The following is a 115343-nucleotide window of genomic DNA, read 5'->3' on the forward strand; positions in this document are numbered from 1 at the left end:
CAGGCTTTCATCCCAACTTAACCCATTGATTGAGAAACGTGTTCCAAAAACTTTTGCCGTTTCTGCCACCGATGCATCCAATGACCAAACCAGTGCCTGAGACATAATCAGCGAAAGTGCTGCGCCAAACAGTCCCAATAACATACCGCCATTCAAAAATGGCCGTAGAATAAATCCGTCGGTTGCACCAATCAGTTTCATGATGCTAATGGTATCCCGGCGACTGAAAATATTAAGGCGAACGCTGTTACCAATCACCAGAAACACCGCCACAATCATCAAGATGGCAATGGTACCGGAGACATTCCCCACCAAATGCGTCAGAGCTGACAAGCGAGAGAACCAGCTATCATCAGTTTTTACCTCGGTAACACCCTGAATCTGGCCTATATTGTCTCTTAGTTTAACCAGTGCATCTGAACCGAGAAAATCTGCTTTAGGAGAAACTATCACCAGTGCCGGTAGCGGGTTATCACTCAACATATCCAGTGCAGAACCAAACCCGGACCACTCACGAAACTCACTCAGCGCATTGTCCCGCGATACATAGTTAATGCTCTCAACGCCATCCAGCCCCTTAATTTGGGTACTAATGTCATCAGCAGCTTTATCATTCAGTTTCTTATCCAGATACACCGTAATTTGTGGCGTTGGATACCATTGAGATGCCGCATAGTTTACGTTCTTCCACACCAGGTAACACAGGCTGGGCAACGTGAGCGAAATGGCTATCACCATCACCGTCATAAACGTGGCTAACGGCTGGCGCAACATATCAACAAAGGTATTATTCCAGGCATAACACCACTGTTCTCGCCATCCTCCGGTACTACGAGTCGGAGCCTTAGCCGCTGGTTTGGCTTTTTTAACCGGTGCCTTATTCCCCCGCATAGCTGTCTCCTCCACTTAAACGCCCATGGCTCAGCGTTAATATCCGATAGGAGCGGCTGGAAATCAGCCCGGTATCATGGGTCGCCATCAATACTGTCACACCAGCACGATTAAACTCTTCAAACAGGCGCAGGATGCCTGCTGATAATTCATCATCCAGATTTCCTGTTGGTTCATCGGCCAGCAGCACGGCCGGTTTGTTTACTACCGCTCGGGCAATGCCAACGCGCTGTTGCTCACCGCCGGAAAGCTGTATTGGAAAACACCTGGCCTTATCTAACAAACCGACTTTATCCAGTGCAGCAGAAGCACGGCGGCGGATCTCTTCCGGGCTACTGCCACAAATAATCAACGGAAGCGCTACGTTGTCATACACCGTGCGATCCGCCAGCAGGTTATGATCCTGAAAGATCATGCCAATCTGACGTCGCAAGAAAGGAACTTCTGAAGACTTTAATCGGCTAACATCATGGCCCGAAAACCAGATGTGCCCGGCACTTGGGCGTTCAATACCACAAATCAGTTTGAGCAGCGTACTCTTCCCTGCACCGGAATGACCGGTTAAAAAAGCCATTTCGGCCTGCTGCAGATGGAAATTCACTCCCTGTAGCGCCTGTTGTCCGCCTAAATAGGCTTTGCTGACCTGCTCAAAACGAATCATCGTTTTAATCCTCTCGGGCGAAAAGCGCCTCTATAAAATCATTGGCCTGGAAAGGCCGTAAATCTTCAATACCTTCCCCTACGCCGATATAGCGAATAGGAATACCAAACTGATCGGCCACGGAGAAAATCACTCCCCCTTTCGCCGTTCCGTCCAGCTTGGTCAAAGTAATACCGGTTAAACCAATAGCTTCATCAAACAGTTTGGTCTGGCTGATAGCGTTCTGACCGGTGCTGGCATCAATGGTCAACATAATTTCATGAGGGGCATTTTCATCCAGCTTTTTCATCACCCGCACAATCTTTTTCAACTCTTCCATCAGGTGTGATTTATTTTGCAAACGACCCGCGGTATCGGCGATTAACACATCAATACCCCGGGACTGCGCCGCCTGAATGGCATCAAAAATCACTGAGGCAGAATCTGCACCGGTATGTTGCGCCACTACCGGGATCTTATTGCGTGTACCCCATACTTGCAGTTGTTCAACGGCGGCGGCACGGAAAGTATCGCCTGCGGCTAACATCACGGACTTGCCCTGATCCTGGAACTGACGAGCCAGCTTACCGATGGTAGTCGTTTTTCCGACGCCATTAACACCTACCATCAAAATAACAAATGGCTTATGTGCGGTAACGTCCAGCGGCTGCTCAACGTTTTTCAGAATATCGGCCATTTCCTCTTTCAGCTTGCCGTATAAGGCTTCGGCATCTTTCAGATCGCGACGGCTGGCGTGCTCAGTCAGAGAATTAATAATTTTACTGGTAGTGGTAACACCCACATCGGCGATCAGAAGTTGTTCTTCCAACTCTTCAAACAGTTCATCATCAATACGTTTACCGCGGAATAAACTGATAAAACCGGAACCCAGATTTTGTTTGGTTTTTAACAGACTACGTTTCAGACGGGCGAAAAAGCCCTCTTTGGTTGGCCTTTCCTGCTCTTGCTGAAGCTGTTCTTGTTGTTCTTCCTCTTCCAACTGCTCCAGAATTTGTTCCGGATCTTGCGCATCAATTCGATCGGATTCAGCCAGTAGCGCCTGTTCAATTTCATCATCCAGCTCCGATTGCGAAAGCTCAGGTTCATCGACAACGTCGGTATCCTCAAACTCTTCTATGGCGCTGGCGGTTGATGCTTGTTCTACTTCATCATCCGTGGCGGTGAAGGGTTCTTCACTGACGGACTCAGCGGTGACCTGAAACGGCTCTTCCTGAGGTTCCACCAATGGTGTCAACGCATCATCATAAACCGGTGGTGTTGCATCAGACTCGGCGGTTTGTGACAGATCCAGATCCGGCGTCTCCTCTGAAGATAAGTCCTGCTTCAGTTCATCACTGTGGTCGATTTCATCAATCGTGGTAGATGAATCATCAGCTGAATTAGCGGCATCCACTTCTTGTGAATCATGCTGTTCTGTATCTTGTTGTAATTCATCATCTTGCTTAGACTCTTCGTCCTGACGATTAAAGCCTAACCAGGAAAATAAACCGCGCTTTTTATCTTTTGCCATGTTGTAAAAACAACCTCCACCCTAGTATTACGCACGCTACAATTAAATTAAGTTTAACACTCATCAGGTAACTATAGATATCAATTCACTATCCAAATTACTCGCTGTTGCAATAGCGGTGCATTTTAACATTCCATCAGACAAAATCATTCAATCCTCGTGCCGGGCTATCCGGTAATTGTCAGACTCTACCCCTTAATCAATTTTCTTCGCCAAACGCGCAAACCAAATACATTGATATACAGCCCCGCCATAATCAACAATGCTCCCAGAAGCTGTAATAAAGTGAGCGTTTCACCCAAAAACAGGGCAGAGCTTGTCATTCCAACCACCGGCACCAAGAGGGAAAGCGGCGCCACTCGCCAGGTTTCGTAACGACCAAGCAACGCTCCCCAAATGCCATAACCAATAATAGTCGCCACAAACGCCAGATAGACCAGCGATAGAATAGTGATGGTATCAATCTCAATCAGGCTCTTTAGCATTAACTCCGGCCCTTCAAGCAGTGCCGATGCCACCAGAAAAGGAATAATCGGAATCAGCGCACTCCACACCACCAGCGACATCACCGCAGGGCGCACCTCATGTTGCATAATCAATTTGTTAAAAATATTGCCGCTGGCCCAACAAAAAGCAGCTGCCAGCGTTAGCATAAACCCTAGCATGGTCACATCCTGACCATTGAGACTGGCTTCTACTAACACCAATACACCTACCACTGCTAAAGCAATACCGGCAAACTGCTTGGCCTGTAGACGTTCATTAAATACTGAAGCGGCAATAATAATGGTAAAAAATGCCTGGGATTGCAGCACTAATGACGCTAAACCGGCTGGCATACCAAACTTGATGGCGCTAAACAAAAAGGCAAACTGGCCAAAGCTGATGGTAATCCCATAGCCTAGCAGTAGACGAAACGGTATCTTGGGGCGTGCGACAAATAGCAATGCAGGAAAGGCCACCAGCATAAATCGTAACCCTGCCAGCAGTAGCGGAGGCATATTGTGGAGACCCATTTTAATCACCACAACCAACAGCGCCAGCAGTCCATCTTTGCGTGTCATACCCTTCCCCATGAACTATTCTATTTTTATAAAAGAAACCACGTTAACTAAAAAATCCCCGGTGGGAAAGGGCATTCATTAACGCAGGAAATAAAAAGCGCACTATGATATCCCGCCCGCTATACAACCTGGTAATAGCGTGATATCTCTGACTCATTAATAAAACAGATAATAAGCGATATGTCTGGCAGGAAAATGCTCTCAACTACCACGCGATCCACCATTGCATTATTAGCATCGTCGTTGCTGTTAACCATTGGTCGTGGCGCAACGTTACCGTTTATGACCATCTATCTGACACGGCGTTTTGCCATGTCCGTTGATGAAATTGGTCTGGCAATGACCATTGCACTAACCGTTGGCGTAGTATTCAGCCTCGGATTCGGTATTCTGGCCGATAAGTTTGATAAAAAGAACTATATGTTGCTGTCTATACTGGCGTTTATCGGCGGATTTATCGCGATACCGCTGGTTGATCGGGTGGAACTGGTGGTCTTTTACTTCGCCCTCATTAACTGCGCTTACTCAGTTTTTTCTACCGTATTGAAGGCTTACTTTTCTGATGTACTTGGGCCCGGTGAGAAAGCCAGAATCTTTTCGCTCAACTACACCTTTTTGAATATCGGCTGGACCGTTGGCCCGCCGCTGGGCACGTTGCTGGTTATGTACAGCATCAATATGCCATTTTGGCTGGCAGCCTGTTGTGCAGCATTTCCACTGGTTTTTATACAGCGTTATGTAGACCGGGTTCGTATTGATATGAGCTCAGAAAACAGTGTTGCCTGGTCTCCCTCCGTATTATTGCGCGACAGAGCGCTGCTTTGGTTTACGCTTTCAGGAATACTGGCGGCATTTGTCAGCCGTTCCTTCGCTGCCTGTATTTCTCAATATGCTCTGGTAGTTGCAGACAGTGAATTTGCTGAAAAGGTGGTTGCCGTTGTACTACCGGTAAACGCAATCGTCGTCGTATCCCTGCAATATATGATCGGCCGACGACTCTCTGAGTCAAACATCCGCCCCTTAATGACTATAGGTACCTTTTGCTTCGTTCTTGGCCTGCTGGGTTTTATGTACTCAGGTAACAATCTGTTCCTTTGGGGGCTTGCCGCTGCGGTATTTACCTTTGGGGAACTTATTTATGCGCCGGGGGAATATATGTTAGTCGACAACATTGCCCCACCGGGAATGAAAGCCAGCTATTTTTCTGCTCAGGCTCTGGCCTGGCTGGGAGCAGCAGCCAATCCGCTGGCAACCGGCGTAATCCTCACTACACTGCCACACTGGTCATTATTCATTATTCTGAGCGTAGGTATTGTGCTGGCCTGGTTGGCTATGCTGCGAGGCATGCAGGTAAAACCCTGGGCGCGTGCATAGCAAAAACATGTAGCTATCAGCCTGTGCAGAACTGACGAAAAATAATGTGCATTTCTAAATATCACAGGCTATCGCTATAATAGCCGCAGAATAATCCGTCACCGTCAGCCAATAGCAGAGTGTATGAGTAAGAAACCACAGCCGCAAAAAACCGGACAAATACGAATCATCGGAGGACAATGGCGAGGCAGAAAGCTACCTGTGCCAGATAGCCCGGGATTACGCCCAACTACCGATCGGGTTCGTGAAACGCTGTTTAACTGGCTGGCTCCGGTTCTGAATGAAGCTCGATGCCTTGACTGCTTTGCCGGTAGTGGCGCATTAGGATTTGAGGCACTGTCCCGCTATGCAGGTCAAACCGTGCTGCTGGAATCAGAAAGATCAATCGCTCAACAGTTACAGCAAAATCTACAGCTGCTGAAATCAGATAAAGGCCTGGTAGTTCACACCAATGCCCTGCAGTGGCTGGCTCAGGCCGGCACACCATTTGACGTGGTGTTTCTCGATCCGCCCTTTCGCCGTAATTTACTAACCGAAACCTTCACGCTATTGGAACAACAGGGCTGGTTGGCCGATGAAGCATGGATTTATGTAGAAGCTGAAACAGAACATGCGGTTAGTGATGCCCCGGCAAACTGGCATCTGCATCGTGAAAAAACCGCCGGACAGGTGGCCTATCGACTGTATGTTCGACGTTCCCCCTCCATCAATGAAACCGCAGGAAATGAAGAATGATTAAACAACTATTTATCAATCTGGGACGCCTGCTAATGCTTGGAGTATGGGGAATTCTACTGTTAAACCTGTTTCACCCTTTCCCCAGCCCGCTGAAATACTTTATGCATGTGGCGATGGTATTTATGTTCTTCATGCACGGTTTGCAGCTGATAATGTTGAAATCTACGTTGCCTAAAGATGGTCCAAAACTTACTGGCTGGCAGGAATTTACTATTTTCGTGTTTGGCGTATTTGAATTGCTGGCCTGGCAACAGAAGAACAACAAGAAGTAGCTTCTGATGCCACCCATCGTCGTCAGCCTTTTCGATCGGGGAAGTAGGGAAAAGTCATCACGTTATTACCCAGCTCAGAAATGCGCACACTTCCCTGAGTGAGTACTGAATCGATGCGAATAACCGCGTGCATTGGAATATAGCTGCGAGTCACACCGCTGAATTCAGCCTTTAACTTCTCTTCGCTGGGGTCAACCAACAGTGAACTCTGGCTATCAAAGACAAAACCACCAATTTCAATAAAGCCAAAAATCGCACTTTGATCCAATTCACGAACGTAAAGCTGATAATTTTTACCGTTATTCATAAACTGAATCCGGTACAGCGGCTGCTCATTATTATTCATAGACTCATTTATCTCCCGAACAATCGTTGTGTGGCCGGAGAAGGCATTAACGATCGTGAGGTCATGTTTATCGACTACAATAAAAAAGCGCGGTGCTCTTTTCGGTCACGTAACAGACTGAAAGCTAACATAACCTAGAAAAGAATGCGACTAATGCATTCTGACAGCGTAATAATCGAAGGATAAGCGATGAGTTGGCCATTTTTAGCAGTGATCTTCTCCGGCTGGATCTACATTGATGCCTCTTACCGCGGGCCATCATGGCAACGCTGGGTGTTTAAACCTGTCACTATGCTGCTGATGCTACTCTGGGCCTGGCAGGCACCAGAGATAACCACCTTCAGCTATCTGATTCTGTTCGGTCTGCTGGCCAGTTTACTCGCAGATATTCTTCAGATGATTCCTCAAGACAGAATGTTCTACGCTATAGGGGCTTTGTTTATCTCTCGCCTGCTATATACCCTCTATTTTATTAATCCATTAACCCCAAGCTTTTACTGGCTGCCGATCGTTATTTTGCTGGCAGTTGGAGGGATAATAGTCTTATTACTGTGGAACCGGCTGGAGGATATGCGCTGGCCAGTGGTGACTTATCTGTTCATCACACTACTGATGGTATGGACTGCCGTTGAAGGCTATATCACTCAAACCAATGATATGAGTTTCAGCCAGCTTATTGGCAGCATTTTACTACTGATGGCCAGTACTATTTGGCTATTCAATCGTTACCGCAAACCTTTTCAGGCGGCTGATGCTGTTATTGCTGTCTGTTATTTTCTGGGACATTTTATGATAGTGCGCGCCCTGCATATTTGATCAAGTCAGGCGAACAAAGCGAGTGGAAGGCCTACTCATTCCCTTTACGGATCAGATAGCGATATGGCAGCTCATCAGTAGACGACTCCAGCAGTTCATGGTCCATAAACCGACAAAAACCGGGGATATCACGAGTAGTCGCCGGATCGTCAGCAACAATTAACAACGTTTGACCAGCATCCATATGACGAACGGCTTTACGTACCATCATCACAGGCTCAGGACAACGCAGCCCTAACGCATCAAGGGTTTTATCCGGATTGTCAAATAAATCAATCATTAAGCTCTCTAAGTCACTTTATCAATACCAACAACAACCCGGCTAGTTTAATACGATAAACCCCCAGTGCAAATCCACTGAGTAAAAATCTATTACGTTGGAGATAAACACTAAGAATTAGCAGGCTATTTCTAACACGCTCAATCGGAGGGAGAGACAGGCGTGGGGGTCGACTTGGCGTAAGCCAACGAAGTGCCCGTAGCCTGGCTAGGCCCGACGCACTCTACACTCAAGTACAGATTGTCTTCCGGCCGGGCACTATATCAATATAGGCACTCTGCTTTTAAGGCCGGAATACCCACTACTGCCAATTTATAAATATCTTCGCCACTAAAACAACCATTGCATTCCCCTCTCAACTGAGTATCATCTCCACCTCGCAATAAACAGCGTATAATTTATTCACTATTTCATTTAATGCATAGGTTGGGTTCCCTCACCCCAACAGAGTGTTGATACTCATTTAAAAAGGCTAATATCATGTTTGATTTTTCTCCGCAGCAGCGGCTAAAAGCGCTGTTATGGCTATCGTTCTTCCATATTCTGATTATTGCCTCCAGTAATTATCTGGTTCAATTACCGATCAATATTTTCGGTTTTCATACCACCTGGGGTGCATTTACCTTTCCGTTTATTTTTCTGACCACCGACCTCACTGTCCGGGTGTTCGGCGCGCCATTAGCACGCAAAATCATTCTGGTAGTTATGATACCGGCGCTGGCCATCTCCTATCTGCTATCTACCCTGTTTTATGATGGTACATGGCAAGGCTATCAGGCGATTTATAGCTTTAATATGGTGGTCGCCAGAATTGCTATCGCCAGTTTTATGGCCTACGTGCTGGGGCAAATTCTGGATATCTACGTATTTAACCACCTGCGTCAGTTAAAAACCTGGTGGGTCGCTCCCAGCGTCTCTGCGGTTTTCGGCAACCTGAGTGATACCATCGCCTTCTTCTCAATTGCGTTCTATAAGAGCAGTAATGCCTTTATGGCCGAAAACTGGGTGGAAATTGCGCTAGTGGATTATGCCTTTAAGCTTATTATCTGTGCTCTGTTTTTCCTGCCGATGTACGGCATTTTATTAAATGTATTACTGAAACGGCTGGTTCAGATAAATACCCCACAACAGCTTCAACACGGCTAAGTGCGGGATAAAATTTGGCGGAAAAGCGGTAGAAATGATATTTTTATATCCTGTTCACTGAATCCGAGAAAGCATTTGCTTATCAATGTTAAGGAAGTACCATGCAAAAGTTAGTCAAAATTGTAGGAGTCTGTTTGTTTGCCGCCAGCCTGATGGCTTGTGATGGCAGTAAAGACCAACCGGCAGCAACCGGAAGTGGTACTTCAGCAGAACAATCCGGCCAGACCAGCGTATTAGGCGGCAAAGTCAACTTCACCGTTCCGGATGGTTTACAGGATCAGAGCGGCAAGAGCGGTTCTCAGGCAACCAACATGGCGGTGTATGCCGATAATGCAGCACAGAAAATGCTAATTGTTATCAGCAGTTCAATGCCGGATGACACGTTGGAAAATCTGATTACCCGTATGGAAGCACAGCAGAAAATGCGTGATGCTGAACTGGTCGTGGTTAAAAAAGAAGAAGTTACCGCCGATGGCCAAAAACTTCAGCGCCTTGATACCGCTATTCGTATTGACGGTAAGAAAAACTACTCATCGACACTGTTAGGCCAGATCGATAAGCAACTTCTGACTATGCAGCTTACTTACCCAATCGAACAGCAAGCAGATGCTGAAAAAGCAATTAACCAGTTCATCAGCTCACTGAAAATCAAACCATAATATTGCCAGTTTCAGCGCAATAAAAAAGGGGCAACACATTAGTTGCCCCTGATAACAACGCCATCCCTACAATGTCCCGTTATCTAATACCACTATTATAATCTTCTATTATTCTGCTAACGCCTGAGCCAGCAGGGTTATCGGATGTTCACACTTCTTACTGGTAGACATCTCTATTTGCCACTTACAGGTTTCACAATCTGACACCACAAAATCAACGCCGCTCTCTTCAATTTGACGGAACAGCGATGCACCAATTCCTTGTGATGTTTCATAGTTCTCTTTCTTAAAGCCATAAGTACCGGCAATACCACAACACTGAGATTCCAGCACGATTAACTCAACACCGGGAATGCGCTCCAATAGCGCCAGGGTATATGCCGTCCATCCCATTTTCTCCATATGACACGGAGTATGGTAAGCAATGCGTATTGGGGTATGTTTCAGCTTAAGTTCTCGCCCTTCAGACAACAGGCGATAAAGATAACGCGTCGCCAGCTCAACCTGTTCACGCACCGGTGAAGTATCAACCCCCAGCAAATGAGGATATTCATCTCGTAGGGTGAAAGTACAGGTAGAAGAGGTTGCTACCACAGGAATTCCTTTACCAATCACCGCATCAACCAGTGATTCAGCATTCACCTTTGCCTGCTTTTTAGCCTGATTGATAAATCCGTTGGCAATCAATGGAACGCCACAGCACTTCTCTCTTTTCAGCAACTGCACGCCAATACCCATGGCGTTAAACACCCGCACCAAGTCTTTACCCAACTGCGGATGGTTATAGTTAACGAAGCAGCCGTGGAAAAACGCAATTTGCTCATCAAATTTCTGCTGCTCTGTAGCCTGCTTACGATACCAGTGGCGGAAAGTACCAAAAGAGTACTTAGGTAACTGACGGCGGTGGTCAATTTTCAGTGCGCTATCCAGCAGTTGCTTAACGGGTTTCAGGCCTACTGTAGCATTGACAATAGGAGCAAACGGGGTGGAAAGAGTCCCCATTAAATCAGTATTACTAAGGATGGCATCACGCAGTTTAAATTTAGGTTTACTGTAATTAATTCTCGCACGCTGAATAATATCGCCAATCTTCACATCTGACGGACAGGCAACTTCACAACGTTTACAGTTGGTACAGTATTTCAAGGCTTCATCAAACAGTGATGGATCCTTTAAGCGTAAACGCTCACCGTCCGGCCCTGCCTGTTTTGGGCCGGGATAATTAGGGTTAACTTTTGCCACCGGGCAATAGGTAGTACAGGCAGTACATTTAATACAGTTCTCAAAACTGTTATCCGTTGTCAGGCTCATGCTGCCACCTCCGACAGGGCAAGGATCTGTTCTGCGGCATATTGTGCAGTCACCAGAGAAACTCCAGCCCCACAGCCTTGTGATATTGGGTCATACCCTCCCAATACCGCACCAATAATATAAAGATTATTTAATGACTGACCCGCCACCGTACCGCGTAACTGTCTATCGGTTTTAACCCCAAAGCGTAAATAGGGCTGTGCGGAGAACATACTTTCCTGAGTCCAGTCAGCACGTTGTGCGGCATCATGAACATCCAGGCCAAACACCGGCTCATGAATACGATCAAACTCAGCAACTAAGCCATTACTAAAGAAACTACCGCTGGCTAACACCACTTGTTGAGCCACCACCGGAATATCGGTGTGGTTGCGGGTATAAATACGCGTCACGTTTTGCCCTTCAGTTTCAGCACGCAGTACCGCATCACCTGGCATAAACTGACCGCCCAACTGTTGGAAACGGCGGCGTAACGCCATATGCATACGCATACCTAATAATGAAGGCGGCAGCGTTGGTACCAACATAATTGGTTTGCCCACTTTCTGGCTTAACAGAGATACCGCATCCGGATTTTCCAATCCAATACAGGCTGGCAAGATGAGCGCTTCCACATCATTTGATAAACGAATCAGCTCTTCCGCCAGTAATTCAGTGTTTTCCGGCAAATCGAGTACTCTGGCAATATTGATCGCCCGGAACTCGCTGGGGTTGTTACGTAAACGATCCAGAGCAGGAACGTGAAGATAATCAGTAATGGCCTCAATGCCTTTATCGCTCAGAGAACCTGCTGCCAGTTGAGGTTGGAAATCCAGAAAACCCTCAATGCCCACAATAGCAATCTTCTTCCACGGCAATGGCTGCTCCAGCGCAGCAACCGGCACTTCTGTCGGGCTTAACCAGGTCGCCCGTAAAGTACCTAATGGAGTAACACGCAGATGATTCTGTTCTATATCACCATGAAACCGTAAGCCGCAATCCGTCAGCAAACGACGAGCTTCTGCCGCCATTCGGCTGACACATTCAGCTCCCAGTAAAGAATAGGGGTGTTCCGGTGATAGCGCGGCCAACTCGGCCAACGGATGGTTAATTGCCGAACCATCTTCCCGGTAACTGAGAAAATCCAGAGACCCAGAGGAGAAATGCAATGCACTCTGCCCGGCGCTGATAATTGCACAGCGTTTGCCCTGTTCCGCCAGCCGGATACCGCAAGTTAGCCCGGCCAGACCACCACCAATAATTGCCACATCAAATTTCATCATTTTTCTCCACCCCGGACGGAGCATCCAGACCGCACAGCCCCATATAAACCCAGTTGGTAAACTCACTTTCCCGCAGCGCATCTCCCCATGCAATGGGCCGGACGCCTTTCCACCGCTCATTCAGAAAAGTTGATAATTGCGTCAACGACTGTTGTGGAGAAGAGACTTTAAAGCGATTTAACAGACCCGCAGCCCGACAGGCACATAGTTCCCCCTGACAGGTTCCCATACCCACTCGGGTACGGCGTCGAAGGTCAATCAGATTATTTACCGTGAGTGAATCTACTGCGTAGCGTACCTCTCCAGCCGTCACCGCTTCACATTCGCACACCAGACTATTATCTAAACGTCCGTTAGCGATAAGCTGAGTAGCCCTGTCTCCATGGCGATAAACGGCAGAACCACGAATGGTTGATGGTAAAGAGATCACTTCACGCAGCGTTTCTTCGGCAGAATTACGCGAGCCCGGCAGCGCCTCTTCAGCGGTAGTGCATTTAGCGCTATGACCTAATTTTTCACAAACTTTATCCGTCGCCCATTCAGCCATCAGACGATAAGTCATCAGTTTACCGCCGGTAATGGTAATAAAGCCTTCCAGACCATCGCGCACCGCATGATCTAACAGAACAATACCGCGACTCACGTTACGGCCCGAAGGGTCATCATCACTGGCAACCAGTGGACGAACACCAGCGTACGCTCGCAAAATGCGCGTTTGTGCCATTTTAGGGGAGAGTTTGGTCCCTTCACGAATCAGAACGTCCACCTCTTCCGGCGTAACAATCATGTTATCTATCTGGTCGTAAGGAATACGGGTAGAAGTAGTACCAATTAACGAAATAGTATCTCCTGGCACCAGGATATCGGCATCAGCAGGCTTGCGGCAACGGTTAATCACCATATTGTTAATACGGTGTCCCATAATCAGTAAAGCACCTTTTGCCGGGAACATACGCACACGCAGGTCGGCATATTCCGCAATATTTTGCCCCCAGATCCCACCAGCATTCACCACAATCGACGCATAAATCTCTTTGGTCTCTTTTTTGTAGTGATCGAATACTTTCACGCCGGTCACCCGGTCGTTATGACGGATCAGGCCAATCACTTCATGGTAAGTCAAAACCTGTGCGCCATGTTCCCGCGCATCCAGCATGTTAGCTGCCGTTAAGCGAAAAGGATCAACGGTACCATCCGGTACCCTCACGGCTCCCAACATCGCCGGGTTGGCAGAAGGTTCCAGCCTTAATGCTTCTTTTGGATCCAGTGCCTGAGCGTTAATTCCTGCCCGTTGGCAGGCTTCAATAAAGGTAGACTGAAATGCAATATCATCTTCCGGCAACGTTAAAAACAGGCCATCGGTTGGTTCCACGCAATGACGGGCAATGCGTTTCAGTATCATATTCTCTTCGATACATTCACGGGCCGATTCTGCATCGGTTACCGCATACCGGGCTCCGCTATGCAATAAGCCATGGTTACGACCTGTCGCGCCAGTGGCAATATCATGACGCTCCAGCAAAATAGTTCGCAATCCACGACGAGAACAGTCACGGGCAATACCCGCACCTGTTGCGCCACCACCAATAATGATGACATCCATCTCTGTTGGGGAAAAACTGCTCATCACCAATTACTCCCGGTCTGGTATTGCTTATATAAAGAATTTCTCATGCTGCTATTTACGCACAGTCTCAAACAAAATTGTTTGATAAGGAGCAAATTCGAACATAAATAAAAGCAAAAACGCTCACAAAAGAACATTTATGTGATAACAGTCACAACAAACCCATAAAATAAACACAAATCGTGTTAAAAAAATGATACATTTCGCGCCGAATAAGACAATAGTCATATAATTCGCCTTGTGTCACATATCATTTGATAATAAATGAGTAATATAGTGAGCGATAAAGAAAATGACGTGAGCATATAAATCATGACTCACCCTAATAACAATACTCATACGACCATTACAGAGATGAATCATCGCCAGTGGAGGCACTATGTTAAGTATGTTTAAACCCGCGCAACATATTGCGCGCTTACCAAAGGATCAGATAGATCCGACCTACCGCAAATTGCGGTGGCAGATCTTTATGGGGATCTTCTTTGGTTATGCAGCCTATTATTTAGTTCGTAAAAACTTTGCTCTGGCTATGCCTTACTTAGTCGAGCAGGGTTTCAGCCGTGGCGATCTGGGCTTTGCTCTTTCCGGTATCTCTATTGCTTACGGATTCTCCAAATTTATTATGGGTTCCGTTTCTGACCGTTCAAACCCACGAGTCTTCTTACCAGCCGGTTTGATTCTCGCTTCCGTCGTGATGCTACTTATGGGCTTTATGCCATGGGCAACTTCCAGCATCATGATCATGTTCGTTTTACTGTTCATCTGTGGTTGGTTCCAGGGTATGGGTTGGCCTCCGTGCGGCCGTACTATGGTTCACTGGTGGTCACAAAAAGAACGTGGCGGTATCGTTTCAATCTGGAACTGTGCGCATAACGTTGGTGGTGGTATCCCTCCTCTGTTATTCCTGTTAGGTATGGCATGGTTTAACGACTGGAAAGCAGCATTCTATATGCCAGCAATGGCAGCGATTGTGATTGCTATTATCGCTTTCGCTCTGATGCGTGATACTCCGCAATCTTGTGGTTTACCACCGATTGAAGAGTATAAAAACGACTATCCACCTGACTATACTCATGAAGCAGAAGAAGAACTGACCGCAAAAGAGATCTTCATGCGGTATGTGTTCCCTAACAAACTGCTGTGGTATATCGCGATTGCTAACGTTTTCGTCTATTTACTGCGTTACGGTATTCTGGACTGGTCACCAACTTACCTGAAAGAAGTGAAACACTTTGCGCTGGATAAATCATCCTGGGCTTACTTCTTCTACGAGTATGCGGGTATTCCGGGCACCTTACTGTGCGGTTGGATGTCAGATAAGGTATTCAAAGGTAATCGTGGCGCTACCGGTGTATTCTTCATGATTCTGGTTACTATCGCTACTGTGGTTTACTGGATGAACCCTCCGGGTAACCCAGGCATCGATATGGCTTGTATGACGGTTATCGGCTTCCTGATCTATGGTCCGGTTATGTTAATCGGTCTGCACGCTCTGGAATTAGCACCTAAGAAAGCTGCGGGTACTGCTGCTGGCTTTACCGGCCTGTTCGGTTATCTGGGTGGTTCAGTAGCAGCCAGCGCCATCGTTGGTTACACCGTTGACTTCTTCGGTTGGGACGGCGGCTTTATGGTGATGATCGGCGGTAGCTGCCTGGCAGTTGTACTGCTGGTATTAACCATGATCAGCGAAAACAAACATAAAGCTGAAATGCTGGCTAAACAAGCAGCAGAATAATCATTAGTTAAATACTGTCGTCGCAACAAATCGTCGACAGTTCAAAATAATACCCGCGGAAGTCACAGAGATGTCATGTTCCGCGGGTATCATCACCAGCAGTTATTCAACTGATACACAATAAGAAAGATAAGACACACTCTGAAAAACGCACCGCACCCGCAGTGGGGTTTCCAGACTCTGTTCCCCTCTGCGTACGTTATTACCTACACCAAAAGATGGAGAAGGAAACTTATGAAAATAGGTTTTAAAACGTTACTCACGGGGATCGTACTCAGCATGTCTATGGCCTCTATCGCTGATGCTACCACCGCCAAAAATGATAAAGATAAAATCGTTATCGCCCACCGCGGAGCCAGCGGTTACCTGCCGGAGCACACTCTGCCCTCCAAAGCCATGGCCTATCAGCAAGGGGCTGACTTTCTTGAACAAGATCTGGTGATGACCAAAGACGATCGCCTGATTGTGCTGCATGACCACTATCTTGATCGGGTCACCGATGTCGCAGAGCGCTTCCCTGACCGGGCACGTAAAGATGGTCGTTATTACGCTATCGACTTTACTCTGGACGAAATCAAATCATTAAAGTTCACCGAAGGATTTGATATTAAAGACGGTAAGAAAGTGCAGTCTTATCCGGGCCGCTTCCCGATGGGTAAATCTGACTTCCGTATTCATACTTTTGAAGAAGAGATTGAGTTTATTCAGGGTTTGAACCACTCAACCGGCAAAAACATTGGCATCTACCCGGAAATTAAAGCGCCATGGTTTCACCGCAGCGAAGGTAAAGATATTTCGGTGAAAACTCTGGAGGTGCTGAAGAAGTACGGCTACAGCCAAAAAAGTGACAATATCTATCTGCAATGTTTTGATTTCAATGAACTCAAACGCATTAAGACTGAGTTAATGCCAAAAGCTGGCGTTGACCTGAAGCTGGTTCAACTGATTGCTTTTACCGATTGGGAAGAAACCTTTGAGCCGAATGCCGAAGGCAAACTGGTTAACTACAGCTATGACTGGATGTTCAAACCTGGCGGTATGCAAGAGATCGCTAAATATGCCGATGGTATTGGCCCACAATACCCAATGCTGCTGGATGTTGAAGCGTCTAAGCCTGAACATGTGAAACTGTCTGCTATGGCAAAAGAGGCACACGACAGCGGCATGGTTATCCACCCTTATACCCTGCGCGCAGATGCCCTACCTAAATATGCCACCAGCATGAATCAACTGCTGGATGTGATGTACAACCAGGCGAAAGTGGAAGGTTTGTTTACTGATTTCCCTGATATGGCGGTGCAATTCCTGCAGAAAGAGGGACAACATAAATAATTACCCTGGGGCATCGTCACTTTGGGCGATGTCCCATCTCTTACCTCATTACTGATATTTGTTTATCCACGATCGTTTAACCGCCGTGCACACTGACATGGCATATTTCATCAGATAATTGCGGAAACCAGTATATGAAACATCAATATCTCGCATTAAGCCTTGCCCTTGCTACTTTTTCATTTCCTGCTCTGGCTGCAACGAATCTTTGTGATTCCAGCTATCGCGATGCGCTTCCTAAGTATGAATATCAACTGAAGAAAACCTTTGAAGTAGATGGACGTCAGGGCATCACTACCGACGGTAAGTTTTACTATGTTTCTGGCAGTACTACCCTGTCGAAATACGATATGCAGGGTAATCTGATAAGCAGCAATAAAACACCATTCGACGGCTATAAGATTCCAGCCAATCATATTGGTGATATTGATGTATATAACAATGAAATTTATGTTTCTTCCGAATGGTTTATGGATGGCGTCGGTAAAGATATTCAAATCGCGGTGCATGACGCAGATACGCTGAAGTTAAAGAGAACCTTCCCATTTAACCCGGATTCAGGCCAGCAGGAAGTTTCTGCCATCACCGTTGATAAAGTGAATAACAGCATTTGGATGACATCCTGGGTTGGAGAAGAAAGCGGTCGTTATCTGTATGAGTACGATCTTGCCAACGGCCAGTACAAACGAAAAGTACACTTACAGCCAGTACCTCAGTGGATTCAGGGGATTGCCGCTTATCAGGGGGATATTTACCTGACCGCTGATGACGGTACTGCCGACGACAAAGAAGTGGATAACCTTTACCGGGTTAAAATTGACAGCAATAAGAGCAATGCTCCTGTTGTGCTGGAAAGAGCCTTCACCGATTTTAAAGACTATGGTGAAATTGAAGGTGTCGCCGTTAACCCACAAACTCATGAACTGCTGGTGCACTCTAACCGGGGCAAACAGATTGTTCTTGGGATGCCAAAAGGCTTCTATCCGGGATATGACCGGGAAATCAGTGAAGTGTATGTCTACGGTATGGAGCCGATCTGCAAAGCAAAATAGTCTGAAAACAGAGCGTTAGAAATAACTCGACCAGCATTAGTGCTGGTCGAAATTCAACAGGGTATATTGAAAAGCGATTATAAATACAGCTTCCGCAAATAGTGCATTACCGCATCATCCACATTGCTGCCAATCACTTCCAACTGAGGTAATGTCTGCTTTAAGCGCGGAGAGGCGTTTTTCATAATGCAGCCTTTACCTGCCATAGACAGCATCTCTTTATCATTCATGCCATCGCCAAAGGTAATACAGTCTTTCAGCTCGTAACCGAGAATACCGGAAACGTCTTGCAACGCATGGCCTTTCGATACTCCAGCACCCATGATTTCCAGACAGTAATCCAGAGAGAAACTGGCGTTCACCTGACCGTGCCAACGGCTGTTAATCTTCTCTTCCAGACGCAGCAATGTTTCATGATTAGTACAGGTATAAAATACTTTGCATATGCCATCAGTTGCCATCGAATTTGGTTCAAACAGCTGATAGCTAAAGTCTGACTCTTTATGGAAGTTTTTCAGGTCTTCACTTTCACGATTAGTTAGCCAGTCATCGTTACGATAAACGTGAGTTTCAATATCCGTGCTGTCATTCACAATACGGAAAAGCTCATAGGCAATCTCTTCGTCCAGCTTATGACTGAAAAGCAGCTCGCCCTGACCATTATGCACCCGGGCACCGTTGGAGGTGATCATGTAGGAGTCGATCCCCAACCCATCACGAATTTGTCCAACGTCCACATGGTGACGACCGGTAGCAAAAATAAAATTAACGCCATGTTGAGAAATTAACTTCAGCGTCTCTTTAGCGAAGGGGGGACAATGTGTGGTCTGACTGCAATAAAGTACCATCCAGATCCGATGCAACGATTTGATACATATAGAATGACTAGCCTCTGACTAAAATTATATTTACTGGTTTGAAGATCAATACCGGTCGAAAAAACCTAATATGTCCATCAATGCCTCAGTGCGCAATTCGTCATGCTCAAACAGAATCTCATGACGAGCTCCCTCAATCACCCTGGGTGAACCACCTTCACAAGGATGACCTGCGTCAGCTAAAGCCTGACAGAAGGCAACATGGGCATCATTATCCACTAAACGCTCCTGACTTGCCTGCAAAATAATCAGCGGTGTAGTAATTTCTGGTGCCAGTTCAATGGCGCGTTCACCCGCCATCATCGATTCACGCACCCAGCGATAGGTTGGACCACCAATCCTTAGTTCCGGACGGTCAGCATAGTGGCGGGAAAACAGACGGTAGCGATCTTTACTGTGGGTTAATAAATTCACTGCGTAAGGCATTGGTAACCAGCGTCCGGTGCCCATTGCATAATACTCTCTGGCACCCTGCCAGCGTTCCGTCAGGTCAGTAATTTTTTTTGCCAACCAGGACGGCATCGGCAAAGCTATGCCTAACATTGGGGAACAGAGTGCCGCAGCCCTGACGGAGTTTGGATGCCGGGCCAAAAATAACGCGGCAATTGCTCCTCCCATGGAGTGCGCCAGTAAAAACGCGGGTTTATGATTTTCGGCTTCAAAAATCGTACGCCAAAAGAATTCGAAGTCATCTACATAGTCATCAAACTTTTCAACGTGACCGCGCTGTCCATCATCCAGCAAACGCCCGGAAAAACCCTGACCGCGATGATCTAAAATCCAGACGTCATAACCGCAGCGAAACAGGTCATATGCCAATTCCTGATACTTGATATACCCTTCAGTACGCCCTGTCACCACCACAATAGCGCGCTGATTCTCCTCTGCGGTGAATTTCACGTATTTAATTGGCACGCCATCGGCACCGTTAAAACTGCACTCTTCTCTTTGCTGCCAAAAGCTTAATAACGGCCCGGCGACAAACGAAGAAAAGCGCTTTTCACGGCTTAGCCACTCATTTTGGAAGGATGAAAAATCGACTGTCATTGGTTTCACATATCCTGTGTTGATACCTGTTTATCACCCATGCGGCAGAAATTATCAATAGAATATTATAAAATAGAGCACGATATGGAAAAGGTAACCGAACTAAATCAAGGTTTGCTATATCACTTTGATTAACAAGGAACAAGTATGGGCTCTCGAACAACTAATGACATTTTAGCTGAGTTAGAAAAAGAGAAGTTGGAGAAAGAGGCGCTTACTGAAGATGAAATGTCCGCGCGATATAGCCAATTGCTGGCCGGTGACAGTTCCAAAATAGACATGTTTGACTTTGCCAACGATCTGGGGAGCAGTAAATTATTACATTATCATTTTTCGCTTATCTGCCAGCAATGGGATAGCTTTCCAATAAAATACAAAGAGTTATTTCATTCATTTTATCGGCATGACATTGATGGAATCGACTTTCTATTTGAAACACTGACGGCTCGCACGCAGGAAAAATATCACTGCCAAATCGCCCACCTGATAGCCTCTTGCCTGACCAAATTTACCCACAGAGATTTCTATCAGGAGAGTCGCAAAAAGCTCATCCCTTACTTAAGACAATTTACTGATATTAAAGATAACGAACAAAGACGAAATATCATTATTACTATTGGATGGCTCGGTTCTGTTTCTGACATCCAATTACTTTGCCAGCATATGAGAAATGATGAGGATAGTCTTTGCCGGGCATGGTCTGCATCATCGTTAATGCAGATGTCATTTCATGGAGTTACGGTAAAAAGTATAACCAGTCGAACACGAGAAGATTTTATTGCCGCTATCGAAGCAGAAATAAACCTGTTTACCCTCGGCTGTATAGTTGAATCGGCCCAGATACTGTGGAAGAAAAAATGGGTAAGCACTTCCAGCGTCGAAAAAGTCGATGAGGAGAAAATACTTAAAGCAAAAGCTTCTGCTATTCGCTTTTTAAGCAAACAGTAACCGATTTGTAACCTGATATTCATTAGCTACCCTCAACGCAGATTTTTTCTCCTCATTTGATACTCATAAAATATGATGGCCAGCCCTTCGGGTATTGTTATTAATTTCCACTCCCCCTAGTGACTTATGACAAAACATCAGATAAAACTATCTGATCCCTGTATTTTTCTTGTGCGACAGTGCACTGATGGTGATCTATTGTGACTTTCGAGTGGTGGCTAACCTATCTGATAACAACCATTATCCTTAGCCTTTCCCCTGGGCCGGGGGCAATCAATACCATGAGCACCGGCACCACCTATGGATTTCGCGGCACGATTCCTGCTATTGCCGGTTTACAGGTTGGATTAGCGGTACATATTGTGTTGGTAGGTATCGGCCTGGGAACGCTGCTTTCACAATCGGCGGTGGCCTTTGAGATGTTGAAATGGTTGGGAGCGGGTTACCTTATCTGGCTGGGAATACAACAATGGCGCACCGCCGGAGCCATCGATTTAAATGCAGTATCTAAAGCATTACCCAGCAGTGGGCTATTTAAACGTGCCGTATTGGTTAATTTAACCAATCCTAAAAGCATCGTATTTTTAGCTGCCCTGTTCCCACAATTTATCATTCCACACCAGCCGCAGGGCATACAGTACCTGATTTTAGGGGTAACCAGCATCGCTGTAGATGTAGTCGTTATGGCAGGCTATGCCACGCTTGCCACTCACGTTGCCAAATGGTTACGTCAGCCTCATCAGATGAAGTTGCTTAACCGCCTGTTCGGTACGTTGTTTATGATGGTTGGAGCCCTGTTATTGTTCGCCCGTCGAAGTAATAGCTAGAGGGCTATAAGTACAATTATTATTGGATTATAAGTTTTACTGCTGAATAATTTTTCTATATCGAATTATTTTACTTGCACGCTCTGATACATTTTGTAAGGTTGAAGGGGTCCGCTCACGATAATTCAGTAAAAAGTAACGCGGCAAAGACACACTCACATTGATTACTGCAAAGTTAGGATTGCTAATATGAAAAACGTCGGTTTTGTTGGCTGGCGCGGCATGGTCGGTTCCGTTCTTATGCAACGCATGATAGAAGAACGTGATTTTGATGCTATCCGCCCGGTATTTTTCTCTACTTCACAAACTGGTCAGGCAGCACCCACCTTCACCGGTCAAAACGGTACGCTGCAGGATGCCAATGATATCGACGCGTTACGCGCACTGGATATTATTATCACCTGTCAGGGTGGTGACTATACCAGTGACATCTACCCTAAGCTGCGCGCTACCGGTTGGAACGGCTACTGGATTGATGCAGCTTCAACTCTGCGCATGAAAGATGATGCCATTATTATTCTCGACCCGGTGAACCATCAGGTGATTCATCAAGGGCTGAATCAGGGCATCAAAACCTTTGTTGGCGGTAACTGTACCGTTAGCCTGATGTTAATGGCACTGGGTGGCCTGTTCGCTAACAATCTGGTGGAGTGGGCTTCGGTTGCCACCTATCAGGCAGCTTCCGGCGGCGGTGCTCGTCATATGCGTGAGCTGCTGACCCAAATGGGCATGCTGCACGCTACCGTTGCCAAAGAGCTACAGGATCCGGCATCTGCCATTCTGGATATCGAACGTAAAGTGACGGCAGAAATGCGTAATGGCGTATTACCTGTCGATAACTTCGGTGTTCCATTAGCCGGTAGCTTAATCCCATGGATTGATAAGCAATTAGATAACGGCCAGAGCCGCGAAGAGTGGAAAGGCCAGGCTGAAACCAACAAGATTCTGAACACCGGCTCAGTGATTCCAGTCGATGGTCTGTGTGTTCGTATTGGCGCGCTGCGCTGTCACAGTCAGGCATTTACCCTGAAGATGAAAAAAGATGTTCCTCTGGCGGATATCGAAAGCATGCTGGCAGAACATAACCAATGGGTGAAAGTGGTACCAAACGATCGGGAGCTCTCCATGCGTGAGCTAACGCCTGCTGCGGTTACCGGCACGCTTTCTACTCCGGTAGGTCGTCTGCGTAAGTTGAATATGGGGCCAGAATATCTGTCAGCCTTCACCGTAGGTGACCAGCTGTTGTGGGGTGCGGCAGAGCCGCTGCGCCGTATGTTGCGGATTTTACTGCAACAGGCTTAATCCTGCTGTCTATCCCTTCCGGCTCTTGCCGGAAGGGAATATCACATCAATCCTGTCAGTCATTACGCTTCTAAATACTTATCCTGAACCTTCGCCCGAACTTCTGGTGTCAAACCAAACTCCTGCTCCAGCCAGTTATCCGTATTGCCATAACGCTGATCGATGGCGTGCAGCGCGGTGCCAATAAAACTCTCTTTGGCCGACATTACATAGCTCAGGCTATCAATACCATGCTGTTCGTTCAGATGTTCAGTCATATGACTTAAGATCTCTCTACGATAAGGAGCCAGTGTAGTTTCCGTCAGCATATAATCTTCAATAACCGTATTACGATCTGCACCCAACGTCAGGAGTACGATAGCGGAACCGATACCGGTGCGATCCTTACCCACCGCACAATGCTGCACTAAAGCACCAGAATCTGGCTGTTGCATCACCTGAGTCAGATAGCGATAAGCGCGGTTATTAAAAGGCAGTTGGTTATACAAACGTGCCATAAAATCAACCGCATTAAACGATGCCAGAGACTCATCCGTCAGCTTACCAAAGTTGGCATTTACATCATCGGATAAAGGGTTGGCCGGAATATTTTCATAATCAACACCCTGCCACAGCACATCGGGACGGGTTTGCACTTCATCAGCATCACGGTAGTCAATAATCTGGGTCAGCGGCATTTGGCTGAGATAGTGACAATCATCCGCAGTTAACCGATCCAAAGAACCCGCACGCAGCAACAAGCCAGGCTTCACTTTCCGCCCGTCTTTGGCCAGATTTCCACCCTGATCGCGAAAGTTAATGCCACCCTGTAATGGTAGCAATGATGAATGCAATATATTGATAGTAGTCATGGATCCCTCTTCATTCGGCTATCAGTCGTATTAATTATGGTACCGGCGTTCAGATAAACATCGGATAAATGGTTGAGGAGTAAGATTAGTGGCTATGACGAGATCGTTGTTATGTATTCGATACGCCATAGCCTGACAGGTAGATAAATTCTCAGATAAACGAGAAAGCATCACCAAACATACGGGTTTCGTCCGCGCCACGCTCATTGCAGAACCGTTCTCTGGCAATCTTAACCATTTCAAAGCGTCCGGCGATATAGATATCATGCTCAGCCAGTGAACCGAAATCCGCTAATACAGCGGTGAGTACGGTTCCGCTGCGACCACGCCATTCAGGCTCTGGTTGCTCTACTACCGAGATAACGCTCAGGTTAGGGTACTGAACGGTCAGCGCCTCAAGACGACCAAGGTCATATAAATGCGCCTCTTCACGCCCACCCCAGTATAGAGATATCTGGCGTTCCGGCTGTTGGGCCAGTACTGTCATCAGGATAGAGTTTACATAGGAGAACCCGGTACCGCCGGCAATCAGCAGAATTGGGCGCTGAGAGTCTGTACGCAACCACGCCTCACCATGAGGGATATCAACAGAAATTGTCTCTTCCTTCAGCAAACGATCCATCACTGCCATAGCATACAGATTGAGTTCGGAAGCGCCGATATGTAACTCAATAGATTCGCTCTCCATGGGGGTCGACGCCATTGAGAACGGGCGCTTATCGCGCTCATCCATCACCACCATCAAATACTGACCAGCCTGAAATGAAACTGGTAAATCGGGAACTAAACGCACACGAAATACCGTATCAGTGATGGACTCCACTGAGGCAACCTTACAATTCAATATAGCCATGTACTCCCTCTACAGAGTCATTAAATTCCAGCTATCGCTAAGTTAATGCGATAGTTAACGAGGCGTTTTGCCATCTTCAAATATTGCCAGCTCATCCCAGATAGCATCAACGCGAGAACGCACCGCAGGATCCATAGTTATTGGCCTTCCCCATTCGCGCTGCGTCTCACCCGGCCACTTATTGGTGGCATCCATACCCATCTTGGAACCTAATCCTGAAACCGGTGAGGCAAAATCCAGATAGTCGATTGGCGTGTTTTCCATTAATACGGTATCGCGCGCCGGGTCCATTCTGGTGGTAATTGCCCAGATCACATCATTCCAGTCTCTGGCATTAATGTCATCATCACAGACAATGACAAACTTGGTATACATAAACTGCCGCAGGAAGGACCAAACGCCCATCATCACGCGTTTGGCATGACCAGCGTACTGCTTCTTCATGGTAACCACGGCCATCCGATAGGAACAGCCTTCAGGGGGCAGATAAAAATCAACAATTTCCGGGAATTGCTTTTGCAGAATCGGCACAAAAACTTCGTTTAGTGCCAGCCCCATTACCGCCGGTTCATCTGGTGGACGACCAGTATAGGTTGAATGATAGATAGCATCAGCCCGACGAGTAATATGAGTTACGGTAAACACCGGGAAGCTATCTACTTCATTGTAATAACCGGTATGATCACCGTATGGCCCTTCTGGCGCCATTTCCCCTGGCTCGATATAACCTTCCAGCACAATTTCGGCGCTGGCGGGCACTTCTAATTCATTGGATACACACTTCACTACATCGGTTTTATAACCACGCAGTAACCCTGCAAATGCATATTCTGAGAGTGTATCCGGCACCGGCGTTACCGCCGCCAGAATAGTGGCAGGATCGGCCCCTAAAGCAACAGCAACCGGGAAACGCTCACCGGGATGTTGCTGACACCATTCCTGATAATCTAAAGCACCGCCCCGATGAGAGAGCCAGCGCATAATGACTTTATTTTTATCCAGTACCTGTTGGCGATAAATACCCAGATTCTGCCGTTCTTTGTGAGGGCCACGGGTGACCGTCAGCCCCCAGGTAATTAGCGGTGCGGCGTCTTCTGGCCAGCAATGCATAATCGGCAGCTTGCTTAGGTCAACATCATCACCCTGCCAGATTTGTTCCTGACAAGGTGCAGAGGCCAGCCGTTTAGTCGGCATATTTAAAACCTGTTTAAACTGAGGCAGTTTATCCATCAGATCGCGAAACCCTTTTGGTGGTTCCGGTTCCTTCAGGAAGGCCAGCAGTTTACCTACCTCGCGCAGCGCACTCACATCCTCCTGCCCCATTCCCATCGCCACCCGTTTGGGTGTGCCAAACAGGTTACACAGCACAGGGGTCTGATATCCTTTGGGATTTTCAAACAACAATGCAGGACCACCGGCACGCAGGGTGCGATCGGCAATCTCTGTCATCTCAAGATAGGGATCAATCGGTTGTGTAATACGTTTTAATTCCCCTTGCTTCTCCAGCAAATCGAGGAACTCGCGCAGATCTCGGTATTTCATAGTTTTATTTACAGGCCAGTTAAGATGTCATTATAGAAAGGTTTCCCTCACTTCGCCGCCATTATACTTACTTTTAGCCATTAACAGCAGGTAAACGGAACCAGTTCGCTAAGCGCAGCGGTATCAAGATGCTCCGTGGTTTCCTGACCATGACGGAAAATTTTGAAGCCCTGACTTTTAGCGCTGTAATAGCGAAGTTTAGTACCAGAGATTTGCAGCAGACTACCTTCGCGCAGTGCCACTACCGATTCAGTTTGGTTTACCGCACAAAACTCAGCAATACGCTCATCACGGGTTTCGCCCATATGTCCACTCAGATGAGCATCAATATAATGCGGGTTAATTTGTACCGGGAACAGGCCTAATGATGGTAACACTACGCTGCTGCGCACTGGCATATCGTTGGTGGTTCTGATGGATGGGCAAGCCACATTACAGCCTGCGCTCCAGCCAATATAAGGAACTTCACGTTCACGAACGGCACGTTGAATTGGTACAATCAAATCTTTCTCATGCAACATCTGATTCAACATCCATGTGTTACCACCACTAACGATAATACATTCCGCCTGAGCAATCGCTTCTGCTGGCTTATCAAAGTGGTGAATGCTGGTGACAGAAATGCCTAAGCTGCTTTCCAGATCACGAGCGCGCGCATCATAATCACTACGAATCAGGGCATAAGGAATTAATATTGCTTTGGCGACTTTCCGACGTTCTAACACCGCTAAAATCTGTTTTTTAGCGTAACCCAGTAACTCTTCGTCTCCGGATGTCTTACCATTACTTAACAATATCAGTTCCATATAGAATACCTCTGTTTAGTTATTAACTCTCTATTTATACAGGAAAACACTCGCATTTACTGTGATCGTTTTCCATTTAGCTCGAAACTGTCTCAATGTATTAGCCCAGCATAGTATTTCTCACTGGATTAATCGACCGTCATAATGAACCTGATGTCTATTATCCTACTATTTTGCTATGCTTAAGCGGTATTTTTATTTGGCGAATCAACTAATGGAATCATGGTATTTACTTTATTGTAAGCGTGGTCAACTAACACGCGCACAAGAGCATCTTGAACGGCAACAGGTGCCCAGCTTCAGCCCTATGTATCAGATAGAAAAAATTGTTCGGGGTAAAAAAACATTGGTAGATGAACCACTGTTTCCCAACTATCTGTTCATTGAGCTGGATCCGGAAAGAGTTCACACCACCACTATCAGCGCAACCCGAGGCGTTAGCCACTTCATTCGTTTCGGTAAATTCCCGGTGACAGTGCCTTTTAGCCTGATAAAAAACCTGATGATGCAGCCTAAGCCACAGCTAAGCGATCCAACACAACCTAAAAGTGGTGATACCGTAGTTATTACTGAAGGGATATTTGAAGGATTAGAAGCGATTTATGCGGAACCAGATGGTGAAGCTCGCTCAATACTTTTATTAAATCTGATTAACCAGAAGGTTGAACATAAGATTAGTAATTCTCAGTTTGAGAAGCGGGATTAAGATTTAACTTTTCAGCGTCATTTTAATTAGCAACAGTGAACATTCCGGCCGTAAAAACCATGTGCTCATATTGCCTTCGTGCCCGGCCGGGCAATGATTTGTAATTAATATCTGAGAACGTCGGGCCAATGGTCCGACGCTTTAACGATTATTTTTAGCGTTGCATGGCGTCTTCATGTAACCATTGCGCTACACGTTTCGCGAAGTAGGTTAAAACACCATCCGCACCCGCACGTTTAAAGCATAATAATGATTCCATCACCGCAGGTTTTTCCTGCAACCAACCGTTTTGGAATGCTGCCATGTGCATGGCATATTCACCGGACACCTGATAAGCAAACGTTGGTACACCGAAGGTATCTTTAACCCGACGTACTACATCCAGATATGGCATACCAGGTTTCACCATCACCATATCCGCGCCTTCCTGCAAGTCCTGAGCCACTTCCTGTAAAGCTTCATTACTATTAGCTGGGTCCATCTGATAGGTTTTCTTGTTACCCCCTTTCAGATTACCGCTGGAACCTACTGCGTCACGGAATGGTCCGTAATAACATGAAGCATACTTGGCTGAATAAGCCATGATTTGAGTATTCACAAAGCTCTGAACTTCCAGCTGATGGCGAATGGCACCAATACGGCCGTCCATCATATCGCTTGGAGCGACAATATCAGCTCCGGCTTCAGCATGACACATTGCCTGACGGATCAGGATTTCTTTAGTAATGTCATTAATCACATAACCATTGTCATCAATGATGCCATCCTGACCATGTATTGTATAAGGGTCGAGGGCCACATCGGTCAGGATACCCAGTTCAGGAACCGCCTGTTTCAATGCGCGTATCGCACGAGGCACCAGGCCTTGTGAGTTGTAGGCTTCTTCTGCAAACAGGCTTTTCAGATTTGGCTCAATCACCGGGAAAAGGGAAAGTACCGGAATGCCCAATTTCGCCAGCTCTTCAGCCTCTTTCACCAGTAGATCAACTGTCATGCGGCTAACGCCCGGCATGGAAGGAACTTCCTGACGCTGATTCTCCCCTTCCATAATAAATACTGGATAAATTAAATCGTTAACCGTTAACTGATTTTCAGAAACCAGACGGCGGCTAAAGTCATGGCAACGCACGCGACGCAGTCGACGTTCAGGGAAAGCACTCGGAATAATATAGCTCACAAAAGTTCTCCTCAATTCTTAACTTTGTGGGGAATCAACACCCATCAGTTTTTTCATTATTTATCATACGCTGCTCTCGCAGTGACTCAACCTAATCTCAATAAACGGTTAGCATTTTGCCGGGTTATTTCCCCCAGACAGGCAGCATCCTCGCCGCGCAGTATGGCCACTTCCTGCAATATATGAGCCAGGAGTGCAGGTTCATTGCGCCGTGAGGTTGGTTTTGGCTTGAGGTCACGTGGCAGCAAATAGGGGGCGTCGGTCTCCAGCAATAACTTATCAGCAGGTATCAGCGGCACCAGTTCTCGCAACTCTTGCCCCCGGCGCTCATCGCATATCCAACCGGTGATACCGACATAGAGCCCCAGTGACAGATATTCTTCCAGTTCCTGACGATTGCCCGTAAAACAGTGCACTACTGCTGCAGGAACCTTACTCAGCCAGGGTTTTAGCAATTCAATAAACCGTTGATGAGCATCACGACAGTGCAAAAACAAGGGCATTTCAAGCTCTGCCGCTATCGCCAGTTGTGCACTGAAAGCATGTTCTTGTTGCTGTGGTGTTGAGAAATTACGGTTAAAATCCAGTCCGCATTCGCCTATTGCGGCTACGTTGGACTCTGCCGCCAGTTGATATATTTGCTGCTCACAGGAGATTGACCAGCCAGAAGCATCGTGAGGATGAACCCCGGCGGTACTCCAGCAATAATCAGGATAGTGGTTAGCTAGTTGATGAGCCTCGATGCTCTCTTTTAGCGAGGTACCGGTAATCAACATGCCGTTGACTCCAGCCTGTTTAGCCCGTTCCACCACCTCATATCGATCCTGAGCAAACTGGCGGTTAGTCAGGTTAACGCCTATATCGAACATTGATTTTTCTCCTGGTAGCGGTTATCAGGGCTTTAAACAAAAACCATCTACATGTTGATAAGCCATTTATATTAACTTCAGTGAATATTCCGGCCGTAAAAGCAATATGCCAATATTATTTCCGTGCTCGGCCGGAAGACCATCTGAGCTTAACTTTGGAGGGACTGGCTTCCCTCTGTTTGATTGCATTAATAATTTAAAGCCGCCCATAAGGCGGCTAAAACTGGTGACAAAATCTGATTTGTTCGGTTTTGTGTTTTAAAATAGCCAATTGTCGGGAGGGGCTCCCGTGGGGGTCGACTTGGCGTCAGCCAACGAAGTGCCCGTAGGGAGACCTGGCCCGACACGCACTGAAGCCAAATACAGGCGGTCTTCCGGTCGAGCACAAAGCTATACAAGCGCTTTAGATTTTACGACCGGAATATCATTGAGGCCAATCTATCTGGTTTATCAGCTGTCTGAGCCGCCCGAGGGCGGCTTCACTTAAATCAATTAATCCAACAACTATGCCGATGGCTTTTCACTGTCGTCGGAAGGCTCGTCTTCGCCATCCTCTTCGTCTTGCTCATCTGCTTTTTTACGGCCTTTTCCTACGTAGAAACGGGCGAAGAAGACGCCGATTTCAAACAGAATGCACATAGGTATGGCCAACAGCGTTTGTGAGAACACATCGGGGGGGGTCATTAACATGCCAACCACGAATGCGCCCACAATGATGTAAGGACGTTTCTTTTTCAGATCATCTGGCGTGGTGACACCACTCCAGCACAGCAGAATAATCGCAACTGGTACTTCAAACGACACACCGAAAGCAAAAAACAGCGCCATAACAAAGTTAAGGTAGTTATTAATATCGGTGGATATCAATATGCCTACAGGTGCAGTTTTAACGAAAAAGCCAAACGCCAGTGGGAACACCACAAAGTAGGCAAACGCCATCCCAAGATAAAACAGCGCGGTACTGGAGAACAGCAACGGCATCATCAAACGGCGTTCATGCTTATACAGCGCCGGTGCAATAAATGACCATACCTGATACAGAATATAAGGCGCTGAAATAAATACCGAAACGATCAGCGTCAACTTGATTGGCGTCAGGAATGGCGAAGCCACATCCGTTGCAATCATGCTGGCGCCCTGAGGCAGTTGAGTCATCAATGGTGCGGACACCATATGATAGATATCGTTTGAAAAATAGACTAATGCCAGAAATATCAAAAGAATACAAACCATCGACCGTAACAGACGAGAGCGTAATTCAATCAAATGGCTGATAAGCGGCTGGGTATCTTCTACGGACATGGATTATTTTTCGCTATCAGGTTTATTGATGGATACCGGCTCTGGCTGAACAACTTCGGTTGCTGTTTCAGCAACGACCGGTTCTGCTGCAACAGACTCGACAGGAGGTACTTTATTTTTGTTCGCTGCTGCTTCCTCTGCTGCTTTTGCGGCAGTTTCAGTGGCTGATACCGAAGGTTTATCGGCATCAGCAGCAGAAGTTGGTGAAGTATTAAAAGACTCAGCCGCATTATTGAGATCGCTCTGGATGGTGCGTTTCATCCCGGTTGCCATCTCTTTTAATTCATCCATAGAAGCTTTCAGCTCCGGAGATAAATTCTGCAGACCTGCCTGCTCCGCTTTCTTCAGGCTCTCTTTCAGCTCTTGTAGCTTCAGTTCCTGAGTCAGCTCATTTTGCACGGATGAAGCCAGAGAACGCATCGCTCTAATCCAGCCCGTGACTGTTTTAACTGCAACCGGCAACCGCTCAGGACCAAGCACAATCAGGCCAATGATCAGTACCAGTACAATTTCACCAAACCCTATATCGAACACGGATTATACCTGCTCTTTATTCTGGCTCTTTTGCTCTTCGGTTTTAACCGAAGGTTGTTGCTGTTCTTGAATAGATTTAACATCAAAATCAGCATCGTTTTGGGCTTCTTCTTTGTTGGCAGTAGTTGCCTGATTAGAAGTCGTCTCTTCATCGCTCATGGCTTTTTTAAAGCCTTTCACGGATGCACCAAGGTCAGAACCTAAAGTACGCAGTTTCTTTGTTCCGAACAACAATACGACAATCGCAACGATTATCAGTAGTTGCCAAATGCTAATTCCACCCATGTTATATGCCTCTGTTAATCGCGGGTTGATTTTGAGATTGCTGACCAGTATACGGTAGTTTCAGCAAGCTGTAGTAATAAAATCTGGTAATAAATAGTTAAGCTGCCTTTCGCCATCCAATCAGCCAGACAACCGCCCCAGCACCCGCCAGACAAACTGGCCAGACGGGAATATGATTTGCGAACAGGATTGTAGCACCAATCAATAAAGTAGCACCTACCCCAAAGAGGTAGCGAGACTGGTTCTGCTTTTCCTGACGATGACCAATTTGAGCGTTGAGTTTATCAATACTATTTTGCAATTCTTTGTGCTGCCGCAAACTGTCGTAAAACAATTCCGGTAATTCAGGTAATTTCTCTATCCAGTATGGTGCTTTTTCTTTCAGAGTGCGAACCAGTGCAGGGATCCCTACCTGATCGCGCATCCAGGTTTCCAGGAAAGGCTTAGCGGTAGTCCATAAGTCCAACTGTGGATAGAGTTGTCGGCCTAATCCTTCGATATACAGCAAGGTTTTTTGCAATAGCACCAGTTGAGGCTGCACTTCCATATTAAAGCGGCGCGCAGTATTAAACAGGTTCATCAGTACATGACCAAATGAGATTTCAGACAGCGGCTTCTCAAAAATAGGCTCACAAACGGTACGAATAGCAAACTCGAACTCTTCTACATTAGTATCTGGCGGCACCCAACCAGAATCCACGTGCAGCTCAGCAACTTTGCGGTAATCACGATTAAAAAAGGCGATAAAGTTTTCCGCCAGATAACGTTTATCCCCTTTGCTCAGCGAACCAACAATGCCACAGTCAATACCAATATACTGTGGATTCTCCGGCGTAGCATAGCTGACAAAGATATTTCCCGGATGCATATCCGCGTGGAAAAAACTGTCGCGAAACACCTGAGTAAAGAAGATCTGAACGCCACGTTCCGCCAGCACTTTCATGTTAGTACCATTGGCTTCCAGCGCATCAATATCGGCAATAGAAATACCGTAGATACGTTCCATTACCAGCACATTTTCGTGGCAGTAATCGCTGAAGACTTCAGGCACATACATCATTGGGCTGTTATCAAAATTACGGCGCAGCTGAATGGTATTGGCCGCTTCACGCAGTAAGTTTAATTCGTCCAACAGTGTTTTTTCATATTCACGAACCACCTCGCGCGGTCGCAGACGGCGACCATCCGGTAGTAGTTTTGGCACCCAACCGGCAATGCGGTACATCAGGCGAATATCTGCCTCAATAATCGGTTTAATATCCGGGCGAATAACTTTAAGCACCACTTCCTGACCATTGCTTTTCAGCACCGCAGTATGAACCTGAGCGATAGAAGCCGATGCCAGAGCCTGAGGGTCGAAATCATCAAACCATTGCTCCAGCTTACCGCCCATTGAGGCTTCAATATGTTTACGGGCTAATTCACCGTCAAAAGATTCAACCTGATCCTGCAATAACGCCAGTTGGTCAGCAATGACCGGTGGGAATAAATCCCGACGCGTTGACATCATCTGGCCGAACTTGATCCACACGGGGCCTAAGGTTTGTAGCGCTAAACGTAAACGCTCCCCCAACGCTTTATCCGGATACTTATTTCTCATCCAGAACAGCGAACGACACCACATTCTCAATGGCCAGGTAAGGCGCATTTTCGGGATCAATTCGTCTAACCCATGAGTCAGAAAAACGCGGACGATTACATATAAACGCAAAAATTCAGATGGGGTCATCGGGTGCTCTCCAGCTTCTCTATTCTTTTCGCCAGAGCATCAACCTGCTGACTTAAAATTTCAGTTTCATCACCAAAGTGCAGCACTTCCAGTCGTCCTGGGGCCAAACGCCACTCCTCAGTTACCGCCTGTGCCAGATAGTTTTGTTGATGTTCCACCCATTGCTTTACTCTTTTAGCGCTGTTTTGCGCTCTCTGACTTAGGGTTTCTGCCGCTACATCACCAATATAAGGAGAGAGCCATTCAGCGGGATCCCATTCAGCCAGATCGATTAAGGTGACAAACTGCTGTATCACCTGCATATCCCCGTCAACAACGACATCACCATCACGCATCAATGCAGACAGACGCTGGCGGTCGCGCAGAGAAAACAGGGTTGGCAGTTTGGTTATCAGAGTACAGTTTGCCGGCTGTTCCCACTGACTCACAACGTCAATATGATTAACGCTGAATACTAACGTCAGAGAAGTGGACAGCTCTTGCAGGCTCAGCTTAAGCGTTTTACCAGCCAGCCGATGGCTCATCGATTGCATGCTGCGATCGCGAAAAAGCAAACTGTTCAGAGAGGTTTCTATAATGCCGGCAATCAGGGGAACAAACAACATAGCGATCCTTTGTAAGAACTGAAATACAACACGGGTATATTGATGATATTCAACCATGAAGGCAACGACTGAATGAGGAGATAAGCTAAAATGGCGGAATAAAATGTCTGTTTTGAGACGATAACATTATTGTTAACAAACGCTAATTGAAATCATCTTTCTTTTAGAATCTGGTAGCTAGCCTACTGGCGAACTCTTGAGTTATTGCAAATTTAGCATATTGAAAACAACGCATTACACCTTTTTGCATGATAACTACCACAAATTTTGATACAGCTATAGTAAAGAAGAACGACAAATATCATAGTTTAGAGATAGTTTATTGCGTTGATAGCCACTACATCCCATAATTATGCGCATACATCTGCGCATAATATTGAGGTGCACTATGAATACTATTCCTTCTCGCCATAGCGCTAAAAGAAGCACTAACGTTTATCTGACAGCTTCTCTCGTTGATAAAGCCCGCAGTATGAACATGAATTTATCAGCTACATTAGACGAGCTTTTGGCTAAAGCTATTGAGTCGAAACAAAACGAACAGGCAAAAGAGAAAGAAGATATGCAAGCCATGAATAAATTTATGACTGAGGCAGGCCTGTTGTCTGACGATGAATTTTTCGGGGGCCTGTAATGTCGAAGCAATTTGATGTATACAAGAACCCTTCCACAAAAACAAATCGACTCTGGCCATTGTATTTAATTCTTCAAAATAATTATTTTGATGATTTAAATACAAGATTGATAGTGCCTTTAGTATCTCAAAAAGATTTAAATCTGAATCAAAAAAGAATAACTCCCCAGATTACTATCAATAAGGATGTCTATTACGTTTTTACCCCAGCAATAACATTTATTGATGCAAATAAAATTAAAAAAGCAGATTTTGTATGTAATGTTAACTCGGCAAGACATGATATCGTTTCTGCCCTGGATTCAATCATAACTAATACATAACCGCTGATATACTCTGTAGATAATGAAACACATCTCCGTCCCCACCAGCCAAGCAGCCATGACCCGTTTGGATCTCGATGCTTGCATCACTGGTGATTTAATTGAGTTTTATCTCAACGATGCACAGTATCGGGCGCTCTGGAAGAGCGGCGTTATCGAACAGATAAATAAAACCCTGAACATCATGATTGATGATTTTGAAGATGAGAAGATATTGGGCAGTGAACGCCTTCTTTATGCCCAACAACTTATTGAATCTAAACTGGCTGCAACCAATTGTGAGGTCCTGCAAAAACTACTTTTTCTGACCATTAGCGCCCTGAAATACAACACAGGAGTATTCTTCTATTTTTGAAACAATAAATCACAAACTACTTATACACCCTCTCCACCGGCAGTAACTCGGTTGCCTTCTCCATATCCCCTTTTACCACTAACGCCCGAATCTCATGGGCTAGCGGCGTTACATTGGTAATCTGGCGTATCCACTGGTTTACATAACGCTCCACCGCCTCTTCACCTAAACCAATCTGAATCGAACGATATTCAAGAGGATGAAGCAGTAAATTACGTTCTGGGTCCCACTGGATACGAACCGGTGAATCACGTTTCACCTGCTCCCATTGTTCCTTGGTCATTGATGGTTCCGCATGGCTGCCACAGCTATGTTCCAGAGCCCATTCAAATCCTTCACGGGTGATATCCATTGCCAGAATGCGCTCCTGACCAGCATCTTTATAGCCCCATCCGGCACGATACATCATCCAGAGAAATGACGGTTTTATCCAGGTCATACGAGCCATTTTAAAAGGTGAGGATACAAAAGTACCGTGAGCCAGTGCAGAATCAGCAATTTGGTTGGAATAAGCCTGATAAACCCGAATGGTGTCATTATCGAACAGCGCCCGAATTTGACGGTAGGGTGGTGATGGCATCATGTCAAAAATCCTTTTATTACTTGATGATAAGAGGTTTTGTCAGTAGAGGAAAAACATAATACAGGAAGAGGTTTGGTGAAAAATAGATTAAAACGCTGACGACCGTAAGGTAAATATGGCGGTATAAACGCTCGTTACTATTGGTAACTCACTTCCCTTTATTTCTGCCAACTTCCTTAGCAGAAAACCATATCTACCAAACTATCAGAACCCGCGGACAAAAAAGCGCAGTCTGACTAATTAGTACTTAAAGCCCCGATGCAAGGCAACAATTCCACCCGTCAGGTTAAAGTAACCAACGCCGTCGAATCCAGCTTCTTCCATCATGCCTTTCAGGGTTTCCTGATCGGGATGCATACGAATGGATTCTGCTAAATAACGATAGCTGTCGGCATCGCTTGTTACCATCTCGCCAATTTTTGGCAAAACATGGAACGAATAAGCGTCATAAGCCGTATTGAGTAGTTTCACTACCGGTTTGGAGAACTCCAGCACCAGCAGACGACCACCCGGTTTTAGCACACGGAACATTGAGCGCAGAGCCTTGTCTTTATCGGTGACGTTACGCAACCCGAAAGAGATAGTAATACAGTCGAAGTGATCGTCCGGAAAGGGTAATGCTTCAGCATTAGCCTGTACATAGTTGACGTTACCGATGATTCCCATGTCACGCAGCTTAGAGCGGCCCATTTTCAACATGGAGTCATTAATATCGGCTAAAACAACTTCTCCCTTTTCACCAACCAGACGTGAAAACTTTGCAGTTAAATCACCAGTTCCACCTGCCAGATCGAGCACTTTCTGCCCTTCACGAACTGCACTACAATCAATCGTGAATCGTTTCCAAACCCGGTGAATCCCGAATGACATTAAGTCGTTCATCAAGTCATATTTTGAAGCTACAGAATGGAAAACCTCAGCAACCATTGCGACTTTTTGATCTTTTTCTATCGTGCGGAAACCAAAGTGGGTCGTGGTTTCCTGCGTTTCGTTCATCATGATTAAACCTGATTTAATAAGTCATATGAATTAATTTAGTCTACCAGAAACAATCTGAAACATACTCACCAATAACTCTTTTTTACTATCATTCGGTAATATCAGAAGAATTCTCTGGTTCAGCGGTGTTATCTGGTATTTTTGATATCGATTCAGCTAAAGCCTGTTCCGATATCGCAGTATTCATCGGGCGTTTGACTTCAACCCCCAACGCTCGAAAACTTTCTACCTGCCCAATGACGTTACCCCGCCCCTGAGACAGCTTATTCATTGCCTGTCGATAATTATCCTGTGCCTTATCGAGGCTCATGCCCAGCGATGTCATATCGTCAACAAACAGCCGAAGTTTATCATACAGGCGCGCGGCCCGGTCGGCGATCTGTTGGGCATTCTGGCTTTGATGCTCATAACGCCATAAATTACCGATGGTTCTTAACGCCACCAGCAATGTCGTTGGACTAACCAGCATAATATTGTTCTGCAATGCTTCACTGATTAATTCTGGCTGCCTGTCGATGGCTAACAGGAAAGCAGGTTCTACCGGAATAAACATCAGTACATAATCTAAAGAGCGTAATCCCGGAAGCTGGTGATAATCTTTACGACTGAGCAAACGGATATGCGACTTGATGGAAGCAATATGCTCATGCAACGCCTGGCTGCGTTCCTGCTCGTCATCACTGTTAAAATAGCGCTCGTAACTTACCAGCGACATCTTAGCATCAATAACAACATCTTTCCCCTGTGGGAGATGTACGATCACATCCGGCTGCTGGCGGTTGCCCTCTTCACCCTTCATATTAACCTGAGTCTGATACTCATGGCCTTCACGTAAACCCGACGCTTCCAGTACCCGACTGAGCACCACTTCGCCCCAGTTCCCTTGGGTCTTATTATCCCCTTTCAGGGCTTTGGTCAGGTTTAGCGCCTCCCGGGCCATTTGAGCGTTCAGTTGCTGTAGATTGCGGATCTCATGGGTCAGCGTATGACGTTCCCGCGCTTCCTGCCCATAGCTGTCCTGTACCTGACGGCGAAAACCGTCCAACTGCTCATACAGAGGAAGTAATAGCCGATCGAGGCTCTGGCGGTTTTGTTCGTCCACCTTACGTCCATTCTGCTCAAAAATACGATTGGCTAAGTTTTCAAACTGTACGGTTAATCGCTGTTCGCTGCTAATTAGCAAACGCTGCTTCTCTTCAGAAGCAAAGCGGGTCTCTTCCAGGCGGGTGGACATCTCCCGCAGCTCTACCTCCAGAGAATTATTAATACCCTGAAGGCTGCGTAATTCCTGATTTAACCGTTCGCACTCTTCATGCCATAGCGTCTGCTGCTGGGCTTTTTCCTGCAGCGCAGCCAGACGGGCATACAGATCGCGCAGATCCAACTGCCCTTTTTGCAGCTCCTGCTGTTGAATTTTACGTTCTGATTGTAACTGTTGATTATCTGAATCCGCCTGATCCAACTGTGCGGTCAGCAATGCGATTTGGTTTTCCTGCTGCAGACTATGGCGCTGGTTATAAATTGCCATTACCAGTCCGCCCAGTAATAACCCTGCCAGCGCAGCAGCAAAAATCATCATCAAGCTGTTATCCACCGCGCCTCCGGCTTTTGATATACATGCATCACAAATTAATAAGCGTTAAAAGTAAGAGAATACTGTATAAATGTCCAGATTGTTTTGGCTGATTATGCGTAATTGTTCCCATTATCTATAAGCAGAATGGCTAAAAGCGCAGATAATGAGCAATCCATTGAATACCAAAGGCTCCGGGAGCTAAGATTAGAAAACCCCACAGCATAGCGGAGGTCAGATTAACTATCTGGAATGACTTCAGCGGCATCTCGCAAATACCAGCAACCAGCGGCACTGTAGCGCGAAAAGGACCAAAAAAGCGGCCAACAAATACCCCAATGGTTCCCCAGCGATCAAAAAAGTGCTGACCGCGCACCAGCATTTGTGGATTACGCGATAGTGGCCAGATATGTGCAATGCGTTCTTTATAACGCCACCCCAACCAGTAAGATATCCAGTCGCCAAAAAAAGCACCAAGAGATGCAGCAATCCATATAGGCCAGAAAGCGATACCGCTCTCACCAATAATTGCACCAATACCGATCAGGATAACCGTGGCAGGAATCAGCAAAGAGAGAAAAGCAATGGATTCACCAAATGCCAGAAAAAAAACAATAGGAGCGCCCCACGCCTGATGGTCGCGGACAAAATTCATGGTCGATGTGATGATATAGTCAAGGGTCACACAACTACTCCCGTTTTTAACTCTCTCATTTAGCAAGATACCAACAGCAAAAAGCAATACTCTTTTGATTTTTATACATTATACAACATGCTTATACATACCAGATAAGTACCATAAAAAAACCGGGTGAATCCCCGGCTTCTTTTGTCATTAATAACGTCAATTACTTAAGCCGCCGGCTTGGCCTCTGACGCTATACTAAGCATATCTTCACCGCCAATAGCCGGAACACGAATAGTAACGCGCGTATAAACTTCCGACTGACTTTCCACCGTCACGCCATAGTCATAGCCGTGACGGGCCTTAATGCGACGATCCACCAGATTCATACCCAAACCGTCACCGTTTGGTCTTGGATAGTAATTACCCGCGTTATCCTCCACCAATAAAACCAGTGCCGGATGGTGAAGGCCAGTAGTATCAAAATAGCCTTTAATGCTGATATGACCTTCCGTCAGCATCTGAGAGGTTCCGTGCTTAATGGCATTTTCCACAATAGGTTGTAAAGAGAATGCAGGTAAAGAGAGAGGTAATAGTGCATCCGGTATATCAATATCAACGGTTAATCGATCGGCAAAACGCGCCTTTTCAATTTCCAGATAGGCATTGATGTGCTCTAACTCATCACTCAGGCTAACTTCATCATTACTGCGCTTTAAGTTCTTACGGAAGAAAGTGGAGAGTGATAGCACCAGACGACGGGCATGACCGGGATCTTTGCGAATTACCGCAGATAGCGTATTTAACGCATTAAACAGAAAATGGGGGTTAACCTGCGCATGGAGTAGTTTAATCTCCGATTGCGCCAACAATTGCCTCTGCTGTTCCAGGGTTCCCGTCAGGATTTGTGCCGATAGCAAATGAGCAATCCCTTCCCCTAACGTTCGGTTAATGGAGGAGAACAGCCGACTTTTCGGTTCATACAGCTTAATGGTTCCAATAACAGTCCTTTCAGCACCACGTAACGGAATTACTAACGTTGAGCCCAGTTTGCAGTTAGGCGTAATCGAACAGGCATAGTGAACTTCGTTACCATCTGCATACACCACTTGGTTATTCTCAATGGCTTTATGAGTATGGTGAGAGGTAATTAGCGTGCCGGGAATATGGTGATCGTCACCAATACCAATAAACGCCAGCAGTTTTTCCCGGTCAGTAATCGCCACAGCACCAACGCCAAGTTCTTCATACAAAATTTGAGCTACCCGCATGCTGTTTTTCTGGTTAAACCCTTGCCGCAGAACCCCTTCCGATCGGGCCGCAATCTTCAAGGCTTTGGCAGAAAACGCAGTGGTGTACTTCTCAAAAATCGCTCGCCGGTCTAACAGGATACGCATAAACATCGCCGCACCCACCGAGTTAGCAATCATCATCGGTAATGCAATATCGTTTACCAGATGTACCGCCTGAGAGAATGGTCGGGCAATCAGTAAGATAATCAGCATTTGCAGTGCTTCGGCAAACAGCGTAATAGCCGCAACGGTCAGTGGCTGAAAAAGAAGATCCATACGATTGTGGCGAACCAAATAGCGGTGTAATAAGCCTCCCACTAAACCTTCCACAATAGTAGATAACATACAAGCCGTTGCCGTCATACCGCCCATGGAATAGCGATGCAAACCACCGGTTAAGCCGACAAAAAATCCAACCGATGGCCCACCCAATACACCACCTAAAACAGCTCCCATAGCTCGGGTATTAGCAATAGAATCATCAATCTGCAGGCCGAAATAGGTTCCCATAATGCAGAACATAGAAAAGGTGAAGTAACACAACAATTTATGGGGAAGGCGAATGGTAACCTGCATTAACGGAATAAACAGCGGCGTTTTACTCAGCAGATAGGCAATAACCAGATAAACGCACATTTGCTGTAACAAAGATAAAATGAGGTCAATCTGACTAATTTCCATGGGGTGTCTTTCTCTGCGTGATTAACAGCGGTTCGCTGACTATTCTAACATCAGTTGTTAATTATCCCCGCATTTTTACACGATCGCGTTATCTTGAGATAGACCCTGGTCCAGTAAAGGACGCTTTCAATCAAAATAGATAAAAAAAAGCCAGCACGCGGCTGGCTAAAATAAACACTGGAAGCAATGTGAGCAATGTCGTGCTTTCCCGAGGTGAGCATGAATGACCGCCTCTTGAAAAGATGTAAATAATAATCATTATCAATACACTCTGTAAAGCTCTTTTTTACTAAAATGAAAATATTTCTCATTTAAATTATAATATCATTATTTTTCAATTTGATAGATGGCATAATTTCCCCTATTTCTTCTAAGGAGATAGTTTGAAACTCTGGCTATCCTACTGTTCATGATTCATTAAATGATAAAAGTTAGTCACTTTTTGAATTGAAGCAGTACATATTTTAACCATTATGAATTCACAACTGCTAAAATAGACTAATGGTTACTTAATTTATCTGTAGATAAGGAGTGCGGTCATGGCAAGCGGATGGGCAGCAGACGGTGCCGTACAGGATCAAATTGACAGCACCATCTCAGATGCTGTCGCCAAAGCACGTTCTCAATTACATAACGGTGAAAGTGCAACTCACTGTCTGGAGTGTGGTGATCCCATTCCACAGGCCAGAAGAGATGCCCTTCCCGGCGTTCAATATTGTCTGACCTGCCAGACCGAGTTGGATAAGAAAAACCTGCATCAGGCTGGCTATAATCGCCGTGGAAGTAAAGATAGTCAGCTAAGATAACTGCGACTGTCGGTTCCTTATCCTTCATCTGTCGCTTCCTTCACCGGAACAACCACACCCAGTTTTGATACCAGCAGCAGGCTAATGCACAAAGGTATAACCAACAGCAATAACGCATTCTTCACGCCAAACGCATTCGCCAGAAAGCCCAGTAACGGCGGCCCGGTTAACAAAGAGCAATAACCTATCGCCGCCACTACCGCGATGCGGGAAGCAGCATGTCGAGGCTCATCAGCAGCGGCACTCATCCCCACTGGAAAACCTAATGCACAGCCTATTCCCCATAGCAAAATACCCGGTAGCGCCATAGATAAGTTCGGTGAAAAACCAAAAATCATTAGACCGGTGATGCTAAGCACAGTACATACGCGCAATACGACTACTCGCCCATACTTATCAATCAGCAGGCCACCAAACCAACGCATACTGGTCATCGCTGCTACAAACAGTGCCAGCGTCATGGACCCCATCCATCCGGCGGGTTCAACGCCATCAAGGGTAAACCCAGTGACAACACCCAATGGGAGCCAGTCAAAAGCCGCACCCTCCAGTAATGACGTTGCCAGCACGGTAAAACCAATGGCTAAAGTACGCCATTCCAGCCAGGCGGCAAAAGGATTACTTCTTGGTTGGTTTTCCGTATGTTCTACAGCATGATAACGGGTACCCGCCGAAAGATAACGGCTACTGCACCAGAGCAAAAGTACGGCTGCGCCGACCACCAACAGTAACAGCGGTAGGGTAAATCCAACCTGTAAAAACTCCAGCAATGCACCACAGGCAGCGCCAGTAACGGTCCCAAACGAAAAACAGGCGTGCAGTTTAGGCATAATGGTATATCCCAATCGCTGCTCAACCTGAGTTCCCTCCAGATTCATTGCCACATCGCACAGGCTAAACCCAAAGCCAAAAATAAACAGACCGCCGCCCAAAAGCCATTGGCTGGGTAACAGAGCCGATACCGCAACACTCCCCATGCCTAGCGAAAAAACCAGGGCAGATAACATCACAGTAAAGGCACTGCTAAAGCGGCTGGTTATCCAACCGGCAATAATCAGTGCAGTTAACGACCCTGCCGCAGCACAAAGAAAAAATAGCCCCATTTGAGCAGAGTTAATGGAGAAAATACTCATCACTAAAGGAATACGGGCAGCCCAGCTGGCAAACACAAATCCGCAAAGAAAAAATGTCAGAAACACCGCATATTTTGCGCGAATGGCCCCATGAGATGGGGTGATGTCAGGTAGTGTTGAAGTCATAAATTCGCCCGAGTCCGTTTAATTATTTAGCATCAGCTTTACATAGTCTATGGTTCTCATTTTTCACAATCAAAACAAATCGGCACATTCAGGCCGATGTTTCGGTGTTTCTGCTTCACCATTGCGCCAAAGTTACATAAAGTGTTTCATACTTTCGGGATGACTAAAAACTATCGTTTAGTCAGTGCAGAAAAAACGGGTGGTTTATAATGGATCGGTTCACCAGCATGTCAGTTTTTGTTGCTGTAGTAGAAAAAGGAAGCTTTGTTGCGGCGGCAGAGGCCATGAAGATCTCCCCCACCATGGTAGGAAAACATATTTCTGCCCTTGAACATGCATTAAAAACCAAACTCCTGGTTCGCACTACCCGTCGTCAGGGACTGACTGAAGCCGGTCAACTCTATTATCAACACAGTCGCCGAATTGTTGATGATATGACTAAAGTAGAAACTCTGGTGCATTCCCTGAAAACAACTCCTACTGGTCGCCTGAAGATCACTGCTCCTTATGCTTTTGGTAACCATATTCTGATACCGCTTATCAGTCAGTTTCTGGAGCTGTATCCGGAGATCAATATTGAGATAGAACTGGCTGACCGCAAAGTTAACCTGATTGAAGAAGGGTTCGATTTTGCCTTTCGCATTGGTGAGATTGTTGATGAACGGCTGGTGGCAAAAGCACTGCCGGACTACGAAATGGTACTGGCTGCCACGCCAGACTATCTGGAAAAGCACGGGACTCCTGATACTCCACAAGCCCTACGCCACCACAACTGTCTGGGGTATAACCAACATCAGAGTGAAAAGCTTTGGCAGTCCATTGGGATTACACCAAACGAAGGGGAATCTCTCCCATCCCGTCTGGTGATCAACTCAGGCGAAGGCGCACGTCAGGCTGCACTGATGAATTTTACTATTGTGTTGCAATCCAAAGTCATTCTGGAACAGGACCTGCTCAATGGACGCTTGGTCAGAGTACTACCGGAATTCTCTTTGCCTTCTTACCCCATGCATCTGGTCTACCTGCCACAAAAAGAGATGCCACTAAAAACCGAAGCATTCATTAGCTTTATGATGGAAAAACTATGGCAACGGATGATGACGCTCTCTCATTTGTAATTAAAACTATGGCATCAGACTATCGGTAAAGCGGCGAATTGCCGCCAGTTGACTGGCGTTATAACTACACTGCCCCACTTCAATTTTCGGCTTATTATGCCCGTGAAAATCACTGCCGCAGGTCACATGAAGATTTTGGTTTAGTGCAAAATCATACAACCATGCCGCCAACTCTGGCGTGTGATAGCTGGAAAATACCTCAATACCCATTACGCCAATTTTCTGCATGCCGCTGAGTACTTCCTGATATTGCTGCTTAATATTGGCACCGATGTGAGCTATAACCGGGGTGCCTCCGTTGCTACGGATAACATCCACCATCTGTTCCATAGCCGGGTAACTCACCGGGATATAACAAGGGCGATCTGCGCCAAAAAAGTCCCAATAGAAATTGATCAACGGCATATCCGAACGTGGACCACCAGAACGGTAAGGATGCAGCAATGGGTTATCCTGATTACGTTCATCTGCCAGAATCACTTCTGCCATCTGCTCTTCCTGAGGAACCCGTTCACCGGCAAGTTCGGCCAGAGCATCCTCATCAACAATCAAACCGCAATGGCGCAATACTTCTATCTTTTTCGGTGCCAGCTGTCGCTGTAACTCACTAAAATTGCGATGTATCTGTGAAAAATCATCGCTGGGTGTAAAACCATACCCCAGTAAATGATAATTTCGCCCGTTAAAGGTACAGTCAATTTCAATACCGGATATGGTTCTCAAAGTACTATCGGCTAAAGCGCAGGCCTCTGCTACAGAGTCAGCGGAGTTATGGTCGGTCACTGCCAGCGTAGTAATGCCATGTGCCTTACAGCGAGATATTAATTCTGCTACCGGCAAATCTGCATCATCGCTGTAGTTTGAATGCATATGAAGATCGATCTTTTCTTCCATCATAAATAATGACTCCTGAATAACGTCGGGACAACACAGTGTCCATACCTATGGCCTGGCTAAATGTTATTCAGGAAAATAGCATATCAATATGAAATGAAAAGCCGGGAGTATTCGCCCGTGGGTGGATTAAACACTAGTGGTGTTTTCTGCTGTTACCATTATTTACTCTCGATTTACCATGCAGAAGAGCTATTACAGATAGCACACCAAAAATAAGGCTCAGACCAGCATAAATGGGTACCTACTAAGATATTAAAAAACACTCAGTTTAGCCCAGTAGTTAAGTAGAAATATCCTATCTGCTTGTTATTGAAATCAAAGAAGATATTTTTCATAGCAAGTTCAGCATATACCTATAAGATATTCTCTCAACCGAATCAAAATAGTCGATGTACTTTTTGTTATGACAGTTACAGTTGCTGAAGTATTCGGGGTTTCCCACCAGATGCAGGATGGATCATGTTATTAAAAACGGTTTTTGTTACTACCCGGGATCGGGTTCGTCTTCGGGCTATTGGACAAGTGCTGATAAACTACGGTTTGCAGGATTTAGTGCATATGCTGGGCCTGAGTTCATTATTTGGTCGTTATTCCCGTAGCACAGAACCGTCAGAAAATCAGCCACAGCGGCTACGTCAGGCACTGGAATCATTAGGTCCAACTTTTGTTAAATTGGGCCAGATATTAGCAACCCGCTCTGATTTATTAAGCGATGAGTGGACTCAGGAGTTAGAACAACTACACAGCAACGTAACAACCCTGCCATGGGAGAGCATGAGTGAGCAGATTACAGCCTCTCTGAGTGCTCCCGTTGAAGAGATATTCGCCGAATTCAATACTACTCCGTTAGCTGCTGCCTCAATGGCTCAGGCCTATCGTGCCCGCCTGCACAGCGGCGAAGATGTAGTGGTTAAAGTATTACGCCCTGATTTAGCCAAAACCATCCACGCTGATTTACGTCTGCTGGCCTGGCTGGCAGAAATTATTGAACAACAAAGCCCACAACTGGCACGCTTTTCCCCGAGCTTGCTGGTGCGCCAACTGGCTACCGCTTTAAATCATGAGCTCGATTTATGTCACGAAGCGGCCAATACCCGGCATTTTGAACGCAATTTTCGCCATCGTCCGGATATTGTCATTCCCCGCATTTGGCCACAATATTCATCAACCCGCTTGCTGGTACAAGAATTTATTCCCGGTACTAAGCCACAAAACACTGAACAGCTGGCTCTGGCTGGTTTTCATGGCTCAACGCTTGCCACACGAGGAGCACGGGCATTTATGCAGATGGTGTTTGAGGATCGACTGTATCATGCCGATCCTCACGCCGGTAACCTGATGGCCCTACCCGGCAATCGCGTTGCGTTCATAGATTTTGGCATGGTAGGTCAGCTTTCTATTCGGCGACGTAATCAATTGCTGTCACTGATGCAGGCGCTGGCTAATCGGGATTGTGAGGGGCTGGTGAGCGTGCTGATCAAATGGAGCTCTGACAGCATCGCCGAGGTTGGCGTACTGGAACAGGCCGCACAAGATTTTCTCGAACGTTTGGGGTATGGCGAATTAAAGATGGGCAAAGCCTTGATGACCATGCTGTCAATTGCCCGTGAATATCAACTTTCTCTCCCACCCGATTTGGTTTTACTGTTTAAGGCATTGATCACTGCGGACGGCGTATTACACCGTATCGATCCTGAATTTGATATTATCAAGACGCTGAAGCCCTTCCTGCGTAATGCAGTGATAAAACGCTATAGCCTGCGAGCTACCCAACGGCGTACCCATCGCATGGGAATAGAAATGCTTGAGGCCAGTGAAGAACTGCCACAGGTTCTGAATTTGCTGGTTCGCCGTATTCGGCAGGGTAAAGCACATGTCGACATCGACATGAAAAACCTCAGCAGTCTGGGCGGTTCGCTGGAACGTAGTGCTCTGACGCTGGCCATCGCTATCGTTACCGCCGCATTTGCATTGGGTATCGCGCCATGGCTACTCAGTCAGACGTTTTCCATTTTCGGCATTCCCATCTTCCCTACGCTAAGTGCCTTGCTGGTATTAGGTGGTATTGTCTGGCTGGCGTGGCGGATGTGGCGCCTTTAGTTACTCGGTTTTAGCCAACGCCTGTGCACAAGCCCAGGCCGAGCTCCATGCCCACTGGAAATTATAACCACCCAGCCAACCAGTGACGTCCACCACTTCACCAATAAAGTAGAGACCTGGAACCTGAGCAGACTCCATGGTTTTGGATGACAGCGCTTTAGTATCGACACCACCCAACGTAACTTCCGCAGTACGATAGCCTTCAGTCCCGTTAGGTTGAATTTGCCATTGCTGTAACGTATCGGCTAACTGTTGCTGTTGAGGCGCAGAAAGCTGCTTCAGCGTCACGTCTGGCACTTTATTCAGGGTTTGCAGACTTTCTACCAGGCGTTTAGGCAGATGACGCGCCAGAGTGTTTTTCAGGCTCTGATTCGGATGCTCTGCACGTTCCTCATTCAGGAAGGCATTCAGATCCAGATTCGGCAGTAAATTAACGGTGATTGACTCACCGGGTTGCCAGTAACTGGAGATTTGCAGTATTGCCGGACCGGACAGACCGCGGTGGGTAAATAACAGACTTTCCTTAAAGTTGGTGCCGTTTTCTGCCGTCACGCTTACCGGAACCGCAACACCCGACAGTGTTTGCAGCACTTCCAGCAATGGCTTATGCAACGTCACGGGGACTAATCCTGCACGAGTTGGTAGCACGTTAATGCCGAACTGTTCCGCTATCTTATAGCCAAAAGGTGTGGCCCCCAGACCCGGCATCGACAAACCACCGCTGGCGATAACCAAAGACTTCGCCTGAATATTTCCCGCAGATAATTTAATCATGAAACCCTGTTCATTACGTTCAACGCTGAGTACTTCACTGCGCATACGTAAATCAACATTGCCCTGTTCGCACTCTTTTACCAGCAGGTTAACCATGTCTTCTGCGGAGTTATCACAAAACAGCTGCCCCAGCGTCTTTTCGTGGTAAGCCACCCCATGACGAGACACAAGTTCGATAAAATCCCATTGGGTATAACGTGCTAATGCTGACTTGCAGAAATGTGGATTATGGGAAAGGTAAGCCGTATGGTCAGCATACATATTGGTAAAGTTGCAGCGGCCGCCACCGGACATTAATATTTTCCGCCCCGGCTTTTTGCCATTATCCACCAACAGGACATTAAGACCCAATTGCCCAGCCTGAGCGGCACAAAACAGCCCGGCAGCTCCGGCACCAATAATCACAACATCCGCTTGCTCAACCACAAAAACCTCTGAAATTTCGGTCTGCTGACCGCACGACTTCCTAATTTTGTGCCAGAATTGTATTCATCATCCACGGTTCTAGCCAGCAGAATAGATTTTGCCAGCGAGGCAAAAAAAATTTAGTTTTATACTTATCTTAACAATAACAATTAGTTACATTTATAAACACATGTAAATGGGTGCGCAGAATCGAAAAAAAAGTTAATTTTTCCTTTGCCGATAAGCTAATTGTGCTGATAATGCGCCGGTCTACCTCCATTACTGACAGTAAGGTTTATGCTAAACATATTTGCTGGACTAGAAATTCATACTGCCCTAATGCTGGGTCTCGCATTACTGTTTGTTCTGTTTTATGAAGCTATCAATGGCTTTCACGATACAGCAAACGCAGTAGCCACCGTTATTTATACCCGCGCCATGCGTGAACAGCTTGCTGTTGTGATGGCGGGTGTTTTCAACTTTCTTGGTGTAGTGCTTGGCGGATTGAGCGTTGCTTACGCTATCGTACACCTGCTTCCAACGGATTTGCTGCTTAACATCAGCTCAACTCATGGCCTTGCCATGATGTTCTCGGTGTTATTGGCCGCCATTATCTGGAACCTGGGAACCTGGTATTTCGGTATACCTGCTTCCAGTTCACATACGCTTATTGGCTCCATTATTGGTGTTGGTTTAACTAACGCCATCGTGACAGACTCCTCTATCGTTGATGCGCTAAACCTGCCTAAGATGATTCAGATTTTCCTGTCGCTGATTCTGTCACCGCTGGTTGGTTTGATTCTGGCTGGTGCCATGATCTTTGTTCTGCGTCGCTTCTGGAGCGGCAGCAAAAAACGCCAACGTATTCACTTAACACCTGCGGAACGTGAAAAGAAAGATGGTAAACGTAAGCCGCCATTCTGGACCCGTATCATGCTGATCCTGTCAGCCATTGGTGTAAGCTTCTCCCACGGTGCTAACGACGGTCAGAAAGGCATTGGTTTGCTGATGCTGGTATTAATTGGCGTCGCTCCGGCAGGCTTCGTGGTAGATATGAGCGCTAATGGCTATGAGATTTCTCGTACCCGTGATGCCTTAGGTCACCTTGAACAGTACTATCAGAATCATCGTGATGCCATCCCTCACATCGTAGGTCAGAACAGTGCCGATCCGCTGCCAGCCATGAGCACAACCACAGAATATCACTGTGATAACTCCCGGGCGCTGATTGCAATTGGCCATTCACAGCAGATGTTAAGCGGTCTGGATAACTACGAACAGCTGGCTCCAGAACAGCGCGGTCAACTGCGTCGCCTGTTATTATGCGTTGCCGATACTGCTGCTAAAGTAAACAAGCTGCCTGAAACTACCTCTCAGGATAAGCGTTACATCAAAGAACTGCGTGAAGACGTGCTGGTTACCGTTGAGTATGCACCTATCTGGATTATCGTTTCCGTCGCATTAGCGCTGGCGCTGGGTACCATGGTGGGCTGGAGACGCGTTGCCGTGACTATCGGTGAGAAAATCGGTAAGAAAGGCATGACCTATGCTCAGGGCGTTTCTGCACAGCTGACGGCTGCACTCTCGATCGGCGTTGCCAGCTACACCGGGATGCCGGTTTCTACCACACAGGTTCTCTCTTCTGCCGTAGCCGGTACCATGCTGGTTGATGGCGGCGGCGTGCAGAGTAAAACAGTTAAAAGTATTTTCCTGGCTTGGGCATTGACCCTTCCTGTTGCAGTGCTTCTTTCCGGTAGTCTGTACTGGATTGCTCTGAAACTGATTTAACAGGTCAGGAATCATGAATAAAAAACCCCGTCGTGTGATAAACACCGCGGGTTTTTTATTATCTGAGGCTTCACGACCTCACATTATGAAGCTTTCAGCGAAATCGACAGTAGCCAAGCGCCAGCCGTTATTTTATAGTCAATAAGATGATGATTCTCCGTAGGAATCGATATCAAGACTATTCGGCGATAAAAGCGTGCATCATGTGATCGGTATACCACTTTAGATAGGTATATTGAGCTATTATTAATTCAAGTTAACGGATGTTACAGAAGGAGTCATCCTATGTCATATAAACACATTCTGATTGCAGTTGACCTATCTCCGGAAAGCAGCGTACTGGTTGAAAAAGCGGTCTCTATGGCTAAGCCATACAACGCGAAAGTTTCTCTGATTCACGTAGATGTCAATTACTCCGATCTGTATACCGGACTGATCGACGTCAATATGGGTGATATGCAAAAACGCATCTCTGAAGAAACTCATAACGCGCTAACCGAACTGGCAAACAATGCCGGTTACCCTATCACTGAAACCCTCAGCGGCAGTGGCGATCTGGGTCAGGTACTGGTTGATGCGATTAAAAAGTATGATATGGACCTCGTACTGTGTGGGCACCATCAGGATTTCTGGAGCAAGTTGATGTCTTCTGCTCGTCAGCTAATTAATACCGTACATATTGATATGCTGATTGTTCCTTTACGGGAAGAAGAATAACGCATCACATAAACAACTCAACGCCCGCTCATGCGGGCGTTTCTTTATTCAGATGATTAAATAATTAGTCTATATTCTGCAAAGTCTGCCTTATAAATAAAAATATCCACCTTTTATCAAGGCCACTTTTTTACATTCAGATAAATATACTGCTCTTTTGAATTCTGTTACTTTAGATAACTGGTTTAATAGAATATTCCCCTATTATTGAATTTATAACCCTCTTTTAAATCATGTAATTATCATGTTTTCAATATATTGAGATTAGTTTTGTTACTTATTGAATTCCCATAATTATTGGCTCTAATAATTTTTATCATAAATATAAATAATATTAATCCCCTCAAAAAAACGGCTTGCCTTATCACTATTAGTTAGTGTTATATTCGGAAAGAACATACATCACATCATGAAGCCCGCAATATTCACTTTCTGAATAGCGTTTTTTCGTGGAAAAAATAAAAAAGACATAGGAAACTGCATCAATGAATCATTACTCCACTGTGGACGATTTTCTCGTCATGCTCCAAAAACGCGATGGCCACCAACCAGAATTTCTGCAGGCGGTTCGCGAAGTATTCACATCTCTCTGGCCTTTTTTAAAAGAAAACCCGCGCTATACCGAGCAAGGTTTGCTGGAACGTTTAGTTGAGCCAGAGCGCGTCATTCAGTTTCGCGTTTCATGGGTAAATGACAAAGGTGAAGTTCAGGTTAACCGCGCATGGCGAGTACAGTTCAGCTCTGCCATTGGGCCATTTAAGGGCGGTATGCGTTTTCACCCATCGGTTAACCTGTCTATTCTGAAGTTTTTAGGTTTTGAACAAACCTTTAAAAATGCGCTAACCACTCTGCCTATGGGCGGCGGTAAAGGCGGTTCTGACTTCGATCCAAAAGGTAAAAGCAACGCTGAAATCATGCGTTTCTGTCAGGCGCTAATGACCGAGCTTTATCGTCATTTGGGTTCTGATACTGATGTTCCTGCCGGTGACATCGGCGTGGGCGGTCGTGAAGTTGGTTACATGGCCGGTATGATGAAAAAGTTGTCTAACAACACCGCCTGTGTATTTACCGGCAAAGGTCTTTCATTTGGTGGCAGCCTGATCCGCCCTGAAGCTACGGGTTATGGTCTGGTTTACTTTACTCAGGCCATGCTAAAGCGTCACGGTTCTGGTTTTGAAGGTCAACGCGTTTCTGTTTCAGGCTCAGGTAATGTGGCGCAATACACCATTGAAAAAGCCATGGAACTGGGTGCCCGAGTGATTACCGCATCAGATTCTGCCGGTTCTATTGTGGATGAAGAAGGCTTCACCACAGATAAACTGGCTCACTTGATTGATATTAAAAACAGCCGTTATGGCCGTATCAAAGATTACGCTAACGAGCGCGGTTTAACCTATCTGGAAGGCCAGCGTCCATGGGGTGTTCCGGTAGATATCGCTCTGCCATGCGCCACACAAAACGAGCTGGAGCTGGCTGATGCCAAACAGCTAATTCAGAACGGCGTAAAAGCCGTTGCTGAAGGTGCCAACATGCCAACTACTATTGATGCTACAGAAGCGCTGGTGGCGGCTAACGTGCTGTTTGCTCCGGGTAAAGCGGCTAACGCAGGTGGTGTTGCTACTTCCGGTCTGGAAATGGCGCAAAACGCCGGTCGCGTTAGCTGGAGAGCAGAGAAAGTTGATTTACGTCTGCAGCACATCATGCACGATATTCATGAAGCCTGCGTTAATTATGGCGGTGAAAAAGCGCAAACTGACTACGTCAGCGGTGCAAATATTGCCGGTTTTGTGAAAGTGGCTGATGCCATGTTAGGACAAGGCGTGTTATAACAATACTCTGAGGCGGCTGCGCACCCGCGTGGTCGCCGTACTGTTATCGCAGTACTACAAGAGGAAATGCTGATGACTAAAGCCAGGCGTAACCATTTAAGACTTGTCGTTGATAACACTCGCAATCATCCTCCTGCGGCTCAGCGGGAACCCATTCAAACAAGACGTTTTACTGCCGAACAGCTAGTAGCGCAAACCACGGATACCCCAGCCGATCACTTCTCTTTGCTGAAAGCAGCAGCCGCCAGAGAAAAAACCTTAACCCAGATGAAAGTGCAGGAAGAACTGCAATCCCGCCTGAAAAAACTCAAAACAGACCATCCTGATATCGATATTACCCTACCGCTGGACCAACAAAACGAAGAGCACCGTAAGTTAATGATTGAAAGTTTTCCCCATTATTTTAACGGCGGATCGTTTGTCTATTGGGAGGATATGGAGGAGTTGATATTTTTGGAGCCGGATGAGGACTGAGTTTTTGTTTTTGATGTTGGTTTTTATCGGCATTTGAGGGTATTCCGGCCGTAAAGAAGATATTGCTCATATCATCATTGTACTCGGCCGGAAGACCATTTGTACTTAGCTTCTGAGTGCGTCGGGCCTAAATTCCCTAGGGGCCGTTACAAAACACCTTCGGTGTTTTGCCCTTCGGGCCAGCGCGAGCGCTGTTCAAACAGGCTTTGCCTGTTTGTCGTTGGCTTACGCCAAGTCGACCCCAACGGCAATTTCTCCCTCCGATGGGCTTTGGTAAATACTTTAACTGTAGTAATTCATAAAAACTTTACTGACTAATCGTTTAGGTAGCCTACTCTGTATAACCGCCAACGTTAATCGTTGGGAGAGGCCGCCGTTGGGGTCGTAGCAGCTTTAGCTGCCGGAGCGCCCCTAGGCGGACTAGGCCCAACGCGCTCCTGACTCAAGTACTAATACCCTTCCGGCCGGAATATCTTCACATGTCCATTTAAACAACTACCAGCCCAGCGCCAGCTATAACGTCACATACAAATCAAATCGATGGCTCTTGGTATTAATCGACGCCTGCGGCTTAATGTTTGCCAGTGGTGGAGCGTAATCAGGGCGTTTTACTACTACTCGTTTTTTCGCCAGTTGGCAAGCGGGTTCCAGCAGGCCGTCGGCATCTAAGTCTTCGCCTACCAACGACTGGAACACTCTCATCTCTTTTTTTACCAACGCACTTTTTTGCCGGTGAGGAAACATCGGGTCAAGATAAACCACATCAGGGGCTGGCTGAATCGAAGATAGTGCCGTCAAACTCGAAGCATGCAGCAGCGTTAAGCGCTGTTGTAACCAACCGCCGATTTCAGCATCGGCATAGGCCCGCCGTAAACCATCATCCAAGAGTGCTGCCACCACCGGATTACGTTCCAGCATCCGCACTTTACAGCCTACAGAAGCCAGCACAAAGGCATCGCGGCCTAAACCCGCAGTGGCATCCACTACATCAGGCAGGTAGCCACCTTTAATGCCTACCGCTTTTGCTACTGCTTCACCTCGACCACCGCCGAACTTGCGTCGATGAGCCATAGCGCCAGCGACAAAATCAACGTAAATCGCACCCAGTTTAGGTTCATCACGCTTACGTAGTTCGAGACGTTCTGGCGTTAACACCAGCGCCATAATGGCCTGCTCGTCAGATACCAAACCCCAGCGTTCGGCTAAAAGTGATAAGGCGCCGGAATCGGCGCCTGCTTCACAAATTAAACATACTGACACGAAAGACGTTATCCCTTAATGCCGTAATGGCGCAGCATGGCATCAAGCTCTGGCGCACGACCACGGAAATTTTTGAACAGCGTCATTGGCTCATCAGAACCGCCCTGAGACAGAATGTTGTCCAGGAAAGACTGGCCGGTTGTAGCGTTGAAAATACCTTCTTCTTCAAAGCGGGAGAATGCATCGGCAGACAACACTTCAGCCCACAGATAGCTGTAATAACCTGCAGCATAACCACCAGCAAAGATATGGCTGAACGCGTGCGGGAAACGACCCCAGCTTGGTGAAGGCATTACCGCCACCAGTTTTTTCACTTCCGCCAGCGTTTCCATAATTTGGGCGCCCTTCTGCGGTTGATATTCATAATGCAGACGGAAATCAAACAGGCCAAACTCCAACTGACGCAAAATAAATAGCGCTGCCTGATAGTTTTTCGCCGCCAGCATCTTATCTAACATTTCCTGTGGCAGAGGCTCACCGGTTTGATAGTGACCGGAGATAAAGGCTAATGCTTCAGGCTGCCAGCACCAGTTTTCCATAAACTGGCTTGGTAATTCGACTGCATCCCATGGCACACCATTAATACCGGAAACACCCGCGGTATCAATCTTAGTCAGCATATGGTGAATGCCGTGACCAAATTCATGGAACAACGTAGTCACTTCATCATGAGTAAACAGCGCAGGCTTATCACCAACCGGACGATTAAAGTTACAGGTCAGATAGGCCACTGGCTTTTGCAAATGACCATCGGCGTAACGCAGGCTGGTAACACAATCATCCATCCAGGCTCCACCGCGTTTATGCTCGCGAGCGTAAAGATCCAGATAGAAGCTACCACGCAGTTCACCGCTGGCATCAAACAGGTCAAAGAAACGAACTTCGGAACTCCAGAAATCAACGTCTTTACGCTCTTTCGCCGTCATACCAAATACGCGTTTTAGCACTTCAAACAGCCCCTGCATTACCCGCGCTTCCGGGAAGTAAGGTCTCAGCTGTTCATCGCTGATGGAATAGAGATGCTGCTTCTGCTTCTCGCTGTAATAGCTGATATCCCAAGGCTCAAGCTCGGTTTTACCAAAATGCTCTTTGGCAAAAGCTCGCAGGTCCGCCAGCTCTTTTTCACCCTGTGGACGAGCACGCTTGGCCAGGTCATTCAGGAAATCCAGCACCTGCTGCGGATTCTCTGCCATTTTGGTTGCCAGAGATTTATCAGCGTAGCTGTTAAAGCCCAGCAGTTGCGCCAGTTCATAACGCAATGCCAGTAGCTCTTCAATAATTTGAGTGTTATCCCATTTACCGGCATTTGGACCCTGATCCGATGCACGAGTACTAAACGCCTGATACATTTCATAACGCAATTCGCGGTTATCACCATAGGTCATTACCGGCAAATAGCTTGGAATATCTAATGTCAGCAACCAGCCGTCCTGATCTTTAGCTTTCGCCATTTCACGAGCGGCATCCATTGCACTTTCCGGTAATCCAGCCAGCTCAGCCGAATCGGTAATCAGTTTGCTCCAGCCCATAGTGGCATCCAGCACGTTATTGCTGTAGGTAGAACCGAGCTCGGACAAACGGGAAACGATTTCGCCATAACGCTTCTGCTTCTCTGCGTCCAGACCAATACCGGATAACTCAAAATCACGCAGGGCATTATCTACCGCTTTTTTCTGTGCTTTGGTCAGGCGGTTAAACGCCTCACCCTGCTTCAGATTACGGTATGCCTGATACAGACCTTCATGCTGACCAACCCAGGTTCCGTACTCAGACAACAACGGTAAACATTGTTCATAGACCTGACGTAGTTCCGGACTATTTTTAACTGAATTCAGATGACTAACCGGCGACCAGATTTGCCCTAACCGATCGTCAACTTCCGCCAAAGGCTGGCACAAATTATCCCAGGTGAATGGGCCAGATTGTGCAACAACTTTTTCCACCGCAGCACGACAATCATCAAGCGCTGCTTTAATGGCAGGAACAACATCATCAGGAGTGATAGCAGAAAATGGGGGAAGCCCCTGGAAAGTTAACAATGGGTTAGTCATAAAAACAGTCCTTAAATTTGGCGATAAAACTAACATGAGGACTATTATGGTCGAATTCAATGGTTGGCGATACTAATCCTAATAATAGATATTCTCTTTTATCGCTTACCGGGATAAGAAAATCAGGAGCCTTATTTTGTCACACCCTTTTATTGATGGCTCAGCCAGATGATTTTGTTTTATGTCTTAACATAGCTAATCGGAGGGAGGGGCTGCCGTGGGGGTCGACTTGGCGTAAGCCAACGAAGTGCCCGTAGGCAGACCAGGCCCGACGCGTACTGAAGCCAAGTACAGATGGTCTTCCGGTCGGGCACTAAGTTGATATGAGCAACATTCTCTTTACGACCGGAATATTCATTGAGGCCGAGTTATCTGATTTGTCGCTCCCTGACTATTACCGAGGCTGCAGGCAGTTACCCTCTTTCCAGCCATACAACCAGTCCAGCGCTTTGTAGTAATCCTGCTGAGTTTTACCCTTCCACAACAGATTACGTACCTGACGCTCAACGCCTTTCGCATGATAGAGCCGACCCATTTCACGGGTAGACCAGACAATCCGTGCGGTACGTGGGATACGGACTTCCTGATACAGTTTAAATGCTTCCACCGCATCACCGTCACAGGCTTTAATTGCCTCACCCAACGTTACAGCATCTTCCAGCGCCATACAGGCTCCCTGAGCCATATACTGCGCCACCGGATGTGCCGCATCGCCCAGTAACGTTACCCGGCCAGTACCCCATGATTCAACTGGCTCACGGTCCGCAGTGGCCCAACGACGCCATGAAGTTGGTTTATCCAGCATCTGACGAGGACGCGGATGAATCCCTTCAAAGTAAGACATTACTTCTTCTTTACTGCCGTCAGTAACGCCCCATTCCTCTTGCTGGCGGCTATGGAAAGTCACCACCAGATTGTATTGAGAACCACCACGCAACGGATAGTGCACCAGATGGCAATGAGGACCGCCCCACAATACCGGAGCGTTAATGCGTAGATCTTCCGGCATGTCGTCCCGATCGATAACCGCGCGGTACACCACATGACCCGTTACTCTTGGTTTATCATCCAGCGTAGAGGCGCGAACAATGGATTTACCGCCGTCACAACCAATCAACACATCAGCTTTATAGCTGTTGCCTTGCTCGTCAATAACTTCCACATCATTCTGATTAATATTGATTTTTACCACTTTAGTTGCGGTGCGATAACTCACCAGTGGGTTCTTTAACGCCGCCTGCCAGACAGTGTCATGAATATCCACCCGATGAATAACCGCATAGGGGCCACCGAAGTGATCGCGGAACTCTTTTCCGGTATCGATATGCACCACTTCATTGGCGTCTACTGCATCCATTAATGAGATATGATCGGTAAACACTGCTCGCTCACGGGCAACCTGACCCACACCCAGGCTATCCAATGCAGAGAAAGCATTTGGCCCCAGTTGAATACCGGCACCAATTTCACCAATTTCAACCGCTTGTTCCAGTAATAAGACTTTAATACCTACTTTCGCCAGTGATAATGCAGCCGCTGCGCCGCCGATCCCACCACCAACAATAATGGCACTTTGAGTTTTGCTCATGATTCGCTCCTTCTTATAAATATCTGTTTATGGCAAATACATGTGATACATCAGGCCGGAATAACGTCGGGCTGATTTTCCGGTGCTGCGGCAATAAATGCCGGTAAGGTATTACAATGTTGATAAATACGTTGGCAGCGCGGGTAATCAGACAGATCGCACCCCATTCTCAGTGCGTTAGCCCACTGAGGGATCAGACAGCAATCTGCCAGTGTTACCTGTTCACCAACACAGTAGTTGCCGGAGTTGCTCTGCTCCAGTAAGCGTTCTACCGCGCTCAATCCCACCTTGACCCAGTGGGCATACCAGCTCTTTTTCTGACTTTCACTCACCTGTAACTCATCGGTCAGATAGCGCAAAATACGCATGTTGTTAACCGGATGAATATCACAGGCAATGGCAAACGCGATTTCCAACACCTGAGCGCGCAAGCGCGCTTCCTGTGGTAACAGCAATGGTGCAGGGAAACGCCGATCCAAATAATCAATAATCGCCAGCGACTGCCCAATGGCATCACCGCTATCGTCAATCAGCGTTGGTACCACGCCAACCGGGTTATGCTGTAAATATTCCGCATGATATTGCTCTCCGGCACGGATATTGATCCCTTCGGTTTGATAATCAATACCTTTCAGCGTCAGGGCAATACGTACCCGGTAAGAGGCGGAACTATTAAAAAAACTGAATAGTTTCATTGAGTAGTCTCTCCTGCGCGCTTAAATGATAGTCACAGTCAGGTCAGTTAATCCCTCAACACCACAGGTTATCGTATCCCCTTTAACCACCGGACCGACCCCTTCTGGCGTGCCGGTATAAATCAAATCGCCAGGCTGTAGTTCAAAGAAGGCTGACAGATAGCTGATGGTTTCTGCTACTGACCAAATCAGGAAATCAATACCGCTACGCTGGTGGTCTTCACCGTTCACCTGCAGCCAAATCGCTGCGTTGCTGACATCAGCACAGTTGGCTACCGGATGAATAGGTGAAATAGGTGCCGAGTAGTCAAACGCTTTACCAATTTCCCAAGGGCGGCCCATTTTGCGCATTTCCATCTGGCGATCGCGACGGGTCATATCTAATCCGGTGGCATAGCCATAAACATGTTCCAGCGCTTTTTCTACCGGAATGTCTTTACCACCTTTGCCAATAGCGGCGACCAGCTCAATTTCATAATGGTAGTTTTCGGTCTGTGCCGGATAAGCCAGCTTCAGGGTTTCACCAGCGTTAACCGGGATTACGGCATCCGTTGGTTTACAGAAAAAGAACGGCGGCTCACGATCCGGATCGAACCCCATTTCTCTTGCATGGGCCGCATAGTTACGCCCTACACAGTAAACGCGACGAACCGGGAAAAACTCATCAGAGCCCACAATAGGAACCGCTACCTGAGGTGCCGGAGAAAAAACAAACTTGCTCATAACCAAATTCCTTAATCAGAGATAAAAATGGGTTTTAGTGCGGTGGGTTTCTCCCACCTGCACGGGGTGTCTTTTAGCCTCGGGACTCACGGAACAGCCCCAGCGCTTCTTGTACCGGGCGGTCAGAGAAGCTGAACAGCACGGTATCCGACTGAGTTTCAAAGCTGACCGCCTGCCAGGTTGGCACCACAAAAATATCTTTTGAGGTAAAGGTGAAACTCTCACTGCCAATGGTGACGCGGCCTTCGCCTTCCACTACGTGATAAATGGTGCTGTCAGTGGAACGGCTGCTTTGCCCTTTAAATCCTTTTGGCAGTAACTGCATAAAGGTTGCCATGGTTGGCATTGGGTGGCCGCCGTTAGCCGGATTGACGTAACGCAGTTTGAATCCTTCGCACTCGTCCGGATCGCCATTACGACTTAACTGATCCAGTGCTTCACGACTGCGGTCATAACGGTAGTTAAAGATGGGTGATGAATTACCGGACTGATAGCGTACCGGCAGCATATTGGCGGCATAGCGTGGTAAATAATCCCCCATTGGGCGAGTTACCGGCTGTTGCTCTTCCGGGTAGTTCTCAGCAAATGCACAGCCCAGATAGTTAACTAACGGCAGGTCCAGACCATCCAGCCAGACTACTGGCTCAGAACCCGGATTACCGTGGTCATGCCAGCGCCACTGCGGGGTAAGAATAAAGTCGCCAGCGTGCATCATGGTGCGTTCACCATCAACGGCGGTAAACGCCCCTTCACCTTCAACAATAAAACGTAAAGCAGACTGAGTATGGCGGTGGCTTGGTGCCACTTCTCCCGGCATAATTAACTGTAATCCGGCATACAGCGATGAAGTAATCGATGCTTTACCGGTTAGTGCCGGGTTTTCTAACACCAGCACCCGACGAACCGCTTCACGAGCACCAATCAACTCACCGCTTTTCATCAGAAAAGGACGAATATCCTGATAGCGCCACAGGGCCGCAATGGCAGGGGTGTGCGGCGTTGGTGGTACTAACTGATGTAATGATTCCCAAAGAGGAGAGAGGTTCAGGCCTGCAATCTCCTGATAGAAACTCTCCCTGCGGCTTGGTGCGGTTGCATGAATCTCGTACATAATCGACTCCTTTATATTTATCATTTAGTGAGTAATCACAAATCGGTTCTATTCGCTCAATACGGTGATGCGTGGAGCAACAATTCGCGTATGGCGATGTTGAAAACGCAAGGCGACCAGTGCCAGAGTGGCAACCACCGCCGGTGAAGAGATAACGACAAACATGGTGCTGAAGGAGATATTCCACGACAGCATCAGACCACCGCTGAGGGAGCCAAAAATGGCACCGCAGCGACCGATAGCATTGGACCAGCTCACGCCGGTTGCCCGACACTGGGTTGGATAGAGCGCCGCGGACAGAGCATTCAGACCCACCTGAGAACCGCTGATACCGATACCGGTTCCCAGCACCGCCAGCGACATAGCCCACAGTGAACCTTCAGATACGCTAATTAATACAATAAACACCGCACCCATGGCATAGCTGCCAGCCAACGTCCAGTAAGGATTAAAGCGATCCATCATCATGCCAATCAGAATAGCTCCGGCAGTTCCCCCCACCTGGAAGGCTGTGGTTACCCAGGCAGCCTGCTGTAAATCAACCCCACCGCTGTTAAGCATGGTTGGCAACCAGCTCGACAATGAGTAGATAATCAACAGGCTCATAAAGAACACACACCACAGCAACAGGGTAGTTGGCAGAATTTCACGACTAAACAATGCGGCGACTGCACCTTTTTCTGCCGGTTTTTCATCCAGATGAAAATGGACATCGTCATAGTTTTTACCGGTGATTTTTTTCAGCACTTCAGCAACCTTTTCAGGCTGATACTGCTTCAATACCCGGTAGCGAGGTGATTCTGGTAACACCTTCCATAGCACCACACACAGTGCTAATGGCATCACGCCCCCCAGAATCAGAATGCCTTCCCAGCCGATATGGGGAACCCATTGGGCGCTAACCACACCACCCAGTGCTGAACCCAGCGTAAAACCGCAGAACATCAGAGTGACCAGACCCGCTCGTCGCCGGGCAGGTACAAATTCAGATGTCAGGGTGATCGCATTCGGCATAGCACCTCCGAGTCCTAATCCCGTCAGGAAACGCAGTATCGTCAGGGTGTTCATATCGGTAGCAAACGCGGACAGCACGCTCATCAGGCCGAAAAATGCCACGCTGAACTGCATAATGTTCTTACGGCCAAATCGATCGGCCATGGGTCCAAATATCAATGCACCTAAGGTCAGGCCAAACAGGCCTGCACCAAACAGCGGTGCCAGATGAGCGGCATCCAGTTGCCATTGCTGGCGAATAGCCGGTGCGATAAATCCAATTGATGCGGTATCAAACCCGTCGAGGGTCACTACCAGAAAACAGCAAGCCAAAACCCGCCACTGGTAAGCCGAAACGGGCGCAGCATCAATCACCTCCTGAACCGTCATGCTACGTGTTAGTGTCATCTTATTGCCTCATGGTTGTAGGGTACTTTTATCGTTTTTGTGATGTATGTTGCTATTTTGTTAATACTATGAGACTGCGAGATGTGAAAAGATAATGGTATTTCGACCCTGGCTATAACCTGGAGGTTATACCTATGAGTGACTGGACGCAGAAACTGAAAGTGCAACACCTTAGATTGCTGGTCTGCATTGGCGAACAGGGCAATTTGAGTAAAGTGGCAGAAATCATGAATATCACCCAACCGGCTCTGTCTAAATGGCTGAGTTCACTGGAAGAGGATATCGGGCTGACGCTGTTTGAACGACACAGTAAAGGGCTACGTCCTTCAGAAGGCGGACGTCTGATGCTGGAGCATGCCCGACGTTTGCTTAACGATCTGGAACGTTCACGGGAAGATATTGAGCAGTTCAAGCTCGGCGCGCAGGGAAGCCTGCTGATTGGCTGCTCGCCAGTGGCCACTGACTGCGTATCTCTGGCGCTGCTTTCGCTGATTAAGGATTATCCAAACGTTCATGTACAGGTAGTAGAAAACGTCATGACTCCCCTGCTGCAAAGCCTGATTTCCGGCAAAGTTGATGTAGTGGTTGGGCGAGTGGGTGGAAAAGCATTGCAGTTGCCGCTTAATTACCGGGTGTTATATACCGAGCCCGTATGTTTTGTGGGCCGCTGTAACCATCCTCTGGCAACCAGAGATAAAATCAGTTGGCAGGATCTATTGGAATATCGCTGGATTGTCTGGCCCACGGGTACCCCAATTCGCGTTAGTATTGATAATGCCTTGGTGGATCAAGGGGTGATGCTACCGGAAAATTATCTGGAATCCTCTTCCATGAGCGTAACCGTGAATATGGTGCAGGCCAGCGATATTGTATCGATTCTGTCCTGGCGACTGGCTCAACGCTATGTGGAAAAAGGTCAGTTAGCGATGTTACCCCTGCCGCGCATCGAACAAAAAGGCAGCGTTGGCGTATTCTGGCGTAAAGATAACGCGCCATCAGATGCACTATTGCGTTTCTTAGCCCATTTAACCAGTACCTCTGCCGAACCTGAAAACGCAGACAACAGCAATGCCCGGCAATGATTTTCACTTTTTATCGGTCAGACAGTTTATACTGGTCGCCATAACGCAGCATATCCCCTATTCGGCCAGCATTTTTAGCCAGTATATTGCGCAGACGATAAATACCTTGTTGGTCACCACATCTGATGGTGGCGCAGGTCAATCACAGGAATGTATAAGACACCATGTTAAGCTATCGCCACAGTTTCCATGCCGGTAATCATGCCGACGTTGTGAAGCACACCGTTCAAAGCCTGATTATTGAAGCGCTCAAAGAGAAAGAGAAACCTTTTCTGTATCTTGATACCCATGCTGGTGCCGGACGCTATTTTTTAGGCAGCGAGCATGCGGAAAAGACCGGTGAATATCTGGAAGGTATTGCCCGGATCTGGCAACGGGATGATATGCCTGCCGAGCTTGAAGCTTATATGTCTGCGGTTAATGCCTACAACAAAGGCGGTTACCTGAAATATTATCCCGGCTCACCGTTGATTGCCCGTCACTTGCTCAGAGAGCAAGACCAACTGCATATGACGGAACTACACCCGACAGATTACCCTCTGTTACGCCATGAGTTCCTTAAGGATGACCGCAGCAAAGTCTTACGTGCTGATGGTTATCAGCAGTTAAAATCTCAGCTTCCCCCTCAGTCACGCCGTGGATTTATTCTGATCGATCCACCTTATGAGCTCAAAACTGACTATCAGGCAGTGGTTCAGGGTATTCAGGAAGGCTATAAGCGCTTTGCTACTGGCGTATATGCCCTGTGGTATCCTGTCGTGCTACGCCAACAAATCAAACGCATGGTCAAAGAGCTGGAAGAAACAGGCATTCGACGCATTTTACAAATCGAGCTGGCGGTTCAGCCGGACAGCGATCGTCGCGGTATGACCGCGTCAGGTATGATTGTGATTAATCCACCCTGGAAGCTTGAGCAGCAGATGAATGCCGTTTTACCATGGCTGCATCGCGTACTGGTCCCGGAAGGCATAGGCCATACTAAAGTTAGTTGGATTACACCGGAGTAAACACTCATTGGGCGGCTGTAGTAAGAGTTGAGAATGGTTATGAAAAGAAATACGCTAGTCGGTATCAGCCTTTCTGTGATCGCTATCGTGATTTTAGCCGGTTGGCTGATTTGGCAATTTTTATTTCCTGTGCCTGCTGCTAAATGGGTTTTTTATGGTGAAAAACCCTCTGAACTCCGCGGTTACATCTATCCTCCGGCCAAAAACAGTATCGACGGCAAGCTTGAACCCAAGCCTGAAATTCCTGATGGTGATGGTGCTTTACTTACGCTGTGGCCGGATACCAAACGTTGCACCTTAACGGTAAAATCCGGTCAGGAAAACATCAATATAACGCGCTTTCGGGAAAGTAACCCTGAGGTTGTGCAGGTGGAATATATTGATGAAAGCGGTATGCCAACCACGCTGCATGTTCAACTCAACGATGGCGTCAGCTTCTGGACCTATCCCGATCCGGATATTACCAATGATTTCATCGGTTGGAAGTTTGATAATCTGGCGGGCAGAGCGCTTCCCGTTCGTTTTCGCGGTGCATCCATGATGAAGAAAGTTATTGATGGCACCCAATACAAACTCCAGACCAACAAGCATTGGCTGTATGAGAAATATCAGAATGGGATCGTGTTGGAGTCGAAGGAATACAGCACATTACCGGTAACCAATTCAGAGCAGAACCACCAGGCCGAACTGGCGTTAATCGATAAAGCGAACCAGTGGCTGAGTGAAACGTTACAAGATTTATCAGATACCTTATCGGTTCCTATTCCCGATCAATGGTTAAGCACCAATAGTGACCCCTGTCAGTCTGTGAATACTGATATGTAAAAACAGAACCGACGCTCGGGGGGCTTTTATTCTCCAGCGGGTTGTGAGAACCTTTCTCAATCCCCTCTTAGCTATAGAGAGAAGTAGACAATATCATGACTAAACATTACGACTATCTTGCTATCGGCGGTGGTAGCGGCGGAATCGCTTCTATTAACCGTGCAGCTTCTTACGGAAAAAAATGTACCATTATTGAAGCTAAATACCTCGGCGGTACCTGCGTAAACGTAGGTTGCGTACCTAAAAAGGTAATGTGGCATGCGGCGCAAATCGCCGAAGCCATCCATCTGTATGGACCTGATTATGGCTTTGATACTACGGTAAATCATTTCGACTGGAAAAAGCTGATCGAAAGCCGTACTGCTTATATTGACCGTATCCACCAATCTTACGATCGCGTATTAGGTAATAATAAAGTTGATGTGATTCATGGCTTTGCCCGCTTTGTTGATGCCCATACTGTCGAAGTAAACGGTGAAAAAATTACCGCAGACCACATTCTGATCGCTACCGGCAGTCGCCCTTCCGTACCTTCTATTCCGGGTGCGGAATACGGTATTAACTCTGATGGCTTCTTTGCTCTGGATGAAATGCCTAAGCGCGTAGCGGTTATTGGTGCGGGTTATATTGCGGTGGAAATCGCTGGCGTTCTGAATGGATTAGGGGTTGATGCCCATCTGTTTGTGCGTAAACATGCCCCTCTGCGTACTTTCGATCCGATGATCGTAGAAACTCTGTTGGAAGTTATGGCCGCAGAAGGTCCTTCTCTGCACACTCAAGCCATCCCTAAAGCCATTGTTAAAAATGCCGACGGCACATTAACTCTGAAGCTGGAAGATGGCACAGAGCACGTCACAGACTGCCTGATTTGGGCCATTGGTCGTGAACCAGCAACGGATAACATTAATCTGGCAGCCGCTGGTGTTAAAACCAATGAGAAAGGCTATATCCCGGTTGATAAATTCCAGAATACTAACGTTGCGGGCATCTATGCCGTAGGTGATAACACCGGTGCGGTTGAGCTGACTCCGGTTGCGGTTGCCGCTGGCCGTCGTTTATCCGAACGTCTGTTTAACAACAAGCCGGATGAGCATTTGGATTACTCCAATATTCCTACCGTGGTGTTCAGTCATCCGCCTATCGGCACTATTGGTCTGACAGAAGGTCAGGCACGCGAGCAGTATGGCGACGATCAGGTGAAAGTGTATAAATCTTCCTTTACTGCCATGTATACCGCAGTAACTGCCCACCGTCAGCCATGCCGTATGAAACTGGTATGTGCCGGTAAAGAAGAAAAAATCGTTGGTATTCACGGTATCGGTTTCGGTATGGATGAGATCCTTCAGGGCTTTGCGGTTGCCGTTAAGATGGGCGCAACCAAGAAAGACTTTGATAACACCGTTGCTATCCACCCAACAGCAGCTGAAGAGTTTGTCACCATGTGCTAATCGCGCGGCGATAGATCAATTGAAACCCGAATATTGGCCTGATATTCGGGTTTTTTATTGCCCGAATGACGATAAAAAACCACTACACTGACTTGTTACTTCTGGCTTATTACCCGTCAGTTTTACCCCGATTTTTGTCGATACAAATAAACTTTGCTATTATCAAACAGATAACAGTAAACGCGGCGATTGCCTCAACCACCCGCACCAATATAAAGAACTTCCTGATGAATAACGCGGTAAAAACAGCCACCCGCCTGGCAGACAGAATTAAAGCTATTCCCGCTATTGCACACTTACTGCGCGCAACCGAACGCTTTAACGATCGTCTGGGAAGCCAGTTTGGTGCCGCCATTACTTACTTCTCTTTTCTGTCGCTGATCCCTATTCTGATGGTCTCTTTTGCCGCTGCCGGTTTTGTGTTGGCCTCCAATCCCGAGCTGCTGGCTGAGCTGATTAATAAAATTGTTACCAGCGTTTCTGATCCCAATCTGGCAACTACGCTGGAAAATACGGTTAATACCGCCATCCGCCAGCGTACTACCGTTGGTTTAACGGGTCTGTTAGTGGCGTTCTATTCTGGTATTAGTTGGATGGGTAACTTACGGGAAGCCATTCGGGCACAAAGTCGGGATGTCTGGGAACGTAATCCTGCGGAGAAAGACAAGTTTTACTTCCGTTATATCAAAGACTTTATCTCCCTGACCGGATTAGTCATTGCGCTTATTGTTACTATTTCTCTCACGTCAGTTGCTGGTTCGGCCCAGCAGGTTATTGTTAACGCCTTAGGGCTGGGAGGCATCACCTGGCTCAGACCGGCTTTAACTCTGATTGCCCTGACAGTTTCCATTACTGCTAACTATTTCATGTTCTTGTGGATATTCTGGATGCTGCCAAAACAACGCCCCAATCTTAGAGCATTACTAAAGGGCACTCTGCTGGCGGCTATCGGTTTTGAAGCGATCAAATTTATTATGACCATTACATTACCGCAGTTGGCAAAATCCCCTTCTGGCGCGGCTTTTGGTTCTATTATTGGTTTGCTGGCATTTTTCTACTTTTTTGCGCGTTTAACCTTATTCTGCGCCGCCTGGATTGCCACCGCGCAAGAAAATCAGAAAAAAACTGACGCTAATAACCAACAAACGCCCCCACAGTCAACATAACTGATCATTGCGCTTATCTCTGTTCGATATCATCAGAATAAGCGCATCATTTTTTACTAAAAAAGCGTCACCACACAATTATTGAAACAATGTTTTATTTTTTCTTGACTATCCCCGGCTAAGTTATAAAACTAATCCCAATAACCAATAAAATTAAGACTGGGATGCCACACCATGACCACCAAAAGAATTGCCGTTATTGGCGAATGCATGATCGAACTCTCTGAAAAAGAAAATAATGTCAGCCGTGGATTTGGCGGAGATACTCTGAATACCTCGGTATATATTGCCCGTCAGGTACCGGAAGATAAACTGGCGGTGCACTATGTTACCGCTCTGGGAACCGATGTTTTCAGCGATCAAATGCTGACCACCTGGCAAAAAGAGAAGGTTAAAACCGACTTAATCCAGCAACTGGATGACAAGATGCCAGGCCTCTATTACATCGAAACCGATGACACAGGTGAGCGTAAATTCTATTACTGGCGTAATGATGCCGCAGCACGTTACTGGCTAACTCGCGATAAATCCGATGAAATTTGTCAAAAGTTGGCACACTTCGACTATATCTATCTGAGTGGAATCAGTGTGGCTATTCTTAATCCGGAAAGCCGCCAGAAGCTTATCAGTCTGCTAAAAGCCTGTCGTAGTAATGGTGGTAAAGTAATTTTTGATAATAACTATCGCCCACGCCTGTGGCAAAGCCGTGAAGAGACTCAGCAGGTCTATCATGATGTGCTTTGCTGTACCGATATCGCCTTCCTGACTCTGGACGATGAAGATGCACTGTGGGGCGAAGAGCCATACGAAAACGTTATCACCCGTACTCAGGCGCTTGGCGTTAGCGAAATCATCATTAAGCGCGGTGCAGACTCCTGTATCGCCGCTATCGGTAGTAATCGCGAAGATGTACCGGCAGTTAAACTGGCTAAAGAGAAGGTAGTTGATACTACCGCTGCTGGTGACTCATTCAGCGCGGGTTATCTTGCCGTTCGTTTACAAGGTGGAAATGTCGCTGATGCCATTAAACGTGGCCATCTGACCGCCAGCACGGTTATTCAATATCGTGGGGCAATCATTCCTCTGGAAGCGATGCCTGGGGTCTGAGATAACATCCAATGAAAAAGCCCCGGCACTGAATTTCAGACCGGGGCTTCAGACTGCTGACAAATCTAATAAATCAACATCTGAACCTATTCCGACCGTAAAAACATTGTGCTTATATTTGCACTGAGAACGGTCGGTAAAGCATCTGTACTCAGCTACGGAGCGTGTTGGGCCTGGCCAGGCTACGGGCACTTCGTTGGCTGACGCCAAGTCGACCCCCACGCCAGTCCCTCCCAACAATTGGCTATCTTAAAGAACTCAACAGAACTATCAGACTTTTTCATCAATCTAAAGCCCCGGTACTGAGTTTCAGACCGGGGCTTTTCTTTTACTTATCGCTCAAATCACTTAGCTTCTTCCGCCTTTGGCGTCATGACAGAATCAAGTAAATCAGCTAACACCTTAACATTTTCCTCAGGTTCACCCGCTGGCTGAGTCAGCACCATGGTTGGTTTGATGGTGAGAATTTGATGAATACGCGCATTAACATCCGTGGTAGTCAGGCTGCTAAGGAACTTCTGGTTCAACTGTTGATAAGATTCAGGATCGACAGCGATAGAGCCGCTTTTTTGAATCAGCAGACGTTGATTCATGATCTCTGTGGTATCAGTTTTGGCGTAGGTTGCAATCGCTTTGTCCAACTGCTCTTTCTGTGCTGCAACCAAAGCTTTCAGTTCCGCCTCAGTGATACCTTCTTTATCCAGTTTCACCAGTTCGGTTCCCAGCTGTTTAATGCTGCTTTTCAGCGCCGGTAGCTGCACGTCCAGTGTCATATTGCACTTATAGCGTTGAAACTGTACCTGACACTCAATATTCAGTGGTTCACCCTTTAGTACGCTACGCCCAAGCTTCTGATTCAAACGATTTTTAATCATGTCATTGGCGATCATGCTTAACCATTGGCGTTCCAGTGAAGCCGTAGTCACTACCGGATGCCATGGATCGTCCCATACCAGTTTTATACGATCTTTGGTCACACCCTGAGATGAAAAGCTAACCGGAGTTGGCGGTAATGCGCTCAGTACCGCAATGGTTGCCGGCGTCTCTCGCTTACCGCTTAAGCCACCAAAAGCCTTATTGATCTGATCGTTCAATACCCGACGGTCAACATTACCTACCACATACAGCGTCATTGCATCCGGGGTGTACCATTTGCTGTAGAACTCACCCAGCTGTTCTGCACTCGCGTCTGCAACAATGGTTTGCCCTGGCTCATGGCCCATTAACGGCGAATTTTTAATACGGTAACGCCACCAGGCATCATTCAACCCGGATGGAAGCATCACCAGTGGTGAAGTAAACTCACTGCGAATAGCCTGAATTTGCTCATTGGTTGCCGTTGGGCGATTCACTGCATCAGATAACCAGCTGAACGCTTCTTTTAATATTTCTGGCCGGTTATTTGGCAGGCTCAAATTGTAGCGAGTGTAATCATAGGAAACTTCCACCAGATACTTTGGCTCAGCATCCGGAAGAATTTGGGGGAGCAGCGCCTGCATTTCAGCATTGCTGAAATTCTCGGTTTGAGACGTTGCCAGACGCGGTAACAGATAAGAAAAACCAACCTGTGGGATACTTTCCTGCAGAGAACCCGCATTAATTTCTAAACGAACTTCAATTTTATCCGTTGGACGATGTGGGGTAGCAAGCACTTGCCATTTAAACCCATTTTCTAACTTTCCTTCCTGCCATGCTGGATCGGCTTTTAATGGCTCTGCCTGAGCAGCTTCCGCCATTATCAACACCAATCCACCTAAAGCGGATCGTAAAAACTTACTATGCATACTGAAACCTCATTTACTGCTTATATCAACCCGACAACATCATGTGGTTGTCTGACAGCTGATATTTGCATCCTTGTCGTTTTTGTTATTGAAAGAAGCAGGCTGTCGAGATGTCACTTAATGCTACTATCATTTAAATAATAAAACTGATGGCTAACTTGCAAATAGAGACATTATGCAGAGAATACCGCCAGCAGCAAGCCGTCGGAAGGAAATGAAGCAACGCTTGATTATAAAATAAACAATTTCATTGCATATGAAATTATATCTGAGAAATGTTTTATTTCCACACCAACCAAAGCTTTATCCGGTCTTATCCTATTTCATGTCAATTTTTACGCTTAAAACAGATTTGCTATCCGCCCTTCTCTTTGGCACAGATAAAAAAAATCCCCACCCGTAGGTGAGGATCTTTTATTGAAACGAAGTATTAATCAGACGGCTGAAGTTACCTTTTTAGAGCCCTGATTGTTTAACTCTTCATGCAGTTTGTCTTCGTCTATCTGACGGCACCACTTAGCAACAACCACTGTTGCTACACCATTACCAATCAGGTTAGTTAACGCACGAGCTTCTGACATGAAGCGGTCGATACCCAGAATTAACGCTAACCCAGCCAGCGGTAAGTGGCCCACAGCTGAGATAGTTGCAGCCAGCACGATAAAGCCACTGCCTGTTACCCCTGCTGCCCCTTTTGATGACAGTAGTAATACCACTAACAGCGTAATTTGGTTAAGCACGGTCATCTCAGTATTGGTGGCCTGAGCGATAAATATCGCCGCCATGGTCAGGTAGATGGATGTTCCGTCGAGGTTGAACGAATACCCGGTAGGAATAACCAATCCTACTACCGATTTCTGACAGCCCAAACGCTCCATTTTATCCAACATTCTTGGTAATACCGACTCAGAAGAAGAAGTACCCAGAACGATCAGCAGTTCTTCTTTGATATAACGGATAAATTTGAAAATGCTGAATCCAAAGCCTTTAGCAATTGCACCAACTACGAACACGATAAACAGCACACAAGTGATATAGAAGCACAGAATTAACTGTCCTAGCTGTACCAGAGAACCTACACCATATTTACCGATAGTAAAGGCCATTGCACCAAATGCCCCAAGAGGTGCCAGGCGCATGATCATGTTGATGATGCCAAAAATTACGCGGGAGAAGCTGTCAATTACGTTAAACACTAACTGACCTTTTTCACCCAGGCGGTGTAAGGCAAAACCAAACAGCACGGCAAACAGTAATACCTGAAGAATGTTACCACTGGCGAACGCACCCACTGCGCTGCCTGGAATGACATCCAGTAAGAATGGAACGATACCTTGTGATTTAGCTGCGTCTGCATAAGCAACAACAGCACTGGCATCCAGTTGAGATGCATCAACATTCATACCTGCACCTGGTTTGATCACGTTTACCACGACCAGACCAATCAGCAGGGCTAATGTACTGACGATTTCAAAATAGAGTAACGCGATGCCGCCTGTACGACCTACGGCCTTCATGCTCTCCATTCCGGCAATACCTGTAACAACGGTACAGAAGATAATTGGTGCGATAATCATTTTAATCAATTTAATGAAGCCATCACCTAACGGCTTCATTGATGCACCAATCTCAGGATAAAAATGCCCCAACAGTACCCCAACCGTTATTGCAATTAACACCTGAATATAGAGTGATTTGAAAATATTCAATTTCATGATGCTTTCCTTATTTTTATTAGCAACACGGTGTAGAGCGCTGGAAAATAACATCCAATTAACACTATGGATATTAATTTATTGATTAAACAACGGGGAAAAATCAGAAATATGAACTGGATCGCATCACAACTGCTGGTTTTACGTACTTTATGGTCAAAAATTGGTTAATCGGTACTTTTCTATCTCTGCTAATTAGTGATTCGGTATTTATTAACAATATTAACAATCTCGTTCATGTACTACCTTCAGGGGAATATCGATTTTCTTAATAATAGGAAGACAGGTACTTTTCCTTAAACATTTCATAAGGAAGCGCACGAGAAAAAAGATAGCCTTGAGCAAAATGCATGCCGTGTGCCAGCAGCCAATCGGCCTGTTGTTGAGTTTCCACTCCTTCGATCACCACTTTCAGAGAGAGAATCTGAGCAATCGAATTGACGATCTGCACCAGCTCATCATCGTCCGGTAATCCATCGATAAAGCTCTTATCAATTTTCAACTCGTCAACAGGTAAATGACTGAGATAATTAAGGTTACAGTATCCGGTGCCAAAATCGTCCAATGCAATAGAAATGCCTAAATCACGCATTTTTATCAAGGTTGGCAGTACTGCCTTCAGATCATAAATATTTGCTGTTTCTGTCAGCTCCAGAATTAGCTTATTTGGGCAGAAATCATAGCGTTGACATAACCCACTCAACTGCTCAATTAAATCAGGCTGCTGCAATTGCAATGCCGACAAATTAACGGAGAGAGTCAATGGAATCGCCTGTTGTTTCCAGTGAGCAAGAGTAGTGCAGGCTTCTTCCAGCACCCATGACCCTAACTCAAGAATTAATCCCGTCTCTTCCGCTAACGGAATAAAGTCTCCCGGATAGCGAATATCGTTTTCCGCATAATGCCAACGAATGAGAGCCTCTGCACCATAAGGCAGCCCGGTAGCCATATCTACCTGAGGCTGGAGATAGAGGCAGAACTGGTTCTCTTTCATTCCACGAACCACTTCGCTTTCCATAATCAGCCGTTGTTGAATATCGTTGGTCATATCCGGTTCAAAGAACAGAACCTGATTTTTCCCCCGCCGTTGAGCTAATAGCATCGCCGCCTGAGCATTGGCGATTAGCCCATCAGGTTCTTCATTATCACTGGGATATTGCGCAATACCAATACTGACAGTCGGTAAATACTGATACTCATTAATGCTGAGCGGTGAGGTAATATGATCGACCAGTCGTTGTGCCAGCTGCATAGCATGCAACGGGCTTTCCAGCGATTTGCTAAGTACAATAAACTCTTCACCATGGAGCCGCGCCAGTAAAGTATGTTCGCCCAGCACTTCTCTCATGCGTTTAACCGCATCGATAAGACCAAGATTTCCTTGTTCTTGCCCCAATGCCTGATAAATATCTTTAAAAGAATCTAAATTAATAAACAGCAGACTAAACGGCTGCTTTTCATAACCGCTATTTACCAGCTGTTGTTTTAACAGCTCCTGAAACAGGGTGTAATTGGGTAAATCGGTAACAGGATCCCGCGTGCTCATGCGGGTTAACTGGTGATGAGCCTGCACCAGCGCCTGCTGATTACGATTATAACTGCGAACCAATACTCCCAGTTCGTCATCCTGATGGTATCGGGGTAATGAAAGTTGATGATACTGAATATTTTCTACCGGCAGCGTACGCAGGTCATCGGCGATAGCGCGCAATGGGTAGACTAACAAACGATTCAGGCACCAGCTGATAGCGATTGAGAGCATAAAAGCCAGTAATAAATAGGCTACCAGCAAAGTAGAAAAACGCTTCAGGGTATATTGATAAAGCTTATAGGAGTCAGCTTCCAGTACCAGATAGCCCATGGGCTGGGGATCGATGGCATTGTATTCCGGAGAATAAAGTGGAATCAGTGAAACAATAGGAAGATCCAACAACTGTTTAGCCAGATGAGGGACTTTGCCATTGGGTCCACGCTGGCTGTGAACAGAGACCAACTCGGCATTCACAATTAGATTGGCCTGAGTTAAAAAATCCAGTTCCATCAAATTATCCAGCGCACGTTGGATCTCTTTCATATTTTTATCCCACAGCGCCCTCTCCAGAGGTTGCGAAACGGAATAGCCAATATTATCGAGCTGAATGTGATAAACCTCTTTACGCTGCTGAATAAAATCAAACATTTGTATAATAATAAAAATACAAATCGTCGCCAGAGCAACTACCGTCACTAGCGACATCTGCTTGATTGTTAGCGAACGCTTTACCTGCAAATGTTTATCTCCAAATAGCCCGATGACTGAATAATATATTTACACGCCCGACGATGAGTAAAATATTATAACGTTCACTTCTCACATTATGGCAAAAGTATTCTGCCATGCTCAGAAATCTGGCCTGTTCTCATTTAAAATCAGCATAAGGTGTTAGCGGTTGAGGAGGCAAATCCATATCCCCCAACCAAGGCTCAAGCGCATAGCGCACATAAATCAACGCATGGCTTGGGGTATAGTCCTTCGCCTGTTGAATATCGACACCAGCCCCTACACTCCAGTGAGAAGTGATTCGGCGCTCCACTAACGCCCGAACCGTATAACCCGTTCCACTGCTACTACTGCTATCATTCGTGGCATATTTATCCGGTAAACTGTCGGGGATCAGCCCCTGCAGCGGATAACGTTTACTACCATCTGTTGAAGAATTAGAGATGGATACTGAACCGCCCAGCTCCCATGACCAGTTTTCTGTGCGCTCGCGATATAGCAGCGGTAAAGAAAATGATAGATATTGTTGAGGGCTGTAATAGCCCCCTTGTCCCAGGGTGTAGTCACTCAAATCTTTCTGGTAGTGCCACCACATGGTGTTTAAACCCACTCTCACCTGGCGGTCGTTTTCGTTAATCACCTTATAGTAGTAACCCGCCATGGCCTGCATACGCTGGTTATCCGCGACATTCTTACCGGTCAGTTGATGGTAAGCAACGTTTCCCCATACGCCATGTGGCCCACCACGGTCATAACTTAAATCCAGTTGAACACCATTTTTACGCACACCACCCCATTTAGTGCCGGTATAAGGATCAACCGCGCCACCAAAGGATAACAGTGAGCTGGAAATTGGCCGACGGGAGGCGGTAACCGTCCATCCCAGGTTATGCCAGTCATTGCTGTAGCCAACCCCCCCCCACCCAGTCAACAACTTCAAATCCCATCGGAGTAGTGCCAATATCCACCTGCCAGTTATCGTCCTGCCAGCCAGTTGCTACGCTAACACCATTACTCTTTTGGCTACGATCGTCGCTACAGCCAACTTCCCGACAGGTGCCAAACGTCTCTTTATACACACCGCTGCTGTCAGTACTAAAGCTTCCTGCATTCATGATGACCGAATCACCACGCAGAAAAGCGGTTCCCCACTGTAGAGGAAAAGCAATGTGCAGCATGGTGGTATGGGCGGTTAAATCAGAGATCCCTTTGGTACCACTGGAACCCCAGTAGTCATGATCCAACGTCACCGTAGTAGATTGCTGCTTATACAGTGATTCAGCGTCTGACTTGATACCTCGTTTTAACCAATCATCCTGCTGGTTGTTACGCATAGCCTTGGTAAAGGCTTCATCATCCATCTCTGCTGAAGGAGTGATTCCATAAGCAGTCATTGCGTGACGGTAATCATTTAATGCTTCATCAGGATGTCCGGTTTTCTCTTCAAATGCAGCGGCATCTCGTAACAGACGAGCGTTATCCATTGATGGTTCAGCGGAAGGTTGCAATGCAGCTGGCTTTAACTGGGCCAGTATTGCTCCGGCACGTTCATCATCCCCAACTAACGACCAGGCATTGGCTAAACGGCGACCGGTGCCGATATCGCTGGTTTGAGGCTGAATAGAGAGTGCACCAAGGGAGGCTTTAGCCGCATTTAAGTCGCCTTCAGTAATCTGAGCCTCAATCACACCCAATTGGGCATCCTGATTATCCGGTTCACGGGCCAGAATCTTTTGATACTGCTCCTGTGCCTGTTGACTATCTTCCCGCTCTATCGCCCAGTCAGCCAGGGTGAGATCGATACGGGTACTGGCTGGCTGCTGTTTTAACCAGGCGATGGCTGCTGGTTCACCTTCTGTTTCACGAATTTGCTGGGCCTGTTGCAGGATTTGCGACGTTTTCAGGCGAGTATCCAGTTCACGAATATTGTCATCCCACTTTGTACGATCTAACGTTTGTAGCTGGGCCAGCGCCTGTGTTTCACGACCACTGCCAGATAAATAGAGTGAATGGGCATATATCCAGTCAGCATCTTGCCGATGAGGCTGCATCGCCCGACTGAACAGCGCATCAGCCTGAGCATTTTTGCCCTGCATGCGCATCACACCGGCCAGACGATAAGTTAGCCAAACATCATCAGGGGTGATTTTCTGAGCCTGAAGATATTTTGCCTCTGCTTCAGCAGGTTTACCGGTAGCAGCAAGATCTTCTGCCTGTTGTTTCAGGCTGCCTGCAGTTAACTCATTGAGTGAGCTACGCATACGATTTTTCATATAGCCCGGCAGGCTCTGAATATAGCTCAGCGCTTTTTCCGGCGACTGCTTTTCATATAGCGAAACCAGCGAACTAACGGCGCTACGGCTGTCCGGCTCCCGACGCAGTGCCTGCTTATAATAAGACTCCTCCGCCGCCACATTATTACGAGCCATCTCAACGTCACCCAAACCAATCAGCCCTTGAGCGTCCGTACCATCAATAGCACTGGCCTGACGGTACAGCGCTTCAGCCTGATCCAGCTGTTTGCTTTTCAGGGCATTGTCAGCCCTATCAATGACTAACCAATAACGGTTGGTTTTGATCAAACTCTCTAACTTGGAAGCATAGCCACCTGCAGTATCGCTCGCTTTGGCTTTCTCAAACTGAACCAAAGCCTGTTGACGATTTCCGGCTCTGGCATAGGCTTGTCCTAACGCGGTTAATAGCTCAGCATCATTCGGCGAAGCACTGAGTGCCTGTTTCAGTGAAGGGATAGCGTTACGACCACCGCCGTTGTCCACCTGCTCAAGCCCACGAACTCTGGCGCGATAGCGGGGATCCTGTAGCAATGTCTGCTGGCGCACCAGCTCTTGCCTGGCATCAGCGGCTTCCGGCTGCCCTTCAAAAGTGGTGATGAAGTGTTGTAACTGAGCAACGCTTCGATCGGAAACCGGGTTATCTTTTAGTTTGCTGTACCACAGCTCGGCCGCACTACCAATACCACCGGGGCTGGCAGCCAGCTTTTCCAGTACTTGATAGGCCTGCTGATCTTTTCCTTCATCAAACAGAAGCTGAGCAATAGACATACTTAGCGCGTCTGAAGCAGGAAAACGTTTTTGCAGTACTTGCATCTGCTGCAATGCATAATCTCGCTGACCGGGAATTTTCAACACCACATTCCAGTACTCAATTGCCAGATCCAGCGTGGGCGCTTTGCCTTCAAACAGTTCATCATAAGCCGCTTTTGCCTGAGTCAGCTGACCGCCGGTCGCCAGTAGCCGGGCCTGCTGAAGCTTGCTTTTCCCTTCTGGTTGCGCCAGCGCGACCTCCAGTTTAGCGGTAAGATAGGCATCCGAATCAGGCTGTAACTTTCTTAACTGTTCCAACTGGCGGGTTGCGGTAGTCATATCACCCTGACGCAGCGCATAGCGAATTTGAGCAGCCAAAGTTTCGGGCGCATTCGGGCTGATCTTCTCCAGTCGATAAAGTGACTCTTTAACCAAATCATCCCGATGGGTTGATTCACCAATACGGATTTGTTCCTGCAACCAGGCTTCAGGTGAGACACTATCTGCGGCAAGTGCACCAAGGGGCGAGAGAGTAAAAGGAAGCAGTGTAAAGGAGAGTACTGGGGCGATACGATGCACAGAACCAGCAACGGGAAAAAGTCGATGATAAAGTTTCATAGTGTAGTTTGAAATCAGTGGATGTTTTTGCATGTATCTTTCTCCCAAGAAACCTGCAACTCTCCCTGTTGATTAAAGCGGTAATATTGTTGATCCCAGCCAAGACCGAAAAGGGTTAATACATTATTGTAATAAGCATCACTGCCCGGAGGATTATTGATTACTCGCTCACGCTGGGCTGCCTGAGCAGGAGATCCCGCTAAAAATGGTAATAGTGCGGCAGAAAAACCAACCGGTCCGGTGCCAGTGGCTTTGCCGGTTTGAGTATCTACTGTTTCAGGTGGTAAACCCGCGTCCTGCGTCAGTTTAGCCATTGGCTGATAGTGGGCCACCAGCTCTGATTTTCCCGGCGCATCTTCTGCCAGCATTCCAAGCCATAAATAGACACGAATCGCATCATAATCACCGGTTGCACCGGTTTTACTGTCCGTTTGCCAACCTTTTTCTTTCTGCCAGACTACCCAATCAGCAGCGACTCCGGCCGGTGCACCTTCCAGTAACAGTTTACGATTGGTCTGTGCGACTTCACCCCAAACCTTTTCGGTTTGAGCAAGGCGAGATAACAGCTGTGGTGGTTGATAGCTGGGATTCAACCGCCAGCTATTGGACTCGCTAAAACCAATTTTTCCGGGCATCAACATGATGCCTAATCCTGGGATCATCACCACTTCTTCTCTGGCAATACGCTGTAATAACAAAGTACCCATGACCTGATAACCACGGGAGCGCCAGAGCCGTCCGGCTTCCAGTAAAGTGTAGGCTATCCACAGATCGGAATCAGACGCAGAGTTAGTATCCAGAATTCCCCAACTGCCATCCGGCTTTTTGCCCCATAGCCAGCCAGGTAAGCGAGCCGTCAGATCGCCAGCAGCCAGATTATTCTCTGTCCAGTTCAGCAGTTGATCAAATCGATTACGATCGTTAGCCACCAGTGCAAAAAATAATCCGTAGCTCTGGCCTTCTGATGTGGTGATGTTGTTGCCGTCCGTAGGATCGATAACCCGCCCTTCACGACTGATATATTGCTGAGAAAATCGCTGCCATTGCGGCCAATGGCAAGTATCAGCCCAAACCTGACCGGCAATAAGACAGCAACAGAACATCATCACTAAACGTTTCATATTATTTATCTTCACCCGGATTCAAGCGACGACGACTTACCGCACGCAGCCCACGCCAGAGCATTAATGCCACCAGAATCACGCTGAAAACGGCAAATACTGCCAGCCACACCGGATGTTCAGATAACTTAAACCACAATTTATCCCACCAAGGCAGATAGCCAACATAGTAGGTATCACCAACCCGAATACTATTAACGCCGGAATTACGCACAATGGAAACCGATCCGGCTATTGCCGCCCGTTTGCCACTGTCGCGCCAGGCTTCATCCAGTAATTGGTAACCGCTGTCACCACTGGCCATCAGGGCAACCACACTGCGCTGCTCATTATAGGGAGACTGGAAACCGGTAATGGCACCAATCGGCCCATCGGATGACACCACGGCATTAGCCTGCGGTGTTGGTTCTGTACCTGGCTTATCGAAATCAACAGTACGCAGTTCCAGATTATTTTTTTCCGGGCGGTTAAGCTGGCTCTTTGCCTGCTCAATCAGTATTTCTGGTTGATTTCGGGTATCTAAATCTTTTGGAATGCTGCTTAACACCAGCAGATCTTTATCCGCATACTGTTTCGTTTCTGGCTTATTGCTTAGTTCAACCCCCAGTGCCGGATAGCCAATATTGGCTCCCATCTGGCCCAGCACGTTAAACAGTAACGTTAATTGCTCGGCGGTTGGGTTTTCTGGCATCACCACTAATGTTTCCGATAAATCTGCCAGACGACTAAACGGGAAACCTGACTGAGCAAAGGTTTTCAATGCTGGCATTGCCAAATAGTGGCGATAGCCAGAAAAATCGATGGTTGAGTCACCATCAACGACTGCTTCATGTTTTACCGGCGTCATGGTGCGACATACATCGGTAGTGCTGGCACCAATATTAGAAACGAAATCAAAATCGAAACGCAGTTTGTTATTTCCGTCCAGTTGGAAAGCCGGAATCATCACTTCTTCATCTGTACTGGTTAACCCCTGAATCAAAGGAATATGCAGCACCTGCAATTTATTCGATTCATAAGGCTTCAGTGGAAACGCCTGTAAAAAACGATTGTTAAGACTGACATTTAAACGAGAGTCATCAACATAAGGAGGCGGCGTATAGCGATACTTAAGATTTAGCGCAATACCCTGACTACGCAGTAAGAACAAATCTGGCGGTAGCTTCATATCCAGATCGATCGGCGGCAAACGCCCACCGGAAACGCTGAGTTGTTCCGGGTAAGTGGTCAGTTCAGCCAATCGTACCGGACGATCGGTTCTCACCCAATTAGGCGCATCATAAGGCTGGCGAGGTAGCAGCTGTTTCACACTATCAATGGTCACGCTCTGACCACGGAATAGCGGTTCTCCCTGAGCAATTCCCTGTACTGCAGTCAGCAAATCTTTGTTGTCACGACCCAGCACCAGCAATAATTTGATATACGGATTGGTCGGGTGAGATATTATTTCAACGGTTGGCGCATCAACTTTCGGATAATCTTTCAGGAAATCCGGGCGCCAGTCATTGGTGGCAAAAACTACACCGTTGCTCTCTGGTAGTTGGTTATACAATACCGGGAAGTTCTGCCCCCGCCATTGTGCTCTTACACCAAACCAGGAAGCCAGAATCGCTGCCGCTTTTTGCTGTTCACTATCCGGCGCCGAATTGAATATCATGGGTAAATTTAACGGACGGAAATCCCGGCTGTCATAGAAAGGTTCAGGGAAACGGGAGAGATCGTTATTCACTTCCAGTCCCTGATAGGTCAGCGCCACCGAACTGCTTTTACTTACATCAATCCAGATACTGCTATGGGTTGGGTCTTCACAGACATCTTTATAGTGCCCCACCAACTCCAGACGAATGCGGTTAAAATCGCTAATATAACGGGCATCCAGCGGCAGATTAATAGCACCCTTTTTCCCCGGAGAGTCCTGATTTACCGGTACAACCCCCATCAGTTCATCATTCAGATAGACTTTAATATGGGAAAGCAGCGGTAATAACGCAGGCGAAACGGTATAGTCCAGATTCAGTGCAGCCTGAGATACCACTTCGTCACTGCGTACGGTAAATGTCATTTGTGCTACGCTCTGCACGCCTCTTAAAACCAGACTACCTTCCGGTGCCAGTGTTTTAAAAGAGAGTGAATCATTACGTACCGGTGCTCCCGGTACGATTGGCATCGGCTCTGCCTGTGGTGCTGCGGGCGCCGCGTTGTTTTGCACATCCTCATCAACGACCGGCGGAGTATCCGTGGTCTGTGCATAAGCTGCCCCCACCAGACTCAGCAGAACAATCCCCAGCCAGCGACGTTTCGCTACACCGGTAAACATCACTTCAGATTTCATTTTTTTCATACTGTTGCCACTTCTGTTTTGGGCTGATTAACCCGCCGAGGTAAAAACGAAATTAACCAAACAATAACCGACGCCATACGCCCCAAAATGGAATATAAAAATGGAGGTGAGTATTCCAGCATCCGCTGGTAACCGTGTAAGCCCAGCATCAGCACATCACGCATGCTGCTCATCGGTTTATCTTCCGGCACGCTTTCTTGCCATAACGCCCAGGTGTCTGCCCGGGCAAAAGTACATTGCATAAAATCAATATGTTGTTGCGTAGTGGTCAGTTGAAGCTGAACACCAACGGTCTCATTGAATGAGCGCATCACCTGACAGGGGAAGGCATACTCGCGATTACCCCGAGTTAACATCAGAGTAAGTTTGTCGCCCTTAGCCACCAGTTCAGGTGATTTCATCTCTATCCCTACCCCGGCATCAGAGTAGTCCCGCAATGTACAAGGGAACAGATGACCATCTTCACGGGCAATCGCGGCCGGCATAGCAATTTGGATACGGGGTGAATTTCTGATTTGCTTGGCCTCAATAGAAACTGCGATGGCGCCCCCCAGAATAATCAGGTTATAGATAACCCATATCGCACTGACCAACACCGTAGGGATCTCATTCGCTGGTCCGTAATACATTCGCCATCCTGCGGCCAACAGGCCCGCAGCATTGAGCAGCACCAGCAAGAAATAGGGGCGAGAGATAATCCAGTCCAGATGGCTCTCTTCCACCAGCCCTCCTTTAGCGGTTACGTTAAATTTGCCTTTATGGGGGTTGAATAACGCAACCGTCGTTGGACGGGCGATATACCAGGCCAGTACGGTTTCATAAATCTCACTCCAGAATGAGTGACGAAATCTTCCCTGAATACGGGAGTTGGTCAGGCTGGCGTGAATCATATGAGGCAAGACATATAGCGCTATCGCCAACGCCGGTGCATAAATGATATAGGCGTGGAAATAGAGGAATGCTAATGGTGCAGTTAAAAATATCAGTCGCGGAATACCCGACAGAAAATGCAACATCGCATTGGCATAACACAGGCGTTGGGCCAGTTTTAACCCTTTGCCTAGCAGTGGATTATCCAACCTGAAGATTTGTACCATGCCGCGTGCCCAGCGGATACGCTGGCTAATATGGGCTGACAGCGTTTCGGTAGCTAATCCTGCCGCCAGTGGAATACGAATATAGGCAGAGGTATAACCAGCACGATGCAGGCGTAACGAGGTGTGAGCATCTTCCGTCACCGTTTCAACCGCAATACCGCCCACTTCATCTAACGCAGTTCTGCGCATAATGGCACAGGAACCGCAGAAGAAGGTCGCATCCCAGGTATCGTTACCATCCTGAAGCAATCCATAAAACAGATTACCTTCGTTTGGCATTTTACGAAAAGAACCCAGATTACGTTCAAAAGGGTCCGGCGAGAAAAAGTGGTGGGGAGTCTGTATCATTCCCAGCTTTTTATCTTTAAAAAACCAGCCCATCGTCAGTTGCAGAAAAGAGCGCGTCGGAACATGGTCGCAGTCAAAAATAGCAACAAAGTCGCTGGTAGCCTGCTTAAGAGCATTATTGATATTACCGGCTTTTGCGTGCTCATGGGTTGGGCGAGCAATATATTTCACACCCACCTCTTCAGCAAATGCCCGAAATTCTGGTCGATTACCATCGTCCAGAATATAGATGGTTCGCTTATCTTCCGGCCAGTCGATTCCCAGAGCGGCATAAATCGTGGGTTTTACTACATTCAACCCTTCGTTATAGGTAGGTACCATAATATCGACGCTGGGCCAGGAAGAGAGATCTTCCGGCAATGGTACCGGTTTACGATGCAGCGGCCACACTGCCTGAAAGAAGCCTAACACCAGCACAATCCAGGCATAGGTTTCTGCTGCCAGTAACAGCAATCCACAAACCAGACTCACCGGGTCATCCCAGTTAAGGGTAGAGGTATATCGCCACCAGATATAGCGAGATGAAATCGTCAGAGACAGCACAATCATCATCAAAGAGGCAAAGCGGCCTGGAATACGGCGCATCACCATGGCAATGCCCCACAGCAGTAAAACAAAGATAAACTGAGCAAACAGATCGAACGGTTGAGAAATACAGATAACCGCCAGTATGCCCGCCAACAGGCTACAAATGATAAATACCGTACGCCTTAATACCGGGCTAAGATTTTTTAACCGCTGCTCTGAGCGATGTTCCAACTGATTGACTCTGACATACTCTGGTAAGCTATGCAGCCAGCTGTTTACCTGCTGATGCCTTACGCTCAGCCACTGTCTGAATTCTTGCCATCCACGGCGTAAAAATAAAAACGAAGGGGCACTCTGCTGGCGAATAACAATCAGCCACAGGCTCTGTACCAAATAACGTAAAATATCTGCCAAACGAGGGCGAGCATCAGAAACCTGAGGAAATAATTGATTGTGTTGTTCTCTGACCCGCTGCCAGGCTGGAGATTCCAGACAGAACACTGTCCATAAAGCAGCATAACCAACGCAATACAAAAATGCCGTGATAGCGGAAGTCTGCTGTTGACGATAGCCATTATAACGAGCAACCAACCGACTCATTGGTGCCGCAGGAATGAATAAGCTGAACAGAGACCTGAATGGATGCATAGTCAGGCCCCTTGTTTATCAAGGTGCTGGCACCACAATGCCAGTTGATGAATATCCTGAGCGATCAGGCTACCGGGCTGATACTCTCCTGATGTTTTCTTGACCGCCAGCGATTCAGCCATAGCCTCATCCCGGTGTAAAATCACAGGGACCAAATTTGATAAGCTCTGTTGCCAGATATGGCTGACATCTTGCTGTATTAAACTTGTTGGTAAAAAGCCATTAATCAGAAAATAACTATTCAGCGGAAATGTTTTTTGCTTCAGTAAAACGTGGTACTCCACATCCGGATTTAACAGAATCAGGTTAATATCTGCCAACGAATTGGATAATTCATTTAAAGACGAAAGCGTGGAAGAACAATCAATAATTATCCATTGATAATCATTCGATGAAAGAAAGGCTAAAAATCCAGGTAATTTATCTGGTTGATGTTCTTTTTGATTAAATAACCCTTCATCTATCAGGGAATATGTTTCTTTTTCAGCAAAACCAAAAGGCAGATAATCAATTCCGGGTGCACAGGAAATAATCGGCGGAGAAGATTGCTGTAATTTAAGCGCAGAAGCCCAGCCTTCTTTGCTATCCCAGGCATGATTAAAATGCAGGCGCAGTAAATTATTGATACTGAAATCAACCACCAGCACGGACTGCCCTGTTTGAGCAAGCGCCCAGGCCAGCGAAGCACAAACCGCAGTAGCCCCACTGCCACCGCGAATCCCCTGTATTGCCAGAATGGTCACAACCCAACCTTATCTGAGTTTGACTCAGATAATATTTCTGACAGCAACGGCCAACGCAAATAGGCTTCCTGCAGTGCGCCCTGATGAGAAAGATCCTGATATTCCAGCGAAGTGAGATGATAAGCCGTCATCACCGCAGCAATATCATTTTGATACTCTTTTGCCACCGCTTGTCCGGGCAGCCGATTTTCTATTTCTGTTTTGCGTCCTTGCCTCAGGTTCCAGTGGGTTCCTGTGACATCATCGTTCATTTTGATAACTCAGTAATGCAGGCTATGTAGTTAATTTTAGCTGATAAAAATCATTTTGCTGATGCAAGAAGCTAAAAAAACTTGGTATTACCTGATGGTTTTTCTATGAATACGCAACATGAATTTATCTGTGTTAAATTAAAAAATAAATAAACAGGTTTTCCCACAGAATTCGGTTAAAATAATAACAGAGTCATGAGTACAAAAAAATGGAATTTCTGTTTTATTCTATAGTGATAAAGAGACAGGATGTTATTTCGCACTGCTAATCCATTCGCCTGAAACCCAATTTATACCAATCGGCGGATATTATTGGATTAATCTTTGTCTGTGAAAACAGGTGAAAAAACTCTGCCAACATGATTATTGTGGATAACTTAAACAGATATTATGAATAACGAGAAAATATCCTCTCAGTCCCTCTCTCCGAATAACAACCTGTGGAAAAACTGGCAGGGGTTAAGCGACTGGAATTATTACTTTCTGATAAAATTTGCCCTGCTATGGGGTGGATATCTTAATTTTCATCCTCTGGAAAATCTGGTTTTCGTCGCTTTTTTATTGTTTCCATTACCTGCTGGCTGGCTCAGAAAAATCCGCAACTGGATTGCTATCCCGGTAGGTATTGCGCTGTTTTATTATGATACCTGGCTTCCGGGCATTCAAAGCATTATCAGCTTACGTAGTCAGGCAACTGCCCTCAGTTTTGATTATATGCTGGAGTTCGTACAGCGCTTTATTAACTGGAGCTGGGTAGGCGCTGGTTTTGCGCTGTTGGTTGGCTATTTGTTTATTTCCCAATGGGTGCGCATTACCCCTTTTGTGGTCGCTGCTTTAGTATGGTTAAACGTTATTACTATTGGTGGACCATCATTCAACTTAATGCCAGCAACGGCAACCACCAGTACACCGTCAACGAATGCCGCTTCTGCTCAACCGGGTACCACAGACAACCAGCAATCAGAAGACCTGGGACCTCCAACCTCCCAGAACCTTACCGCTTATTACGATAAATTTATTCAGTCCCAGCAGAATCTGTATACCGATTTTCCGACATCATTGCCTGCAGATGCTCAACCTTTTGATTTACTCATCATCAATATCTGCTCCCTCTCCTGGTCAGATATGCAGTCAGTTGGTCTGGCGGAGCACCCTGTCTGGAAAAAGATGAATATCATCTTTGATAATTTTAACTCAGCGACGTCATACAGCGGGCCAGCAGCAATTCGCATATCCCGGGCCAGCTGTGGTCAGCCATCCCATACCGCATTGTATAAAACAGCGGATCAGCGCTGCTATCTGTTCAACGATCTGGCGCAGTTAGGATTTAAAAATGAGCTGGTCATGGATCACTCAGGGGCTTTTGGTGATTATCTGAAAGAATTGCGTGAATATGCTGGCATTCAGGCTACTCCGCTGCCTTTTGGTAACGCTAAAGCAGAACTCACCTCTTTTGATGGCGAGCCCCTCTATCGCGACTTGAGTATGTTGACCGAATGGCTGGAAGCCAGGCAGAAAGACGACTCTCCTCGTACTGTCACATTCTATAATACCATTGAGCTTCACGACGGTAACCGTAGCCTGGCAACTAACAAGCCGGTGGAGTACAAAAAACGTCTGCAGGATTTATTTGACGATCTGGACAGTTTTTTGGATGAGCTGGATAAATCCGGGCGAAAAGTCATGGTGATGGTAGTACCAGAACACGGTGCCGCGCTGGTGGGTGACAAGATGCAAATTTCCGGCCTGCGCGATATTCCCAGCCCAAGCATTACTCATGTTCCTGTCGGTATTCGACTCGTTGGCGCAAAAGCGCCAGCACAGCAGCAGGCACTGCACATTACTTCCCCGAGCAGTTATCTGGCCATTTCCGAGCTGGTTAGCCGCACACTGGACGGCAAGCTGTTCACTCAGGACAGTATTGACTGGCAGAAACTAACCGGAAATCTACCACAAACACCAGCGATATCAGAAACCTCAGGTACGGTAGTCATGAAATATCAGGATAAGACTTATATCAGGCTGAATAACGCCGACTGGGTGCCTTATCCGCAATAAGTTAACCCGTTTAGCCACGATAAAAAGCAAACCCCCTGATGGCTTTCACCATCAGGGGGTTTTAATTTGGTCGGCGAGAGAGGATTCGAACCTCCGACCCACTGGTCCCAAACCAGTTGCGCTACCAAGCTGCGCTACTCGCCGTCGAATTGGGGCGCATGTTACTGCCGCTACCTTCTAAGGTCAACTGCTTTCCATTATCCCGCAGCCAACCGGAGATAAATGCAGCAAACCGTGGATAATTCACCCACATCAAACAGATAAGCGTGTTTTTCTTCGGTTAATTTACTCATAATTATTAACAAGAAATGATATTCTAATTAACTCTCCAGACTTCGGGTTCCAGACAATTTTCTGGTTATATAACATGCAACAATATACTGAGGGGAAAGCTCATGGCTGATTGGGTTTCAGGCACGGTAACACAGGTAGATAATTGGACAGATAGCTTATTTAGCCTGCGTATTCATGCTCCTATACGACCCTTTACGGCAGGTCAGTTTGCTAAACTTGCCCTGGACATTGGTGGAGAACGCGTTCAGCGAGCTTACTCTTATGTCAATGCCCCCAGCAGCCCGGAGCTTGAATTCTATCTGGTGACTGTGCCGGAAGGTAAACTCAGCCCTCACCTTCACCAATTGAAAGTAGGTGATTCGGTTATGGTCACACTGGATGCAGCAGGGTTCTTTGTACTGGAAGAAGTTCCTGCGGTTGATACCCTGTGGATGCTATCAACTGGTACCGCTATTGGGCCATTTCTCTCAATTCTTCAGGCGGGTGAAGATCTGGAACGTTTTAACCATATCGTTTTGGTTCATGCCGCTCGCTATAGTCCGGACCTCAGCTATCTACCTTTAATGCGTGAACTGGAAAAGCGCTATCAGGGAAAACTACGTATTCAAACCGTAGTCAGCCGGGAGAAAAGTACCGACTCTCTGTTTGGCCGTATTCCGGCACTGATTGAAAGTGGTGAACTGGAATCTGCTGTCGGGCTAACCATTAGCCCGGAACAAAGCCACGTCATGCTTTGCGGTAATCCGGAGATGACAAAAGACACCCAGCAACTGTTAAAACAACAACGCAATATGGCCAAACATCTACGCAGAAAACCAGGCCATATTACCAGTGAACAGTATTGGTAAATTCAGTAAAAGAGCGAATATTGATTGAATCGCGCTGTCTGATAAATCACAGACAACGCAATAAATTTTGAGACATGCTTTTGACAAGCCTGGCGCAACAGGTTTTAATCAGACATTATCTCTTATAGATTAGTGATATATATGAATGACACGCAACCAGAACACTCAACATTAATGAAAGCTGGAATTTCCGGCACACTCTTTTTGGCGCTGATGTTAGGTTCCGTGTCATTTGCAGCTCAGGAGAATCCGCCTCCTTCATCAACTGAATCAACCACCACTGAACCCGCTATAGCGCCCTATCTGAGAGAGGATGCTCCATCATTTAGCCTGACTATCGCTCAGTTCAGAGAAAAATTTGCAACCGCCAATCCAACTCTGCCATTAGGAGAGTATAAGACCATCAAAACGCTGGAGGTTAAATCTCCTCTGCTCCGCGCCGCCAGCCGAATTAACAGCACGCTGTACTCTTCAGTTGCCATTGATAAAAGCCAACGCACAATCAAAAGTTTGCAGCTAACTTATCTGCCCCCTATTCCATCAGAAGAAAAAACAGAGAAACCAGAAGAGATTACTAAAACAGAAAAAGCAAACAAAGCTGTGCTAATCAATTATATGAGTGCTTTTATCAATCTGTTTGAACCCACATTATCAGCAGAAAAGTGCCAAAAGAAATCCATTGAATTGCTGGAAAAAGGCAAAGGAGCTTCCTTCTATCAACAAACTGAAGGAACATTGCGTTTTGTTATAGCCGATCATCGTGAAAAAGGTATAACATTCGCTATTGAACCGATTAAGCTGTCGCTATCTGACAAGTAATTCATAGAACATAAGATACGCCGCTAACAACCAATAAAAGCTAAACCCTAAGCATTAAGTCGTTCTATACTATGGAACAAATTGATATGGCACTAACACGCTATCAAATGCTTTAGATCACTAACTCACTGTAATTAAAGTTATTACCGTATAATCTGATTGGAGAAAAAACATGCGTCATCCATTAGTTATGGGAAACTGGAAACTCAACGGCAGCAGACATATGGTCAACGAACTGATCGATGGCCTGCGTAAAGAAGTCAGCAGTGTAGATGGTTGTGATATTGCGATTGCTCCGCCATTTATTTATCTGGATCAGGCAAAGCACCAGGCTTCTGGTAGCCATATTATGCTGGGCGCCCAAAACGTTGATATCAACCTTTCTGGTGCATTCACCGGCGAAACCTCAGCCAATATGTTAAAAGATATTGGTATGAAATACGTTATTATCGGTCACTCAGAACGTCGTACTTACCATAAAGAAAGTGACGAAGTGATCGCTGAGAAATTTGCCGTGGTAAAAGAAGCTGGCTTAATTCCTGTGCTGTGCATCGGTGAAACTGAAGCTGAAAACGAAGCCGGTCAAACCGAAGCCGTTTGTGCAAAACAACTGGATGCCGTATTAAAAACTATGGGTGCGCCAGCGTTTGGAAATAGCGTGATTGCTTATGAACCTGTTTGGGCAATCGGCACCGGCAAATCAGCAACCCCAGCTCAGGCACAGGCAGTTCACAAATTCATCCGTGACCATATTGCTAAACATGATGCCAAAGTTGCTGCTCAAGTAATTATCCAGTATGGCGGTTCAGTTAATGCCAGCAACGCTGCAGAATTATTCTCTCAGCCTGATATCGACGGTGCACTGGTTGGTGGCGCATCATTAAAAGCAGATGCTTTTGCGGTAATCGTTAAAGCAGCGGCAGCAGCTAAAAAAGCATAATTACTTTTTTGCTAATAAAAAACCCGGAATATCCGGGTTTTTTTGTCTTGATAAATATGCTCAGACAGGATCAGAACAGTTCTTTTGCCGTCTTCAACCAATCGCTCTTAAATGGACGTTTCATATTTTCGATAGCATCGATGATATCGTGATGAACCATCTTCTCATTCTGAATGCCCACGCAGCGACCACCATGGCCTTCCATCAGCAAATCAATCGCATAAGCGCCCATACGGGAAGCTAAAATACGATCGTAAGGCACCGGTGAACCACCACGTTGAATGTGGCCCAGCACTGTTGCACGGGTATCACGATGGGTTTTTTCCTGAATATATCGGGCCAGTTCATCGATATCACAAATGTGCTCGGTGATAGCCACGATAGCGTGTTTCTTGCCCTTACCAATACCGGCCATGATCTCTTTTACCAGCTCATCGCGATCAAACTCAATTTCAGGCAGAACGATAAATTCACAACCGCCAGCAATAGCCGCAGCCAGAGTCAAATCACCACAGTGGCGGCCCATCACTTCAACAATCGAGATACGTTGGTGGGATGAAGAGGTATCACGCAGACGGTCAATGGCTTCAACCACAGTACCCAGCGCAGTAAAGAAACCAATGGTGTAGTCGGTACCGGCCACGTCATTATCGATAGTTCCCGGTAAACCAATACATGGGAAGCCACGCTCTGTCAGCAATTTCGCCCCCATATAGGAACCATCGCCGCCAATAACCACCAGCGCGTCAATATTTCTGCGTCTTAAGTTTTCTATCGCAACTTCACGAACGGCAGGATCTCTAAATTCCGGATAACGAACAGAGCCCAGGAAAGTACCACCACGGTTAATAACATCGGATACGCTATAGCGATCTAACTGTTCCATGCGATCTTCACACAGACCCTGATAGCCATCGTAAATACCAACAACTTCCAATCCCTGAGAAAGTGCAGCACGCACGACACCACGGATTGCCGCATTCATTCCCGGTGCATCACCACCACTCGTTAAAACGCCGATTCTTTTGATCATGACCACCTCTAAACTGACAGATGTTATTTTAGATATCGTTCCACGAAATGCCATGCCTTGCATGACGATGAAACATAGTGAGCCGTCAGGCTCGTGGTTATCAATTAAATGCACCGGGCAAATTATGTAGGGTAATCCCCGGGCTTTAATCCTGTTGACTACATTTCAGACTAATGTCTGCTGACTTTAGTGTATCAGTATAGCAAACATGATTTGCTGAATTGATTCAGTTTAAGTTAAAAACGGTAATAATTAATATAGATAAAAGAATTATTTTTTTATCGTCCCGAAATAAGTTTCTGCTAATGGGTAATCTGACTCATTCGCAAGCAAAGATCATCTTCAGGATACCATCACGGAACAAGGGTCCTGATGAATAATAACCTCTGAGTTGGGAAAACGTTTTAATATATCCTGCTCTACCTCATCGGCAATTTTATGCGCGTCAATCAGCGGAAGCTCATCGGCCATTTCTACATGCAACTGAATAAAACGAGTGGGACCTGATTGACGGGTACGAAGATCGTGAGCCCCCATAATACCCGGTTTTGACAGTGCAATGTCCATAATTTCCTGCCGTTCTTCGTCAGGTAATGCTCTGTCCAGCAGGGTTTGTACCGCATCATAAGCCATCGTTAATGCACTATATAAAATGTAGCAGCCGATACCTAAAGCAAAAATCGCATCCGCATGCAGGAAGCCATAGAGGCTCAAACCTAGTGCCGCCAGAATAGCTCCGTTCATAAAGATATCTGACTGATAATGTAACATATCCGCACGGATAGCCTGACTCTGGGTTTTTCTTACCACCCAACGCTGAAAGGTAACCAGACCAATAGTGCTGATAAGAGAAATGACGGTAACAATAATACCGATACCAGCAGATTTAATTGGCTGAGGATTGACCAGATGTTGGAAACCGGTCAAAAACAGGAAAATAGCCGAGCCGCTGATAAACATACTTTGGGCTAATGCTGCTAACGATTCCGCTTTACCATGACCAAATGTGTGCTGGTGGTCTGCAGGCTGTAAAGCATAACGTACAACCAGTAAGTTAGTGACAGAAGCGGCAATATCTACCATAGAGTCAACCAGCGCAGCCAGCAAACTGACAGACCCGGTAAGCCACCAGGCAGCAATTTTTACCAACAATAATACTGATGCCACACTTGCCGCACAGATTGCCGCTGTTTTAACTAGTCGTCCGTACTGATCGCTCACGTTCTATTGCTCCTGAATACTATCAGTCAAAGCAGTTAGTATAGCGATTTTTGGGCAAAAAAAACCCGCCGTCTATGGCGGGGAAGACATGGATGGTGTCTAAGGCAAGGAAAAACATACATCATAGGATTTACTACATACGACTACTTACAACTACATACTCTTACTACTGGGGATCCGGTTCATCATATTTGCGCATCTGGTCTAAGTGATGCTGCATCATCTCCATCCTTTCAGAATGGTTATGATTGAATATCTTTTGCTGCTCTGGCGTTAACAAGCTATAAAATTGGTGGTTAACCCGAGCTAAAGCAACCTGTCTTTCAACCTGTGCCTTAGCGATAACTTCAGCCTGTGCACGCGCTACATCTTCATTAAAACTATCGGCAATGATTAACTTATGCATTGCTTCCATGTTATCCCGATACATCTGTGGCATAACATCATGGTAATTTTGTCTTATCAGGTCTCGCATTTGCTGACGCTGTTTGGCGGTTAACTTCAACCCTTCAAACAAACCGTGCTGGCGCATAACCTCAGTCTTCATCACTTCACCGCTATTCGCGGGAGAAACCGAACTAAAACAAGCTTCTGTTTCTGTACAATTTACTGGTTCAGTTGGAGCTTCAGCGTTTTTTGTGTCTGCGGCCAACACTGTTGATGTACTCAGTGCTAACATTGATGCCATAATTAATACATTAGCTTTATGCATCACCTTCTCCGCAAACTTCACCGTATTGAACCGATGTAGAGAAGTTTACCCGAGCGGATGAAAACTAGCGTCAGTGCTTGTAAATGTGTGTAAAGTCATGGATTAGCGCCACCTATTCGAGTAATTTTGCTTCCGGAGGAAACACTATGAGTAAAATATTGCTTGTTGATGACGATCGTGAAATCACGTCATTGCTGGAAGAGTTACTGGAGCTGGAAGGGTTTGATGTTGTTGTTGCTTATGATGGCGAACAAGCAATAAACATGATGGATGACACTATTGACCTGCTTCTGCTGGACATTATGATGCCAAAGAAAAATGGCATCGATACGCTAAAAGAGCTACGCCAGAATTATCAAACCCCGGTGATAATGCTCACCGCCCGCGGTAGCGAGCTGGATAGAGTATTAGGGCTGGAATTGGGTGCAGATGATTATCTGCCTAAGCCATTTAACGATCGCGAGCTGATAGCCCGTATCCGCGCTATTCTAAGACGCTCCAACTGGAGCGAACAACAGCAAGAACCTGAAGTGAGTTCCAATACACTACAGGTGGATAAACTACGTCTGAACCCTGGGCGTCAAGAGGCCAGCTTCGATGGACAAACTCTCGATCTGACCGGTACTGAATTCACCCTGCTTTACTTATTAGCCCAACGTCTGGGTCAGGTAGTTTCCCGCGAATATTTAAGTCAGGAAGTGTTGGGGAAACGTTTAACGCCGTTCGATCGCGCTATCGATATGCATATCTCCAATCTCAGACGTAAGCTACCTGAACGCCATGATGGCTTGCCTTGGTTTAAAACACTGCGTGGTCGCGGCTATCTGATGGTTACTGCGACATGATTACCTTCAATAGCCTGACAACCCGCATTTTCGCCATATTCTGGCTCACCCTGACGTTAGTGGTCATGGTGGTGCTGATGGTTCCTAAACTTGACTCCCGCCAGTTGGCCGCTCTATTGGACAGCGAACGGCGTCAGGGAACCATGCTGGAGCAGCACGTTGAAGCTGAACTGGCCAGTACGCCTAACAGCGATTTAATGTGGTGGCGCAGGCTATTGCAGGCTATTGAAAAGTGGTCACCCCCCGGTCAGCGTATGTTGCTGGTCACCAGCGAAGGCCGAATTGTCGGCATCCTGAAACGTAACGAAATGCAGATGGTGCGAAACTTTATCGGTCAGGCTGACAATGCTGACTACCCGATGAAGAAAAAATACGGCCTGCTGGAAATGGTTGGCCCCTTTTCAGTTCGCGATAGAGAAGAGCACTATCAGCTGTATTTAATGCGCCCGGCAACCAGCCCACAGTCCGACTTTATTAACCTGTTGTTTGACCGTCCGCTGTTATTGCTCGCCGTTACTATGGTTATCAGTATACCGTTATTACTCTGGCTGGCCTGGAGTCTGGCTAAACCAGCCCGTAAGCTAAAACGAGCTGCGGATGAAGTTGCCCGAGGTAACCTTAAAGAATCCCCCGAGCTTGAATTTGGTCCATTAGAATTTCGTGCAGCGGGTGCCAGTTTCAACCAAATGGTGAGCGGACTGGACCGCATGGTGAAAGCTCAACAAAGATTGATATCTGACATCTCCCATGAGCTAAGAACACCACTGACTCGTCTACAGTTAGCAACTGCATTAATGAGACGTCGCCATGGCGAATCTAAAGAATTAGTTCGAATAGAGACAGAAGCACAACGGCTGGACCATATGATTAACCACCTGCTGGATCTGTCTCGCAATCAGTATAAAAGTGAAATAGCCAGAGAACGCCTGTTGGCAAATGAGCTTTGGGCTGACGTTCTTGATAACGCCAAATTTGAAGCTGAGCATACGGATAAAAAACTGGAAATCGCAGTTCCTCCTGGCCCATGGCCAATTTTTGGCAATCGGGCAGCGCTGGACAGCGCATTAGAAAACGTGATTCGTAATGCTTTCCGTTACTCCAATAACCACATTGTTGTTACTTTCAGTTGCAGCGAGCAAGGAGTGGAGATTCATGTGGATGACGACGGCCCGGGTGTAGCGGAAGAGGATCGAGAGCAGATTTTCCGACCATTTTACCGGACTGATGAAGCTCGGGATCGTAATTCCGGTGGTTCTGGCCTTGGCTTAGCCATTGTAGAATCGGCAATTAGCCAGCATGGCGGCTGGGCTAAAGCAGAAAAGAGCCCATTAGGTGGACTACGCCTGATAATTTGGCTACCTCTTTACGTTCGCTAGTTCTAGCGAGATTCAATATCTGCTATTCTGCGCCTCTCTGAATTGGGGGGCGCATGTTAAATATTGTTTTATTCGAACCAGAAATACCACCAAACACCGGTAACATTATCCGCCTGTGTGCAAATACCGGATTCCAGCTACATCTGATAGAGCCACTGGGTTTTACCTGGGATGACAAACGTCTGCGCCGCGCTGGTCTGGATTATCACGAGTTTACTGCGATTAAGCGCCATAAGAATTATCAGGCGTTTGTTGCTAACGAAAATCCTGAGCGACTATTTGCCCTGACCACTAAAGGAACGCCCGCCCACAGCGCGGTTTCCTATCGACCTGGCGACTACTTACTTTTTGGCCCGGAAACCCGTGGCTTACCCGCAGAAATACTGGATAGCCTGCCAAAAGAGCAAAAAATTCGTATACCTATGCAGCCAGACAGCCGCAGCATGAACCTGTCAAATGCCGTATCGGTGGTTGTGTATGAAGCATGGAGACAATTAGGTTATCAGGGAGCACTGCATCGGGAGTAGAAACTGACCGGAAAGTCCGGTCAGCTAAAATGAATGGTTTGAACGATTCTGATGCAAAAGGGTTAATCATCAACCGAGAGGTCGATATCACCCTTCAAGCCATTAAAACTTTGATCCATTTCCATTGAAGGCTTATCGCAGCCTGAACGTCCAACAATACGAGCCGGTACACCCGCTACAGTGGTATAAGGTGGCACCGCCTGTAACACCACCGAACCCGCACCAATTTTAGCACCTCTTCCCACCTCAATATTACCGAGGATTTTAGCGCCTGCGCCAATCATCACCCCTTCACGGATCTTAGGATGACGATCGCCCCCTTCTTTCCCGGTACCGCCCAGCGTAACGGATTGAAGAATAGAGACATCATTATCAACAACGGCGGTTTCACCAATCACAATACCCGTTGCGTGGTCCAACATGTTACCGTGGCCAATACGGGCCGCCGGATGAATATCGACGCCAAACACCACAGAAACCTGATTTTGCAGATAAATCGCCAACGCTTTACGGTTTTGCTGCCATAACCAATGACCTACACGATAGGACTGCAATGCATGGAAACCTTTAAGGTAGAGTAGCGGGGTTGAGTATTTATCAACGGCAGGGTCACGCTGACGCACCGCCAAAATATCACGAGCGGCAGATTCAACAATGGAATTGTCAGACTGAATTGCCGCTTCAATAATTTCCCGCACGGAAATGGCCGGCATGGTAGCACTGGCCAATTTATTGGCCAGAATATAGCTCAGGGCATTCCCCAGAAACTCATGGTTCAACAGCGTCGAATGAAAGAAACTGGCAAGAATAGGTTCACAATCAACCAGTTTTCTCGCTTCAACTTTTATCTCATTCCAGACCTGCATTGACTCTGATGACATTTTCCAGCTCCTGCTTACACCTCTGGTTCCAATAAAAAACAATGGATACTGATGGTAATTAGACTTTTATTTTCTCATCTTTGCTGGTTCGGCTGAGTAGAGTGATAGCCGCTTCCCGGGCATCTTTACCGGCATAAAGTACCTGATAAATCTGTTCAGTAATTGGCATCTCTACGCCATGGCGCTGAGCCAGTACCCACACTTCTTTGGTATTACGATAGCCTTCAACCACCTGACCAATCAGGTTCTGAGCTTCTTCCACATTTTTTCCTTCGCCCAGCATAATGCCAAAGCGACGGTTACGGGATTGGTTGTCCGTACAGGTCAACACCAGATCCCCTAATCCCGCCATGCCCATAAAGGTGGCAGGTTCTGCTCCCAAGGCGGCACCTAAACGACTCATTTCTGCCAGGCCCCGGGTTATTAGTGCTGTTCTGGCATTAGCACCAAAACCAATACCATCTGACATACCGGCTCCGATAGCAATAACGTTTTTAACCGCACCGCCTAACTGAACGCCAATAAAGTCAGGATTACTGTAAACCCTAAAGCTCTTTCCACAATGCAATAATTTTTGCAGATCGTCAGTGAACAGAGGATCGGATGAAGCTACCGCAATCGCCGTTGGTAAACCGGCGGCAAGCTCTTTAGCAAATGTTGGCCCGGAGATAACCGCCAGTGGGATCTCATCCCCTAATGCTTCTCTGGCCACTTCAGCCAGTAAACGACCGGTTTCGGCTTCCAGCCCTTTGGTTGCCCAAACAATACGAGCATTTGCTTGTAAAAACGGCTTTATCTGGCGAAGAACATCGCCAAAAACATGGCTGGGCACAACCACCAGAATATCCCGGCTGGCACTAATAGCCTGCTGGAGATCGGCCTGCAACTGTAACGTATCCGGGAATGGAACATCCGGAAGAAACGCCTGATTCTTTCTATCCTGCTGCAGTTGCGCAATATGTTGAGGGTCATGACCCCACAACACCACCGAGTGGCCATTACGCGCCAGCGTAATGGCTAAAGCGGTGCCGTACGAGCCGGCACCGATAACAGTCATATCGACCTGATTCATTACGCGTCCTGATGCGGCGCAGCGCCTTGCTCAGCTTCGGCTTGCTGCTGCAGATAGTTCATGAACAGCGCATCAAAGTTTACTGGCGCCAAATTCAATTGAGGGAAACTACCACGAGAAACCAGTGCAGAAACACATTCGCGAGCATAAGGAAACAGAATGTTTGGACAGTATGCACCCAGACAGTGAGCCATCTGAGAATCATCCAGACCAGTAATGCTAAAGATACCCGCCTGCTGAACTTCACATAAGAATGCAGTATCTTCACCCAGCATAGCGGTTGCCGTAACGCGTAAAACAACTTCAAATACACCATCGCCCAGTTGGCTGGAAGCCGTATCTAAATCCAGTTTAACCTGAGGATCCCACTCCTGTTGAAAAATCAGTGGTGCTGCAGGTGCTTCAAAAGAGACGTCTTTGGTATAAATGCGTTGAATTTGAAACGCCATTTCTGGGTTGCTTTGCTCTGACATAAAAAATTACCTTTAAGTTAAATGTCCTTCTCATGCTGAAATAAAGCAATAATCGGGAATTTTGAGATAAACAGTAAAGTGGGGCTCATCCCTTTTTACCGACTATTACTTACCGCGAACCAATGGCAGGTTTTCACCGCTCCAGCCAGACAATCCGTTTTTCAGAGTGAATACCTGTGTGAAGCCCTCTTTAACCAAAGCTTCTGCCGGTTCTTTCGAACTGGTGCCATTGGCACAAAGTACAATCACCGGACGCTCTTTGTGTTTGTCCAAAACGGCAAGGGTGCCATTTTTAATGTCTGTTGGCGTTAAGTTGATAGCACCAACAATGTGTCCTTTACGGAACTCATCAATAGTGCGGGTATCAACAACAACTGCATCTTCTGAATTGATCAGCCGGGTTAAATCCGAATTGCTGATATCTTTAACTTTAGATGTTGCTGTTTTTAGCGTCATAAAAATGACAGCGACCAGTAACCCAACCCAGGCAATACTTAATACCGGATGGTTACTAACAAATTGCATAACTTGTTCCATGGAGGATAACAACTCCCGCTGTTTGGGATTAAATAATCAAGGTTATGGAGTATACCTTTGCACTGCATCAAATACAGCCAAAATACGGACTGCAATGCAGAAAATACGGCATATCTCTAAAAATTTTATCAAGAGTATGCAGCGAAACATATTGAAAAAGAGTAAAAACAGGTATCAAAGTCTGATTTATACGCTTATTTTTTCTGACTGTAGTAAAATTCTCCACCAAATGACGATGCCGGTTGTACCTATCGTTACCTCTAAGTTCTCAATGTGGTATAAAAAGCACATTGGATATGAAATGAATACCGCAAATTTCAATGTTATTTACGAGGTTATTTGAATGTCGAGCACAAAAAAACCCATGGTTCTGGTGATTCTTGATGGTTATGGCTATCGGGAAGAGCAACAGGATAACGCTATTATTAATGCTAAAAAGCCAGTAATGGACAGCCTGTGGAAGAACTACCCACATACGCTGATCGCCGCTTCTGGTCTGGATGTAGGTTTACCTGATGGTCAAATGGGTAACTCAGAAGTTGGTCACGTGAATCTGGGTGCAGGACGCATTGTTTATCAGGATCTTACTCGTCTGGACAAAGAGATTAAAGAAGGTGATTTCTTTACTAATCAGGTATTAACTTCCGCCGTTGATAAAGCCGTTGCAGCCAATAAAGCCGTGCACATTATGGGATTGATGTCCCCTGGTGGCGTTCACAGTCATGAAGACCATATTCTGGCCATGATTGAGTTAGCAGCAAAGCGTGGCGCAAAAGCCGTTTATCTGCATGCATTCCTGGATGGTCGTGACACCCCGCCCCGTAGTGCGCAATCAACACTGAAACGATTCACCCACGAGTTTGAGAAACTGGGCTGTGGTCGTATCGCTTCTATCGTAGGCCGTTACTATGCAATGGACCGCGATAACCGCTGGGATCGTGTACAGTTAGCCTATGACCTGATGACTGATGCCAAAGGTGAGTTCACTGCAGAAGATGCAGTTTCAGGATTACAGGCGGCATACAGCCGTGATGAAAACGATGAGTTTGTTAAACCGACGGTTATCCAAAAAGCAGGCGAACCTTCTGCCGCTATGCAGGATGGTGATGCGTTAATTTTTATGAATTTCCGCGCTGACCGTGCTCGTCAAATCACTCGTACCTTTATCAATCCTGACTTTGACGGATTTAAACGTAATAAAGTGGTCAAGTTCAGCGAGTTTGTAATGCTGACTGAATACGCAGCTGATATTAAAGCGGCATGTGCTTATCCACCAGATTCACTCACCAACACCTTTGGCGAGTGGTTGATGAAGCACGATAAAACTCAGCTACGCATCTCTGAAACCGAGAAATATGCTCACGTCACCTTTTTCTATAACGGTGGCGTAGAAGATCCATTTACCGGTGAAGACCGTATTCTGGTGAACTCTCCTAAGGTTGCGACCTACGATTTACAACCAGAAATGAGTTCCGCAGAACTGACCGAAAAGTTAGTTGCAGCTATCGAAAGCGGTAAATATGACGCCATTATTTGTAACTACCCTAACGGTGATATGGTTGGTCATACCGGTGTATACGAAGCAGCAATTAAAGCGGTAGAAACGCTGGATGCTTGTGTTGGTCAAGTGGTTGCTGCCGTTGAAAAAGTAGGTGGACAATTACTGGTTACTGCCGATCACGGTAATGCTGAGCAGATGCGCGATCCGGCAACAGGTCAAGCCCATACAGCACATACCAGCCTGCCAGTGCCATTGATTTATGTAGGGAAGTCAGCACAAGTGGTCGAAGGTGGTAAGCTGTCCGATCTGGCACCAACCATGCTCAGCCTGATGGGAATGGAAATTCCACAAGAGATGACTGGTAAGCCGCTGTTCATCGTGAAATAATCGCCTTCCATGAAGGAAGCGATTTTTTTTCACTATTCACAAGCTATCAGGGGGTCGATTGTGCGGATACCAAAACAGGACTCTGCACTCAGTGTATCGACCCACCGTTTCAGTTTGAGTGTTATTTGCGCCAGCCTACTCTGTGTTGGCGCACTTCTTTATTCTTATCCTGGCTACGCTGACGAAAATAATAAGCAACAGCTCAATTCCGTTCTGCAGGACATCGCTGAAAAAGAAAAAAACGTCAAGCTACAGCAAAAACAACGTGAAGACCTTAATGTCCAGCTTAAAGAGCAGGAGAAATCCATTGCTCAATCCAGCCTGATATTGCGAAAAACTCAGGGAGCACTGAATACCTTAGGTAGTGAAATAGGTACCCTTAACAGCAATATAAAACGGCTGCAAAAACAACAAAATACCCAGCAGGATTATCTGGCGAAACAGTTAGACGCCGCCTTTCGGCTGGGAAAAAGCTCCGAACTTCAGCTCATTCTGGAAAGTGAAGAGAGTCAACGTAGCGAAAGAATTCTCGCGTATTATGGCTACCTGAATCAGGCTCGCCAAAAAACTATTGATGAACTCAAAGAAACACAAACTGACCTGAAACAGGAAAAAACAAAATTACAAACAAAACAGGTTGAACAGAAAAGCCTGCTTGGTCAGCAAAAAGACGAACAGACAAAACTGGAATCCGCACGTCAGGCTCGTAAAAAGACCTTAAGTGAACTGGATGTTTCCATTCAGGCCGATCAGCAAAAGCTGGCTGAACTGAAGAAAAACGAATCCCGGTTAAGAGATCAAATAGCCAAAGCGGAACGGGAAGCCAAAGCTCGAGCCGCTCGTGAACAAAAAGAAGCAGAAAAACTAAGAGCACGCCAACAACAGGCTCAAAAATCAGGTTCAGTGTATAAAGCAACTGAAGAAGAGCGTTCTTTAATGGCTCGTACTGGTGGGCTCGGTCGCCCGGCAGCTCAGGCATTGTGGCCTGTCAGAGGGCAAATAAGCCATCGATTTGGTGAGGCTTTGCAAGGTGAGCTTCGCTGGAAAGGTATGGTTATTAACGCACCAGAAGGCAGTGAAGTTCGGGCCATTGCAGATGGTCGGGTATTGCTGGCTGACTGGTTGCAGGGCTATGGTCTGGTTGTGGTTGTCGAACATGGTAAAAGCGACATGAGCCTGTATGGCTATAACCAGAGTGCTCTTGTTAGCGTTGGCAGTCAGGTTAAAGCCGGTCAACCAATTGCACTGGTTGGTACCAGTGGCGGTCAGGGAGAACCTTCGCTGTACTTTGAAATTCGCCGTCAGGGACAGGCAGTTAACCCACAACCATGGCTTGGAAAATAGTAGTGACTTCATTAAAACATCTTATCCATCCTGTACTCGGCTTACTCTGCCTGAGTTTTACACTCTCAGCCGCCCCTGCCCGACTGGCGATTGTTATCGATGACTTTGGTTATCGTAAACATAACGAAGAACAGATACTAAAAATGCCGGCAGCCATTTCCGTTGCCGTATTACCCAATGCACCGTTATCTAAGGAAATGGCGCAAAAAGCCTATCAATCAGGGCATGAAATCCTCATCCATATGCCAATGGCCCCAATAAGTAAACAGCCTCTGGAGCGGGACACACTACGTCCAGGCATGAGTGTAGAGGAAATACGGCGTATTGTTGCTCAGGCAATACGCAACGTTCCCCATGCAAAAGGCATGAATAACCATATGGGTAGCGCTATGACTTCTGATTTAGGTGCTATGCAACTGGTAATGAAAACCCTTAGCCACTATCAACTCTATTTTCTCGATAGTGTGACCATTGGCAGCACCAAATCAACACAGGCAGCAGAAGGCACTTCTGTTCAGGTAGTCAAAAGAAAAGTCTTTCTGGATGATGACCAAAGCGAAGCGGCAGTAAGAAAGCAATTTAATCTGGCAGTAAAAATGGCACAAAAGAATGGATCGGCTATCGCTATTGGCCACCCTCATCCTTCTACCATTAGCGTATTGCAGCAGATGCTCCCACAGCTGCCGCCAGACGTGGTATTAGTACCTGTCAGCCACTTGTTACCATCTGCGCCACATCGAACTTATCCATCTCATGAACCTAAACCGGTTGAAGTGAAGACACCGGAAAAACCAGTGGCGCTCCCTGTCAATCTGACTCATCGCTGTCCGGCACCGGAATCGATTGAAAAAATCAATCCACAAGCCACTTATAGCACTATCAAAAATATTTTTGGAACATCGCCAGCAATATGGTCAATCTACTCTTATCTAACCTATTGTAGTGTCGCGCCACAAATTGCCGCATCCTCATTACCATCGGCCCCAAATCGCCCATGAGAGAACGGTATCTAAGCGTATGAATTATCCTTAATTGAACAAAAATAGCGGCTACGTTACTATTTATTTTTTGAGTCTAATGGCGGTCAGGTTATGTTTCCTTTATCAGTGTGCGTACTTACATTTAATTCCGCACGATTACTAAAAGATGTACTTTTGCCCCTGAAAGAAATCGCCGATGAGTTAATTATTGTAGATTCAGGAAGCAGTGATGAAACTCTGGATATCTGTCAGCAGTTTGGTGTAACGCCTGTTTATCGAGCCTATACCACACATGGTGAGCAGATGAACTATGCAATCTCATTAGTAAGCAATCAATGGGTGCTTTGCATGGACAGCGATGAAATCATCGACCAGAAAACTGTTGAAGAGATAAAGAAAATTAAGAACGGTAGTATGCCAGCGCCCGATATGGCGTTTCGTATCTCTCGTCACTGGTTTGTTTTAGGCAAAGAAGTCCACAATATTTATCCTGTCACCTCACCAGATTATCCGGTTAGATTATTTAATCGTGAATATGTAGGTTTTAACAGCCGCCCGGTTGATGATGCAGCTGAAGGTTACAAAAATACCGCTGTGATCGCCGGATTTGTTAAGCACGATACCTTTTTCTCTATTCATGAAGTGTTTAATAAATTGAATGGATATACCACCCGACTGGTTAAATATAAGCGGGTTAAGCCCTCTCTGGCCAGGGGACTGTTTAGCGCTTTTGGCTCTTTCTGGAAATGGTATATTTTCAAAAATGGTTGGAAAGATGGCAAAGTTGGCGTTGTTACCGGAACTTATGCTGTCGCTTATAGCTTTATGAAATACCTGAAAGCCTGGTATCAACACGATGATAAGAAGCATTAATTATCTGCAATGGAACTGAGGATAATATCCAGTGTCTACCAGCCAGATAGCCATATTGATACATTCGGCATAAAATAACGCTGGGCGTTGTTTAACACAAACAGCATCCTAATAAATTTACCTTGGAACAAATGGTGAAACCATGATTATCGTAACCGGCGGTGCTGGACTTATCGGCAGCAATATTATCAAAGCATTAAACGATACCGGATATCAGGACATTCTGGTGGTAGATAACCTGAAAGATGGTACTAAATTCGCCAATCTGGTTGATTTAGAAATTGCTGATTATATTGATAAGGAAGATTTCCTTGCCCATATTCTGGCCGGTGATGATTTAGGCGATATTGATGCAGTTTTCCACCAGGGTGCCTGCTCCTCCACCACCGAGTGGGATGGCAAGTATATGATGGATAATAACTATCAATACTCTAAAGATCTGCTTCACTTCTGTCTGGATCGCCATATTCCATTCCTCTATGCATCATCTGCTGCCACCTACGGCGGGCGTAGCGATAACTTTATTGAAGACCGTCAATTTGAGCAGCCTCTGAACGTATATGGTTATTCAAAGTTCCTGTTTGACCAATATGTCCGCCAAATTTTGCCTCAGGCCGAATCTCAGATTTGTGGATTCCGTTATTTCAACGTGTATGGCCCACGAGAAAATCATAAAGGCAGCATGGCCAGCGTCGCTTTTCATCTGAATAATCAAATAAATAAAGGTGAGAATCCAAAGCTATTTTCAGGTAGCGAGCAATTTAAACGCGATTTTATCTATGTCGGTGACGTAGCCAATATGAACCTTTGGTTCTGGAAAAATGGCACCTCAGGTATCTTTAACTGTGGAACCGGTCGCTCCGAATCCTTCCAGGAAGTTGCAGATGCAGTACTGGCTTTCCATAAAAAAGGGCATGTTGAATACATTCCCTTCCCTGAACATTTAAAAGGTCGTTATCAATCCTATACTCAGGCCGATCTTACTAAATTGAAAGCAACAGGTTATGATCTACCTTTCAAAACTGTTGCTGAAGGCGTGGCAGAATATATGACCTGGTTGAATCGGGATAAATCATAAAGTTGAAATAACACAGTCACTCAATAAAAGCCCTGTGTTAATAACCCCGGGCTTTTATTTTAACTATGCAGTAGCCGTGTCGTTTTACAACTGGAGCAGAATTAAGCATGAAAACGCTGATTATCGGGCCATCCTGGGTCGGTGATATGATGATGTCACAAAGCCTTTATCGTACTTTAAAGGCAGAAAACCCGGCAGTGGAAATAGATGTAATGGCGCCAGCCTGGTGCCGTCCGCTATTAGCCCGAATGCCTGAAGTCAGTAAAGCGTTACCAATGCCCTTAGGTCATGGAGCTTTGGCTATTGGAGAACGTCACCAACTAGGTAAACAATTACGCCTGGAGCAATATCAGCAAGCGATTGTTCTGCCAAACTCATTTAAATCTGCTTTAGTTCCTTTTTTTGCGCGAATTCCCATCCGCACCGGATGGCGTGGAGAGATGCGATACGGTCTGCTAAACGACCTTCGCGTATTAGATAAAGCCGCCTTCCCCCTGATGGTTCAACGTTACGTAGCTTTAGCCTATAACAAACAGCGTATTTCACGTGCAGAGGATATTCCTCAACCCATTCTCTGGCCTCAGCTTCAGGTTAGTCAGGCCGAGATTGAAACAACAACTGCCGAATTCAATCTTACTCATAGTCGGCCTGTTATCGGGTTTTGCCCCGGTGCTGAATTTGGTCCGGCAAAGCGCTGGCCTCATTATCATTATGCATCTCTGGCTAATAGCCTGATTCAACAGGGATACCAAATTGTGCTGTTTGGTTCAGAGAAAGACCGGGAGGCTGGGGAAGAGATCGTTCATGCACTTCCGGCTGAACTACAACCCCATTGCCATAATCTTGCTGGCAGTACCAAACTGGAGCAAGCCGTCATTCTGATAGCCGCCTGTAACGCCGTTGTCAGTAACGACTCAGGATTAATGCACATTGCCGCAGCACTCAATAGACCGTTAGTTGCCCTTTATGGCCCAAGCAGCCCGGATTTCACACCGCCACTCACACGTGATGTCAAAGTGATCCGCCTGATTACCGGTTACCATAAAATACGCAAAGGCGACGCTCAACAGGGTTACCATCAGAGTTTAATTGATATCCAACCAGAACAGGTTTTAGCTGAACTCCAATTACTGCTAGTCAGTAAGGAGAGCCAATAATGAGGGTTCTGATAGTCAAAACTTCTTCAATGGGAGATGTCTTGCATACCCTGCCTGCCCTCACCGATGCGCAAAATGCGATCCCAAATATTCAATTTGATTGGGTAGTAGAAGAAGGATTTGCACAGATCCCTGACTGGCATAGCGCGATTGATCAAGTTATTCCTGTAGCCATACGCCGCTGGCGAAAGTCCTGGTTTAGTGCCGATACCCGTAAGGAAAGAACCACATTTATTGCCCAATTACAACAACGCCATTACGACGCTGTCATTGATGCACAAGGGCTAATCAAGAGCGCTTTTCTGATTACTCGAAAAGCCAGAGGTACCAAACACGGGCAAGATAGCCATAGTGCCAGAGAACCACTGGCCAGCTGGTTCTATGATGTAAAACATTCGATACCTAAAAATCAGCACGCCGTTGAGCGAACCCGACAACTGTTTGCCCAAAGCCTTGGCTATCCAATGCCAGACAGAAAAGGTGATTATGGTATTGCCCGGCGTTTTCTGGCAACTCCTCCTGCTGATGCAAATAGCTATTTGGTTTTTCTTCATGCCACAACCCGTGACGATAAACATTGGCCAGAACAACATTGGCGTGAGTTAATTGCTCTTACCACAGACTCTGGATTCAAAATTAAGCTCCCTTGGGGGGCTCCTCATGAACACGAAAGAGCAAAACGTTTAGCGAAAGGCTTTCAACATGTTGAAGTTTTACCTAAACTATCCCTAGAAGAAATCGCAAATGTGTTGGCCGGAGCTAGAGCCGTTGTTTCTGTCGATACCGGACTGAGCCATCTTACTGCTGCACTGGACCGCCCCAATATCACCCTGTATGGACCAACAGATCCAGGGTTGATTGGGGGATATGGAAAAAATCAGAGTGAACTATGCGCCTCTGATAAAAACTTGTTATCGCTGACGGCATCTTCAGTACAAGAAGAACTAAAAAGGTTTATGGAATGAAAACACTGCATGTTATCAATTTAGGTAAAATGGGTGGTGTCGAGCGACTTTTTATTGAGTATATCAACAGTGACAACGCAAAAAATGACGAAATTCTCTGCATTGGAGATCACATTGGCGAAGAGATATTTACTCAGTTAAAAAATAGAAATATTAATTTTGCTAATCGGATTTCTTCAGGTTTTTCTGGCTCAAAACTGAAGTACCCTTCATTTATCCGAAAGTACATTCTGAAAAGAAAAATTGAACAAGCTAATGCCGATCTGGTTATTGTCTGGGATTTGGTTCCCAGCCTGCCGGGTAAACCATCAAAAGGTAAGATGATCTACTACGATCACGGCTGTTCATGGCGATACAAACATAATGAAAAGACACTCCGTTTTTTTTCTATGTTAAGTGGCTGTATATCCGCCTCTAATGCCTCTAAACGTGTTTTACAGCTAAGATTCAATTTACCTTGCCCAATCGATGTTGTCGTAGACCGAATTTTACCTCCCCCAAATATCGACCATAACTCAAAAACAATTGGTGAATGTATCCATATTGGTACAGCCTCGCGATTAGTTGGTCTTAAGGGAGTCAGCGTCTCCATTCTGATGATGGCTGAGCTTGTTAAGCGCGGTATGAATGTGAAATTTCATATTGCAGGAAAAGGTCCTGAAGAACAAAACCTGCGAGATTTAGTATCCCGGCTGGGATTGAATAATCACATTGAATTTTTAGGTTTTAAACAGGATCTTTCAGACTTCTTTAACAATATTCAGATCTACATGAGTACACCAGTGACTGAACCGTTCGGTTTATCCTGTATGGAGGCGCTATATTATGGTGTTCCGGTCGTATTCCCGATGATCGATGGGCAACCTGAAGTAATTAAGCATGGTTACTGCGGTACGGGGTTAATTCCTTGCATTACACCGCAAACGCATTATGATCAAACGCAAATTAACGTTGATTTTCCTTATCAGATCTATGACCCGATAAATGATTGTTTATCTGATGCTCTTGTCTTATCGCACATTGAATGTGCTGATGCTGTTGAAGACATAGTAAAAAAACACTATCAGGAATACCGAAGTAATGCATTTCAGTATGTTAATGATAAATTTCAACACGATAAATTTAGAGAGGAATTAGATAATTCCCTGTTGTCTATAGCGAAAAATGAAAGAAATTGACATAAAAATGAGTAAGTTAAACGATATTGCCACATTTGTTATTGCTATTGGCTGTTTATTGTCATTATTGATGGTCCCATTGGATATTCCTGTTGGACGCAAAATTTTCTATGCATGTGGTTACTTATCTATCATTGGTATACTAGTCAAATGTATTTATGCTAAACACTCATTTAAAAAACAAAATCTTTTAGTTGCTTCGAGCATTTTACTGTTTGGACTAGCAAATATATTATGGGTAATAATTTATAAGCCCGCAGAGAATTACAGTCCAATATATTCTGTATTTATGAATATTGGTAAGATTTTAATATTATCTGCATTTTTATACTTATTTATTTCAGATAGTAAGCAAAAAAACAATACTCTTATTAGCGCAGTGGTAATAATTTCACTAATAATGGATTTTTGTGTTTATTATCAACACTTTAAACTAGGACATGTTAGAGCTGAATTAGGTACAGAAAAAGCAACTATTGCCGCTTATATTATCAGTATAATTAGTTCATTAGGGTTATCTGCAATTCTGGAAACAAAGCATAAGTCAAAGTTTTACCTGTCTTTCTTCCTGTTTATGATGGGCTTCACTGCTATCATTTTGACTCAGACCAGAGCTGCTATCCTGTTTTTCCCATTAATCTCATTATTGAGTATAGTAATCAATAAAAATATATCTAAAGCTACCGTTATAAAAGCCTCCGGGGTTTTTATCATAATTATTATAGCATGTGGATTTATCTTCAAAGATAAACTAACTAGCCGTTATCATGATATAACTAATGATTGGTCTCAATACCAAAAAAATAATAGTGACACATCTGTTGGAGCCCGGTTTGCAATGGCTATTGTCGGTCTGAAATCAGGAGTTGATTCACCATTAGGTCAATCGGCAGAAGACAGAGCTGAAAGAGTCATGCAAATAGTTACATTAGATAAAACACTATATGGCGCAAACCAATATGTAAATATTCACCTACATAATGAAGTAATTGATACCTTCTCTCTCAAAGGAACATTTGGAACAATTATTTTATTATTTTTTTATATATCAATAATATATGGTTCTATGCGTCCACATCTGAATATTATGACATTAAGCGTAATATTAAGCACTATCGTTTATGGAATCAGTGACGTTTTATTCTTCAGCAAGGAATTTACCATAACATTTATCTTGTGCCTTGTTATTAGCATATTGATCAATAATTCTACAAATAATGTCGTTAATCATGAAAAAGAATAACTTTATACTTAGCGTCATCATCCCTTGCTATAACAGCGAAGAGTTCATTGCTCAGTGTCTTTTATCCGTCACTGAGCAAACTCCTGCCGATAAAGTTCAAATCATTATTATTAATGATGGTTCCAGCGATCAATCCGACCGTGCGATTAATGATTTTCTTTCTTCATATCATAATCAAAATATAATATATCAATGTCGAAGTAATGCCGGGGTATCCGCTGCCAGAAATGCCGGTCTGGATCTTGCTGAAGGTAACTACATTACTTTTATTGATTCTGACGACTTGCTAAGAAACAACTATTGGTCTGTGATTGAACCACTAATTGTTTCTGAACAATATGATTTGATAGATTTTAAATACGATCGTTTTTATCAGAATAATAACGAGATTAAGATTTTATCTCATCCTAACTCATACCAAAGCACATCTGAATATAATCTGGCGCAAACGTTCAAAACTTCAGCCTGGCATGTCTGGACCCGAGTAATCAAAAGAGAATTGGCTACAGCGGAATATTTTGAAGTAGGCAAGCGTTATGAAGATATGCTGTATACCCCCTATCTGTATCTGAAAGCCCAAAAAATACTACATTTAGATCATTCGCTTTATTTATACAGAGATAACCCTAATAGTATTACGCGTAATATCAGGGCAGAAGATATACAGGATATTTCTCTTTCCGTAAAAAAAATGGTCCGTTATCTCAAAGAGACCCATCAAGAAAATGACGAACAGTTGAAAGAATTAACCACCTATATGATCGTTAATTTTGTTCAGGAAGTTCGCAAGATGTATAAAAAAATATACGGTTATTATAATTATAACGACACAACTATTCAGGAAATCAAAGAGTTCTTATCATATTGCGACAGAAGGCATATCAACCTTCGCACTTATCTTCGAATGAGATTTCTTCACGTAGACAGAATACTCTCACGATTAAGATATAGACAATGTAAACCCAAGAAATAATCAGGTTAACTATTCCTGTAGCCCTATCTACGTACTAACTCTTAATTTGAATTTCAGATTGATAAAATTCTGCCATGGTCATTCCCTGAGTACGTTCACTCAGCCATACAAATAACTCTTCAAGATCACGATACAATTGCTCTATAGAAGCTTCATCTTTAAACGTTGGGCTTCCTCCCGGCATAAACTCTGAAGAATGAAGCATAAATTCTACATAATTTCGGCCTTCGTTCAGGCATTGCTGAGCAACGTGCTTCATTTCTTCAACATTATTACCTTTTGGGCGCAGCCATCGGGTTGACGGTGGTCGTTTTTTACCACGCAAGCCATCATAAAATTGCTTAAAAGAATTTTGTAAAGAACCATATTTTAAACGCGTACTCATCGGTACCTGCAGTAAACTGGAGGTTCCTGGTTTAGAAATATCGCTCAGATCCATAAAGTAAGCGCTATCGGGGAATCGACTGTAATTCGTTCCCCCTTCAGCTTGTGGATTACCTTTTACCATACTCCAGTCAACATAAGGGGTAACAGAACAATCAACCAGATAGCCAAACTCATGCAATAGCTGAGCATATTGTTCATTAAAAGCCCAACGTCCCGCACGATGACTTACCATCTTAATACTAAAGGTATCTTCCAATAGATTGGTCATAACGATCACTTTCTCTCGCATAACCTCTTCAGGATACTCAATCAGGTAGGGTTTATAACGATCGTCATCCTCAGTCAAAGCGTAAAGAGGCGGACTATTCCAGGCATGAAGATGCATGCCAATTTCCCCTTGTTTACCAGCAATAACCTCTTTGGCAAACGCAATATAATTAGGAGAAACTGCCATTTCATAGTTTGTCAGGTAAGTGGGTTTAAAACCATATTTCTCACACAATTGCTGGAATCGCCCCAAATAGTTAGCATTGTGCGTAGAAATATTCCTGGTATTAACCCAAAGATTATCGCCTTCAGTATCAATAGAAATCAGGAAAGCAGGTTTCTGTACCATATAACAAACTTCTTCTCTTCTATACCGTAGATAAACTTATGCTACTCACTCTGGTCAACAGGTGCAAATGAAGTCTGCTCTATGGCTAAATTTTACTCATATCGACTAACACGATCGATCGCTAAAGTGATGTTATACTGACGCAATTGATGACCATAAGTCCTCTTTTTCGCAAGGAATACCGGTATGAATCCAATCCGTCTTGCTATTGTCCGGCAAAAGTATCGTCCGGATGGCGGCGCTGAACGCTTTATCTCCCGAGCATTGGAGGCGTTAAAAGATCATAACCTTTCACTGAATGTCATCACACGGGAATGGCAAGGCGAGCAAAATCCTGACTGGCACATTTTTCACTGTAATCCAACCAAATGGGGAAGGATCAGTAGAGAAAGAGGATTTGCCCAGGCTGCACGGCAAATTTGGCAGAAAGAAAATTTTGATTTAGTCCAAAGCCATGAACGCATTCCGGGTTGTGATATTTACCGGGCAGGTGATGGTGTTCATCAGCGCTGGCTACAGCAACGAGCCAGAATACTGCCCGCCTGGCGCCAAAAATTCCTGTTTAACGATCGCTATCATCGCTACGTTATGAACGCAGAGAAAGAGATGTACTCTGCTCCAGAACTGCGCGCCGTTATCTGTAATGCAAACATGATTAAACAAGAGATCATGGAGGATTTTGGCGTACCTGAAGATAAAATTAACGTTATCTATAACGCTATTGATAGTCAGCGCTTTATTCCTGTAGATGAACAACAGAGACACCAAATCCGTACACAGTTAAATATCGAAGCCAACGTTTCTTGTCTGATTTATGTCGGTTCGGGTTTTGAGCGCAAGGGATTAGAAGCAGCTATCAGAGCAATTGCGCCTACTCAGCGTCATTTAATGGTTGTCGGCAAAGATAAAGAAGAAAAGCGCTATAAGAATCTGGCGACCAGTTTAGGCTGTCAAAATCGTGTACATTTTGTTGGCGTACAAAATAACGTATTACCTTATTACCAGATAGCCGATGGCCTATTACTACCGTCATTATACGATCCTTTTCCTAATGTCATTTTAGAGGCTATGGCTTGCGGATTACCGGTTATCACCAGCAATACCTGCGGTGGTGCGGAATTCATTGAGTCAGGGTCCAATGGCTTTGTTTGTGATGCATTGGATATTCATGCGCTAACAACGGCGATTAACGAATTACCGCAGCATGCATTGGGTTCTTCAATGGGGCAGGCAGCCAGAGAAAGAGTACTGCATCAAAATGCCAGTCTGCTTTCACAGCAATTAGTGAGTCTGTATCAACGCCTGATGAGTAACTAAATGAGAATTCTATTTATTATTGATGGACTTCCCGGCGGCGGTGCCGAAAAAGTGGTACTAACGCTGGCCGAAGGGATTAAAAACCTGGGACACCAGGTTTCATTAATCTCTTTACGTGATGTCTGTGATTATCCAATTCCGGCAGGTATTGAATATACCGTGCTGCCTGATAATACCCGTGTTTTCTGGCGAAAACTGACTGAAATTAATCGCCGTGCCCGGCAGCTCGATAGAGAAATCATCGATCGTCAAAACAGAGATGGTCAATTCGATTTAGTGTTTTCTAATCTGCATAAAACGGACCGTATTGTCAGCCAGTGCCGGAACCTCAACTGGTCACAAGTCTGGTTTTGTATTCATGGTGTCTTTTCTGCTTCCTATTTGGGAAACAAGCAGGGTTTCAGCCGTTGGTTGAAAAAGCAGAAAATCAGCCGCGTTTACCAACATAAAAATATTGTTGGGGTTTCCCAGTCAGCTCTCGACGATTTGATTCAACAATTTGATATCACTCCGAAAAAAACGGCGCACATTGCTAACCCATTTGATATTGATGCAATCCGTTCTCTTGCTTCAGAACCTTGCGAACTGGCCGGAACTGATTACCTGATACACGTTGGACGCTTACATCCCAATAAGCGCCATGATCGACTGCTAAAAGCCTATGCAAAAACTCAGCTTCCTTATCCCTTAGTATTAATTGGTAAAGGTAGTAATGAATATACTGACAAACTGAAAAATCTGGCAAAAACACTCAATATTGAAAATAGAGTGATATTCATGGGCTTTTGTTCTAACCCATATCCTTATATCAAACATGCTAAGACGCTGATACTGAGTTCAGACAGCGAAGGCTTTGGTAATGTCTTAGTTGAGGCTCTCATCTGCGGTACTCCTGTGGTCAGTACTGACTGTCCGGGAGGGCCTGCAAGTATACTCACTGGCAATTTAGCAGTTGGTTTGTCTGCATTAAATGAGGATGATTTAGCGAAAAAGATCATTTCAGTGACAAATCAGCCACCAACAATAGAAGAAAAACCACTTCTGGACTATGGTATTATTCCAACCAGTTCAAAGTACCTCGCTCTCGCGAACGATTAATCAGTTTAAAATATTACCAAACGCCATACGGCGTTCGGTAATTGTGGATATATTATGTTGCGGTTGATTTACTCATTTCTGCTGTACTTACTACAACCTCTGATATGGCTTCGCCTGTTTCTGCGTGGCCGTAAAGCGCCAGCCTATCGAAAGCGCTGGGCAGAACGATATGGATTTTGCAAAGGCAAAGTTAAACCAGATGGCATTATGCTGCATTCTGTTTCCGTGGGTGAAACATTAACAGCAATCCCTTTGGTCAGGGCATTACGTTACCGTTACCCAACATTGCCGATTACCGTAACTACAATGACGCCAACCGGCTCAGAGCGCGTATTGTCCGCATTTGGCGACGATGTTCATCATGTTTACCTTCCTTATGATTTGCCGGGTTCAGTGAACCGCTTCCTGAATCAGGTCAGGCCAAAGTTAGTTATTATTATGGAAACCGAACTTTGGCCAAATTTAATCCATCAATTGCATAAGCGTCATATTCCTTTGGTTATCGCCAATGCTCGCCTGTCAGAACGCTCGGCAAATGGCTACAGTAAGCTAGGTAATACCATACGAACCATGCTAAAAAAGATCACACTAATTGCCGCTCAGAATCAGGAAGATGGGGAAAGATTCATTCAACTGGGTCTGAAACGTTCACATTTAGCCGTAACCGGTAGCCTCAAATTTGATATTTCCGTTACCCCAGAACTTTCCGCCAGAGCGTTGAGCTTAAGGCGTCAGTGGGCACCTCATCGCCCGGTTTGGATTGCGGCCAGTACACATGATGGAGAAGAGGAGATCCTACTGGCAGCCCATGCCAACCTTCTCAAACGCTTCCCTGACCTTTTACTGATTCTGGTTCCTCGCCATCCGGAGCGCTTCCCGGTTGCTCAGCAATTGACATCTCAGGCCGGAATGAAATTTATAACCCGTAGCAGTGGCGATGTACCAACAGCAGATACTCAGGTAGTAATAGGCGATACCATGGGAGAACTCATGTTGTTATATGGTATTGCTGACCTGGCTTTTGTTGGTGGTAGTCTGGTGGAACGCGGTGGTCATAATCCGCTGGAGCCAGCAGC

At 46.1% G+C, this 115343-nt stretch carries 101 protein-coding genes, 1 tRNA gene and 2 pseudogenes (2 of these 104 running past the window's edge); 49 read left to right on the plus strand and 55 right to left on the minus strand.

The genetic code is table 11. The features are described from left to right. From ftsX to eamA, 4 genes are all read right to left on the minus strand, one after another. On the minus strand, positions 1-891 hold the 5' portion of the coding sequence (gene ftsX / locus GOL65_RS11560; protein WP_140918902.1) for a permease-like cell division protein FtsX. Its footprint begins 87 nt before the window's first position; 891 of the gene's 978 nt are visible here — the first part of the coding sequence; its start codon is at positions 889-891; the stop codon falls past the left edge of the window. Beyond that, positions 878-1552 (minus strand): cell division ATP-binding protein FtsE, encoded by a 675-nt coding sequence (gene ftsE, locus GOL65_RS11565; RefSeq protein WP_140918903.1) that lies wholly within the window; start codon positions 1550-1552, stop codon positions 878-880. The genes ftsX and ftsE overlap by 14 nt, the downstream gene beginning before the upstream one ends. Positions 1553-1556: 4 nt before the next feature. Next, on the minus strand, positions 1557-3062 hold the full coding sequence (gene ftsY, locus GOL65_RS11570) for a signal recognition particle-docking protein FtsY (RefSeq protein ID WP_140918904.1): 1506 nt from the start codon (positions 3060-3062) through the stop codon (positions 1557-1559). A gap of 188 nt (positions 3063-3250) precedes the next feature. Then, complete coding sequence (gene eamA / locus GOL65_RS11575; RefSeq protein ID WP_179038324.1) at positions 3251-4126, minus strand: O-acetylserine/cysteine exporter; 876 nt, start codon at positions 4124-4126, stop codon at positions 3251-3253. 195 nt (positions 4127-4321) lie between these two features. On the opposite strand from eamA, the gene ydeE reads away from it, so the two are divergent. The 3 genes from ydeE to GOL65_RS11590 all read left to right on the plus strand — a co-directional run bounded on the left by ydeE (position 4322) and on the right by GOL65_RS11590 (position 6510). Then, positions 4322-5500 carry an efflux MFS transporter YdeE gene (gene ydeE / locus GOL65_RS11580; RefSeq protein ID WP_140918906.1) on the plus strand — a complete coding sequence of 393 codons (1179 nt, stop codon included), beginning with the start codon at positions 4322-4324 and terminating at the stop codon, positions 5498-5500. A gap of 123 nt (positions 5501-5623) precedes the next feature. Further along, on the plus strand, positions 5624-6235 hold the full coding sequence (gene rsmD, locus GOL65_RS11585; RefSeq protein WP_140918907.1) for a 16S rRNA (guanine(966)-N(2))-methyltransferase: 612 nt from the start codon (positions 5624-5626) through the stop codon (positions 6233-6235). Continuing rightward, entirely contained in the window at positions 6232-6510 is a 279-nt protein-coding gene (locus GOL65_RS11590; RefSeq protein WP_140918908.1) for a DUF1145 family protein, read from the plus strand. The genes rsmD and GOL65_RS11590 overlap by 4 nt, the downstream gene beginning before the upstream one ends. Positions 6511-6532: 22 nt before the next feature. Here the strand turns inward: GOL65_RS11590 and GOL65_RS11595 are convergent, their stop codons facing one another. Further along, positions 6533-6856: a DUF1820 family protein gene (locus GOL65_RS11595; protein WP_140918909.1), complete on the minus strand. Its 324-nt coding sequence runs from the start codon at positions 6854-6856 to the stop codon at positions 6533-6535. A gap of 189 nt (positions 6857-7045) precedes the next feature. Here GOL65_RS11595 and GOL65_RS11600 point away from each other — a divergent pair, with 189 nt between their 5' ends. Then, positions 7046-7672, plus strand: coding sequence for a lysoplasmalogenase (locus tag GOL65_RS11600; protein ID WP_140918910.1), 627 nt, complete (start codon positions 7046-7048; stop codon positions 7670-7672). Between the two features lie 31 nt (positions 7673-7703). Here the strand turns inward: GOL65_RS11600 and tusA are convergent, their stop codons facing one another. Next, the gene (gene tusA, locus GOL65_RS11605; protein ID WP_140918911.1) at positions 7704-7952 is read right to left on the minus strand and encodes a sulfurtransferase TusA; all 249 of its coding nucleotides are present in this window, start codon (positions 7950-7952) and stop codon (positions 7704-7706) included. A gap of 480 nt (positions 7953-8432) precedes the next feature. Here tusA and GOL65_RS11610 point away from each other — a divergent pair, with 480 nt between their 5' ends. After that, on the plus strand, positions 8433-9098 hold the full coding sequence (locus GOL65_RS11610) for a 7-cyano-7-deazaguanine/7-aminomethyl-7-deazaguanine transporter (protein ID WP_140918912.1): 666 nt from the start codon (positions 8433-8435) through the stop codon (positions 9096-9098). A 101-nt stretch (positions 9099-9199) separates the two neighbouring features. After that, positions 9200-9757, plus strand: a complete 558-nt coding sequence (locus GOL65_RS11615; protein WP_140918913.1) for a DcrB-related protein — start codon at positions 9200-9202, stop codon at positions 9755-9757. A 108-nt stretch (positions 9758-9865) separates the two neighbouring features. Here the strand turns inward: GOL65_RS11615 and glpC are convergent, their stop codons facing one another. The 3 genes from glpC to glpA are packed head-to-tail and all read right to left on the minus strand — an operon-like array spanning position 9866 to position 13957. Continuing rightward, positions 9866-11068: an anaerobic glycerol-3-phosphate dehydrogenase subunit GlpC gene (gene glpC, locus GOL65_RS11620; protein WP_140918914.1), complete on the minus strand. Its 1203-nt coding sequence runs from the start codon at positions 11066-11068 to the stop codon at positions 9866-9868. Next, positions 11065-12327, minus strand: coding sequence for a glycerol-3-phosphate dehydrogenase subunit GlpB (gene glpB, locus GOL65_RS11625; protein WP_140919180.1), 1263 nt, complete (start codon positions 12325-12327; stop codon positions 11065-11067). The genes glpC and glpB overlap by 4 nt, the downstream gene beginning before the upstream one ends. Then, the gene (gene glpA, locus GOL65_RS11630) at positions 12317-13957 is read right to left on the minus strand and encodes an anaerobic glycerol-3-phosphate dehydrogenase subunit A (protein WP_140918915.1); all 1641 of its coding nucleotides are present in this window, start codon (positions 13955-13957) and stop codon (positions 12317-12319) included. Before glpA ends, glpB begins: the two co-directional genes overlap by 11 nt. 379 nt (positions 13958-14336) lie before the next feature. Here glpA and glpT point away from each other — a divergent pair, with 379 nt between their 5' ends. The 3 genes from glpT to GOL65_RS11645 all read left to right on the plus strand — a co-directional run bounded on the left by glpT (position 14337) and on the right by GOL65_RS11645 (position 18079). After that, a complete protein-coding gene (gene glpT, locus GOL65_RS11635) occupies positions 14337-15695 on the plus strand; it encodes a glycerol-3-phosphate transporter (RefSeq protein ID WP_140918916.1) in 1359 nt (452 codons plus the stop codon). Positions 15696-15929: 234 nt separating this feature from the next. Beyond that, the gene (gene glpQ, locus GOL65_RS11640; RefSeq protein WP_140918917.1) at positions 15930-17027 is read left to right on the plus strand and encodes a glycerophosphodiester phosphodiesterase; all 1098 of its coding nucleotides are present in this window, start codon (positions 15930-15932) and stop codon (positions 17025-17027) included. Positions 17028-17161: 134 nt separating this feature from the next. Next, positions 17162-18079, plus strand: a complete 918-nt coding sequence (locus tag GOL65_RS11645) for a hypothetical protein (protein WP_140918918.1) — start codon at positions 17162-17164, stop codon at positions 18077-18079. Positions 18080-18156: 77 nt separating this feature from the next. Here the strand turns inward: GOL65_RS11645 and yigL are convergent. Together yigL and pldB are read right to left on the minus strand one after the other, a co-directional pair. Continuing rightward, positions 18157-18955 (minus strand): annotated as a pseudogene (gene yigL / locus GOL65_RS11650) (sugar/pyridoxal phosphate phosphatase YigL). A 47-nt stretch (positions 18956-19002) separates the two neighbouring features. Next, positions 19003-20004 carry a lysophospholipase L2 gene (pldB, locus tag GOL65_RS11655; RefSeq protein ID WP_140918919.1) on the minus strand — a complete coding sequence of 334 codons (1002 nt, stop codon included), beginning with the start codon at positions 20002-20004 and terminating at the stop codon, positions 19003-19005. A gap of 147 nt (positions 20005-20151) precedes the next feature. On the opposite strand from pldB, the gene GOL65_RS11660 reads away from it, so the two are divergent. The 3 genes from GOL65_RS11660 (at position 20152) to asd (ending at position 23081) form a co-directional block, all read left to right on the plus strand. Beyond that, positions 20152-20952 carry a HEAT repeat domain-containing protein gene (locus GOL65_RS11660; protein WP_140918920.1) on the plus strand — a complete coding sequence of 267 codons (801 nt, stop codon included), beginning with the start codon at positions 20152-20154 and terminating at the stop codon, positions 20950-20952. A 200-nt stretch (positions 20953-21152) separates the two neighbouring features. Beyond that, entirely contained in the window at positions 21153-21779 is a 627-nt protein-coding gene (rhtB, locus tag GOL65_RS11665) for a homoserine/homoserine lactone efflux protein (protein WP_140918921.1), read from the plus strand. A 189-nt stretch (positions 21780-21968) separates the two neighbouring features. Then, positions 21969-23081, plus strand: coding sequence for an aspartate-semialdehyde dehydrogenase (gene asd, locus GOL65_RS11670; RefSeq protein WP_140918922.1), 1113 nt, complete (start codon positions 21969-21971; stop codon positions 23079-23081). A gap of 62 nt (positions 23082-23143) precedes the next feature. Here asd and GOL65_RS11675 read toward each other — a convergent pair whose 3' ends face one another. The 4 genes from GOL65_RS11675 to pepE form a co-directional block, all read right to left on the minus strand. Then, positions 23144-23932: a tyrosine-protein phosphatase gene (locus GOL65_RS11675; protein ID WP_140918923.1), complete on the minus strand. Its 789-nt coding sequence runs from the start codon at positions 23930-23932 to the stop codon at positions 23144-23146. 151 nt (positions 23933-24083) lie between these two features. Continuing rightward, complete coding sequence (gene fre / locus GOL65_RS11680; RefSeq protein WP_140918924.1) at positions 24084-24785, minus strand: NAD(P)H-flavin reductase; 702 nt, start codon at positions 24783-24785, stop codon at positions 24084-24086. A 54-nt stretch (positions 24786-24839) separates the two neighbouring features. Continuing rightward, positions 24840-26327 (minus strand): 4-hydroxy-3-polyprenylbenzoate decarboxylase, encoded by a 1488-nt coding sequence (ubiD, locus tag GOL65_RS11685; RefSeq protein ID WP_140918925.1) that lies wholly within the window; start codon positions 26325-26327, stop codon positions 24840-24842. Between the two features lie 80 nt (positions 26328-26407). Then, entirely contained in the window at positions 26408-27133 is a 726-nt protein-coding gene (gene pepE / locus GOL65_RS11690) for a dipeptidase PepE (RefSeq protein WP_140918926.1), read from the minus strand. A gap of 214 nt (positions 27134-27347) precedes the next feature. On the opposite strand from pepE, the gene rfaH reads away from it, so the two are divergent. Further along, positions 27348-27839: a transcription/translation regulatory transformer protein RfaH gene (gene rfaH, locus GOL65_RS11695; protein ID WP_140918927.1), complete on the plus strand. Its 492-nt coding sequence runs from the start codon at positions 27348-27350 to the stop codon at positions 27837-27839. A gap of 154 nt (positions 27840-27993) precedes the next feature. Here rfaH and hemB read toward each other — a convergent pair whose 3' ends face one another. From hemB to ubiJ, 7 genes are all read right to left on the minus strand, one after another. Next, positions 27994-29016 carry a porphobilinogen synthase gene (gene hemB / locus GOL65_RS11700; protein ID WP_140918928.1) on the minus strand — a complete coding sequence of 341 codons (1023 nt, stop codon included), beginning with the start codon at positions 29014-29016 and terminating at the stop codon, positions 27994-27996. 86 nt (positions 29017-29102) lie between these two features. Beyond that, positions 29103-29885: a 3'-5' ssDNA/RNA exonuclease TatD gene (tatD, locus tag GOL65_RS11705; protein ID WP_140918929.1), complete on the minus strand. Its 783-nt coding sequence runs from the start codon at positions 29883-29885 to the stop codon at positions 29103-29105. Between the two features lie 504 nt (positions 29886-30389). Further along, positions 30390-31187 carry a Sec-independent protein translocase subunit TatC gene (tatC, locus tag GOL65_RS11710; RefSeq protein WP_140918930.1) on the minus strand — a complete coding sequence of 266 codons (798 nt, stop codon included), beginning with the start codon at positions 31185-31187 and terminating at the stop codon, positions 30390-30392. Between the two features lie 3 nt (positions 31188-31190). Continuing rightward, a complete protein-coding gene (tatB, locus tag GOL65_RS11715) occupies positions 31191-31721 on the minus strand; it encodes a Sec-independent protein translocase protein TatB (protein WP_140918931.1) in 531 nt (176 codons plus the stop codon). A gap of 3 nt (positions 31722-31724) precedes the next feature. After that, positions 31725-32006, minus strand: coding sequence for a Sec-independent protein translocase subunit TatA (gene tatA, locus GOL65_RS11720; RefSeq protein ID WP_130593240.1), 282 nt, complete (start codon positions 32004-32006; stop codon positions 31725-31727). 97 nt (positions 32007-32103) lie between these two features. Further along, the gene (gene ubiB, locus GOL65_RS11725) at positions 32104-33735 is read right to left on the minus strand and encodes a ubiquinone biosynthesis regulatory protein kinase UbiB (RefSeq protein WP_140918932.1); all 1632 of its coding nucleotides are present in this window, start codon (positions 33733-33735) and stop codon (positions 32104-32106) included. Continuing rightward, positions 33732-34340, minus strand: a complete 609-nt coding sequence (gene ubiJ, locus GOL65_RS11730) for a ubiquinone biosynthesis protein UbiJ (RefSeq protein ID WP_140918933.1) — start codon at positions 34338-34340, stop codon at positions 33732-33734. Before ubiJ ends, ubiB begins: the two co-directional genes overlap by 4 nt. A 388-nt stretch (positions 34341-34728) precedes the next feature. Between ubiJ and GOL65_RS11735 the strand changes: the two genes are divergently transcribed. The 3 genes from GOL65_RS11735 to GOL65_RS11745 are packed head-to-tail and all read left to right on the plus strand — an operon-like array spanning position 34729 to position 35652. Next, positions 34729-34974: a type II toxin-antitoxin system CcdA family antitoxin gene (locus tag GOL65_RS11735; RefSeq protein ID WP_179038325.1), complete on the plus strand. Its 246-nt coding sequence runs from the start codon at positions 34729-34731 to the stop codon at positions 34972-34974. After that, the gene (locus GOL65_RS11740) at positions 34974-35297 is read left to right on the plus strand and encodes a CcdB family protein (protein ID WP_140918935.1); all 324 of its coding nucleotides are present in this window, start codon (positions 34974-34976) and stop codon (positions 35295-35297) included. Before GOL65_RS11735 ends, GOL65_RS11740 begins: the two co-directional genes overlap by 1 nt. Positions 35298-35355: 58 nt before the next feature. After that, complete coding sequence (locus GOL65_RS11745; RefSeq protein WP_140918936.1) at positions 35356-35652, plus strand: hypothetical protein; 297 nt, start codon at positions 35356-35358, stop codon at positions 35650-35652. Positions 35653-35668: 16 nt separating this feature from the next. Here the strand turns inward: GOL65_RS11745 and GOL65_RS11750 are convergent, their stop codons facing one another. The 5 genes from GOL65_RS11750 to GOL65_RS11770 form a co-directional block, all read right to left on the minus strand. Next, on the minus strand, positions 35669-36235 hold the full coding sequence (locus tag GOL65_RS11750) for a DUF4291 domain-containing protein (RefSeq protein WP_179038326.1): 567 nt from the start codon (positions 36233-36235) through the stop codon (positions 35669-35671). A gap of 240 nt (positions 36236-36475) precedes the next feature. After that, the gene (ubiE, locus tag GOL65_RS11755) at positions 36476-37234 is read right to left on the minus strand and encodes a bifunctional demethylmenaquinone methyltransferase/2-methoxy-6-polyprenyl-1,4-benzoquinol methylase UbiE (protein WP_456152037.1); all 759 of its coding nucleotides are present in this window, start codon (positions 37232-37234) and stop codon (positions 36476-36478) included. An 88-nt stretch (positions 37235-37322) separates the two neighbouring features. Further along, positions 37323-38828, minus strand: coding sequence for a DNA recombination protein RmuC (gene rmuC / locus GOL65_RS11760; protein WP_140918938.1), 1506 nt, complete (start codon positions 38826-38828; stop codon positions 37323-37325). Positions 38829-38958: 130 nt separating this feature from the next. Beyond that, on the minus strand, positions 38959-39492 hold the full coding sequence (locus tag GOL65_RS11765) for a DedA family protein (RefSeq protein ID WP_140918939.1): 534 nt from the start codon (positions 39490-39492) through the stop codon (positions 38959-38961). Positions 39493-39659: 167 nt separating this feature from the next. Further along, on the minus strand, positions 39660-41405 hold the full coding sequence (locus GOL65_RS11770) for a sensor histidine kinase (protein WP_140918940.1): 1746 nt from the start codon (positions 41403-41405) through the stop codon (positions 39660-39662). Positions 41406-41944: 539 nt separating this feature from the next. Between GOL65_RS11770 and GOL65_RS11775 the strand changes: the two genes are divergently transcribed. Beyond that, positions 41945-42211, plus strand: coding sequence for a DksA/TraR family C4-type zinc finger protein (locus GOL65_RS11775; protein WP_140918941.1), 267 nt, complete (start codon positions 41945-41947; stop codon positions 42209-42211). A 17-nt stretch (positions 42212-42228) separates the two neighbouring features. Here GOL65_RS11775 and GOL65_RS11780 read toward each other — a convergent pair whose 3' ends face one another. After that, on the minus strand, positions 42229-43470 hold the full coding sequence (locus tag GOL65_RS11780; RefSeq protein ID WP_140918942.1) for an MFS transporter: 1242 nt from the start codon (positions 43468-43470) through the stop codon (positions 42229-42231). Positions 43471-43679: 209 nt separating this feature from the next. Here GOL65_RS11780 and GOL65_RS11785 point away from each other — a divergent pair, with 209 nt between their 5' ends. After that, positions 43680-44588, plus strand: a complete 909-nt coding sequence (locus GOL65_RS11785; RefSeq protein ID WP_140918943.1) for a LysR family transcriptional regulator — start codon at positions 43680-43682, stop codon at positions 44586-44588. Positions 44589-44594: 6 nt separating this feature from the next. Here the strand turns inward: GOL65_RS11785 and GOL65_RS11790 are convergent, their stop codons facing one another. Then, positions 44595-45485, minus strand: a complete 891-nt coding sequence (locus GOL65_RS11790; protein WP_218652027.1) for a PHP domain-containing protein — start codon at positions 45483-45485, stop codon at positions 44595-44597. A gap of 459 nt (positions 45486-45944) precedes the next feature. Between GOL65_RS11790 and GOL65_RS11795 the strand changes: the two genes are divergently transcribed. After that, complete coding sequence (locus GOL65_RS11795; protein WP_140918944.1) at positions 45945-47585, plus strand: ABC1 kinase family protein; 1641 nt, start codon at positions 45945-45947, stop codon at positions 47583-47585. Here the strand turns inward: GOL65_RS11795 and GOL65_RS11800 are convergent, their stop codons facing one another. Next, entirely contained in the window at positions 47586-48830 is a 1245-nt protein-coding gene (locus GOL65_RS11800) for a BaiN/RdsA family NAD(P)/FAD-dependent oxidoreductase (protein WP_140918945.1), read from the minus strand. It abuts the gene before it with no gap. A gap of 231 nt (positions 48831-49061) precedes the next feature. On the opposite strand from GOL65_RS11800, the gene pitA reads away from it, so the two are divergent. From pitA to GOL65_RS11820, 4 genes are all read left to right on the plus strand, one after another. Then, positions 49062-50552, plus strand: coding sequence for an inorganic phosphate transporter PitA (pitA, locus tag GOL65_RS11805; protein ID WP_130593254.1), 1491 nt, complete (start codon positions 49062-49064; stop codon positions 50550-50552). 285 nt (positions 50553-50837) lie between these two features. Next, positions 50838-51269, plus strand: a complete 432-nt coding sequence (uspA, locus tag GOL65_RS11810; RefSeq protein WP_130593255.1) for a universal stress protein UspA — start codon at positions 50838-50840, stop codon at positions 51267-51269. 485 nt (positions 51270-51754) lie between these two features. After that, on the plus strand, positions 51755-53098 hold the full coding sequence (gene gdhA, locus GOL65_RS11815) for an NADP-specific glutamate dehydrogenase (protein WP_140918946.1): 1344 nt from the start codon (positions 51755-51757) through the stop codon (positions 53096-53098). Positions 53099-53170: 72 nt separating this feature from the next. Further along, the gene (locus GOL65_RS11820; RefSeq protein WP_140918947.1) at positions 53171-53572 is read left to right on the plus strand and encodes a hypothetical protein; all 402 of its coding nucleotides are present in this window, start codon (positions 53171-53173) and stop codon (positions 53570-53572) included. Between the two features lie 513 nt (positions 53573-54085). Here the strand turns inward: GOL65_RS11820 and rsmJ are convergent. The 7 genes from rsmJ to GOL65_RS11855 all read right to left on the minus strand — a co-directional run bounded on the left by rsmJ (position 54086) and on the right by GOL65_RS11855 (position 62401). Further along, positions 54086-54832 carry a 16S rRNA (guanine(1516)-N(2))-methyltransferase RsmJ gene (gene rsmJ, locus GOL65_RS11825; RefSeq protein WP_140918948.1) on the minus strand — a complete coding sequence of 249 codons (747 nt, stop codon included), beginning with the start codon at positions 54830-54832 and terminating at the stop codon, positions 54086-54088. An 8-nt stretch (positions 54833-54840) separates the two neighbouring features. Next, a complete protein-coding gene (prlC, locus tag GOL65_RS11830) occupies positions 54841-56883 on the minus strand; it encodes an oligopeptidase A (RefSeq protein WP_140918949.1) in 2043 nt (680 codons plus the stop codon). Between the two features lie 394 nt (positions 56884-57277). Continuing rightward, complete coding sequence (locus GOL65_RS11835; RefSeq protein ID WP_140918950.1) at positions 57278-58471, minus strand: 3-hydroxybenzoate 6-monooxygenase; 1194 nt, start codon at positions 58469-58471, stop codon at positions 57278-57280. Positions 58472-58521: 50 nt separating this feature from the next. Next, positions 58522-59166, minus strand: coding sequence for a maleylacetoacetate isomerase (gene maiA, locus GOL65_RS11840; protein ID WP_140918951.1), 645 nt, complete (start codon positions 59164-59166; stop codon positions 58522-58524). A 21-nt stretch (positions 59167-59187) separates the two neighbouring features. Continuing rightward, a complete protein-coding gene (locus GOL65_RS11845; RefSeq protein WP_140918952.1) occupies positions 59188-59889 on the minus strand; it encodes a fumarylacetoacetate hydrolase family protein in 702 nt (233 codons plus the stop codon). 73 nt (positions 59890-59962) lie between these two features. Beyond that, entirely contained in the window at positions 59963-61000 is a 1038-nt protein-coding gene (gene gtdA / locus GOL65_RS11850) for a gentisate 1,2-dioxygenase (protein WP_140918953.1), read from the minus strand. Positions 61001-61048: 48 nt separating this feature from the next. Then, the gene (locus GOL65_RS11855) at positions 61049-62401 is read right to left on the minus strand and encodes an MFS transporter (RefSeq protein WP_140918954.1); all 1353 of its coding nucleotides are present in this window, start codon (positions 62399-62401) and stop codon (positions 61049-61051) included. 134 nt (positions 62402-62535) lie between these two features. Here GOL65_RS11855 and GOL65_RS11860 point away from each other — a divergent pair, with 134 nt between their 5' ends. The 6 genes from GOL65_RS11860 (at position 62536) to kdgK (ending at position 69036) form a co-directional block, all read left to right on the plus strand. Next, entirely contained in the window at positions 62536-63483 is a 948-nt protein-coding gene (locus tag GOL65_RS11860) for a LysR family transcriptional regulator (RefSeq protein ID WP_140918955.1), read from the plus strand. A gap of 164 nt (positions 63484-63647) precedes the next feature. Next, entirely contained in the window at positions 63648-64490 is an 843-nt protein-coding gene (locus tag GOL65_RS11865; RefSeq protein WP_140918956.1) for a 23S rRNA (adenine(2030)-N(6))-methyltransferase RlmJ, read from the plus strand. Between the two features lie 39 nt (positions 64491-64529). Then, on the plus strand, positions 64530-65315 hold the full coding sequence (locus tag GOL65_RS11870) for a hypothetical protein (protein WP_140918957.1): 786 nt from the start codon (positions 64530-64532) through the stop codon (positions 65313-65315). 95 nt (positions 65316-65410) lie between these two features. Next, positions 65411-66763 (plus strand): glutathione-disulfide reductase, encoded by a 1353-nt coding sequence (gene gorA, locus GOL65_RS11875; RefSeq protein WP_140918958.1) that lies wholly within the window; start codon positions 65411-65413, stop codon positions 66761-66763. 227 nt (positions 66764-66990) lie between these two features. Next, positions 66991-67929: an inner membrane protein YhjD gene (yhjD, locus tag GOL65_RS11880; RefSeq protein ID WP_140919183.1), complete on the plus strand. Its 939-nt coding sequence runs from the start codon at positions 66991-66993 to the stop codon at positions 67927-67929. A 174-nt stretch (positions 67930-68103) separates the two neighbouring features. After that, positions 68104-69036 carry a 2-dehydro-3-deoxygluconokinase gene (gene kdgK, locus GOL65_RS11885; protein ID WP_140918959.1) on the plus strand — a complete coding sequence of 311 codons (933 nt, stop codon included), beginning with the start codon at positions 68104-68106 and terminating at the stop codon, positions 69034-69036. A 344-nt stretch (positions 69037-69380) separates the two neighbouring features. On the opposite strand, the gene GOL65_RS11890 is transcribed toward kdgK, so the two are convergent. The 9 genes and pseudogenes from GOL65_RS11890 to bcsR all read right to left on the minus strand — a co-directional run bounded on the left by GOL65_RS11890 (position 69381) and on the right by bcsR (position 85534). Then, on the minus strand, positions 69381-70820 hold the full coding sequence (locus GOL65_RS11890) for a M16 family metallopeptidase (protein ID WP_140918960.1): 1440 nt from the start codon (positions 70818-70820) through the stop codon (positions 69381-69383). 434 nt (positions 70821-71254) lie between these two features. Beyond that, entirely contained in the window at positions 71255-72535 is a 1281-nt protein-coding gene (locus GOL65_RS11895; RefSeq protein WP_140918961.1) for a dicarboxylate/amino acid:cation symporter, read from the minus strand. 268 nt (positions 72536-72803) lie between these two features. Beyond that, positions 72804-74804 (minus strand): biofilm formation regulator HmsP, encoded by a 2001-nt coding sequence (gene hmsP / locus GOL65_RS11900; RefSeq protein ID WP_140918962.1) that lies wholly within the window; start codon positions 74802-74804, stop codon positions 72804-72806. A gap of 130 nt (positions 74805-74934) precedes the next feature. Then, positions 74935-78472, minus strand: a pseudogene (bcsC, locus tag GOL65_RS11905) (cellulose synthase complex outer membrane protein BcsC). Beyond that, a complete protein-coding gene (gene bcsZ / locus GOL65_RS11910) occupies positions 78472-79578 on the minus strand; it encodes a cellulose synthase complex periplasmic endoglucanase BcsZ (protein ID WP_140918963.1) in 1107 nt (368 codons plus the stop codon). Before bcsZ ends, bcsC begins: the two are co-directional and overlap by 1 nt. 1 nt (position 79579) lies before the next feature. Then, entirely contained in the window at positions 79580-81910 is a 2331-nt protein-coding gene (gene bcsB, locus GOL65_RS11915) for a cellulose biosynthesis cyclic di-GMP-binding regulatory protein BcsB (protein WP_407657498.1), read from the minus strand. Between the two features lie 5 nt (positions 81911-81915). Next, on the minus strand, positions 81916-84540 hold the full coding sequence (gene bcsA, locus GOL65_RS11920; protein ID WP_140918964.1) for a UDP-forming cellulose synthase catalytic subunit: 2625 nt from the start codon (positions 84538-84540) through the stop codon (positions 81916-81918). Between the two features lie 2 nt (positions 84541-84542). After that, positions 84543-85283, minus strand: a complete 741-nt coding sequence (gene bcsQ / locus GOL65_RS11925) for a cellulose biosynthesis protein BcsQ (protein ID WP_140918965.1) — start codon at positions 85281-85283, stop codon at positions 84543-84545. Beyond that, entirely contained in the window at positions 85280-85534 is a 255-nt protein-coding gene (gene bcsR / locus GOL65_RS11930) for a cellulose biosynthesis protein BcsR (protein ID WP_140918966.1), read from the minus strand. The genes bcsQ and bcsR overlap by 4 nt, the downstream gene beginning before the upstream one ends. Positions 85535-85924: 390 nt before the next feature. On the opposite strand from bcsR, the gene bcsG reads away from it, so the two are divergent. After that, a complete protein-coding gene (gene bcsG / locus GOL65_RS11935) occupies positions 85925-87592 on the plus strand; it encodes a cellulose biosynthesis protein BcsG (RefSeq protein ID WP_140918967.1) in 1668 nt (555 codons plus the stop codon). 67 nt (positions 87593-87659) lie between these two features. Here the strand turns inward: bcsG and GOL65_RS11940 are convergent. Beyond that, positions 87660-87736 (minus strand) — tRNA-Pro (locus tag GOL65_RS11940). A 251-nt stretch (positions 87737-87987) separates the two neighbouring features. Between GOL65_RS11940 and fpr the strand changes: the two genes are divergently transcribed. The 3 genes from fpr (at position 87988) to tpiA (ending at position 90493) form a co-directional block, all read left to right on the plus strand. Further along, positions 87988-88734, plus strand: a complete 747-nt coding sequence (fpr, locus tag GOL65_RS11945) for a ferredoxin--NADP(+) reductase (protein WP_140918968.1) — start codon at positions 87988-87990, stop codon at positions 88732-88734. 141 nt (positions 88735-88875) lie between these two features. Further along, positions 88876-89553, plus strand: a complete 678-nt coding sequence (locus GOL65_RS11950) for a DUF1454 family protein (protein ID WP_228723094.1) — start codon at positions 88876-88878, stop codon at positions 89551-89553. A gap of 172 nt (positions 89554-89725) precedes the next feature. Then, positions 89726-90493: a triose-phosphate isomerase gene (gene tpiA / locus GOL65_RS11955; protein WP_130593280.1), complete on the plus strand. Its 768-nt coding sequence runs from the start codon at positions 89726-89728 to the stop codon at positions 90491-90493. Between the two features lie 70 nt (positions 90494-90563). Here the strand turns inward: tpiA and pfkA are convergent, their stop codons facing one another. From pfkA to cpxP, 3 genes are all read right to left on the minus strand, one after another. Continuing rightward, positions 90564-91526 (minus strand): 6-phosphofructokinase, encoded by a 963-nt coding sequence (pfkA, locus tag GOL65_RS11960; protein ID WP_140918969.1) that lies wholly within the window; start codon positions 91524-91526, stop codon positions 90564-90566. 342 nt (positions 91527-91868) lie between these two features. Then, positions 91869-92747: a CDF family cation-efflux transporter FieF gene (gene fieF / locus GOL65_RS11965; RefSeq protein ID WP_140918970.1), complete on the minus strand. Its 879-nt coding sequence runs from the start codon at positions 92745-92747 to the stop codon at positions 91869-91871. Between the two features lie 166 nt (positions 92748-92913). Further along, the gene (gene cpxP / locus GOL65_RS11970) at positions 92914-93459 is read right to left on the minus strand and encodes a cell-envelope stress modulator CpxP (RefSeq protein WP_140918971.1); all 546 of its coding nucleotides are present in this window, start codon (positions 93457-93459) and stop codon (positions 92914-92916) included. A 146-nt stretch (positions 93460-93605) separates the two neighbouring features. Between cpxP and cpxR the strand changes: the two genes are divergently transcribed. From cpxR to trmL, 3 genes are read left to right on the plus strand one after another with little or no spacing between them, the layout of a single operon-like run. Further along, positions 93606-94304 (plus strand): envelope stress response regulator transcription factor CpxR, encoded by a 699-nt coding sequence (gene cpxR, locus GOL65_RS11975; RefSeq protein WP_130593284.1) that lies wholly within the window; start codon positions 93606-93608, stop codon positions 94302-94304. Then, on the plus strand, positions 94301-95680 hold the full coding sequence (cpxA, locus tag GOL65_RS11980) for an envelope stress sensor histidine kinase CpxA (RefSeq protein WP_140918972.1): 1380 nt from the start codon (positions 94301-94303) through the stop codon (positions 95678-95680). Before cpxR ends, cpxA begins: the two co-directional genes overlap by 4 nt. Before the next feature lie 53 nt (positions 95681-95733). Continuing rightward, on the plus strand, positions 95734-96207 hold the full coding sequence (gene trmL, locus GOL65_RS11985; protein ID WP_140918973.1) for a tRNA (uridine(34)/cytosine(34)/5-carboxymethylaminomethyluridine(34)-2'-O)-methyltransferase TrmL: 474 nt from the start codon (positions 95734-95736) through the stop codon (positions 96205-96207). Positions 96208-96269: 62 nt separating this feature from the next. Here the strand turns inward: trmL and cysE are convergent, their stop codons facing one another. From cysE to GOL65_RS12005, 4 genes are all read right to left on the minus strand, one after another. Beyond that, positions 96270-97088 (minus strand): serine O-acetyltransferase, encoded by an 819-nt coding sequence (cysE, locus tag GOL65_RS11990; protein WP_140918974.1) that lies wholly within the window; start codon positions 97086-97088, stop codon positions 96270-96272. A 58-nt stretch (positions 97089-97146) separates the two neighbouring features. Continuing rightward, complete coding sequence (gpsA, locus tag GOL65_RS11995; RefSeq protein ID WP_140918975.1) at positions 97147-98160, minus strand: NAD(P)H-dependent glycerol-3-phosphate dehydrogenase; 1014 nt, start codon at positions 98158-98160, stop codon at positions 97147-97149. Then, entirely contained in the window at positions 98160-98633 is a 474-nt protein-coding gene (secB, locus tag GOL65_RS12000) for a protein-export chaperone SecB (RefSeq protein WP_130593289.1), read from the minus strand. The genes gpsA and secB overlap by 1 nt, the downstream gene beginning before the upstream one ends. A 105-nt stretch (positions 98634-98738) precedes the next feature. After that, positions 98739-99170 (minus strand): rhodanese-like domain-containing protein, encoded by a 432-nt coding sequence (locus tag GOL65_RS12005; protein WP_140918976.1) that lies wholly within the window; start codon positions 99168-99170, stop codon positions 98739-98741. 343 nt (positions 99171-99513) lie between these two features. Between GOL65_RS12005 and gpmM the strand changes: the two genes are divergently transcribed. The 10 genes from gpmM to GOL65_RS12055 all read left to right on the plus strand — a co-directional run bounded on the left by gpmM (position 99514) and on the right by GOL65_RS12055 (position 110849). Further along, entirely contained in the window at positions 99514-101058 is a 1545-nt protein-coding gene (gpmM, locus tag GOL65_RS12010) for a 2,3-bisphosphoglycerate-independent phosphoglycerate mutase (protein WP_140918977.1), read from the plus strand. A 9-nt stretch (positions 101059-101067) separates the two neighbouring features. Then, complete coding sequence (gene envC, locus GOL65_RS12015; protein WP_179038327.1) at positions 101068-102402, plus strand: murein hydrolase activator EnvC; 1335 nt, start codon at positions 101068-101070, stop codon at positions 102400-102402. Next, a complete protein-coding gene (locus tag GOL65_RS12020) occupies positions 102387-103400 on the plus strand; it encodes a divergent polysaccharide deacetylase family protein (RefSeq protein WP_140918979.1) in 1014 nt (337 codons plus the stop codon). The genes envC and GOL65_RS12020 overlap by 16 nt, the downstream gene beginning before the upstream one ends. A gap of 93 nt (positions 103401-103493) precedes the next feature. Beyond that, complete coding sequence (locus GOL65_RS12025) at positions 103494-104255, plus strand: glycosyltransferase family 2 protein (protein ID WP_140918980.1); 762 nt, start codon at positions 103494-103496, stop codon at positions 104253-104255. A 142-nt stretch (positions 104256-104397) separates the two neighbouring features. Continuing rightward, positions 104398-105333, plus strand: coding sequence for an ADP-glyceromanno-heptose 6-epimerase (gene rfaD / locus GOL65_RS12030; RefSeq protein ID WP_140918981.1), 936 nt, complete (start codon positions 104398-104400; stop codon positions 105331-105333). A gap of 107 nt (positions 105334-105440) precedes the next feature. Continuing rightward, on the plus strand, positions 105441-106490 hold the full coding sequence (rfaF, locus tag GOL65_RS12035) for an ADP-heptose--LPS heptosyltransferase RfaF (protein ID WP_140918982.1): 1050 nt from the start codon (positions 105441-105443) through the stop codon (positions 106488-106490). Beyond that, positions 106490-107455, plus strand: a complete 966-nt coding sequence (rfaC, locus tag GOL65_RS12040) for a lipopolysaccharide heptosyltransferase RfaC (protein WP_140918983.1) — start codon at positions 106490-106492, stop codon at positions 107453-107455. Before rfaF ends, rfaC begins: the two co-directional genes overlap by 1 nt. Then, positions 107452-108633: a glycosyltransferase gene (locus tag GOL65_RS12045; RefSeq protein ID WP_140918984.1), complete on the plus strand. Its 1182-nt coding sequence runs from the start codon at positions 107452-107454 to the stop codon at positions 108631-108633. The genes rfaC and GOL65_RS12045 overlap by 4 nt, the downstream gene beginning before the upstream one ends. Before the next feature lie 7 nt (positions 108634-108640). Beyond that, the gene (locus tag GOL65_RS12050; RefSeq protein WP_218652028.1) at positions 108641-109876 is read left to right on the plus strand and encodes an O-antigen ligase family protein; all 1236 of its coding nucleotides are present in this window, start codon (positions 108641-108643) and stop codon (positions 109874-109876) included. Further along, positions 109863-110849, plus strand: a complete 987-nt coding sequence (locus GOL65_RS12055; protein WP_179038328.1) for a glycosyltransferase — start codon at positions 109863-109865, stop codon at positions 110847-110849. Before GOL65_RS12050 ends, GOL65_RS12055 begins: the two co-directional genes overlap by 14 nt. 34 nt (positions 110850-110883) lie before the next feature. Here GOL65_RS12055 and GOL65_RS12060 read toward each other — a convergent pair whose 3' ends face one another. Further along, entirely contained in the window at positions 110884-111852 is a 969-nt protein-coding gene (locus GOL65_RS12060) for a polysaccharide deacetylase family protein (protein ID WP_140918987.1), read from the minus strand. 186 nt (positions 111853-112038) lie between these two features. On the opposite strand from GOL65_RS12060, the gene GOL65_RS12065 reads away from it, so the two are divergent. The 3 genes in view from GOL65_RS12065 to waaA are tightly spaced (at most 54 nt apart) and all read left to right on the plus strand, a layout consistent with a single transcriptional unit that may run on beyond the window. Then, positions 112039-113169, plus strand: coding sequence for a glycosyltransferase family 4 protein (locus GOL65_RS12065; RefSeq protein ID WP_140918988.1), 1131 nt, complete (start codon positions 112039-112041; stop codon positions 113167-113169). Next, complete coding sequence (locus tag GOL65_RS12070) at positions 113170-114267, plus strand: glycosyltransferase (protein ID WP_140918989.1); 1098 nt, start codon at positions 113170-113172, stop codon at positions 114265-114267. It begins immediately after the preceding gene. Positions 114268-114321: 54 nt separating this feature from the next. After that, positions 114322-115343, plus strand: the 5' portion of a protein-coding gene (gene waaA / locus GOL65_RS12075) for a lipid IV(A) 3-deoxy-D-manno-octulosonic acid transferase (RefSeq protein ID WP_140918990.1). It continues 256 nt past the right edge of the window; only the first 1022 of its 1278 coding nucleotides appear in the window; it begins with the start codon at positions 114322-114324; the stop codon falls past the right edge of the window.

Origin of the sequence: Limnobaculum xujianqingii (assembly GCF_013394855.1) — a bacterium.
In the GTDB taxonomy this organism is placed as follows: domain Bacteria; phylum Pseudomonadota; class Gammaproteobacteria; order Enterobacterales; family Enterobacteriaceae; genus Limnobaculum; species Limnobaculum xujianqingii.

Coding starts and splice junctions, on each gene's coding strand:
- glpB (WP_140919180.1), bottom strand. CDS start 12,327: ATGAAATTTGATGTGGCAATTATTGGTGGTGGTCTGGCCGGGCTAACT.
- GOL65_RS12070 (WP_140918989.1), top strand. CDS start 113,170: ATGAGAATTCTATTTATTATTGATGGACTTCCCGGCGGCGGTGCCGAA.
- GOL65_RS11860 (WP_140918955.1), top strand. CDS start 62,536: ATGAGTGACTGGACGCAGAAACTGAAAGTGCAACACCTTAGATTGCTG.
- bcsR (WP_140918966.1), bottom strand. CDS start 85,534: ATGAACGATGATGTCACAGGAACCCACTGGAACCTGAGGCAAGGACGC.
- ftsE (WP_140918903.1), bottom strand. CDS start 1,552: ATGATTCGTTTTGAGCAGGTCAGCAAAGCCTATTTAGGCGGACAACAG.
- GOL65_RS12045 (WP_140918984.1), top strand. CDS start 107,452: ATGAAAACACTGCATGTTATCAATTTAGGTAAAATGGGTGGTGTCGAG.
- gpmM (WP_140918977.1), top strand. CDS start 99,514: ATGTCGAGCACAAAAAAACCCATGGTTCTGGTGATTCTTGATGGTTAT.
- bcsB (WP_407657498.1), bottom strand. CDS start 81,910: ATGAAATCTGAAGTGATGTTTACCGGTGTAGCGAAACGTCGCTGGCTG.
- cpxR (WP_130593284.1), top strand. CDS start 93,606: ATGAGTAAAATATTGCTTGTTGATGACGATCGTGAAATCACGTCATTG.
- GOL65_RS12060 (WP_140918987.1), bottom strand. CDS start 111,852: ATGGTACAGAAACCTGCTTTCCTGATTTCTATTGATACTGAAGGCGAT.
- GOL65_RS12025 (WP_140918980.1), top strand. CDS start 103,494: ATGTTTCCTTTATCAGTGTGCGTACTTACATTTAATTCCGCACGATTA.
- pldB (WP_140918919.1), bottom strand. CDS start 20,004: ATGACAGTCGATTTTTCATCCTTCCAAAATGAGTGGCTAAGCCGTGAA.
- trmL (WP_140918973.1), top strand. CDS start 95,734: ATGTTAAATATTGTTTTATTCGAACCAGAAATACCACCAAACACCGGT.
- GOL65_RS11775 (WP_140918941.1), top strand. CDS start 41,945: ATGGCAAGCGGATGGGCAGCAGACGGTGCCGTACAGGATCAAATTGAC.
- cpxP (WP_140918971.1), bottom strand. CDS start 93,459: ATGCATAAAGCTAATGTATTAATTATGGCATCAATGTTAGCACTGAGT.
- GOL65_RS11600 (WP_140918910.1), top strand. CDS start 7,046: ATGAGTTGGCCATTTTTAGCAGTGATCTTCTCCGGCTGGATCTACATT.
- GOL65_RS11820 (WP_140918947.1), top strand. CDS start 53,171: ATGACTAAAGCCAGGCGTAACCATTTAAGACTTGTCGTTGATAACACT.
- prlC (WP_140918949.1), bottom strand. CDS start 56,883: ATGACTAACCCATTGTTAACTTTCCAGGGGCTTCCCCCATTTTCTGCT.
- GOL65_RS11645 (WP_140918918.1), top strand. CDS start 17,162: ATGAAACATCAATATCTCGCATTAAGCCTTGCCCTTGCTACTTTTTCA.
- fpr (WP_140918968.1), top strand. CDS start 87,988: ATGGCTGATTGGGTTTCAGGCACGGTAACACAGGTAGATAATTGGACA.
- uspA (WP_130593255.1), top strand. CDS start 50,838: ATGTCATATAAACACATTCTGATTGCAGTTGACCTATCTCCGGAAAGC.
- tatC (WP_140918930.1), bottom strand. CDS start 31,187: ATGTCCGTAGAAGATACCCAGCCGCTTATCAGCCATTTGATTGAATTA.
- GOL65_RS11790 (WP_218652027.1), bottom strand. CDS start 45,485: ATGATGGAAGAAAAGATCGATCTTCATATGCATTCAAACTACAGCGAT.
- ubiD (WP_140918925.1), bottom strand. CDS start 26,327: ATGAAATACCGAGATCTGCGCGAGTTCCTCGATTTGCTGGAGAAGCAA.
- GOL65_RS11845 (WP_140918952.1), bottom strand. CDS start 59,889: ATGAGCAAGTTTGTTTTTTCTCCGGCACCTCAGGTAGCGGTTCCTATT.
- tatD (WP_140918929.1), bottom strand. CDS start 29,885: ATGTTCGATATAGGCGTTAACCTGACTAACCGCCAGTTTGCTCAGGAT.
- GOL65_RS12065 (WP_140918988.1), top strand. CDS start 112,039: ATGAATCCAATCCGTCTTGCTATTGTCCGGCAAAAGTATCGTCCGGAT.
- GOL65_RS11870 (WP_140918957.1), top strand. CDS start 64,530: ATGAAAAGAAATACGCTAGTCGGTATCAGCCTTTCTGTGATCGCTATC.
- gdhA (WP_140918946.1), top strand. CDS start 51,755: ATGAATCATTACTCCACTGTGGACGATTTTCTCGTCATGCTCCAAAAA.
- cpxA (WP_140918972.1), top strand. CDS start 94,301: ATGATTACCTTCAATAGCCTGACAACCCGCATTTTCGCCATATTCTGG.
- GOL65_RS11660 (WP_140918920.1), top strand. CDS start 20,152: ATGGGCTCTCGAACAACTAATGACATTTTAGCTGAGTTAGAAAAAGAG.
- tpiA (WP_130593280.1), top strand. CDS start 89,726: ATGCGTCATCCATTAGTTATGGGAAACTGGAAACTCAACGGCAGCAGA.
- rsmD (WP_140918907.1), top strand. CDS start 5,624: ATGAGTAAGAAACCACAGCCGCAAAAAACCGGACAAATACGAATCATC.
- GOL65_RS11590 (WP_140918908.1), top strand. CDS start 6,232: ATGATTAAACAACTATTTATCAATCTGGGACGCCTGCTAATGCTTGGA.
- ubiB (WP_140918932.1), bottom strand. CDS start 33,735: ATGACCCCATCTGAATTTTTGCGTTTATATGTAATCGTCCGCGTTTTT.
- gpsA (WP_140918975.1), bottom strand. CDS start 98,160: ATGAATCAGGTCGATATGACTGTTATCGGTGCCGGCTCGTACGGCACC.
- GOL65_RS12055 (WP_179038328.1), top strand. CDS start 109,863: ATGAAAAAGAATAACTTTATACTTAGCGTCATCATCCCTTGCTATAAC.
- pitA (WP_130593254.1), top strand. CDS start 49,062: ATGCTAAACATATTTGCTGGACTAGAAATTCATACTGCCCTAATGCTG.
- bcsG (WP_140918967.1), top strand. CDS start 85,925: ATGAATAACGAGAAAATATCCTCTCAGTCCCTCTCTCCGAATAACAAC.
- GOL65_RS11855 (WP_140918954.1), bottom strand. CDS start 62,401: ATGACACTAACACGTAGCATGACGGTTCAGGAGGTGATTGATGCTGCG.
- pfkA (WP_140918969.1), bottom strand. CDS start 91,526: ATGATCAAAAGAATCGGCGTTTTAACGAGTGGTGGTGATGCACCGGGA.
- ydeE (WP_140918906.1), top strand. CDS start 4,322: ATGCTCTCAACTACCACGCGATCCACCATTGCATTATTAGCATCGTCG.
- tatA (WP_130593240.1), bottom strand. CDS start 32,006: ATGGGTGGAATTAGCATTTGGCAACTACTGATAATCGTTGCGATTGTC.
- ubiJ (WP_140918933.1), bottom strand. CDS start 34,340: ATGTTGTTTGTTCCCCTGATTGCCGGCATTATAGAAACCTCTCTGAAC.
- GOL65_RS11865 (WP_140918956.1), top strand. CDS start 63,648: ATGTTAAGCTATCGCCACAGTTTCCATGCCGGTAATCATGCCGACGTT.
- envC (WP_179038327.1), top strand. CDS start 101,068: ATGAAGGAAGCGATTTTTTTTCACTATTCACAAGCTATCAGGGGGTCG.
- bcsA (WP_140918964.1), bottom strand. CDS start 84,540: ATGCATCCATTCAGGTCTCTGTTCAGCTTATTCATTCCTGCGGCACCA.
- rfaH (WP_140918927.1), top strand. CDS start 27,348: ATGGAATCATGGTATTTACTTTATTGTAAGCGTGGTCAACTAACACGC.
- GOL65_RS11950 (WP_228723094.1), top strand. CDS start 88,876: ATGAATGACACGCAACCAGAACACTCAACATTAATGAAAGCTGGAATT.
- gtdA (WP_140918953.1), bottom strand. CDS start 61,000: ATGTACGAGATTCATGCAACCGCACCAAGCCGCAGGGAGAGTTTCTAT.
- glpQ (WP_140918917.1), top strand. CDS start 15,930: ATGAAAATAGGTTTTAAAACGTTACTCACGGGGATCGTACTCAGCATG.
- cysE (WP_140918974.1), bottom strand. CDS start 97,088: ATGTCATCAGAGTCAATGCAGGTCTGGAATGAGATAAAAGTTGAAGCG.
- glpT (WP_140918916.1), top strand. CDS start 14,337: ATGTTAAGTATGTTTAAACCCGCGCAACATATTGCGCGCTTACCAAAG.
- tusA (WP_140918911.1), bottom strand. CDS start 7,952: ATGATTGATTTATTTGACAATCCGGATAAAACCCTTGATGCGTTAGGG.
- GOL65_RS11890 (WP_140918960.1), bottom strand. CDS start 70,820: ATGCATAGTAAGTTTTTACGATCCGCTTTAGGTGGATTGGTGTTGATA.
- GOL65_RS11610 (WP_140918912.1), top strand. CDS start 8,433: ATGTTTGATTTTTCTCCGCAGCAGCGGCTAAAAGCGCTGTTATGGCTA.
- GOL65_RS11770 (WP_140918940.1), bottom strand. CDS start 41,405: ATGGAAATTAGTCAGATTGACCTCATTTTATCTTTGTTACAGCAAATG.
- glpA (WP_140918915.1), bottom strand. CDS start 13,957: ATGAGCAGTTTTTCCCCAACAGAGATGGATGTCATCATTATTGGTGGT.
- GOL65_RS11615 (WP_140918913.1), top strand. CDS start 9,200: ATGCAAAAGTTAGTCAAAATTGTAGGAGTCTGTTTGTTTGCCGCCAGC.
- gorA (WP_140918958.1), top strand. CDS start 65,411: ATGACTAAACATTACGACTATCTTGCTATCGGCGGTGGTAGCGGCGGA.
- bcsZ (WP_140918963.1), bottom strand. CDS start 79,578: ATGAAACGTTTAGTGATGATGTTCTGTTGCTGTCTTATTGCCGGTCAG.
- ftsY (WP_140918904.1), bottom strand. CDS start 3,062: ATGGCAAAAGATAAAAAGCGCGGTTTATTTTCCTGGTTAGGCTTTAAT.
- GOL65_RS11780 (WP_140918942.1), bottom strand. CDS start 43,470: ATGACTTCAACACTACCTGACATCACCCCATCTCATGGGGCCATTCGC.
- fre (WP_140918924.1), bottom strand. CDS start 24,785: ATGGCTATATTGAATTGTAAGGTTGCCTCAGTGGAGTCCATCACTGAT.
- GOL65_RS11795 (WP_140918944.1), top strand. CDS start 45,945: ATGTTATTAAAAACGGTTTTTGTTACTACCCGGGATCGGGTTCGTCTT.
- GOL65_RS11745 (WP_140918936.1), top strand. CDS start 35,356: ATGACCCGTTTGGATCTCGATGCTTGCATCACTGGTGATTTAATTGAG.
- GOL65_RS12005 (WP_140918976.1), bottom strand. CDS start 99,170: ATGGAACAAGTTATGCAATTTGTTAGTAACCATCCGGTATTAAGTATT.
- pepE (WP_140918926.1), bottom strand. CDS start 27,133: ATGGAACTGATATTGTTAAGTAATGGTAAGACATCCGGAGACGAAGAG.
- GOL65_RS12050 (WP_218652028.1), top strand. CDS start 108,641: ATGAGTAAGTTAAACGATATTGCCACATTTGTTATTGCTATTGGCTGT.
- ubiE (WP_456152037.1), bottom strand. CDS start 37,234: ATGATGAACGAAACGCAGGAAACCACGACCCACTTTGGTTTCCGCACG.
- eamA (WP_179038324.1), bottom strand. CDS start 4,126: ATGACACGCAAAGATGGACTGCTGGCGCTGTTGGTTGTGGTGATTAAA.
- GOL65_RS11740 (WP_140918935.1), top strand. CDS start 34,974: ATGTCGAAGCAATTTGATGTATACAAGAACCCTTCCACAAAAACAAAT.
- asd (WP_140918922.1), top strand. CDS start 21,969: ATGAAAAACGTCGGTTTTGTTGGCTGGCGCGGCATGGTCGGTTCCGTT.
- GOL65_RS11835 (WP_140918950.1), bottom strand. CDS start 58,471: ATGAGCAAAACTCAAAGTGCCATTATTGTTGGTGGTGGGATCGGCGGC.
- GOL65_RS11785 (WP_140918943.1), top strand. CDS start 43,680: ATGGATCGGTTCACCAGCATGTCAGTTTTTGTTGCTGTAGTAGAAAAA.
- kdgK (WP_140918959.1), top strand. CDS start 68,104: ATGACCACCAAAAGAATTGCCGTTATTGGCGAATGCATGATCGAACTC.
- GOL65_RS12020 (WP_140918979.1), top strand. CDS start 102,387: ATGGCTTGGAAAATAGTAGTGACTTCATTAAAACATCTTATCCATCCT.
- GOL65_RS11735 (WP_179038325.1), top strand. CDS start 34,729: ATGAATACTATTCCTTCTCGCCATAGCGCTAAAAGAAGCACTAACGTT.
- secB (WP_130593289.1), bottom strand. CDS start 98,633: ATGTCAGAGCAAAGCAACCCAGAAATGGCGTTTCAAATTCAACGCATT.
- glpC (WP_140918914.1), bottom strand. CDS start 11,068: ATGAGCCTGACAACGGATAACAGTTTTGAGAACTGTATTAAATGTACT.
- GOL65_RS11595 (WP_140918909.1), bottom strand. CDS start 6,856: ATGAATAATAATGAGCAGCCGCTGTACCGGATTCAGTTTATGAATAAC.
- rfaF (WP_140918982.1), top strand. CDS start 105,441: ATGAAAACGCTGATTATCGGGCCATCCTGGGTCGGTGATATGATGATG.
- rfaC (WP_140918983.1), top strand. CDS start 106,490: ATGAGGGTTCTGATAGTCAAAACTTCTTCAATGGGAGATGTCTTGCAT.
- GOL65_RS11895 (WP_140918961.1), bottom strand. CDS start 72,535: ATGAAATTGAATATTTTCAAATCACTCTATATTCAGGTGTTAATTGCA.
- rfaD (WP_140918981.1), top strand. CDS start 104,398: ATGATTATCGTAACCGGCGGTGCTGGACTTATCGGCAGCAATATTATC.
- maiA (WP_140918951.1), bottom strand. CDS start 59,166: ATGAAACTATTCAGTTTTTTTAATAGTTCCGCCTCTTACCGGGTACGT.
- yhjD (WP_140919183.1), top strand. CDS start 66,991: ATGAATAACGCGGTAAAAACAGCCACCCGCCTGGCAGACAGAATTAAA.
- GOL65_RS11750 (WP_179038326.1), bottom strand. CDS start 36,235: ATGATGCCATCACCACCCTACCGTCAAATTCGGGCGCTGTTCGATAAT.
- GOL65_RS11675 (WP_140918923.1), bottom strand. CDS start 23,932: ATGACTACTATCAATATATTGCATTCATCATTGCTACCATTACAGGGT.